The sequence below is a fragment of the Lachnoclostridium sp. An196 genome (genome assembly GCF_002160135.1).
Taxonomy (GTDB): Bacteria; Bacillota; Clostridia; order Lachnospirales; family Lachnospiraceae; genus Hominiventricola; species Hominiventricola avistercoris.
This window is the reverse complement of the sequence record NZ_NFJZ01000006.1, coordinates 115,344-210,285: the sequence shown is the minus strand read 5'-3', so window position 1 is coordinate 210,285 and position 94,942 is coordinate 115,344. Positions and strand designations below refer to the sequence as shown.

Here is a 94,942-nt window from a genome sequence, read left to right as displayed (position 1 = left end):
CCGGTGGAGATCTCGGTGGATGCGTCCTGGGAGGCCGTGGACGGAGATTTTAAATTAGTGCATGTGTCTCCGGACGGGGCAGTTGCGACGCTGAAAGAAGAAGGCCGGGAGACTGTCATCCCCATTGAGATGGAGGCTGGCCGCAATGTAGTCAAAATGGTCGGCAGAGAAGCGAGACTGGAGAAACTGGATATTCAGTTTAAAGGATTGAACGCAGACGGAATCTCTGCGGTCTACAGTTCTGAGGAAGAAGAGGACTCTGTACATCTGACGGCGCGGATTGCCAGCGGAGACGCTACAAAGCAGGAATATTTTGAAGCGCTCCCAACGTTGGACGAGGAGGAAGCACTGGAAGGATTCCGGAGATTCCTGGAGCAAAAAACAGAGTTTTCAGACAGTGAATTACAGGAAATCTTTGTCTATATTGACGGGAAAAAGGCAGGAGACGCCCTGCTTCAGGCGATCCGTGAAGACGGCTATCCACATCCTCTGCAGGAGACGATCGACAATCTGATGGTATGGACGGATGACGATACGACGGCGGCGCTGGTAGAAGAACTGACAAAGGAAGAGTATTCTTTTAATCTGCTGGAAGATCTGCTGCTCTATCTGGACAGCGAGGCGGGGGAACAGTGCCTGGAACACTACTATGCGGTTGGAAACCGTCTGACATACAGTCAGTACAGCGATATTGAATATATGCTGGATGAAAATGTGAAGAATAAACTGAATGCGTGGATGCAGGAAGAATAATGACTGCAGGAACGCAGATCCGGTTTTCCCTGCCGGGGCCGGATCTGCGGCGGCGCTCAGCCTCCTGTTTTTCCTTTCCGGTACTGCAGGGGAGTCATTCCTGTTTTTTCACGGAACAGCTTCCCAAAGTAACTGGCGGAAGAAAATCCGCAGTCGTTGCTGATTTCCATGATTGTTCTGTCCGTTTCAAGAAGCAGCGCGGCGGCCTTTTGTATCCGATAGTTGTTCAGATATTTGAAAGGCGTGGTATTGATACAGCGCATAAAACAGCGCGTGCATTCCCGTTTGCCGATATTTGCCGCCCGCGCGATCACTTCCAGGCTGAGTTCCTCGGAATAATGCTCCTGCATATAATTAATGCAGAGTTTCACCCTCTCCATATCGGTATTTTTTCTCTTTTTGCTCCCGGCGCGCACAGACTCTGTTGCATGAAGAAGAAAACACCAAAATCTGGAGATTTCCCATCGGATTTCAAGTTCATACCCGAAAGGCTCTTTCTCAGCCAGTTCTGTTGCGCGCAGTAAAGAGACCAGCATCCCGACATTAGCCGTATCGACAGGTTTTACCTGATATGCATCGAGCGCTCCGCAGCTGATGATCGGCTGGATATATTTTGCAACGATCTGGTTATGATTCATGCCCGCCAGAAAGTTAATATCAAACAGGCAGGCGTGGAGGACGCAGGTCTCTTCTCCGACCTGACGGTAAGAGTGGAGAATCCCGGAATTAAAGAAAATGCAGTCGCCTTTTGACAGGCGTATTTCCCGGTCCGGCAGCCCCACGATTACGGAACCGTTCAGAATGAAATCGATTTCAAACGCACTGTGCCAGTGCCATGGGAAAAGTTCGCCGGGACCGATCCTGGTTTTCATACATAAAAAGGGAAAACCATTTTCGTCAAGGGAGAGCAGTTCCATATTGTTTGCGTCTGCCATGAAAAAATGGGTATTTATTATCATGAGATTTCCTCGTATATTCCTTTTCTTTCATAAATTTTAGTCTTTATATTTATATATGTCAATATGATATATGAAAATATAGCGATTTAAAGAAAATTATTCTGGTCTCTATTATGATATTACAAGTCTTTATAAGACTTTGCACGGATGCTGTTTTTGAATAAAATATAGTTACAGAAAGAGATAAAAAACAAGGATCTGATTATGAAGGAGGCGGCAATATGAAAATCAGGACAACGGAAGCTCTGAAGGCGTTTGAAAAGTCGGTTGAACAGTGCGCCGGCTCGGTCTACCTGAAATCTGTGAACGGGGAATGTTATGATCTGAAAAAAGAAGAGCTCCGCAGCCAGGGGATCCGTCGGCTCATGGAGGATGAAAAAGAAGAACTGGAATTGTTTGTATCTAACCGCTATGACAATATGATTATGCTGAGATTCTTTGTTGCGGCGGGAGAGGGCGTGTTTTAAACGGGATATAAGGATACCTTTCGTCATTTGATAAAAATGAAAAGAGCCTGGTGCAGATCACCAGGCTCTTTTCGTGTGCGGGCGATCCGGTTTGCAGCGGATCAGGCCGTTTATAACGCAGGTCAGGCCCTGAAAACTGCAGGTCAGGGCGGAAGGGATTGCACAGGATGAAAAAGCGGTTTATACTATGCGAAAGACGGCAGAAGAGGAGGAAGAGGGTTGAAGATCAGAATGGAAGAGGATCCGTCCGCGGAGGATCTGGAGATTACGATCCGGTGCAGGCAGACCAACGAACAGGTGATCCGGATCCTGGAAATGCTGCGGATGGCGGACCGCAAGCTGACCGGACATAAGGACCAGCAGACCTATCTTCTGGATGTGAGCCAGGTCCTTTATATTGATACGGTAGAAAAGAAGACGTTCCTGTATACGGAGACTGAGGTGTACGAGACTCCGCTGCGGCTCTATGAACTGGAGGAACGTCTGGAGAGCAGCGACTTTTTCCGGGCTTCCAAATCGCTGATCATCAATTTCAACCAGATTCAGTCTCTGAAACCGGAGTTTGGTGGAACCATGCAGGTGACGATGAGCAATGGGGAACGCCTTACGGTATCCCGCCAGTATGCAAAGTCAGTGAAAGAAAAACTGGGATGTCTGTAGGAGAGGAGGAGAAGATTTGAAACGTATATGGAGATTATACCGGGTACTGAAGCCGGTATGCATCGGCACATCGTATCTGTTTACTTCTATGACCATTCTGCTTCTGCTGCTGTATACGCTGTGCGGAAAAGAAGCGTATCTGCCGGTGGAAGCGGTCTGGATGCTGCTTTTGTTTTCCTTCGGAAGTTCTGCGCTGCAGAAACTGCTCCTGAACTCCCGTATGTCGGAGCGGTTCTGGTATCCGGCAAGGTTCGCCGTTTATCTCTGCCTTGCGGCAGCGCTTGCCTATGGATGTCTGTTTGTGCTGATGGCAGACCGCCTGCCCGTGTCGGGAAGGTACGCGGTCATTCCGATCCTGGCTGCCGGCATTCTCTGCTGCGGCGGTCTGGAACTCTTTAACCGGTACCGGATGCATATGTACAACACACTTCTGGAACAATATAAAAAGAGGAAGAAAATATGATCCAAAAAATCCGTATGATTTTTAACCGAACACAGAAGATCAAATTTGTGGTTCTGTTCTGTATGTTATTTGCAGGATCCGTGCTGGAACTGATGGGCGTCTCTCTGATCCTGCCCTTTGTACAGCTGGTCATGGACACAGACGGGACAGATAACGCGCTGTTTCAGTGGTTTGGAAGACTGGTGGGGGCAGAATCCCAGAGAGAACTTCTGATCTGGCTGGGACTGCTGCTGATCGCGGTTTATTTAATAAAGAACACCTATCTGCTGTTTGCGAAATATGTACAGCTCCGGTTCGTATTTAACAACCGGCTGGAGCTGTCGGGACGGCTGATGAGAAATTATATGAAGAAACCGTATCCGTTTCATCTGGAAAAGAATTCTTCAGAGATCCTGCGCAGTGTGACTTCCGATGTAAACAACCTGTATGAACTGGTGATGGATGTGATCGATCTGGTTTCCAACCTTCTGATCATCGCCATGCTGGCAGTGTATCTGCTGTATACGGACGTGGTAATCACTTTGGTGGTGGCGGCGCTGCTGGGACTGTGTTCTTATTTCTATTTTGCGATCATGCGGAAGCGTACTGTCGATTATGGAAAACAGAATCAGATTTACAATGGAAAGATGATTCAGGCGGTCAACCAGGCGTTGGGCGGAATCAAAGAGATCAAGGTTCTGGCGCGGGAGAATTATTTTGTCCGCGCTTATGAGGAAAATGGAAGATATTATGCGTCCAGCCTGAAAAAGAGCCAGTTTTACCGCAACGCGCCCAAATATTTGATCGAAACGGTCTGCGTCTGCGGCGTGCTGGCGACGATCCTGGTAAAACTACAGATGGGAGCCGACGTGCAGGAACTGGTTCCCCAGCTCTCGGTGTTCGCCATGGCCGCGTTCCGGCTGCTGCCGTCTGTGAACCAGGTGAATAATCTGCTGAACGGGATCCTGTTTCTGAAACCTTCTATTGACCGCATCTATGAAGATCTGCAGGAGGCGGGCGCGAAGAAAAACGAACGTCCGCCGGAGAGAGACTATAGACGGCTCCCGGCTGCGGATGCGGTCCGGTTTGAGCATGTGACATTCCGGTATCCCGGGACGGAGAAAGAAATATTGTCGGATCTGTCGGTGGAGCTGCCGCTGAAAAAATCCATAGGGTTCGTGGGAAGTTCCGGGGCGGGCAAGACCACGTTTATGGACCTGCTTCTGGGGTTGCTGAGCCCGGATCAGGGCAGGATCTGTTACGGAGACAGCGACATTCGCGACTATCCGGACGCCTGGGGGCATAAACTGGGATACATTCCCCAGAGCATTTATCTGGCAGACGATACGATCCGGCGGAATGTGGCGTTTGGCATCCCGGATTCGGAGATCTCGGAAGCGAAAGTGCGGCGCGCGCTGGAGGAAGCACAGCTTTTGGAGTTTGTGGACGGTCTGGACGACGGACTGGATACAATGGTGGGCGAGTCCGGAGTGCGTCTCTCCGGAGGACAGCGCCAGAGGATCGGGATCGCCAGAGCGCTGTACCAGCAGCCGGAGATCCTGGTGCTGGATGAGGCGACTTCCGCCCTGGATACAGAAACGGAGCAGGCGGTCATGGAGGCGGTGGAACGCTTCCGGGGGCGGTGCACGCTGCTGATGATCGCGCACCGGACGAGTACGCTGGAGAACTGTGATCAGATTTACCGTCTGGAAGACGGGAAGTTATACAGAACCGCTTGACTTTCTTCTATGGGAAGTCTATAATGAAATCGTGCAGAAGATGCTGTGTCAAGTGCGCGCCGTCAGGCGTGAAGAGGGAATCAGGTGAGAATCCTGAACGATCCGGTCACTGTATTCGGAGAGCCCGCTCTCGATATCCCATTGCATAACCCTGATACATGTGAGAAGGGGAGAGCGAGCGTCAGATCCGTAAGCCAGGAAACCTGCTTGGCATATGAGATGAGCTCCCGAGGAGAGCTTTCCATCCAACAGAGGGGATGAATGGCGCATCCTTTCTTGAATTGTCGGCTGGTGGGTGAAGGCGGCTTTTTCTATTGGAAATCTCAGGAGATATGCACAAGATAAACCCTGGTGTCCATACGGCAGATCCTCCATAAAAAAGACATCCGTATGGGAATGGCACTCCAGGGCAATAAAAAACTCCTCCGGGCGCAGGTTCCTGAACCTCCTGCCTCCCGGGGGAGTTTTTTATGTGGCGCGTCTGGCGGCGCATGTATTCAAAGATAAGAGGTGGAAGTATGTTAAAAGCAATTTTTATGGATTATTATGGAACGGCAGTGTATGAAAATGGGCCTATTTCGGTAGAAGTGGTAAAAAGGGTTTATAAAAGCGGCAATGCGCAGTCGCCGGAGGAGGTATTCCGCTGCTGGTGGAAAATCTTCAAAGAGAGGCTGGGAGAGGTGAATGGGGAAAATTTTCATACACAGCACGAAGGTATGAAGATGCGGCTGAATTTTTAGAGCAGATTACACTACCGGTCTATTTTGTGACCAACAGTGATGACCGGTATATTTATGAATCTATGGAAAAAACGGCATCCACCCGGCCGGAGTGTTCACCAGTGAACAGGCAAAATATTCAAAACCGAGAAAAGAGATCTTCCAGTACGCGCTTGATAAAATCGGTTTGAAGCCGGAAGAGGTGATTCATATAGGCGATTCCCTGGAAAGCGATGTAAAATGTCCCGGACAGGCGGGAATAAAAAGCATTTGGCTGAACAGAGAGGGAAAAGCAGTTCCGGATGGAGTGGAAGAAGCGGAAAATCTGATGGAGGCGCTGAGAAAGATCAGGGAGACGGTAAATATATAATTAACGAATCGTCGGTTGTTGTGTTGCCCGCCGGAATGTTGAAACTGTTCCGGCGGGATTTCCGCACATTTTCATAGTGATTATTTTGCATTGAGTTTTACAATCAGTGCTTCTTGAAGAACCTGAGAGAAATTCAGCCCGGCATTACAGGCGGCTTCATTCAGCCATTCTGGAATGCTCAGAGTTTTCTTTACCGCTCTGGATTTTGTCCGTTTCAAATAAGCCAGCATGTCAAATTCAACAATTACAATTTTTTCTTTTTCAGAGACTGACAATTGATGGAAGTCAGTAGGAACAGGAATCTTTTCTTTTTCCTGTTCACGGGAAGTTATGGCCAGGCCAAGAGCTTCAACTGCCATACGGTAAGCGTGAGACATATCGTCACCTTCAGAAAAACACTCTGGAAAATCTGGAAAAGAAATCCAGAATCCGCCTTCTTCCGCTTCATGGAAAATTGCCGGATAAAAGATTTTATCCATAAAATAACACCTCCTATTTTAGCCCTGCTTGTTTTAGTTGATTATTTCGAAACCGTGTTTTTTCAGAAGACGAATCATCTCCTGCGGCGTCATTGGCATATACAGGCTCCTTTCCTGCTGTAACTATATAATAATACGTAATAATACGTATGTCAATTGACTGCAAATATTATATAGAAAGCAAATAGAATATAATTTAGGGGAACTTCTGGTGAGATACCGAAAACTGCACTGAACGGTGCATATTGATCATATCGTTGAACAAGAAGATTTTCAAGAGAGATTTAGAAAAATAGAAAAGCGGAACAGCGGATGAAGGTTAATCTTCATCCGCCATCCGGTATCCCACGCCCACTTCTGTGAAGATATAGACGGGCTCTGCCGGGTTCGGCTCCAGCTTCCGCCGGATATTTGCCATATTGACGCGAAGGATCGTATTGTCATTTTCTGAGTACGGTCCCCAGATGTGTTCGATCAGGCGGTCGTAGGTGAGAACCCTGCCGCAGTTTCTGGCGAGAAGCGCCACAATTTTGTATTCATTCTGAGTCAGATGAATCTCTTTTCCATCTCTGGAAACGATCCTTTTTTCAAAATCGATCATAAGTCCTTTGGAACGGTAAGGGCGGTCGGCCAGCTCGCCGTCCGTCTGCATCCGGCTGCTGTGGCGCAGTGCCGTACGGATTCTGGCGAGAAGTTCGGAATTACCGAACGGCTTGGTGATATAATCGTCCGCTCCGGCATCCAATGCCAGTACCTTGTCGTCTTCCAGCGCGCGTGCGGAAATTACCAGGATCGGAACGCTGGACCATTCTCTGATTTTTGAGATGACCTCCATACCGTCGATGTCCGGAAGCCCCAGATCCAAAAGGATCAGATCCGGGCACTGGGAGGAAGCCAGGGACAGGCCTTCCGTGCCTGTGGCGGCAGGGATCACCTGATAGTGCTGGGAAGAGAGGACTGAAGTGATAAAGCTGAGAATATTTTTTTCATCTTCAATGACGAGGATTTTGACCGTCTGATTCATGATGGAGTTCCTCCTTTGGCAGTGTAAAATAAAATTCGGCTCCGTCCGGATGGCTGACCGCATGGATGCTTCCGCCGTGGGCGTTTATGATTGCTTTGCAGATGGACAGTCCGATTCCCATTCCTTTGCGTGTGTCGGAAGCAGAGGAAGGAGAAGACGGGGCGGCGTCAAAGATATCGTCTGTATGTTCTTTTGGAATGCCGATTCCGTAGTCCCGGATGTGTACACTGGCAGATTCAGCCGAGGAACGCAGAAAACATTCCACCGGTTTCTGGCTGTGGGCATGGAAATAAGCGTTTTCCAGCAGATTCATGATCACCTGTTTGATCAGCAGCGGATCCATGGGAACGATCAGCAGCTCATCCGGAAGAGACATGTGTATCTGCATGGAAGGATAACGTTTTCGTATCGTAGAGATGGCGTCTAAAAGAACTTCTTCCATGACCTCCGGATTCTTTTTCAAGGTATTGGCGCCGCTGTCGGTGATACGCGTAACAGACAGCAGATTTTCCACCATATGAAGCAGCCAGTCCGCGTCTTCGGAGATCTGAGAGACAAGTCTGCGTTTTTCTTCTGCGGAAAGAGTCTCTTCGTTATCCAGATAAGAGGAGCTGGCGCCAATGATGCTGGTCAGCGGCGTGCGCAGATCGTGGGATACCGCCCGGAGCAGGTTGGCCCGCAGTTTTTCTTTCTCGGCTTCCATGATCAGGTCTTCATCATCTTTGATCCGTCTTGCCTGTTCTTTCAGACGGAAGGTGGTGGCGCTGGTCAGAATGGAAATAAAGTACATAAAGAGAAAAGTAAGCGGATATCCGGATACGGCAAAATTAAATACAAAAAAAGGATAAGTAAACAGGTTGATAAAAAAAACGCTGCAGATGGCCGCCAGGATCCCGTAACGGTATTTGTCCGTATGATAGGAGATCAGAATCACTGTCAAGATATATATCAGCGCAATATTGGCTGTCCCGGCGGGATTGATCCGATGATAGATAAGAGACAGGACAGTGGCGGCTGCCATGGCGCTGACGGTGATCAGTCTGCTTACATGAGTGTTGTATGTGTGGGTCTGAGAAATAATGTCTACGAAACGGGTAAACCGGTTCCAGATAAAGTGTATCAAGTTACTCCTCCTCCTATACTAAACGATCAGCATTTTGCGCCGATGCTCGTTCTGATACGGTATACCGTGAACAAGAGAGCGGACAGACTCGTAAAGCCGGTCGGGGTAGAAAGTATGCTCCGGAAGACCGCTTCCTGAAAGGCCGGTAAGCAGCGGAAGCCGGCCATGGGTGCTCAACAGATTCAGAAGAACTTTCGCTTCTTTCTGCAGACCAAGTACCCGCAGATGATCCGCACGTCGGTACTGCCGAATATCCAGAAGGATATGCAGGAGCGCCCGGTTGACTGCGGTACGGGTCAGGTTCCGGGATTTCAGAAGCTCCGCAAAATCACTGAAGGAAGTAAATTCATCCAGGCGGTTCCAGATCCGGTTGGACAGTTCTTCCGGCACATCGAAAAAAGAATTCAGAGATGTTCCCTGGATGCTTCGCAGTCTTTGCAGAAGCAGAAGCGAGAAGGCGTCCTCCGTGAGGGGCGTTTTCCCTTCGTAAGAGTGATAAATGCCAGGGGAAGGAAGCTGCGCCTGTATCATCTCAGTGAAAGTTCCTTTGCTGTGAATCAATTCCCTGCGGATAGCTCCGGCGGAGGCATAATATCCTTTTTCCATGGTCAGTTCATGGTATCCGCCTCCTTCTCTGGCTATCGTGTGAGGGCGGATGCTGCTTTTTCTTCTCTTCAGAGCTTTCAGGTATTCGATGCCCAGCAGATTATTTGGAGAGGACAGCATATCGGAAGACACAGAAGGAAGAGCTTCCTGCAGCGACGTGGCTCTTGCCAGGGGAAAGGAGATGCCCGTTCGCAGGTGCTGCCGCAGAAGAGAACGGTATTCTTCCGGTTCATCGGCCAGCAGAGCTGCCGCCTCGGCAAGCGGCTCCAGGTCTCCGCACTCGCTGCCGAAACAGAGATCAGTGACGATGCCGGTCTGCATGAACAGGTCTACGGCTCCGTCGGAGAAATATTCCGCGCTTCCGCAGGCGGCGCAGAGAGGAAGCTCCAGTACCAGATCGGCGCCGCCTCGCAGAGCCGCCTCCGCCCGCGTATATTTGTCGAACATGGCGGGGACGCCCCTCTGAACATAGTTTCCGCTCATGGCGACGATAACAAAGTCTGCTCCGGTGATTTCCCGTGCGCGGGACAGATGATATGCATGGCCGCGGTGGAACGGATTGTATTCTGCGATGATGCCGGTGATGGTCATGGAAGTTTCCTTTCCTAAAAATAGACTGGGGAGGAGATGAGGCGGGAAGATCGATTCCGCTGCGCTTCATCTCGCTCAGGGGCATTCGCCGTATGGAAACGGGAGCTTTTAAGTATTTTGGCTGCGCACGCGCTTTTCCCGGAACGCAGAATGCGTTCCGGGATGGATGGCTGATGCCATCCGTCAGGGGTAATGGCAATAACCTTATACAAGCAAGCTTGTAACGGTTTTTGCCATTACCCCTGAGCGCGGGCGCGGGGAGTGTCCGAAAAGCGGACGGGGGAACTACATCCGCTCCCGTTTCCGCATGGCGAATTGGAACGTGGACATTATACCACAAATGTGCTAGAATTGTCAGGGTGAACGGAGAAGAAAGAGAGCAACATGGGTAAATCTTTATATATTGCGGAAAAACCCAGCGTGGCGCAGGAATTTGCGAAGGCGCTGAAGCTGGGGGTGAGAAGGCAGGACGGTTATCTGGAATCGGAGGAAGCGATTGTAACCTGGTGCGTGGGACATCTGGTAACCATGAGTTATCCGGAAGCGTACGACGAAAAATATAAGAAATGGTCGCTGGATACGCTGCCGTTTCTGCCCAAAGAATGGAAATATGAAGTGATTGACGGCGTGAAAAAGCAGTATCAGATCGTCAGCGGGCTTCTGAACCGTCAGGACGTGGACTGTATCTTTGTGTGCACCGACTCCGGGCGGGAGGGAGAGTACATTTACCGTCTGGTGGAGCAGATGGCGGGTGTAAAAGGAAAACAGCGCCGCCGGGTATGGATCGATTCCCAGACGGAAGAAGAGATTCTGAGGGGCATCCGGGAAGCGAAGGATCTGTCGGAATATGACAACCTGTCGGCTTCCGCGTATCTGCGCGCCAAAGAAGATTATCTGATGGGGATCAACTTTTCCAGGCTTTTGACGCTGCAGTACGGGCGTGCGATATCCAGCTTTCAAAATACCAAATACACGGTGATTTCCGTGGGCCGGGTTATGACCTGCGTCCTGGGTATGGTGGTGCGCAGGGAGCGGGAGATCCGAAACTTTGTGAAGACGCCGTTTTACCGGGTGCTTCTGTCCCAGGAACTGGCGGGAAAAACTTTTGATGGTGAATGGCGCGCGGTGGAGGGAAGCGCGTATTATCAGTCTCCGCTCCTGTACAAAGAAAACGGATTTAAAAAGAAGGAAGATGCGGAGGAGCTGATCCGCAGGCTGAAAGAGATCCGCCCCAGGGAGGCGAGTGTGGTTTCTGCGGAGAAAAAGAAGGAGACGAGATATGCGCCTCTGCTTTTCAATCTTGCAGAACTTCAGAACGAGTGCTCACGGAGATTCAAGATCAGTCCGGATGAGACCCTGAGGATTGTGCAGGAACTGTATGAGAAGAAACTGGTGACTTATCCCAGGACGGACGCCAGGGTGCTTTCCAGTGCAGTGGCCAAGGAGATCCGGAAAAACATAAGCGGCCTTGCCCAGTACGGTCCGGCGGCGGAATATGTCCGGGAGATTCTGGAGAAAGAAAGTTACAAGTCCATCGGAAAAAGCCGTTACACCAACGATAAGCAGATCACCGACCATTATGCGATTATTCCCACGGGACAGGGGCTCGGGGCGCTGAAAAGTCTCAGCGGTACGGCAGGACAGGTGTACGAAACGATTGTCCGGCGCTTTCTCGCCGTTTTTTATCCTCCGGCAGTCTACCAGAAGGTGGCGTTGACTACGCAGATGGGAACAGAGAAATTTTTCTCCAGTTTCCGGGCGCTGCAGGAGGAAGGATATCTGAAGGTTACGCCGAATATGAATGAAAAGAAGAAAAAAGACGGCGATGATAAGGAAGAAGAGACCGGCTGTGATGCCACGATGCTGGAAGCGCTTATGAAGCTTAGGAAAGGTACGGCGCTCCCGGTGAAAGGAGCGAAGATCAAGGAAGGAGAGACTTCTCCGCCGAAGCGCTACAACTCCGGTTCCATGATTCTGGCCATGGAGAACGCAGGACAGCTGATCGAGGACGAGGATCTTCGGGCCCAGATCAAGGGAAGCGGGATCGGCACCAGCGCCACGCGGGCGGAGATCCTGAAAAAACTGGTCAATAATAAATACATAGCTTTGAACAAAAAGACACAGATCATTACGCCTACCCTTCTGGGGGAAAATATCTTTGACGTGGTAAACGTATCCATCCGGTCGCTTCTGAATCCGGAACTCACAGCCAGCTGGGAAAAAGGGTTGACTTATGTGGCGAACGGGGAGATCACTTCGGATGAGTACATGGGAAAACTGGAACATTTTGTGAGAAGCAAAACGGAGCAGGTGCTGCACAGCAGGCAGCATTTTGCCATGAGGCCGTATTTTGAGGCGGCCGCCGTTTATTATAAGAAAACAACCAAAAAGGAGACTGACACATGAGCAAGATAACGATTCATGACCTGTATGACCTGAATGAGACGATTGCGGCGGATCTTTTTGAAGGGCTGACCTATCCCTGGGAAGCGCTGCCGAAGATCGGAGCGTTTATCCTGAAGCTTGGGGAAACTCTTGATCCGGAGGAATATGAAAAAAGAGGCGAAGATGTGTGGGTGGCCCGATCCGCGAAAGTAGCGCCGACGGCCTATATCCATGGACCGGCCATCATCGGAAAGGATGCGGAAGTACGCCACTGCGCCTTCATCCGCGGCAACGCCCTGGTGGGGGAAGGCGCTGTGGTGGGCAATTCCACGGAGCTGAAAAATGTGGTCCTGTTCAATAAGGTGCAGGTGCCTCATTACAATTATGTGGGAGATTCTATCCTGGGTTATAAAGCGCATATGGGAGCCGGTTCCATCACCTCTAATGTAAAATCTGATAAAAAACTGGTGAAGGTACACACGCCGGAAGGAGATATTGAGACCGGAATCAAAAAGTTCGGCGCTATGGTGGGCGACAATGTGGAAGTGGGCTGCGGCTCTATTCTGAACCCGGGCACGGTGGTAGGCCGGGAGAGCAATATTTATCCGCTGTCTTCTGTGCGCGGCGTAGTGCCGGAAAGATCCATCTACAAGAGACAGGGAGAAATTGCGGAAAAATATGAAAACTAGGACTGGAATCACAGAAAGCGCGCTGAAATGGGCGGCGATCATCCTGATGGCCATTGATCATATCGGGGCGGGTATTCTGGAGAATTTTGTGCTGAATATCTGGGGAAGATCTCCGATGGGATACCATTTTGCGGAACAGTGGGAAACGATTTTCGCAGTGGACGGCGTACTCCGGATGATCGGCCGGCCGGCGTTTCCGATCTTCTGTTTTCTGCTTGTGGAAGGATTCTGCCACACCCATGATGTGAAGAAATATGCGGTGCGTCTGGGGATTTTTGCCCTGGTCAGCGAAATCCCGTTTGATCTGGCGCTGTGGAATCAGGTGCCTGACTGGCAGTACCAGAATGTATTTTTCACGCTGCTGATCGGACTTCTGGCGATGCTGGCGGTCCGCAGGTACGGGACGAGCACAGCCTTGAAGGTGCTGATCCTGGCGGCAGGAGCCGTGCTGGCGGAATTTCTTCACACAGATTACGGAGCGTTCGGCGTGCTGTTTATCGGAATTCTGTACCTGCTGCGGGACAATCGGAAATGGCAGTGCATCGTGGGAGCCGCGTGCTGCTTGTGGGAGCTTACGGCTCCGCTGGCATTTCTGCTGATCTGGAGATATAATGGAGAAAGAGGCCGTCAGCCCAGATGGCTGTTTTACTGGTTTTACCCGGCGCATCTGCTGCTGTATTATGTGATCGGCGCCTGGATACTTCCGGCGGTACTGGGGATCGGCTGACAGAAGAAAGAAGGAGAATGCATATGGAGACGAAAGTGACGAGGGAGCAGGCGCTTGCTCTGCTGAAAAAATATAATCAGGAGCCGTTTCACATCCAGCATGCGCTGACGGTGGAAGCGGTGATGCGCTGGTATGCGAAAGAACTGGGATACGGAGATGAAGATTTCTGGGGACTCTGCGGGCTTCTCCATGATGTGGACTATGAAAAATATCCGGAAGAGCACTGCCGGAAAGCGCCGGAACTGCTGGCGGAGATTGATGCGGAGGACGCTCTGGTGCATGCAGTCTGCAGCCATGGATATGGGATCTGCAGCGACATGAAGCCGGAGCATGAGATGGAAAAAGTATTGTTCGCTGCGGATGAGCTGACGGGTCTGATCGGCGCGGCGGCCAGGATGCGTCCCTCCAGGAGCTGCACCGATATGGAATTGTCCAGCCTGAAAAAGAAATTCAAAGACAAGAGGTTTGCTGCGGGATGCTCCAGGGATATCATACGTACCGGAGCGGAACAGCTCGGCTGGGAGCTGGACCGTCTCCTCGATATGACGCTGAGCGCCATGAAGGCCACCGAGACAGAGATTGAAGAGCAGATGAGATAAGACGGTCCCTGCGGGCATACGGGAGTCCCGCAGGGATCGGAAACTAATCTTCGGGCGGTTCCGGAAGGAAAGAATAAAGTTCCTGATAGGCTTCCAGTTCCGCCTCATTGTCCAGACCGGTGGGGATCAGTCCGGTACAGTCCTGCGCAGAGCAGGAGTTCAGTCCGGAGATGTTGTCCGCTGCCTTTCGGACGGACTTTTTTTGTCTGGGCGCGGTATGGTGTTCAGACATGGAAACGCCTCCTTTCCCTGCCAGTATGCGCCGGAAGAACCGGGATTATGCGCGGCGGAAGAGGCTGCTTTACGGAGGAGATGTCTATGGACGTACAGATTTTACATATGATCGAAGGAGCGAAAAAAGCAGAAGGGCTGACGGTCGTCATCGATGTGTTCCGTGCTTTTTCCCTGGAATGCTACCTGATGGCGAGGGGAGCGGGACGAATCCTTCCGGTGGGATCCAAGGAACGCGCATATGCTCTGAGAGAGGAACATCCGGAGTATCTTCTGGCAGGGGAGCGCCATGGGGTGATTCTGCCGGGATTTGACTACGGCAATTCTCCGTCCCAGACAGAGCATGCGGATCTGCGTGGAAAGACAATCGTGCATACCACCAGCGCGGGGACCCAGGGGGTGGCGAACGCGCTTCATGCGGATGAGATTCTGACCGGAAGCCTGGTAAACGCGAGGGCAGTGGCGCGCTACATCCGGAAAAAGGGATATGAGAAAGTATCGCTGGTCTGCATGGGCCTGGAAGGCCTGGAAGACGCTCCGGAGGATGTGCTCTGCGGACGGTATATCAAAGGAATCCTGGAAGGACAGGAGCCTGATATGAGAAAAGAGCTGGAGACGCTTCGGAAGGATCCCACGGTGCAGCGTTTTTTCGACCCGGAAAATCAGGTGTTTCCGGAAGCGGATTACTGGATGTGCACGGAAGTGGATAGATTTGATTTTGTCCTGCGGGTGGACAGGCTGGAAGAAGATGTATTTGAAGTCCACCGGACAGACGTATAGAATGATATGCAGGTTTTCTTTAGTTTTTCTTTAGAAATACCTGCATTTGTTTTTAAGATTCAGGCGCTACAATGACTTCGTCAGATGAAAGACGGAAGGGAGGAGCGGCGCCTTATGAAAGGCAGGATGAGAGAGGATTATGGAGAAATATCATGTGCTGGTTGTGGAAGATGACAAAGAGATCCGGGACGGGATCGAGATTTATCTGAAGAGCCAGGGTTACGAAGTATACAAAGCCGCGGACGGGATCGAAGGACTGGAGATTATCTACCGGGAAGAAATCCATCTGGCGATTGTGGACGTGATGATGCCCCGCAAGGACGGGATCCAGATGGTAATGGAGATGAGGAAGGACTATGATTTTCCGGTTATCATGCTCTCTGCCAAGTCAGAAGAGGTGGATAAGATCCTGGGGCTGAATATGGGGGCGGACGACTATGTGACGAAACCCTTTACCCCGCTGGAACTGCTGGCGAGGGTAAACTCCCAGCTCCGGCGCTACAGCCGATATCTGGAGAAACTGAAAAACGGAAACAACGATGAAGGACACATATACAGGATTGGCGGTCTGGAACTGGATGAAGAGAAGGTGGAGCTTCGCGTGGACGGCGTCCCGGTGAAGGTGACGCCCATGGAGTACCGGATTCTTCTTCTGCTCATGAAACATCCGGGCAGGGTATTTTCCGCGGATGAGATCTATGAACGGGTCTGGAATGAAAAAGCGGTAAATTCCGACACGATCATGGTCCATGTGAGGAATATCCGTGAGAAGATCGAGATCAATCCCAAGAATCCAAAATATTTAAAGGTGGTGTGGGGTGTTGGCTATAAAATGGAAAAACAGTAGTGGAAAAGGTATTCTGGCCGTGATTTTGTGCGCCGCGCTGGCGGCTGCGGCCATGTGCGCCGTGTATCCGTATTTTAGAGAAAAGGCGCAGAAAAATATAACGGAGGCACAGGAGTCTCTGCAGGAATCGGATGAGCATGCTCCGGTGTTTTCGGCGGACGATGAGTTTATGCGTTATGTTCGTTCCGCGGTCTACTATATGAATTATGAGACGACGCCGGATATGGACGCATACCAGTATTTTACCCAGAGAAGCAATACAAACGAATTGACGGAAGATGAGATTGTCAGTCTCCAGGATGCGGCCAGCAGGCTGATGCGGAACATGCGCAATCAGTACACGATGGTTCAGAGTATGAACGATTATTACAGCTATGGCGTGTCTGTGGACCGTGAGTATGGAACGGACGGGAATCTGTCGGACGCGATCTATGATGAAGGGGAGTTTGTAAAACAGTATTACGAAGCCGGCCTGGTCATCTCCTACGACAGCAGGGGCGTGCCCAGCGTGCGGGATTCCTGGAATCTGGAAATGGATGAGGCAGAGCTCCTTTATTATCTGCAGGAAGGGACCATGGCGGATCTGATGGAAGACAACGGTCTCTACGACGGGGATTACTATACGGAGGACGAATATACGGAGACCGTCTATACAGAGGAATATACGGAGGAGACCGTCGCTACCTCGTCAGAGGAAGCAACAGTGGCTGTGGACGTGGATCCTTATCAGGGGGACGAACTGCTGATGCAGATTCCCCGGCCTCAGATCCAGAACGCTACTTTTGCATTCGGCGTCCATACGATTTCAAACTATGGCACCGGTTATAATGATTACTGGATCGAACATCAGGCGTATGAGCACAGCGGCTACATAGTAGGCGTATTGGCGCTGACGGTGGTCATGATTGCGGCGGCGCTGGTGCTGCAGAATATACCGGTGCTGGGACTTCGGAGAAACCGCCTGTTCTGCCTGCCGACCGAAGTGGTGGCGTGTATAGGCGTATCGGGATTTGCAGTGTCCATGTCGGTGATGCTCACAGAATTTGGATATTATACATTATCCAGCAGTCTGACAGATAATTTGCTCAGCGCCGGGATCGGAGAATCGGCGGTGGCGAACACGGCGACCGGGCTGATCTGGCTGTCCTGGTTCTGCTACGCCTTCTGCTGGTACTGGCTGGCGGCGTCCCTCCTGCCTTATTTGACGCACCCAATCCGCACGCTGAAAGAACGGATGCTCTGCGTGGCGCTCTGGCGCTGGCTGAAAAAGCAGTGGATGCGCCTGTATCACTGGGCGACGGATATTAAACTGGATGAGAATCTGACCAAAAATATCTGGAAGCTGGTGGGGTTAAACGGAGTGATCGTGATCGCCCTCTGCTGTATATGGATCGGAGGAGTCGCCGGAGCGATCATTTATTCCGCTGTGCTTTATGTACTGATCAAGAAAAAATGCGGGGAGATCCAGGACGATTACCGGAAGCTGCTGCACGCGACCAGCGCCATTGCCGACGGCGACCTGAATACTCCGACGGACGAGGATATGGGTCTTTTGAATCCCATCCGGGATCAGCTTTCGGCTATTCAGGCAGGATTCCGCAAGGCAGTGGATGAAGAGGTCAGAAGCCGCAATATGAAGACAGAGCTGATCACCAATGTATCCCATGACCTGAAGACGCCGCTTACCGCGATTATCACATACGTGGATCTGCTGAAAAAGGAAGATCTGACAGAGGAAGAGCGCAGAGAATATGTGGATACGCTGGATCGGAAATCCCAGAGACTTAAAGTCCTGATAGAAGATCTTTTCGAAGTGAGCAAGGCGACTACCAATAATATCACGATGAATTTCACGGATGTGGATCTGGTGAATCTGATCAAACAGGTGCATCTGGAGAATGAAGACAAGATCGCGGAGAGCACGCTGGATATCCGGTGGAACCTGCCGGATGAGAAGTGCATCCTTTCCCTGGATCCCCAGAGAACTTACCGGATCATCGACAACCTGCTTCAGAACTGCCTGAAATACTCTATGCCCCATTCCAGAGTCTACATTGACCTGAAAGACCAGGATGGAGAAGTGACTGTAACATTTAAAAACATGTCCGCGGTAGAGATGAATTTCTCTCCGGACGAGATCACGGAACGGTTCGTGCGCGGAGATCTGTCCCGGAATACCGAAGGCAGCGGCCTGGGCCTTGCCATCGTGCAGAGTTTCACGGAACTGCAGAATGGAGAATGCAAGGTGGAGACGGACGGAGATCTTTTCAAAGTGACGCTCAGGTGGAAGCGGGCGTAGGAAATATTGATTATAATGGGCCTGGGACGCCGTACTATATGTACAGCGTATCGAGGCCCATATTTAAAGAGATCCAAAATCCCTTTTCAGTTCTTCCAGAAGCAGCGAGGCCACAGGAGTAAACATTTGATATTTTTTCCAGATGATATACATGGGTGATTCAAGCGCCGGTTCCAAAGGTTGGAAGCAGATATCGCTGTCCGGGCCTGTATTGACAAGGCCGTCGAATCCGAGAACATATCCAAAGCCTTCCCGCACCATGACAGAAGTATTAAAAAGCAGGTCATAGGTCGCAACGATATTCAGTTTATCCTGTGTTTCACCGAACCAGCGCGGCATTTCTTCCCGCATTGCCTGCCGGGAAAGAATCAGCGGAATATTCATCAAGTCATTCAGGTGTATACAGGAATGTTCTGCGAGCGGAGAGTCCTTCCTCATGATAAGCCCCCAGCGGTCTGAAGAAGGCACCTTCAAGTAATTATACTTGCTTAAATCTACTTCCTGAATGATGACGGCAACGTCCAACAGGCCCCGATCCAGCCGTTCACTTACAGCATCTGTACCGCTGCTGTAAAAGTGGTAACGGATACGGGGATACTTTTTCTGCAAAGATTTGATTACACGGATTACATGAGCAATTCCGTTGGACTCCGCACATCCGATATGTATATCTCCGCCGTTGATTTCGTCAAGCGACTTAAATTCCTCAAGCGTTTTATCCGCCATTTCCAGAATATCTTCTGCCCTTTTTCGCAGAAGCATCCCTTCTTCCGTCAGCTTAATGCTGTAGTTGCTTCGGGCAAAAAGCTTTTTCCCCAACTCATCCTCTAATTCCTTAATCTGCCGTGAAAGTGTAGGTTGAGAAACATGCAGCCGCTGTGCAGCATGAGTCACGTTTTCCTCCCTTGCAACTTCTAAAAAATATCGTAAAACCCGTAATTCCATAGACAGACCTCCTCGTGTTCAGTTTATCATGAACAGTTATTTGCGTGAAGAATATCTGGAAATAATTTTGGATATTTTACATTTCTCACGGCTGGATATATAATCAGCATGGAGGCGATCAGAAAACTGATAAGCGGGAGGAAAACTGCAATGAATAATTTGACATTGAATAACGGCGTACAAATGCCGATGGTTGGCTTTGGCACATGGGATGTGCGGGGTGAGAAAGGCAAGAGGTGTATTCAGGATGCTTGGAGCTGGGATATCGGCTGATTGATACAGCACAGATGTATGATAATGAGGAGATGGTAGGCAAAGCTGTTCGGGAGAGCGGTCTGCCACGGCAGGATATTTTTCTCACCACGAAACTGTACCGGTCCAGCGCCAGCTACCAGAAGGCAAAAGCCGGTATTGAGAAATCTTTGAATGAATTACAGACGGATTATATTGATCTGCTTTTGATCCACGAGCCTTATGATAACGCGATGGAAATGTATGAGGCGTTTAAAGAGGCATATCAGGCAGGAAAAATTCGCGCTATTGGTGTTTCTAACTTTGATGCGCGAAAATATCAGGCATTTATCCGTTCCTGCGGAGTTATCCCGGCGGTAGATCAGGTAGAGTCTCACGTCTACTATCCCCAGCTTTCTTTGAAGAAACTGTTGAACACACACGAACACAATGAAAGTTTTAGCAGTCAACAGCAGCGCCCGGAGGGACGGAAATACTGCCATCCTGATTAACCGGGTATTTGAAGAACTGAATAAAGAAGGTATTGAAACGGAGATGATCCAGCTCGCCGGGCAGGTCGTGGAGCCCTGCAAGGCCTGCTGGGCCTGCGGAGGTCAGGAAAACTGCGTCCACCGCAAAGATAATTTCAGGGAGATTTTCGATAAGATGAAGGAAGCAGATGGAATCATTCTCGGTTCCCCGGTATATACGGCGAATCTGTCTGCCAATATGCAGGTTTTTCTGGAACGGGCCTCGGTAGTAACAGACATGAACCGGGACGCCGGCCTGTTCCGCCATAAGGTGGGAGCAGCCGTTACAGCGGCCCGCCGGGGCGGCGCAGTGAGCGCACTGGATGCCATGAACCATTTCTTCTTGCTGCAGGAGATGTTTGTGGTGGGCTCGTGTTATTGGCCTCTGGCCTATGGGCAGATGCCGGGCGATGCCCTGAAGGATGCGGAAGGGTTGGAGACCATGCGCGTGCTCGGGCAGAATATGGCATATCTTTTGAAGGCGTTGAAGGAGAGGCGTTGAAGATATTTCTGAAAGAATTATAAAAGAGGTTTGGATCACTATGAAAGCGATAGGAATCGATATTGGAACGACTACCATCAGCGGTATAGTCCTGGATACAGAGAAAAGGCAGGTGCTTGAAGCCAGGACGGTGCAGAATGGAAGCTTTATAAAAACGGAGCATGAATGGGAACGGATCCAGGACGTGGATGTGATTCTTGACAAAGCAGAGGACCTTGTAAAGGAGCTTCTGGCATGCTGTCCGGAAGCAGACGTGATCGGCCTGACCGGGCAGATGCATGGAATCGTATATCTGAACCGGAACGGGAGACATGTAAGTCCTCTCTATACCTGGCAGGACGGGAGAGGAAATCTCTCGTCAGATGGGCACAAACCTTTGACGGAACAAGTGATGGACAAGACAGGAGTGTTTATTGCTTCCGGCTATGGACTGATCAGCCATCTCTATAATCTGAGAAACGGTCTGGTTCCGCAGGAAGCAGTGTCTTTGTGTACGATAGGGGATTATCTGGGAATGGTTCTGACAGGAAGAAAGTATCCCCTGGTACATATAAGCAACGCGGCAAGTCTTGGGTTCTTTGACGTCCAAAGAGGCGGTTTTCGCAAAGACGCCATGAAAGAGATGGGGATAGATCCGTCCATTCTCCCGGAGATAACGGAAGATTTCACAGAGCTGGGCAGATATCAGGGGATCCCTGTTACGGCGGCACTGGGAGATAATCAGGCCAGCTTCCTGGGCTCCGTAGGAATACATAAGAATATACTTTTGCTGAACATGGGGACAGGCGGTCAGATCTCGGCGCTTTCGGATCGGTATTTCGAAGCGCAGGGGATAGAAGCGCGCCCCTTTGTGAAAGGGAAGTATCTGCTTGTAGGAGCTTCTCTGTGCGGCGGACGGGCCTATGCGGTGCTGGAGCATTTCTTCAGAAGCTATGCAAAAACGGCAGGCATGGAAGAAGCCTCCCAATATGCTGTGATGGCGGAATTGGCGGAAAGAGGAATGAAAGGCGCGGATCGTCTGAAAGTCTGCACTGCTTTTAACGGAACACGGGCAGAACCCGGACTTCGCGGAAGCATTACAAATATCGGCGAGGATAATTTTACTCCGGAAAGCCTGACCTTCGGCGTACTGGAAGGAATGACGCGGGAATTGTACGACATGTATTGCCTGATGCGGGAAGGGACAGATCTGAAGGCGGAGCGTCTTGTGGCGTCCGGCAACGGGCTGCGGATGAATCCGGTACTTCAGGAGATCTGCAGCGGCATGTTCGGGGCGGAGCTTATTCTGGCGGATTTTAAAGAAGAAGCGGCCTGCGGCGCGGCTGTCAGCGGAACTATGGTTAAAGGAATTATGGAAGTAGACACTCATGAGATGACGATACAGATGCTGCCAGAGGAGCAGGGGAATTGAGTTGAGCAGATTCAGTATCTGAGGGTTTTCCTCATGTACTCTTGATTAATAAGTTGGCATTGGGATTTGTCAAAGAAAGAGAACCGTCCTGCGTCTGCAGGACGGTCCTGAGCATTTTCTTTCGGCTGATGCCTACTCCCACCATTAAAAACCGCGGATATCATCATTTTCATCATCCGCAGTGTCTTTGATTTCCCGGATCACCACATCATAACTGTAATCATCACTGACAGGTATGGTGACGCGGTCGCCTGTTCTGTGGTGCAGCAGGGCTTTCCCAAGAGGGGACTCGATGCTGATCAGGTTCTTCATGGAGTTGCCCCGGATGCTGGTAACAATCTTGTAAGTTTCGCATTCGTCGTCTTCTTCAATATAGACGGTGACGGTCTTATTGAGGCCCACTTCGTCAGAGGCGGTGTGGTCCTCTACGATCACTGCGGTTTTCAGCATCCGCTCCAGGTAACGGATACGGCTTTCGTTCTGGTTTTTGTCTCTTTTTGCTGCGTAGTATTCAAAATTTTCGCTCAGGTCACCCTGGGCGCGGGCTTCTTTTACTGCTTCGATGGCTTCCGGGCGGACGACCAGTTTTCGGTGGTCGATTTCCTGCTGGATCTTTTCTACGTCCTTTTTGGTCAGCCTTTCTCTCATGATTACACCTTCTTTACAGCAGTACGATTTGATTCTGAAGAGCCGTCTCGCGGATCTGATCCGGCCAGATGGACGACTGTACTTCTCCGATATGAGCTTTCCGCAGGAAAAACATGCAGATACGGGACTGCCCGATACCGCCGCCTATGGTATATGGCAGCTGTTTTTCCAGGATCGCTTTCTGGAACGGCAGTTCGGAGCGTTCTTCACAGCCTGCCAGGGTAAGCTGGCGCTGCAGAGCTTCTTCATCTACGCGGATTCCCATAGAAGACAGCTCCAGGGAACGGTTTAATACAGGGTACCATACGATGATGTCACCGTTCAGGTGCCAGTCGTCGTAATCCGGAGCGCGTCCGTCGTGGGGTTCGCCGTTTGTGAGCTTGTCGCCGATCTCCATCAGGAAGACGGCGCCTTTTTCCCGTGCGATCCGGTCTTCTCTTTCCTTGGGAGAGAGATTAGGATAGAGATCCAGAAGCTCCTGAGTTGTGATGAAGAAAATCTCTTTAGGAAGGATCTCTTCAATGTAATCGTACCGGATAGCCATATATTTCTCTGTTTTTTTCAGGACCTTATAGATTTCCCGGACAGTATCTTTCAGAAATGTAATATTCCGGTCTTTTTTCAGAATGATTTTTTCCCAGTCCCACTGATCCACATATATAGAATGAATATTGTCTGTGATTTCATCTCTGCGGATCGCGTTCATATCTGTATAGAGTCCCTCGCCGATATGGAACCCGTACTGTTTCAGCGCGTAGCGTTTCCATTTGGCAAGAGAGTGCACGATTTCGACCGGACGGTCATTCTGCTCTTTTACTCCGAAAGTGACCGGACGCTCCACTCCGTTCAGATTGTCGTTCAGGCCGGATTCCGGCGTCACGAAAAGGGGAGCGGATACGCGGAGCAGATAGAGACGTTCCGACAGCGTCTGCTGAAAGAAATCTTTGACAGTCTTGATCGCGATCTGCGTGTCATAAAGGGACAGATCGGAATGGTAATTTTCAGGTATGTATAAATTTTCCATTCATATTCCTCCAGTTTAACGATTCTGATCTGGCGTTGCTGCGCCAATATTGCAAGTATATCATAAAATTTGCAAAAGGGAAAGAATCTTCATCGACAAACCGTGCATTATCATGTAAAATAGAAAGAAGCTGTGTATAAGGTGGGGATCGGCGGATGAAGATAGGGCTGGGGCAGATACAGATATGCTGGGAAGACAGAGAGGGAAGCCTCCGGAAAGTGGAACAGTGTATGAACCTTTTGCAGAATGAAAGGACAGATCTTTTTCTGCTTCCGGAGATGAGCCTGACCGGTTTTTCCATGCGTACAGAGTATACGAAAGAACAGGGAGAGACGATAGGGCTTGCCCGGGAGCTGGCGGATAAATATGGGATGGCAGTGGGAATCGGCTGGGTAAAAGACGCCGGAGAACGGTGCGAAAATCATTATTCTCTTGTATCGCAGGAAGGAACACTGTTGGATTATGCCAAACTGCATCCTTTTCGGTATGGCGGAGAAACACAGATGTTTCAGGGGGGAACAGAGATTCCTGTCTGCAGGTTTGGGGATTTTCGGATCGGAGTACAGATCTGTTATGATCTGCGTTTTCCGGAACCGTTTCAGATACTGTCCCGGCAGGCGGATCTGATCCTGGTGCCGGCAAACTGGCCCGCGTCCCGGAGGGAGCATTGGGACTGTCTGCTGCGTGCCAGGGCGATAGAAAATCAGGTGTATGTGGCAGGGGTTAACTGTGCGGGACGGATGGAAAAGCAGTATTATTCAGGGGATTCCGGAATCTACAGACCGGATGGCTCATTTCTGCCGGCAGGAAAGAAGATCAGTATTCCTGACGGATGTCCGGAAGAAGTTTTGTTATGTTATGAAATGGATTGCGATGTGGAACGGTATCGGAGCAGTTTTCCGACAAAGGAAGACCGTAGAGAAAATCTGTACCGGAAATACTATGCAGGAGGAAATTGAAACACAAAAGACATGAACGAGAAAGATATATGGATCAGAGGAAGCAGAATGGATGCAGAAGCCCTGAAGAACTATTTGGAGGACAGGCAGCAGGCCACGATACTTGGGGAACTCCAGACATTTATGTATCTGATGATGGAATACCGCTGCGCGATCCGGGAGATAGAGACCAAGCTGAATGTGCTGAATGACGAATTCTCCCTCCGGCATGAGAGAAATCCGTTTGAGTCTATTGAAAGCCGTGTAAAAGAACCTTTGAGCATCATTGAGAAGATGCGCCGGAAAGGCTTTGAACTGACGGTGGAAAATATCGAAGAGAAGTTATCGGATGTGGCTGGGATCCGGGTGATCTGTTCTTTTGTAGAAGATATTTATTATCTGGCAGATATGTTGTCTGCCCAGGATGACCTGAAGGTGCTGGAAGTCAAGGACTACATTAAAAATCCCAAACCCAACGGATACCGGAGTCTGCATCTGATTATCCAGATCCCGATTTTTTTATCGGATCAGAAAAAAAATATGCGGGTGGAAGTACAATTCCGCACTATCGCCATGGACTTCTGGGCGAGCGTGGACCATAAGCTGAAATATAAGAAAAATGTGGCGAATCCGGAGATGATCGCGGAAGAACTGAGAAAATGTGCGGACGTGATCAGCGGAGTAGACCAGCGGATGCAGGAAATCCGCAATATGATAGAGGCAGAGGAGATAGCAGATGATAAAATTGATAGCCAGTGATCTGGACGGGACTTTGATTCCGGAAGGGACGCAGACGATCGACCCGGATTTCTGGGGCGAACTGGAGAAACTCCTGGAGCAGGGATATCTGTTTTATGCGGCCAGCGGACGGCAGTATGCCAATATGCGCAGGCTTTTTGACGGTTATGCGGATCGTATGGGATTTATCAGTGAAAATGGAGCGATTGTCACCGAAAAGGAGCAGGTAATTTTTGTTGATGAACTTCCGCGGAAACTGATGGTGAGCGTGGCGGAGGACATGATTCGTTTTCCGGAGACGGAGATCTGTCTGTCAGGAGTGAGAGCCTGTTATATCCGGCCAAGAACAGACTGGTTTGCGGATCAGATCGAAAATGTGCTGAAAAATGCCACCGAACGTTTTGAAGATCCGGCTTCGATTGACGATCAGATCGTCAAGGCCTCTGTGTATATTCATGATTTTGATAAAAACGTATCTTTTATTCAGTCGTTTTTGCGGGAAAAATATGGGGCACAGGCGGATTTTGTCACGGCAGGCAACGGATGGCTCGATATGATCATGGAAGGGTCCGGAAAGGGAAAAGCGCTAGAGTTCGTTATGGAGAGACAGGGAATCTCTCCGGAAGAGGTTATGGTATTTGGAGACAACCAGAATGATATATCCATGCTGAAACTGGTGTCGAACAGTTATGCGGTGGAATCCGCAAAACCGGAGGTCAGGGCGTGCGCATCCCATACTTGCGAAAGTGTTTCAAAGATTTTGAGAGAATTTTTAAAAATGTAACAAATGTTACGGTATAATCTGCCAAAAAGGGATATGCTATAACAAGAATAAAATGAATAACTGGAGGTAATGAGACAATGAAGAAATATGTATGCGAACCGTGCGGTTATGTATATGATCCGGAAGTTGGCGATCCGGAGGGAGGAATTGCTCCGGGAACTGCTTTCGAGGATCTTCCGGATGACTGGGTATGTCCGGTCTGCGGAGTAGGCAAAGAGGAGTTCGCACCGGAAGAATAACAAGACGGGAGGCTGTCGCAGAATGGTCAGTGACGATGCGGCAGCCATTTTTCCGTATTTAAGTTAGAGGATGAACCATGGAGAAATATCTGGAAAGTCCGCTGTTTGCCCGGATCACCGGGGAAGAGGCGGAACGGATGCTGAACTGCGCAAAGGCAAGGTACCGGGATTATAACGCGGGAAGCATTATTTTCGGAGAGGACGATAAACCAAAGAATTTATATCTGCTGCTGGAGGGAAAAGTGCAGGTGGTCAAGAATCTGCCTTCCGGCAAGAGAAATCTGCTTTTTCAGGTGAATGAGCTGGAAGTGTTCGGGGCCAGCTGTCCGTCCGAATCCAGCGGCTGCTATTGGTACGAGGCGGTGGCGGTAAAGCCGTCCAGAGTATTGATACTTCCTTTTCAGTTTATCTATGGATTCTGCTCGAATGTCTGCGAACACCACAAGATGATTATCCGGAATCTGCTGGATATTCAGGCCAAGAACAATCTGCAGATGACAAAAAAACTGCACATCGTCACCAACACGACCCTGAAGCAGAAAATTGCTCTCTGGATTCTGGAGGTGAGCGAGGACGGGAAAAAAGCGGTGATGGACATGAACCGCGAGGAACTGGCAGATTATCTGGGCGTGACCCGTCCGTCCCTGTCCCGTACCATGATGGAGATGCAGAAACAGGGACTGATCCGGATCGAAGGGAAAACGGTCTGGATCCTGAACGCGGAAGAGCTTGGAAAGATTATGGAGGATGAAAGATGAAAGAAGTGACAGTAACAGATTCTGTTTTGTATGTGGGATGCGATGACCGGGACATCGACCTGTTCGAGAGTCAGTACCGCGTACCGAACGGTGTGACTTACAATTCATATGTGATCATGGATGAAAAGATCGCGGTCATGGATACAGTGGACCCGCGCGCGATGGAAGAGTGGATGCAGAATGTGGAACGTGTGCTGGATGGGAAGGGACCGGATTATCTGGTGATCAGCCATCTGGAGCCGGACCATGCGGGGAGTATACAGAGGATCGCGGAGAGATATCCCGCTATGAAGCTGGTCAGCAATGCGAAAGTGTTCGCCATGCTGCCGCAGTTTTTCAACTTTGACCTGACCGGCCGTACCGTGACTGTGGGCGAAGGAGACAGTCTGGAATTGGGCAGCCATACCCTGCATTTTGTGATGGCTCCTATGGTACACTGGCCGGAAGTGATGGTGGAATATGAATCTTCTGAGAAGATCCTGTTTGCCGCAGACGGCTTTGGAAAGTTCGGAGCCATGGACGCTGAGGAAGAGTGGACGGATGAAGCCCGGAGATATTTTATCAATATCGTAGGAAAATACGGGCCACAGGTACAGGCTCTTCTGAAAAAGGCAGCCACGCTGGATATCGCCATGATCTGCCCGCTGCACGGACCGGTCCTGAAAGAGAATCTTGGATTCTACATTGACAAATATCTGAAGTGGTCTTCTTACGAGCCGGAAGAAGAAGGAGTTGTAGTGGCGTGCGCGTCCATCCATGGAAATACCCGGAAGGCCATGCAGCGTTTCGTGGAGATTCTGAGAGAAAAGGGAGCGAAAAATGTAGTTTTCTTTGATCTGGCCAGAGACGACATGGCGGAAGCAGTGGCAAGCGCTTACCGTTATGATACGCTGGTAACGGCATGCTGTACATACGACGCAAATCTGTTCCCGTGCATGGAGGATTTTCTGTATCATCTGAAAATCAAGAATTTTCAGAACCGTAAAGTGGGCATTGTGGAAAACGGTTCCTGGGCGCCTATGGCAGGAAAGCAGATGCGCTCCTATTTTGAAGGTATGAAAAATATCCGGATTGCGGATCCGATGGTTACGATCCGCTCTACGATGACGGAAGAGAACGAGGAAGAGATGAAAGCGCTGGCGGACGCATTGCTGGCGAAATAGTGAAGAAAATCAAAAAGGCGGCTCTGATCCCGGCAGGGGACAGGGCCGTTTTTTGCCGTCCTGAACGGGCAAACTGTATTCTTAAGAAAGAGAAAGAGCCATTGTAAATACCCGGCCGTCTGTGCTACAATGAATGCAGTATGAAAAGAAATGAAATATATATTATCCATGGAAAACAATATATAGACATGACAGAACGCTTGCTGCAGGAGGCGGATCTGGCAGGCATGATCGGGGACAGAGAGAAAAGAATCGGTATCAAGCCCAATCTAGTATCTGCTTCACCGGCTTCTGAAGGAGGAACGACTCATCCGGAAGTGGTGGAGGGACTGATCCGGTATCTGCAGCGGCACGGGTTTTACAATCTGGCCATCATGGAAGGCTCCTGGGTGGGCGGACGGACAGAGGAAGCTTTTGAGGTCTGCGGTTACCGGAAACTGGCAGAGCGTTTTCATGTGGAGCTGATCGACGCGCAGAAAGAAAAAAGCGTGACGAAAGACTGCGGAGGCATGGAACTTCATATCTGCCGCTGTGCAGAGCACGTGGATTTTATGATTAATGTACCGGTACTGAAAGGGCACTGCCAGACACGGATTACCTGCGCTCTCAAAAATATGAAAGGACTCCTGCCCAACGGGGAGAAGCGCAGATTTCATGCCATGGGGCTGCACCGTCCGATCGCCCATCTGGCGCTGGGGATCCGGCAGGATTTTATCCTGGTGGACAATATCTGCGGCGATCTGAGTTTTGAAGACGGAGGAAATCCCACGGAGATGAACCGACTTCTGGCTGCCGCGGATCCGGTTCTCTGCGACGCGTATGTTTGCCGTTTCCTGCATTATCAGACAAGGGACGTGCCGTATATCGGCATGGCGGAGACGCTGGGCGCCGGCAGCAGTGATCTGGATCGCGCGGTGATCCGGGAATTGAATAAGCCGGAGCATGCGGCGGAGCTTCCGGAACTTGGGAGAGTCTTGAAGCTGGCAGAGATGGCGGAGGAAGTGGAATCATGCAGCGCCTGTTACGGATATTTGATCCCGGCGCTGGATATGCTGGAAAAAGAAGGCTTTTTAAAGAATTTTAAAGAAAAGGTCTGCATTGGCCAGGGATTCCGGGGAAAGAACGGCGTACTCGGAGTGGGCAGATGTACGGCAGGGTTCACGCATCATCTGGACGGCTGTCCTCCTACGGAACAGGAGATGTATGAGTTTTTGAAAGACTATATTATGGAGACGGAGACACGTCGGTTAATCTGTGATCTTGCCTGTATCCCGGCAGCCGCAGGACAGGAACAGAAACGTGCGGATTACATCAAAGCGTGGCTTCAGAGGCAGGGAGCCGAAAATGTGTATGAAGACCAGGCCGGAAACATCTGCTGGCTCTGGAGCCGGAAAAAGGAACATCTGACTGTATTTACGGCGCACATGGATACGGTCTTTTCGGAAGATACCCGGCTGCAGATCCGGGAAGAGGACGGGCGTCTGTATTGTCCCGGTATCGGGGATGACACCGCCAATCTGGCATGTATGCTGATGGCGGCGGCAGAAGCGGCCAGATCAGGCTGGATCCCGGAGCATGGGATTCTGTTTGCCGCTACAGTAGGAGAAGAAGGGTTGGGGAATCTGAAAGGAAGCCGCCAGATCTTTAAGGATTATGGATATGCGGCAGACCAGGCAGTCTGCTTTGATCTGTACCGGGAAGCGGTGTATTGCCGGGCCGTCGGTTCAGCCCGCTATGAGGTCCGCGTCCGCACACCGGGCGGCCACTCTTATGAGGATTTCGGACGTAAGAATGCGATTGCGGAAGCTGCACGGCTGATAACCAGACTATATGAAAATGAGGGACGGGGATCGGGAAAAGCTACGTGGAATGTAGGAACGATCCGCGGAGGCACTGTGATCAACGCCATCGCTTCGGAAGCTGTTTTTACATATGAATACCGGTCGGAAGATTCCGGGTGCATGGACGAGATGGAACAGAGATTCCGGAAGGCATTGGACGAAACACAGGACGGAGACGTGTCGGCAGAGGCGACATGTATCGGTATCAGACCTTGTGCCAGAGGTGTGGACGGACAGAGGCAGAAAGAGCTTGCAGATTCCTGCCGCAGGGTTCTCAGGAAATATACGGAAAGAGAAATCCCGGATAAGGCAGCTTCTACAGATGCGAACATTCCGCTTTCCATGGGGATTCCCGCGGTCTGCATAGGTACTGTTGCAGGAGCAGGCCTTCATACCCTGGAAGAATATATAGAATCGGACAGTATCCGCCAGGGATTTAAAATCACCGGAGATGTGCTCCGGATGTGCGTGGGAGAACAGAGAAAGGAGTCACCACAGGATTGACAGATAATAAGGAACGTGCTTTTTTGCTCGGGGTGAATCTGAACGATGGAGAAAATTTTGAACGTTCCATGCAGGAACTGAAAAGTCTGGCCGAGGCGTGTCAGATGGAAGTGATGGGGCAGATGACTCAGAATCTTGCCAAACCGCACAATGCCTTATATATGGGGAGGGGAAAAATTGGTGAACTGCAGGATCTGCTGGAACAGGAACCGGCGGATGTTCTGATCTTTGACCGTTCCCTGACGCCGTCTCAGCTGCGGAATCTGCAGAATATTCTGGACCTGCCGATTCTGGACCGTACGACGCTGATCCTGGAGATTTTTTCCAGGAGGGCACAGACCAGAGAAGCGCGTCTGCAGGTGGAATCGGCAAAACTTCAATATATTTTGCCCAGACTTACCGGGATGCACAAGGCACTCAGCCGTCAGGGCGGAGGCAGCGGACTTGCCAATCGGGGAGCCGGGGAGAAGAAGCTGGAGCTGGACCGCCGCCGGATAGAAAAAAGGATGGCGGAACTGCGCCGGGAGCTGGATAGGATATCCACAGAGAGGGAAACGCAGCGCCGGAAACGGGGGCAGAGCGGGATTCCCAGAGTTGCGCTGGTAGGTTATACCAACGCGGGGAAATCCACATTGATGAACCGGATGCTGGAGACTTATATGAGGAATGACGCCGGAAAAGTTCTGGAAAAAGATATGTTGTTCGCCACGTTGGATACGACGGTACGCAGGATCCAGGCGGGGCCGGAGCGGGTATTTCTGCTGTCGGATACGGTAGGATTCATTCATCAGCTTCCGGCAGGACTGGTAAAAGCTTTCCGGTCTACGCTGGATGAGGCCAGAGAAGCAGATCTGCTGCTGCTGGTGCTGGACGATTCCGATGAAGATCATATCCGTCAGAAACAGGTGACGGAGGAGACGCTGAAAGAGTTGGGGGCGGGCGACATCCCCGTGATTTATGTCTATAATAAAGCAGATCTCCGACTGGGGGAAGAAGAACTGCCCAGAGTCCGGGGCGACCGGATTTACATGTCAGCCAGGAGCGGGGCAGGCATCCCAGAACTGACAGACATGATGTTTGCCCGGCTGAAGAAGACAGGAGGCGCCGGATGAAAAGAAGGATATTTGCATGCATGCTGGCCTGCGTATTTCTGACCGGCGGATGCGGACAGCCGGCCGGCATGCCGGAAGAAAGCCCGGCGGAGACGGCGCCGGAGGAAGCATTGTCCCCGGAAAGCGGTACAGAAGATCCGGATGCCGGAAACGGCGATCTGGCAGTGCAGGAGGAAGAACCGGATCTTCACGAATATGATTTTACACTGGCTTTTGCCGGGGATATCAACCTGGGAGATGACTGGGGTACGATGGACTACTACCGGGAACAGGAGAACGGGATCCGCGGATGTATCGATCCGCAGTTGATTGAACGGATGCAGACCGCAGACCTGATGTGCCTGAATCTGGAATGCTGCCTGTCGGATGCGGGGGCACCCATGGAAGGCAAGGCATATACGTTCCGGGGATCGCCGGATCATGTGGGGATACTGAAAGAACTGGGTGTGGATCTGGTTAATCTGGCCAACAACCATGTGTTTGACTATGGAGAAGAAGCGTTTCTGGATATGCTCTCCGTTTTGGAAGAGGCGGGCCTGCCCAAAGTGGGAGCGGGCGCGGACGCACAGGAGGCGCAGGCCCCTTGGTATGGAACGTTTGACGGTAAAACTGTAGCTGTGGTATCTGCCACATGCGCGGAAAAATATATTCTGACTCCGGAGGCAGGAGAAAATACGCCCGGCGTGTTCCGGTGCTATGAGATGGAAAATCTTCTGAGTACGGTGGAAGAAGCGGACAGGAATGCGGATTTTGTCATCGCCTATATCCATTGGGGTACCGAGTACAGTGAAAAACTGGAAGAAGCGCAGACGGAAGGAGCCAGAGCGCTGGCGGAAGCCGGCGCGGACGTGGTGCTGGGTGCTCACCCGCATTGTCTGCAGGGCGCGGAATATTTCAATGGAACGCCGGTGTTTTACAGTCTGGGAAACTACTGGTTTAATGAAAAAACACTGGATACTACCCTGCTGGAACTGCATTTTTATGGAAATGATGAGGAACAGTATCTGGAAGTGACTCCGGTACCTGCCCGGCAGGAGGGATATTATACAAGACTTTTGACAGATCCGCAGGAAGCGGACGCCTGGCAGACACATATGGAGGAGATGGAGCCTTCCGGTATCTGGTTTGATAAAAATGGAATAGCAAGAGAGGTTGAATAGAGATGGAAATCAGACAGGCAAATCGAAGAGAGAGAAAATTGATGAAAAAATTGTATCTGAGAGCGTTTCCCAAAGCAGAACGTAAACCCTTCAGCGCCATGTGTAGGATGGCGGCGAAAGGGATGATGGAGATGCTTGTCATCGCAGATCAGGGTTATCTGGTGGGACTTGCCATTACCGCAAGGTATAAAGATCTGGTACTGCTGGATTATTTCGCGGTGTCAGAAGTGTTCCGGGGACAGAATTATGGATCCAGGGCGCTGGAGATGCTGAAAAAACGGTATGAAGACAAACGTTTCCTTCTGGAAATAGAGACACCGGATGAAAAAGCTTCCAATCAGATCCAGAGAGTCCACAGGAAGAATTTCTATCTGCGCGGAGGCATGCAGGAAACCGGGATTCGGATCAGCCTGTGCGGCGTACCCATGGAGCTTATGTCTGACGGAAAAGATGTAAGTTTTGAGGAATATCATGACATCTATAAATATGCGGTGAATCCGGTATTTGCCCGAAAGGTCGTTCTCATCGGAAAAGATGTGAAGTGAGGTGCATCGGATGACCAGAAGAAAGAGAATATTGAAAACGGGAAATGTCCTGGTAAAAAGTACGGCTCAACTGGAAGGAATCCGAGAGAGCGGCAGAATCAACACGGCAGTTCTGGATTATGTGCAGGAACACATATGTGCCGGCATCTCTACGGAAGAGATTGACCGATGGGTTTATGAACAGACTACCCGCGCCGGAGGAGTTCCTGCTCCGCTGAACTATGAAGGGTTTCCCAAAAGCGTGTGTACATCCCGGAACCAGGTGGTATGCCATGGAATACCGAATGAGAAAGAGATCCTGAAAGAAGGGGATATTATTAATGTGGATGTTTCCACAATCTATAACGGATATTTTTCTGACGCTTCCAGAATGTTCTGTATCGGGGATGTAAGTGAAGACAAGAAACGTCTGGTACAGGCGGCAAAAGAAGCGGTACAGGCAGGACTTCTGGAAGTAAAACCCTGGAAACCTCTGGGAGATATGGGACATGCGGTACACATGTATGCCATGAGCAGGGGATATTCTGTAGTGGAAGAAATCGGCGGGCATGGCGTGGGTCTTCAGTTTCATGAAGAACCATGGGTCAGTTATGTAGCCGCAAAGGGTACTGGAGAGATCATGGTACCCGGGTTGGTGTTTACCATAGAACCCATGATCAATATGGGAGGCCCGGAGGTATATGTGGATGACAGCAACGGATGGACAGTCTATACAGAGGACGGAATGCCGTCTGCCCAGTGGGAAGTGACGGTGGCGGTGACGCAGGACGGCTATGAGATCCTGACCAGATAGCGGTCAGGCAGAAAGGAGTGTGCCGGATGGAATATTTGTATCCAAAATATTTTTATGATTTTCAATGTAAAGCGGGAGAGTGCGAAGATACCTGCTGCGCGGGCTGGAAGATTGCGATCGACCCGGTGTCTTTGAAAAAATACCGGAAGTATCCGGGATTTTTCGGCAACCGCCTGCGCAATTCTGTGGATTGGGAGACAAAGTCGTTTGATCAGTACCACCGGCGCTGCGCGCTCCTGAATGATGAGAACCTGTGCGATATTTATATTGAGGCAGGCCCCGGTATGCTCTGCAAAACCTGTACCCGTTATCCCAGGCATTATGAGGAATTTGAGAACCTGAGAGAGATTTCTCTGTCATTGTCCTGTCCGGCGGCGGCCAGGATGATACTGGGCGACAAAGAAAAGCTCACATTTGAGACTTCCTTCAGAAAAACTCCGGAGGAAGAATATGAAAGGTTTGATTTCTTCCTGTTTACAAAACTCCAGGAAATCCGGGATTTTCTCTATGAAAGGATCCAGGACAGGGATCAGGGAATTGAGCTTCGTATGGCCGGGATCCTTGCCGCGGGCCATGACCTGCAGTCCAGGATCGGCCGGAAGCAGCTCTACGAGGTAGATGATTTCCTGAAGTGGTGCCGCACGAAAGCATTTCAGCGTCAGGCGGATAAAAAGTTTTCCGCTTATCAGAATCATCCGCTGGAAGCGCGTATTCAGATGCGCCGGATGTGGAGGAGACTGTACCGGCTGGAAGTGTTAAAGCCGGAATGGATAACCTTCTTAAAATATCAGGAGCTTCGGCTGTATCATGATATGGGGCTTGAAGATTACCGGAAAGCATGCCGGGAATTTGCCGGGTATATGAAAGACCGGGAGACAGAGTATGAACAGCTTCTGATGTATTTTATTTTTGTGTATTTCTGCGGCGCGGTCTATGATGAAAACGCGTACGGCAAGATCAAGCTGGCGGTGGTCAGCACCATGCTGATCCGGGAGATGGGTATGGCCGTCTGGCTGGAGAACGGGAAGACCTTTACACTGGACGATCAGGTGAGGATCGCTTACCGTTATGCCAGAGAGATCGAACATTCCGATCCGAATATCGAGGCATTGGAAGCAATGGTGACAGATGAGGAGCTGTTCCGGCTGGACCGTGTCCTGAAAGGGTTGTTGGGAAGATGATACATTTTTTAAGGGCCAGATATGCGGCGGAGCTGTCCTATACAGGAAGCAGGGAGACGGCCCGCAAAGCGATCGGGGAAGACACAGGAGAAGAGGGATATTTTGAGAACTATTATGAGAACGGAGATACGTTCCGGATTTTTCTGAAACGTAAGTTTCCCTTCTCTTTTCTGATCGCTGTACCGGAGGGGCAGGGGATCTGGAAGGACGGAACCGTGCAGATAGAGTTTCATGTGTCCAAGATGTCCCATGCTGTGGAATGGATCCTGTATGGCCCGGCTGCGGTGATGTGTGTGATCCTGGCCGCGGCGGGGATCGCCGCGGGACTTCCCATCCTATGGAAGCTGGCGGCGTTTGCGGCTTTGCTGCTGGTGCTGCGCCAGGGACTGCGTACTGTCGGCTTCTGGGCGGAGGTATTTCCCGCATTGCAGAGGCTGGAAAATATACTGGAAAGCCCTGATTTCAGGGTTGACAAGTCTGTGCAATAGAAGTACACTGGACGTAGTGACAAGTTGATAGATCCGGTAGGTAAGGCTACCGCAGGGATATGGGTTGCTGCCGCAAAATGATGGAGACATCATGCGTTGGTTTGAACAGGCGATATCGAAACGAAGGTATCATCTAATGCAATTTCACCGCCCTGCGATGCTAAAGCTTGGACGGTTGCACCAGAGAGATTTCCCCCGTGTGAAGTTCAAGCTTCGCACGGGATTTTTTATTTACTGGGCACTATAAGCGCCCAGTAAATAAAAACGCTCCGCGAGGATCGCGCTGCGGCGGATATGAAAAATGCCGCTGGGGCGGCCCGCCGCAGGCGGAGAATCCTGCAAAGCAGGATTCTATTTTAAAAATCCGTCCAGCGGCGGGAGCCCGGATTGCGAATGTCGCATGGCGATTGCGGGAGTGCGTCAGCACGGAGCAATCGTTTTGCACAAAAACGCTCCGCGAGGATCGTACCGCAGCGACTTTGCCGGAAATAGCGAAAGAAATGGAGGAAGGACGAATGCAAGACAAGTCAGTTATGAACAGCGCGCTGACCACGCTGGTAGAAAACAGAAAATACAGTTCCATCAAAGACATTCTGCTGACCATGAACCCGGTTGACATCGCAGAATTATTTGGTTCTGTCCCTGAACAGACGCTGCCGATCCTGTTTCGTCTTCTCCCCCAGGATCAGGCGGCGGATACGTTCGCGGAGATGGAGCCGGAGCTGCAGCAGATGCTGATCGAAGCATTTTCCGACCGGGAATTAAAAGAAGTGGTGAACGAACTGTGCGCCGACGACGCGGCGGACCTGGTGGATGACATGCCTGCCAATGTGGTGAAAAGGATCCTCAGACAGGCAGATCCGGATATGCGCCGGATGATCAATGAGCTTTTAAAATATCCGGAGGATACGGCCGGAAGCATCATGACTCCGGAGTTCGTGAAGCTGCGTCCCACCATGACGGCGGATCAGGCGATCAAGAGCATCCGCAGGACAGGACTGGAGAAAGAGACGATCAACGACTGTTATGTGACAGACCAGGAAAGCCGCCTGATCGGAACCGTGTCGATCAGAACCCTGATCATATCCAGGGAAGACGCTCTGATCCAGAATATCATGGAAGAAAATGTGATCTCTGTTACCGCCAAAGAGGACCAGGAAGAAGTGGCAAGAGTATTTGACAAATACGATCTGATCGCGCTGCCGGTGGTGGACGGTGAGAATCATCTGGTGGGTATTATTACGGTGGACGACGTTCTGGATGTCATGAAAAAAGAAACCACCGAGGATATGGAGATCATGGCGGCTATGATGCCGTCGGAGAAACCGTATATCAAAACTCCGGTTGCGGAGCTTTACAAAAACCGGATTCCCTGGCTTTTGATCCTGATGATTTCTGCTACGGTAACCGGTTTTATCATCACAAAATTTGAGGACGCTCTGGCGGCTTATGTGGTTCTGACCGCCTATATCCCCATGCTCATGGATACGGGCGGCAATTCAGGGAGCCAGGCGTCGGTAACGGTGATCCGCGCTTTGTCTCTGAATGAACTGGAGTTCAAAGATATCTTCAAAGTGATCTGGAAAGAAGTACGGGTGGCGGTTCTGTGCGGATTTACGCTGGCGGTTGTGAACTTTGCGAAGCTGATGCTTTTTGACCGTCTGGCGGTTATGGTGGCGCTGACTGTCTGCTGTACACTGGTGGTCACAGTGTTTGTGGCAAAGATTACCGGTTGCATCCTGCCTATGGTGGCAAAGAAGATCGGCTTTGACCCGGCGGTGATGGCCAGCCCGTTTATCACGACGATTGTGGACGCTCTGTCCCTTCTTATCTATTTCCAATTCGCAACCATGCTGCTGGGCCTGTAGGCCCGGCGGCAGTTCCGGCGACTGCCGAAATATCCCAAATTTTATAGGAAAAGGCTGGCGTTTTCGGCGAATGAATTGACATGCCGGAAATCAGCACGATATACTTAATATGTTATGCATAATTTTTCAGGATTGCCGGCAGAAATCCTGCTCCTTTTCACGGTCCTGATCTGGGCGCTATATTTTCTGATCTATCTTTCCAGCCCGGAGAACAAAGTGAATCAGTGGGCGTGTATCTGCGGATTTTTGCTGAGTATAGGAGTTTTCAAAGAGTATATATATTACAGAGGAATCTTTGAGGGGATTCAGGTCACTTTTTTTCAGGTGGATTATGCGCTGGACGAACTGCTCAACTCGATCCTGACGGCGGTGCTGTATTATCTGGCTATGCCCTGCGTGGTGGTTTTCAGTCTGTATTTCTGCCGTATGGACCGCAGGCACCCCTCTTTGTTCCGTATGCTCTGCGTACTGCTTTTCGTACCGGTGGTCTGTTTCGGCATGCTTTATCCGTGGAGCCAGACGCGGGAAATCCCTTTGAGCGATCCTATGGCCTATACGGTAGTGGCGGTTTATAACCTGTTATACGGAATTCTGGCGACGGTTCCGATTCTGTTTACTTTGATAAAGGAACGTAAGGATATTCGTTTCCGCCAGCGGAGACTTGTGTCGCTGATCGCGCTTCTGCCGTTATGGTATTGGCTGCTTACGCTTTTCCTGGTACATCTTCTGGAGCTGGAGAGCCTTTACAAGCTGTGGCAGGGCAACGCGCTGATTATTCTGGGTCTCTTCCTGTACTATGTAAGGCATCTTTTCCGCGACGGGATCTGGGGAATGCGGCTGAACCGGGTCCACTTTGACTGGACCGGCGAGACTGAACAGGTGCCGGAAAATATCCGTTACGTGATCCATATGCTGAAGAATGAATTGATAAAACTGGAGATGTGCACCAATTCCCTGCGGAGGATGAAGATCCCCGGGGCGGACAGAGAACTGGAGATCATGGAGCACAGCGTCGGACATATTCAGGAATTTGTCAGAAGGAGTAATTCTTATACACAGAAGATTATGCTGTCCCTGACGGATGTAAAAGCGGAAGAACTGCTTCAGGCGGCAGCGGAAGAGACGGCCCATGGCTGGAAAGGGAATGTGGAAATCTGCGTGGATCCCCCGGGGGCAGTCTTAAGATGCGACTATTCCCACATGAAAGAGGTGCTGAACAATCTGGTCGGAAACGCGCTGGATGCTATGGGAGAGGATGGGACCCTTGAGCTGGGATACCGGAAACCGCGGAAAAACATAGCGCTGATCAGCGTGCGGGATACCGGGCGGGGGATCCCGGAGAGCCAGATAAACCATATCTTCGAGCTGTATCACAGCGGTTATTCCGACGGCAGACATATGGGCATGGGGTTGTATTACTGCCAGAATGTAGTGCGTGCCCACGGGGGTTATATTCAGGTAAAGAGCAGTATGTCCCCGGAGAACCACGGGACGGCTTTTATCTTGTGCATCCCTGTGGGGAGAAATATTTCCGCAGAGACGGAGACAGATGAAAATGGAACAGATCATTAAAATACTGATTGTGGAAAACGATAAAGATTTTGCCTGGCTGCTTCAAAATGAGCTGGAACTGCATGAACGGCTGAAGGTCGTCGGCGTCTGCGGCGGCAGGGAAGAAGCGGTGAAAACGGCGTGCCGTCTGCAGCCGGACATTGTGCTGATGGACCTTCATCTGGGGAATACCTATGAAGAAGGCATCCAGGCATCCAAGCAGATCCGGATTAAGACGGACGCGAAAGTACTGATCCTTACGGCGCTGTATTCCCAGGAGATTATCGAAAATGTGGTGGCGCAGTCGTTCGCTTCCGGATACATCATGAAAGAACAGATCTCCCTGCTGGTGGAGAATATCTACGCGCTGGCAGAAGGGACGACAGGGCAGGAAAGGATCCTGCTGCAGTCGGCGCTGTCCTGCCTGACGCCGGCGGAACGCGCCGTGTTTGACATCCTGATGGGAGAAGAAGACCGCTCCCATTCCTCCTCCAAGACGATTGCCAATCAAAAAACCCAGGTGCTGAAAAAGCTGAAGCTGGACAACAAAAAAGAGCTGCAGCATGTGTTTCGCGCGCTGAAGGAAAATAAGTGAGAAATAAACTCCCATAAGTTATGGAATTCCCATAATTTATGGGAGTTTTTTAGTGGGAGGGTTTTGTGGAAATTGATATAATTAATCTATGCTGTAATAAAATAATTATGCAGTTTTGATGGCTGAAAAAGAACAATTGATAAAATACGAAGAGAAATAGATAAGATAAAGGCAAATAAACGGGAGAGGAGCACGGCTATGCAGGAAATTTTAAACAATCTGGAGGGTATGGAGATTGACGAAGCGGCTGCCGAGGTCAATGATGCAGAATGGCCCATGTTTATGCGGACGGATGAGACGCAGGAATTCGCCCCATCTTCTGAAGTACAGGCGGCGGAGATACGGGAAGCGTTTCTGGACATTCCGGAACTGCGGTATGAAAATTGGGTAGAACTGAACGGGGAACAGCGTGTGGCGGCGCTGAATGAACTGGAACAGCAGGTGGCCGAGATCGCCATGAGGGATCCTATGGATGTGCAGATGGCTGCATTTGAGAAAGATACTCTGATGGGAACCTTTGACGGAACAACACTGCGCATTGCGGACCATTCATTGATGGATAATTCTTATGACGGATATACAGAGACTCTGAATACGTTGCTTCATGAAGGCAGACATGCATATCAGGACTATAATCTGTATGTGGAGAGGGTAGAGCAGAGCCAGGAACTGGTAGATTCCTGGAAAGTAAATAATGTAGATCTCGGCTATGACAACGGGGACCGTCTGATATTTAAGGACAGAGGGTATCTGGAATATTATACGCAGCCGGTGGAAGTGGACGCAAGGGTATTTGCTGAGACTGTGATCAATGAACTTGGCCTGTAGGAGGTAAAACGATGGGAAGAATCAAAGATATTGTCATGGAACGCCAGGGAAGCCCGGAAAAGCGGGCGGAGGTGATAGAAAAACAGCTGCAGGGGATCAGCGAGGAATTAAAGCCGCTGCTTCAGGAATGGCTGGATACGGGGAAAGAATCAGACGATACGGAATACAGCGGTTATTCGCTGAACAGTCTTATGAGAGACTATGACATGATGTTCACCGGCGCGGTCTTAACCCTGGACTGGCTGATCCGTGAACCGGAAGCTGCGAAAAAGGCGCTGAAGGAAGGCATCCGGTGACGGAAAAGGACAGTCGGGATGATAGAGAGGTTTGACATACAGGACCTGTTCGATGGCCTGGAAGGTGTAGAGCGTCTGGAAGAAGGGATCTATCTGGAACGCGTCGGAGCGGCGGAGACTTCGGAAGAATACGGCGAGGAAGACCGGATGATCTGCGGAGACGAGGATTCGGACGGAGCGTGGCTGGCCGGGAGCATGCGGGAAATCCGGGAAAGCGGAGCCATGGATCCGGAAGGAAATATTTCCTGGCACAGACTGAGAATGTTTTTTCGTGACAGGGAGCTCGTTATGGAAGAGGGGACAGAGGCGTCTCTGGAGGATCTGACAGAGGCTTTGGACGCGGATGAGAAGGTCCTGTGTACGCTGAGCGACTGTGTGCTGCAGCGTCCGGACGCGGACCGGCTGCCCGGGATATCGGCAAATATGATAGCCAGCGTGGAAAAGATAGATCTGTCCGAGCCGGGCAGAGAAACAGTGACGGTCGCCCGGATGCGGGAGAGCCGGGAGGGCACGGATCTTGAGACATATCCTCTGACACGTTTCCTGCGAGCGTGGGACTCGGGCGAAAGACGCGTACTGATTCTTCAAAAGGGAGATGATCCATGACTCTGGAAATGATTGAAAAAGAACTGCGCAGGCATCCTCTCTGGGAGAGAGAAATCCCCATACAGATGCAGACGGGGATACCTTATCTTTATTTGGAAAACGGCGCGCTGTATCTGAGGTATCTGCTGCACCGCCGGATTTTCCGCCCGGGCCGGGTCCTGATATTCCCGGACCGGTATGAACTGGAACTGCTGCTTCCGGACAGGAAGATTGTCTGTTTCCGTGATCTGCGTAAAGGGCCGGCAGAGGAGCCGGACCGGCCTGTGTGCGTCATGGATCCGGATTATGTGCTGGAAGCGGGGAAGACGGCTCTTGTAAACCTGTATGCCCGCGCGGACCGGATACTGGGATTTACAGGACCGGAAAAAGAACTGGAAATACTGGTGGGTCAATACCAGGATCAATGCAGAGAGACAGAAAAGATACTGAGACCGGATATTCTGTATGGAGGTTAAATGTTGTTTTGCATAGGCGTGTATGACACCAGAAAAGAGATAATCAGGGAGATGAGGGAAAGGCTGGTGAGCTGTTCCGTGCGGACGGACCGTGACTTCGAGATCCTCTGGATGACAGACGCGTCGGCAGCGGAAAAGATGGAGACTTATGCCCTGAAGATGCAGCTGGCGCTGATATCTCTGGACAGTCCGGAAAGCCGGCATATGGGCGAACAGATCTATTCTTTTAATCCGGACTGCAGGATCTGCTACTATAAGTCAAAAAAATGCGATCTGGAGCCTTTGCTTCCGTCCAGGCCTATCTCTTTTTATCTGTGGGAACAGGAACCGGACGTCTTCGGGCGGAAACTGGAAGGACTGCTGAGAGAGATTACGGGATCCGGAAAAGTATTCTTCTATGAGACCAGGAAGACCAGCTATGTGTTCGGCGTGCGGGATATTCTGTATTTTCAGAGCAGTCTGAAATACGTGGAGATCCACACCAGGAGCCGGGAAGAATGCAGTGTTTTCGCGAAGCTTTCCGAGATAGAAAGAAGACTTAAAGACAGCGGGCTTGAGGAATGTTTTCTCCGCATCCATAAAAGCTATATCGTAAATATCATATATATTGAAGCGCTGGACAAGGCGGGCCGCATGGTAAAACTTTCCGGTGGAGAGCAGCTTCCTGTCTCTGACGCCTGGTACGCACATGTGGCAAAAAGACTGTCCGGACTCCAATAAATAATTCAGGGAGGTAATAAAATGGTCAATTTTGAAGAACTGCAGGCGATTGCCGACAAGGCGGGCCGGAAAGACCTGACCGGGACTGCTTCGGAAAGGATACGGCAGATTAATGAGCGGACAAAGACGGGAGTGTTTGTGACCGGAGGCATGAACTGCGGGAAAACGACGGTCCTGAACGGCATCACGGGAACGGTGCTTCGGGAGCCGGGGCTTCTCAGCGAAAAGGAAAAGCCGCTGAGAGTCGTCTTTGAAAAAGCAGAGGAGGAAAACGGTTTTGAGAACCGGACAGTCGCGAACCGGGAGTGGAACAATGAAGACGCGGTGCTGTATGAGATGAAGCTGGACGACATTCTGGAAGAAGACGGAAAGCCGAAGCGCATACTGGACCTGGCGGACGTGGTGTTTTATGTGATTTCCGCTGTGGCTCCTTTTACAGCGGCAGATATGGAAGCGGTGCGCGCCCTGTCTTTTTTGAAGGTACAGGTGGTTTTGAACAAGATGGATCTGCTGGACGAGGATTCGTCGGACCAGGTAGAGGACTACGCGGAGAAAATATGTGCCGGGCTGGGCGTGCCTGCCCCGCTGGTGCTGAAAGACGTCCGATGGGATCAGGCGGCAAAAACTTTCCGCCGCGCCCTTCCGTCCTGGAAGGAGCGGGAGCTGCTGCGCAGGGAACATATGGAGGCCGTCCGGAGAGAGGCGGCCGGGGAACTGGAAGCGGCCATCCGGGAACAGATCCGCGGCGCGGCCGTGAAAAGCAGACAGGACATGGAAGAACATGCCCGAAAGACTCTGGAAACACAGGAACAGCAGGCTTTATGGAGAAGGCTGCGGGCGCAGATGCTGGAACGGTGCGACGAACTCCTGACAAAGGTGAGAGAAAATACGGAAAGGGCGCAGGCCGCTGTCAGCGAAGAACTGTATGCATCAGCGAGAGAAGCGCAGTTTGACGAGGACTGGATCAGAAAGCAGATTCCGAGGCTGATGGAGGAAAAGATACAGTCTCTGGCGGAGAGCCAGAAAGAGCAGATCGAAACCAGGATGCGGGAGGACTGCAGAGATATGATGAAACGCGCGGTCAATCTGGGCCTGACCACCGGATTCGACCTGACGGACGCGGATTTTGTGCTGATGACCAGTGTGACAAAACCGGGGTACAGACTCCAGATCGAAAAAGCGAAGTACTCCGGGGATTCCCGGATCCTGCTTGGAACAGGGATCGCGGCGGGACTGTTCCTGCTGCTGCCGATCCCCACGACGCTGGGAGTGGCCGGGACCGTAGCGGCGGCGGGGATCGGAGGCTCGGCGTATCTGAAAGACAAAAAAGAAAAGTCGGAAAAACTCTGGGAACAGCAGATCCGGGAATACAGCCGGATGAATCTGAGAAATCTGGGAGACGCCCTGTCCGCTTCCGTGAGAGATTACTATGGAAAACTGGCAGACACGATCCGGAAAAGGGCAGAAGCGCTGCAGCCGCCTCAGGCGGACGAAAGCGCGGCGCAGCGCAGGACAGAGGAACTGAATTCGCTGCTTGCCCGGTGCCGGGAGCTGCTGGACGATACAAAATATGAATGAAAGAAGAGAGGAACCTGTTATGGCAAGAATGGAAGAACACAAAAAAGTCCTGGAAGAACTGGCGGCGCTGATCTCGAGGGAGGAGCAGTGCGCGGCGGTTATCGCGCCGGAAAATACAGTCTGGAAAGAGGATCTGGCCAAGACGAAGGAAAAGACCGGAGAGAAGTTCGTGGTGCTGGTCATGGGGATCTTTTCTTCCGGCAAAAGCAGTATGATCAACGCGTTGATCGGAGAGGAACTGCTGCCCACCGGTTTCCTGCCGGAAACGGCAGTGCTGGGGGAGATGCACTACAGCACGGAAAAAAAGGTGACGCTGTATCCGAAAAAAGGAGAGTGGGAAGGAGGGGATACTCCCTTCACCCTTGTCAATCCGTCCAGCGAGGAGATCGCGAAGTACGCCTCCATCGACAACGAAGCGGGCATGAACTGCAAAGCGGATGATTCCGACAAGATCCGCTCCAAATTTGAAAAGATGGTGATCCACTGGCCGCTGGAGATCCTGAAGGACGGCGTCGTACTGGTGGATTCTCCCGGTATCAATGACCCGTACAGCAACGATTACATCACCAGAGGGTATCTGCCGACGGCGGACGCGATCATTTATCTGATGAATTCCCAGCAGGCATACCAGAAAGAGGATATGAAACAGCTGAACGAGATCAACGGACTGGGGCTCAGGAATATTATTTTCGGGTATTCCTTCTATGATATCATCAGCAGCCAGCCTCCGGCAAAGGTGGAACAGATCAGGAAGGTGCTGATCGGGCATGCTTTGAAGCACGGCGATCTGGGAGAGGAATCCGTACATTTCCTGTCGTCTCTGGACGGCCTGAGGGCGAAGATGCAGCATGACCAGAAGCTGCTGGTACAGTCCGGCTACGACGGGCTGGAAAAATTCCTGACCAAATACCTTGTGGAAAATAAAGGCCGTGACCAGATCCGCGTGATGTCAGGCGCCATCGCCGGCTATGCCGCCGTAATGCAGAAAGAGGCCGGGACGCGCAATAAAGCCGCTGAAGTGGATTCCGGAGAACTGGAAAGACGCATCGCGAACGCCAGAAAGCAGCTGGAGATCGCGAAGATGAACGCCGAATCCACGGAAAAATCGTTCCGTCTTGCCATGAACGGGTGTTACCCGCAGGTGAAGTCAAAAGTAGAAGAATACATCTCCGGACTGGCTGACCAGGTAGATCTGGAAGACTACGAACCGGATGGGGAGCTGGCAAAAAGCTTTGGAAAACTGAACCCGGTGGGAGCCAGAAAGAAGGCCAAAGCGCTCCAGCAGGAATGTATGGAAGAATATTCCAGAAGGATGAGAAAAGAGATGAACCGCTGGCTCAGCCGCGAGCTGTCTCCTTATCTGATCAGACTGGAACAGCAGTGTATGGAGGGGATTCAGAAAGACCTGGTAACGGTCGCGGAACAGCTGAACGATGTGGATGTGATACTGACGGACGGAACTGTGAAGGGAGGAAACTCAGGGGCGGTGTCCAGCGCGGCTCTGGGCGTATGTTTCGGAGTGCTCACGGGAGACTGGTACACAGGGGCCATGAGCGTTGCCTATGGAAAGGGCGTTCTCGCGAAGAGCGTCGCGATTCAGGCAGGGATCGGAGTAGTTACGGGAACATTGCTTGCCATGGGCGTGGCCGTCAGCCTCCCTGCTTTCATAGGGGCGATCATTCTGGGAGATCTGATCAGCATACTCAGCTCCAATACGGAAAAACAGAAAGCAAAGATTATGAAATCCGTGACGGAAAACAGCCGGAAAGAATTTGCCAAGGCCACAGAAGACCAGCGGAAAAATGTGGACAGCATCATGAAAAATGTAAACGCGCATCTGGGCAAGGTCTGCAGCGATATGTCCGCGGCGCTGAAAGCGGACGTCGAGCAGAAAGAAGCGCTGATCAACGCGACGATCGGAGGGATATCCAAGGAAAAGGACGAAAAGGATCTGGAAATCCGGAGGCGGAACGAGGCGGCGGAAGAACTGCAGAAGATCGCGGCCGAAGCGGAACAGATCAGCCGGAAATATGATGTAGCAATATAATCTGTCTGGAAAAGGCCGCTGCGCCGTGTGGAGCGCAGCGGCCTTAAAAACGGAGCGTGACGACATGAAAAAAATAGACATGATCTATAATCCTTATACAGAAAAGGCCGGTCTGACCATAGACGGCAGCTGGCACTACGGCGGGGACGGAAGGCTGAAAGATTTTTTTGTGGGGAAATCCATAGAGAAATGGCTGCCCCGCAGGACCGTGTCCTATCAGCGGTGGGACGGGATCCTGCCGGAACTGATGGAGTATCTGAACGACGACGAACTGCTGATCCGTTTCTGCGGAACAGAGCCGGATTACCGGCGCGTGGAAAAAGAACTGAAGAAACAGGAACGTACGGTAAAGGAAAACGGGTTTGACGCCGGACTGTACCGGCTGTCTTTCCGCGAACAGTGGCAGCCGGAAAAGATCTCCCGGCTCGTCCTGCAGTTTATCGACAACCGGATACCGTTTGTCCCGGTGCAGAAAGAGATGATGGAACTGCAGTATCTGAGCAATCAGCTGAAAGACGCCGGGAAAGACGGCATGACGGCGGAGCGGCTGCGAGGGGTCAGAAAACAGCTTCTGGATATTACGGAAGAAATAGTCCTTGCATGTGAAAAGAAGGAATACAGTCATTACAGACAGACATGGGAGAATGCCCGCAGGGAAGCGGAACAGATATTTTCATGAAACAGGGGGCGGCAATGAAAGCGGAATTAGCAACATATCAGGAAAAAAACGAAGTATCCGCAGTTATCAATGAGGCAGTGGCGAAAGCGGAGATTTATGTAAGGAAGGGTTATCTGTCCGGGCTGGACGATGCCGGGATCCTGCCGATGGAGAAGGAACTTGCCGGAATCGTTCCGGGAAATAATCTGCGCCTGATCCGTCTGGACAGTTTTGTCTATGAAAAAGAACAGTCAGTGGCGGAGAAACTGAAGACCGTCTACGGCGCGCTGCGGGGCCGGGGGATCAGCGCCGTCCTCTTTCTGGAGGGGAAGACCGACCGGGTCAATCTGTATCTGGGGGTCAGCGCGGACCGGTACGACAGGTTATCCTCCGGATACCGTACATTTCTGAATTCATTTCAGGGGATCTTTCCGGGCTGCCGGTATGAGAATATGAAGTTTGAAGAATCCAGAGGGATGCTTAAGAGAATACTTCCGGAGGATGAAAAAATCACCGTAGCCGCCATATCCGGATTCCCGGAAGAAAAAACGGATCAGAGAAACGTGCCGGGAGAGCGGCTGGATGTATTGATCGACGGTATGCGGGGCAGGCCGTTTTCCATGATCCTGCTGGCAGACTGCATGGACGCCGGTGAGATAGTCCGGGCACGGAAAAGCCTGGAGTCTCTGTACACCCAGATATCTCCGTTCCAAAAACAGGAAGTGTCCATGTCGGAAGGAGAGACAGAGAGTTACGGGGTAAGCGTATCGGAAACGATTTCCAGGTCCATCACCCTGAGTACCGGGATAAGCACGGGCCAGACAAAGACTCTGGGTACGAGCAGAAGCGAGCAGGCTGTTGAAGAAGATGAACAGGCGGAAAAACATGAAGCGGCACTGCAGACTGCGGGCACATTGATCGCGGCCGGGATGGGGGGCTGGATGCAGGCCGGGATGGGAGGCCTTTTTTACGCGCCCGCTGTTACCAACGCGCTGAAAAAAGCAGACGCATGGATGGGAGCAGACGCTGCCCGGCGTCCGAAGTCTGTCACGGAGACAGAACAGGAATCCACGGCAGACAGCAAGACCGAGACACGGACAGAATCCGCGGCGGACAGCAAGGCAAAGGCAGAGGGGTATAATCTGGGAAGAGGCACGACCTTAAGCCGCAGCACACAGAGAAGCTGTGTCAACCGGTCCGTCTCCGGGCTTCTGGATCAGATCGAACGTGAAATCCGCCGTCTGGACAGGCTGGAGCACGAAGGGGCTTTCCGGGTGGCGGGATATTTTATCGCGGGAGATACGGAGACTGCCGTGTCCGCGGCAAATCTGTACCGGTCCATTGTATCTTCTTCCGGCGGGATGAAGGAATCCTCGGGGATCTACCAGTGGTCGGAGAGAGAACAGGTGGAACAGATCCGCCGTTATCTGCTCAGAGGCGCGCACCCGGTCTTTTCGTTTGGAGAAGAGTCCGGATTTCCCAGGATACAGGCGGGACAGCCGGTGGGCCTGTCCGATATGCCTGCTTATTTCTGTCTGCCGGAAAAATCGCTTCCCGGCTTTCATGTGTCTTCTCACGCGGCCTTTGCCAGAGATATCCTGTGCGGCGGCCCGGGAGCGGAAGATACAGAAGACAGACGCGCCAGGATCGGCTGTGTCACCCATATGGGGAAAGAAGATCCGTATACGGAGGTGTCATTCGGCCTGAACGGCCTGACCAGCCATCTTTTCGTATCCGGAGCCACCGGCGTGGGAAAATCTAATTTCTGCTACCAGCTTCTGGATCAGGCGGTGGGCCAGGGAGTGAAAGCGCTGGTCATTGAACCTGCGAAAGGCGAATATGCCAGGGTGTTCGGAGGCCGGGACGGATTCCGCGTATACGGGACCAACGTCCGCTATGCGCCGCCGCTGCGCGTCAATCCGTTCGCCTATCCGGACGGTATCCATGTGCTGGAGCATATCGACCGCCTCATGGCGATCTTCCAGGCGGCATGGCCGCTGTATTCTGCCATGCCCGCCATACTGAAAGACGCGGTGGAGGAAATCTACAGAGACAAAGGATTTGACATGATGGTGGGCGACTGCCCGGAAGGAGGAGAGTTTCCCGGCTTTGCGGACCTGCTGGAAAAGCTTCCGGAGGTGATCGGCCGCTCCGCCTATTCCGGCGAGGTGAAGGGAAACTATACCGGAGCCCTGGTAACGCGTGTGAAGTCGCTGACAAACGGCATCTACGGCACGGTGTTCGGACGGGAAGAGATCGGAGACAGAGGCCTGTTTGATGAAAATGTCATCGTGGATATCAGCCGGGTAGGTTCAGAGGAAACGAGAGCTCTGATCATGGGCGTGCTTGTCATGCGCCTGACCGAACACCGCATGTGTTCCGGAGAGATGAACAGCCCCTTGAGACATCTTACGCTGCTGGAGGAGGCTCATCATCTGCTTCGCAGACAGACAGGGCCGGTATCGGCCGATACGGGCAATATGAAAGCCGCGTCGGCGGAAATGATCACGAACGCGATCGCGGAGATGCGTACTTACGGGGAAGGTTTCGTGATCGCGGACCAGTCGCCGTCTGTGATGGATCAGTCCGCGATCCGCAATACACGGACAAAGGTGTTCTTCATGCTTCCGGACCGGGATGACCGGCGGATTGCCGGAGATTCCGTCGCGCTGACAGAATGGCAGCAGCAGGAACTGGCGAAGCTCCCGGCCGGGACGGCAGTGGTTTATCAGAGCCAGTGGACGGAACCGGTTCTTTGCAGGGTGGATTATTATGGAAAAGAAAAAGCCTGTCCGTTTATATATCAGAGGACAGATCTTCGCGGTGACAACCGAAAGTACATAGGACAGTGCCTGGCGGTCCTTCTGAAGAACCGTCTGGTGGACCAGTCGGCAAGTACGCTGGACGAGGAGCTGATCCGCAGCCTGGACGGGAAGATGCCTCTGCTGGATGAAAAAAGAGCCAGAACGGCCAGAAAAGTCTGCTCTGAGTATCTGAAAGGGACGCCGGTTCCGGTGGAAGTGAAGAAGATAGCGGGAGATATAGAGATACTGCTGGGATTTGGCGGAATTTTTGAACGGTGCAGCGGCAGCGCGGCGATCGGCGAATGGGCCGGAAAAATGGAAAAAGAAATACAGAATCAGGCAGAGGTGTCGGAACCGGAGGCGCAGACACTGGTCCTGATCGGGATCCAGTCAAGAATCCATAAAAACCGGGAATACCGGAAGCTGTATGTGAGGTATCTGGCATACTGTCTGGAGGGGAGGAATCGACCGTGAATGAAATCATCGAAGAAATCTTACGGGATCTGGAACAACTGATCTTAGAGCTGGATGAGGAAAAAAGAAATCAGTATCTGGAGCGCATTGCGTCCGTCAGGCAGAGAATCCGGTATCCGGATATGAAACTGGCAATCATCGGAGATTTCAGCTGCGGAAAGAGCACATTTCTGAATGCGGTGCTGAAACGCCCGCTTCTGACGATGGATGTATTGCCCACGACCGCGGTCCCTACTTTCATTGACTGGAACGGCAGCGGCGCGGGGGCGCAGATTACCCTGACCGGAACGGACGGGAAGGCGCATGCGCTGAACCGGGAAGGCAGAGAATGGTTTCGGAATATTGCAAAAAGAGAACTTCCGGAGAAAGAAGGGGAGCTGATCGATTACCTGACGACTACCAGCGAACTGGAAGCTGTGATTCAGAAGGTGCGGATATCGTTTCCCGGCCAGGGCGGATATCCCGGATTCTGCATCGTGGATACGCCCGGCGTGAATCCCGGCGAGGAGTCGGCGAAAGGACATATCCTGCAGACTCAGAATGTCCTTCGGGAAGAGGCGGACGCCGCGATTATCCTGTTTCCGTGCTACTGCGTCTACACGCATGATTTTACTGTTTTTCTGGAACAAAATGCGAAGCATCTGCTGGCGGATTCTATATTTGTGGTTACGAAAATGGACCTTGCCCCGGAAAAAGAGAGGGAAAAGCTGATCCGTTTCGTAGAAGGCCGTCTGGAGAACGATTTCGGCCTGGAACACCCGAAGGTATACGGCTGCGCGGCTGCCGAAGCCCTGAGGGATTATTTTGAAAATTCTGCCGCAGAGAGCCGGTGGACCGCAGAATTTGAGCAGATGCTTCTGGAGATATTCGCCTCTCTGAGCGGAAGGAGGGAGCAGCTGGTGGCGGCCAAGACCGCGGAGATGATGGAAAATCTGTTGTCGGAACTGAAAGCCGGGATCTCCTCCGAGCAGGAAAACATACTGCGGGCGAAAAAAGCCGTGGAGACATATTCTTACGACAATCTGACGGCGGAATATGAAAAGATCATGAAAAAATATCATGATACCCTGGCAGGTCCCGTAAGAAGATCGAAAGACAGTCTGGAGAAAATCATAAGGGATAAGGTGAACGCGGCCAGATCAGAAGCGGGACAGAGTATTCGAAGCATGGGGAATTCGGATGGAATCAATTCCTATCTGAAGGACAGATTCAACAGCCGGATGCAAGAAATGACCCGCGAGATTGAAAAGCTGTGCCAGCAGGCCGGAAACAGCCTGGATCAGCTTTATGAGAAAGAATATACAAAACTTGTAACAGAAACCGGCGAGATGCTGGACCGTTACCGGTATAATACGGGAGACTTCCATTCTCTTACGGGAAAAGTGATAGATACCAGCAAAAGTGTTTTTCTGGCAAAGAAAAAAGAGGTTCCGGCTGTCAGTTCGACGGGTATTTATAACGATGTTATAACCGGATCGGACAGTTATGCTATGTGGGCGTTTCTTGTAGCTTCTTTTAATGTGGTCGGACTTTTGATCGGGGCGGCAGGAAGGATCTGGTTCTGGAAAAAGAGAGAAGAAACTGCGGTGGAAGTGGAAAAGAGAGTGGCAGACTGCGCCGATCCCATCATAAAACAATGCCGTCAGAATCTGAATCAGGTCTGGCGCGGCTACAGACAGGCAGGGGAAACGCTGCTGAAAGAATATCAGGAAGAATATAAAACCTTTTTCGAGGAAAAGAAGAAGGATCTGGAAGCATACAGGATCCAGGCGGACCGGCAGATAGAAAACAATAAAAGGCTGATCAGGGAGCTTGACAGATTGAATTCCCTGCTTATGTCTCAAAAACGGAATGAAATCCCGGGTTAATTCTGCTGTTCTGATTGGGAAAAATGCAGAAATGACGTAAAAATTATATATTATGGTAAACTTGCAGCAAGTAAAGGAGGCGGGACAGATGTTGATGGAAGGGCTGAAAATGGATGATTTGATGGAAGCCGAAGGGCTCAGGGAAACCGATGTGTGGGGCATTGGCGAGATCGAGGAGATCGAGCCGATTCTTCCGATGGAACTGTCTGCGGAAGTGCCGGGGATGGACCGGGCGATGGTCTGCGGAGATCCGTTCCGTCTCGGAGAGATCCTGGATTATCAGCAGGGCTTTGACAATCCCTATGGAGCGACCGGGACATGCGGACTAACCTCGGTATCCAATATCTGTAAGATGGCGGGGATGGATGTCACGGAACCGGAAGTCGTGGAGTATGCCATGGAAAACGATCAATGCATCAAGGATGATCCTAAATATCACGGAGGAGGGACAACGATCGGCAACGATCTGGCAGTGCTTTCCCACTATGGAATCGAAGCACACTGCGAGTTTTCGGACACGGCGGACGGCGAACGCCTGGCGGAAGCCATTGAAGGCGGGCACGGAGTGATCCTGGGTGTAAATTCGGGGATTCTCCAGGACAGGGAGTGGAAGGTGGAAAATGCGGAAGGAGAAGTCGTATCCAACCACGCGGTCTGCCTGACCGGTACGGTGAGGGATCCGGATACCGGAGAACTGGCAGGATTTTATCTCTGTGACAGCTCTTCCCAGAGACCGGACGGAGGAAAGATTTTTATTACACTGGATCAGCTGGATGAATGTTATACGAATGTAAAAGAGTCTTTCGCGATTATTACAGACGACCCGATCAGAGGATAAAGTTATTTTATATCAGAAAGCAGGAAGACAAGATGATCGAAATTAAAATGACGGTTGATGATGTGGATTACGAAGAAATACTGGAGACCTTATATCCTCTGCTGGAGGAACGGCTGTACAATAAGATTGAAAACCCGCTGCTTGCAGGTCTCCTGTCTAAGATGAAGGGGCTTCCAATGGTGACAATAAAGGCGATGCTGAAAACATTGCCTCAAAAGACGAAAGACGAGCTGGTGGTACTGTGCCTGAATTATTATAAAGAGAATATTGTCCGTATGCTTACGGATACATTGGAGAGGCATGGAATTCCCCTGAACATTCAGGATATGGAAGCGGTCTGTGTGGAGGAGTGATCTGCTGTGAAACTTACAGTTTCATATAGATGTCCGGGAAAAGCGGACGGGATTTACCGCCTGAAAGTGAAGGACTGCATAGCCGCCGTTCTGTACTGGGCGGATGATGACGGAGCGCTGGAGGGATGGAGCTCGTTTGCCTGTCTGCCGGTGGACGCTTATGGAAACGGGAGCTTCCATTATAAAGGTGGGAGAAGCATCCCGCCCGGCGCCAGCCATATTCTGGCACGGGCGGTGACGGCGGATTTCGGGAAAGTGCAGGAACAGCTTTTTCCGCTTCCGGCGGCCATGAGAGAAGAAAAAAACGGGATTTTATCCGCCGCCGGGCCCGAAAAAAGGCGCCGGTTCTGCGTCATGAGCGACCTGCATCTGACCGGTGAAGCGAAGGCAAGGATGCTGGACAAAGTTCTCCGAAGGGCGGATGATTTCGACGCGCTGTTTCTGACCGGCGATCTGGTGAATGACGGTACGCCGGAACAGTTCCGGCGGCTGAAATGCTGTATCGACGGGCTGCCGGAGAGATTGCCGGTTCTTGCGGCTGCGGGCAACCACGACTACCCGCAGAATCCGCTGCCGCGGGTGGCAGACGGGCCGGAAGATTACCCGGGATTCCAGGAGTATCTCCGGAACCGCCCGGCAGCAGAAGGAATATGGGATCAGGACGAGAGCGGGGCATATGCGGTCCGGATCGGCGATGCTGAGATTATCGGACTGAACGGAGCGACCCATGGCCGGAGGCTCAGAATGAAAGGAGAGGGGCAGCTTCGCTTCCTGGATCACAGGCTGAGGGTGTCGGACGCAAAGTGGAGGATTGTGCTCTGTCATGCGCCGCTCCTGGCTCATAACCCGCAGGGAGGAAGGCAGGAGGTACCGTATCTGAATGTGGACCATCAGCTTCAGAAGATTCTGGATGGCCGGAAACATACGATCTATCTGAGCGGGCATACGCATCTTTCTCCCAATTCGGCACAGGGATGCGCCGAATACCAGCAGGATGGAAAGAGAATTTACCTGAGCGCGGGGAGTGTCTGCCCGACCGCGCTGCATGCGGAGACATCCATGAGTCCGCCGGAGTGGGCGAGCGGAATTTACTGGGAGCTGGCACTGAGAGAAGGATCCGCGGAACTGTGCGCCCGTTCGGTACACAGCGAACTTAAATTTCCCCGAGGATATTATTGGTTTAAAGGCGATGAAACAGGATGAAAGATATGAACAAAGATTACTATGAGCGTCTGGCCCAGGCCTATTTCAGGGGCCGCGCGGTCCGGACCGGACAGGCGGATGCCGGAGTGCAGGATCCGAAGCTTTATTATTTTAAACGCGGCCATGAGGAATTGCCCCGTGTGAGGAAGACGCTTGGCTTTCTGCGTTCGGTTCAGCCGGAGAACCTTCTGGATGTGGGGAGCGGCAGAGGAGTATTTCTTTTTCCTTTTCTGGAAGCGTTTCCATGGGTGGAGGTCACATCGGTTGACCTGCTGGCGCACCGGGTGGAGTTTCTGCAGGATCTGAGCCGGGGAGGAATCACAAATCTCCGGGCGGAGCAGGGAGACATCTGCCTTCAGCCGTTCCCGGAGAAATCCTTTGACGTAGTAACGGTCCTGGAGGTACTGGAACACATTCCCGATGTGGAAAAAGCAGTATTCGCGGCTGTGCGGATGGCCCGGCGATTCCGGCCTTCAGAATTTCCGTGAAACGGTCTGCGCCCTGATCAGGCATCACATGGATCCGGTACATCTGGGAGAGAACGAGGACAAGAGAAAACTGATCCGGATCGCGGCGAACGGAGAGCTGGCCGGGGATTTTCGGATGTCTCTGCTCTGTCTGCTTTCCAGGGCAGACGCGCTGGGCCGCCTGGCGGATGACACAGAGGATCTGGCCGGGCGCGTCGTCCTCACAGAGCTTCTGGCAGAGGAACTGGGATGTCTGGAAAGCCCGAAATGTTTTCCCTCCGCGTATACGCAGAGAGCCTATCTGAACGGGAGACTGGACTGGCCGGACGGGGAACTCTATGACGACACCTGGGGCGAGGTGATCCTCATGTGCGGCCTGCCCGGGACGGGAAAGGATACCTGGATCCGGGAGTATTGTCCGGATCTGCCGGTGGTATCGCTGGATGAGATACGCCGGGAAATGAAGATCCCGCCGACAAAGGCCCAGGGTCCCGTAGCCGCTGCCGCCCGGGAGCAGGCCAGAAAATATCTGCGCGCACGCCGGCCCTTTGTGTGGAACGCGGTGAATCTCACCCCGGATCTGAGGGAGAAAAATGTGCGGCTGTTTGAAGAATACGGGGCGGCGGTGCGGATCGTATATCTGGAAACAGGCTGGGAGGAAGAACTTCGGCGCAACCGGGAACGGGGAGAGATATATCCGGATAAGAAGATACCGGAGCAGGAAATAGCCCGTATGCTGGAGCGGCTGACGCCGCCCGAGCGTGCTTCGGCGCAGAGAGTAGAGTGGATCATCATGTGAAAGGTGGAAACAGAAATGTGGCAGATAGAAGACGGCAATTTGATAAGCTATTCGGGGGATGAGACAGATCTGGTGATTCCGGAAGGGACCGTTCAGATTGCAAACCGGGCGTTTTTTGGCAACAAACGGCTGCGAAGCGTCCGGATTCCGGACACTGTGATGAAGATCAGCAGTTTTGCATTTGCAGAGTGCGAAGCGCTTGAGTCGGTTGAAATGGGAGAAAATATAAAACGTATTGGTGAGCATGCGTTTGAAAAGTGCAGTAATCTGAAAGAAATGATTCTCCCGGACAGCGTTAGGTCTGTGCAGGATGCTGCGTTCCAGGATTGTTCGGGGCTGTCACGGGTCAGGCTGCCAGGGCAGCTTATGTCCCTCAGCAACCGGGTGTTCGCCGGCTGCTGCCGTCTGAAAGAGGCTGTAATTCCTGCAGGTGTGCGGACGGTGGAAAAGGAAGTATTTTCCGGCTGTACGGCGCTGCGTTCGGTTATCTTTGAGAGCGCGGACACGGCAGTCTGGGACAATTCTTTTGAGGAATGCACGGGCCTGGAAGAAGAGAGCATGCGACGGATTCCGGAACATTTCCGCAGACCGCTGGAACTTTGGATCAACAGCAGCGGCAGCGGATTTGCCCTGCGGCTGCACAACCGGCAGGAAAGACACTTTGTATTCGACGATGTAGTGTGCGGATCACTGGAGGGAGTGCTTCAAAGCCTGAAATTTCCTGATTCGGCCGTGCAGGAAGAAATCTGCGGTCTTAGCGGCCGGGAGGCTTATGAGGCGGGAATGGATCCAGGATGGAAAGAGACACAGACACTGTACTGGCGGGGAGAGGCGTATGCGAGGGAAAGCGCGGAGTACGACTGTCTGATGGACCGCCTGTATCAGGCAGTGTACGATCAGGATCCGCAGTTCCGTCTGGATGTGAATCTGCTGAAAGGAGCAAAGCTGTATCTGAAGAAAGGAAGCAGCTGCAGGGCGAATCATGTGCAGACCCGTGCAGAACTGTTCTGGGAGCTTCTGCGGTTCGCAAATCCGGAAATGAGCCGGGAAGATGCGGAAAGAATGGCGGAAGCGGGAAGGAAGAGCAGACAGACAGAAGAATTCGGAGAAAACGGTGGGCCGGATTCAGAAATGGCGCTGTCCCGGGATTTTACCAGAGTTAAAACAGAGGAGGACCGCCCGCGCATCGTGGTACTGGGAGGCTCGTTCAATCCGCCCACGGCAGCGCATCTGGCGCTTTTGAAAGCTGCCGTGGACGCGGCGGATGCACAGTTGGGACTGTTTGTGCCGACCCCGTTTTGGTATGTGGAGAGAAAGCTGAAAAAGACCGGACATCAGGAGGAGGCTCTGCCGGATGAACTGCGTCTTAAGATGCTGCAAAGCATGTGTGCCGGCGACAGGCGTTTGGCAGTGGATGAGTCTGAGCTGCGCCGTCCCAAAGGAGAGAAAAGCTTTACTTTTGAAACGCTGGAAAAGATCCAGGAACACTATCCGGAGAGCCGGATACTCTTTGTGGCGGGCAGCGATAAACTGCATATTATTCCGCGCTGGCACCGGATCAGAGAATTTGTAGAGAAGTTTGGTATCCTGGTGGCAAAGCGCAGAGGGGAGTCGCCGGAAACGGTGATCATGAATCATCCGTTCCTGGCGGAGTATAGGGAGTCTTTCGCGGTATTTAAGGTCCCGGACTGGCTGGATACCGTCAGCTCCTCGGGATTCCGCGAGAAGGTTCGCCGTCATGATACGTCGGCAAGAGAGATGGTCACAAAGGAGGTATGGGAGCTGTTGAAAAAGAACGGAAAAATCCCGGAGGTCATTGACCGTTTCCGGGAAGAGTATGATTTTCTGAGTAATTTCTATCCGGCGGAAATCGAGTATGGAGGACTTCGTTATCTGAATTCCGAGGCTGCGTTTCAGGCGCAGAAATGCCTGACAGAGGAAGAAAAGCAGCAGTTTACCTGTCTTCCGTCCAACAAGGCCAAGCGCCTGGGTCGTCAGGTACAGCTGAGGCCGGACTGGGAGGAAGTGAAGACAGCGCTGATGGAAGAAATCGTCCGCGCAAAATTCTCCCAGAACCCGGAGCTGAAAGAAAAGCTTCTCGCCACCGGAGAGATCCCCCTTATTGAGGGCAATACCTGGGGCGATACTTACTGGGGCGTCGATTTAAGGACGGGCAAGGGTGACAATCATCTGGGAAGGATTCTGATGCAGGTACGCAGAGAACTTAGGGAACAGACTGACAGAAAAGATGAGGGGTGATAGGCTATGACGGACAGAGGGTATCAGCTCCGCAGCGGGATCTATGGAGTATGCGTGGGAGACGCACTGGGCGTGCCGGCAGAATTCCGAAGCCGAAAAGAGCTGAGGGAATGTCCGGTGACCGGGATGACGGGTTGGGGAACACATAGACAGCCGGAAGGGACCTGGTCGGACGACGGCAGCATGACTCTGTGTCTGGCACAGAGCATAGGGGAAACCGGAGGCATCCATACGCACGATATTATGGATCGGTTTCTGGAATGGTTTGAAGATGGAAAATATTCCCCATGGGGAGAGCGGTTCGACTGCGGGCATACAGTGGCGCAGGCGCTGTTCCGCTATAAGGAAGGAGCGGTTCCCGTTTTGTGCGGAGGCAATCAGAGAACCTCCAACGGCAATGGCTCTCTTATGAGAATACTTCCCATGGCGTATTATCTTTCTGCCAGATACGGTACGGATCTGACAGGATCTGCAAAGGCGATGGACATGACCCATAAGGTATCCGGCCTGACGCACCGCCATCCCATCGCTCAGTCCGCCTGCGGGATCTATGTAAATATTGCGGCGAGACTGCTGGCAGGAACGGACAAGACAGCAGCCGTTCAGGAGGGCGTCTCGGCATCGGTCGGCTGGTACAGACGCCACGAAAAATTTGAGGAAGCGTTGCCGGTCTGGGAGCCGCTCCTGGATACCGTTTCCCTGGCAGAGAAGCCGGAGAGAGAGATCGGGAGCAGCGGGTATGTAGTAGATACGCTGATCGCGTCGCTCTGGTGTCTCCTGACTACGGACAGTTATCGTGAGTGCCTCTTGAAAGCGGTGAATCTGGGGGAAGATACGGATACCACGGGCGCTGTAGCCGGAGGACTGGCAGGGCTGGTTTATGGGTACGGCGGGATCCCCCGGGACTGGCTGGATGCGTTGAAGGGGAAGCCGGTGATCGAAAAGGCATGCAAAGCGATGGAACGCGGAGAGGACGAGGAGGAGAATGATGGGATATTTGGATAAATGGCTGAGAAAAATATTATTTGGAGAGGAGTCTCCGTCTCCGGCCGGAAACGTGAAGACTGCGGAAGCGAAGGATGTGGAGCTGCGCCTGAAAAATGATTTTGGCGCGAGAATCTGTTTCGCGGGATACACACGCGCGGAAGAAGGGACGGACCCCCGCCTTTCCTTTGGAGAACGGATAGCGGAATTCCCCAAAGCCTTCGGAAATGCGGATGCCGTCCTGTATCAGATGAGAAACGGGAAAAAGGCCGTAGGGCTTTTCCTGGATATTCCCACTTTCGACAGCGGGGACAGGCAGTATGACAGCTGGCACGCGCTCTATCTGACTCAGGGAGATGTTCCCGGAAGCGTGGACGGAGCATACTGTACAGGAGGGTACGCCCTGGCGTACGCGGTCTGGTGCCGGAATCTTCAGGCCGCGCCGGCGGGGCTTACGGATCTTCTGAAAGAGCACGGGGTAATTCCGGGAAGAGAGAATAAGAAAAAGAGGCATAAGCCCGGAGAAAGATTCTGCGTTATTCTGCCCGGGAACGGACAGAAGCTCTGGTTTGAGACAGATGCTTCCAGAAGAGGCGTGGTGCTGGTGGATTCCCGGGAATTCGCAGGAGACCTGGTTGTCCCGGAGACAGTGGACGGACTTCCGGTAACCGGTATTGGTGAAAGGGCCTTTCTTGGCTGTAAGGGGCTTAGACGGGCAGTCATACCAAAATCGGTCCGGTCCATCGGAGACAGCGCATTCTGTGGATGCAGCGGACTGAGAGAAGCAGTGCTGGAAAACGGCCTGCAGTCCATCGGTTCAAGTGCTTTTACAGAATGTTATATACTGGAAAAAGTGACTGTTCCCGAAAGCGTCCGGAAGATCGGCTCACGTGCATTCAACGAGTGCCGGAATCTGAAGAAGCTCCGGCTGCCCGGGAATTTGAAAGAATATGGGAATGGAGTTTTTACGGGATGTACTTCTCTTGAAGCGGTCGAAGCCGCGCCGGGCTGCAGCGTATGCCGTATCGTAAACGGAGTGCAGTTCTCGCCGGACGGCAAAGAACTGCAGCAGTATCCCGCAGGGAAAAAGGACGAAGAGTACACGGTTCCCGGAGGGACGGTATGGATCGATGAAGATGCATTCTGCGGCAATGCCTTTCTGAAACGGGTGATAATCCCGGAAGGAGTTACCGGAATCTGCAAATTCGCCTTTTGGAAATGCAGCAGCCTGGAAGAGGTCCGTTTTCCGGACAGCCTGACAAGATTGGGCGAGCGGTCTTTCGAAGGCTGTGTGTCCCTGAAATCTGTCACTTTCCCTGTTAACATGGAAAATTTATGTCTGGAGGCGTTTACAGGATGCGGGCTGCAAAATATAAAAAACAGATATTATACGGAACAGGATGGCGTTCTGTTTGACAAAGAAGGAGCGGAACTGGTATTCTTTCCAAGAAAGGGAAGGGCGTCCTACAGGGTGCCGGCAGGCGTGAAGCGTATCGGGGATTATGCGTTTGCCGGATGCGAAGATCTGCGGGAGATTATTCTGCCTGAGCAGCTGGAAGAGATCGGAAAGAGAGCTTTTAAAGAGTGCAGATCCCTGCAGGAAATTCATTTTCCGGAAAGCGTGAAGGATATCGAAGAAGAAGCGTTTCAGGGCTGCAGTTCGCTGCGGGAACTGCAGCTGCCGGAAGGAATCAGGGAGTTTGGGAAAGCGGCTTTTCTGGGCTGTGAGAGCCTGAAAAAAGTAGTGCTTCCTAAGAGTCTGAAGAGGATCAGCAAATATGGTTTCGCAGACTGTAAAAGCCTGACCGGGATCGATCTGCCGGAAGGACTGGCGTGTATCTACAGCAGCGCGTTTTCCGGCTGCAGCCTGACATCAATAGTATTGCCGAAGAGCATCCGCTATATTGAGGAACTGGCATTTAGAGGATGTTCCATACCGTGCATGGTATACCGGGGAAACCAGGATGATTGGATAGAAAAAGTGGATCTCCACGACGATGCTTTCTGCCAGAGCGGCGGATGGGGAGTGGAGTTCCTGGAAGGAAAGGGAAAGGAAGGATGATCGCATGAGCCTGGAACGATTTTACGCGGCGCAGGAAGATTCTTACGGGCAGGCTTTGAAGGAGATAAAAACCGGCCGGAAACGCAGCCATTGGATGTGGTATATATTTCCGCAGATCGCGGGACTGGGAATGAGCAGTACGGCGCAGTATTACGCCATCGCCGATTTGCAGGAGGCGAAGGACTATATGACGGACCAGGTGCTGGGCGGCCGTCTGCTGGAAATATCCGGAGCGCTACTGGATCTGGAGACGGACGACGCCCACGAAGTGTTCGGATATCCGGATGACATGAAGCTGCGGTCTTCCATGACGCTGTTTGAAGCCGCCGCGCCGGAGCAGGAGGTGTTCCGGAAGGTGCTTGACAAATATTTTGGCGGGAAGCGGGACGAACGGACCTTGCAGCTGCTGAGAAAAATATAAAGATTTCCGGAAAGAAAGGAACAGTCAAAGATGGGAGCACATCCTGACCGGCGGCTTCTGGCCGCTTTGCAGAAAGAACTGGAACAACTGGAGAAGCGGGAAAGGCGTCTGGAAAGATCCGCAGAGAAACAGGAACCGCCGGAGTGGAAAAAGGCACTGGAGACCAAAGTGCCTGAAAAAGTGCGCGTAAGTCTGGAAAAGGCGTTCTGCAAAGCTTTTTCTGTGGTATTTCAGCATGGGAATACGCTGATCGAAAAGACCTATGATAAAGAAGAACTTCAGAAAGACCATGAGATACAGGCATATGCGGTAGAGTTGAAAGGAAACCGCAGGGAACTGAGAAGAATGAGGAAAGCCGCAGGAGCGGCGGATCTGCGCAATATGGCGCTTACTACGGTGGAAGGAGCCGGTCTGGGACTTCTGGGGATCGGGCTTCCTGATATCGTGATTTTTATCGGGATGCTGATGAAAGGAGCCTATGAAGCGGCGCTGCACTATGGATTTGATTATGACAGTCCGCAGGAGCGTCTTTTTATCCTGAAGATGATGGAAGCGTCTCTTAGCCGGGGAGAAGAGAGGATTCGTGCCGACAGGGAGGTGGATGCCATGTGTGCCGCACTCCCTTCGGCAGAAGAGGCAAAAAACTTGCTGCAAGAGCAGACAGACCGGACTGCGAAGGCTTTTGCAGCAGATATGCTTCTGCTTAAATTTATTCAGGGACTGCCGGTAGTAGGACTCCTGGGCGGCGCGGGAAATCCGGTATATTATCGAAGAATCATGAAGTATGTACAGATCAGATATCATAAAAGGTATCTGCTGGGTATGATCGCAAAGCAGAATACAAATCGCATAGAAAAATAAAACTTGTTCATTTACGGGCTGGGTGCAAGGAAAAATATTTTATTTATGTTTATTTATGTTTTTATTTATGTTCTTAATATTTAATCAGTTTTCCGATATCTGACTCGGACAATAAGGACATATATTCGTATCCATCAGGAACCATCAGCGTATCAATATGGGCGTATTTAAATTGTCGGCCTCCAAAGCAAAGATACTGCTCCAGCAGCTCGTTTTCTGTTATCTCGACAGCCCCCTGTCCCGGGATATCTTTAAAATACGGATGCGCCTGGTCGCTGTAATAATACCCGTATATCGGTTTTATATCGGAAGAAAGGATCAGTTTACAGATTCTGGCATGGAAAAAAGAAGTTGCGCCTACAACGCTCAGTGCTGATGAAAACTTTACTTCCGGCAGCATGGCGCTCCAGAATACAGACACACCGATTATTTTCAGGCTATCCGGGAATATGATTTCATCCCGCACCACATAATCCTTGAACGACACATCTCCCTCTTCGTGATAAGCGGAAGAACAGCTGCCGATCTGCTTTACGCCGGATGGTATCACCAGCTTCCGGATCGATTTGTCTTTTCTGTTCTCATGCTGCCAATCCTGTCCGAAAATACTGAATTTTTCAGTGCAGTCGCTCAGCTCCAACCGGTTTTCCGGACTGCACTCGTATCTTAAAAGCAGCCCCTCTTCGTCGCATGTAAAAATACCGCTTTCATTTTCATAAATCACCTGATTTTCCATTTTACACCCTTTCAAAACTCTTTTTTTAATTGTATCAAAATGCCGGCGCTGCAGCTAGCCCTATTTATATATTTCATCAGCTGTCAGTGGGTATATTGACATTTTTGTACAAAAAACCATGGGAAAAACCATATAAAATATACGAATTGACAGAGAACAACTTCCGTCGTAAAGTATTATTGAGAATATGAAAAAACCGTTTAGTTTGCAGGGAGGGAGAGGGGCCCATGAAACTGAATAGTGAGATCATAAACGACTTTCTGAGTGAGCACATGTTGATCCGGAGTTTTGGAAAAGGGACGGAGGCGCTTCGGCTGTGCAGACCGAAGATTTATACAGGGGAGAGCAATGAGTTTCTCCCGGATCATAGGAAATTTATCCGTTTCAGTCCGGAAGAATCGAAAGCTGCGGAGGAATAATACTGATCTTTGAAAGTAAGTAGAGTGGCGAAATCAAGAGTGTTCAGATTTCCCGCTCTACTTGAACGTGGTCGTTGGTTGTGCTGATTGAAATAATCAGGCCGTCAGCGGCTTTTCTCTTGTTGTCAAATTCAATGCTGTCTCAAGGGTATAATTATAGGGTAGAGAAAACAAACGCGAGTTTTGCTCGTTATGAACCGTGAAAACAGAATATGATTTTAAAGACCTTATGGCTTTTGGAATGTTCATCCTGGCATTGCTGACATTCGTATTTACGTTTATCAAGTAGTGTTTTAAGCATAGAAAACCACCCCAAAACTTTGACCAGTAGCAGGGTGGTAATTCTATAACCATTTTGTAAAAGGTCAACCCCTTGTGGGCGGTTGTTTTCCCCTTTTCTATTATCAATATAGCACATCTGGCGGCGGGGCGCAAGCGGAATCCTTGATTTTTAGGCGTCGACGGAACAATTTATAGAACGAACACATGTTTGTAAAGAAAAAATACTTGACACCGTTCTCCCTTTCGTGTAATATAACCAGGGTGATAGCGATGGAGAAGATACTGGAGCAGACGCTTTTGTATGATTTCTATGGCGAACTGCTGACCGAGCATCAGAAGAGAGTCTATGAAGATGTGGTGCTGAACGACTATTCGCTGAGCGAGATCGCGGACGAACTGGGTATCAGCCGTCAGGGCGTGCACGACATGGTCAAACGGTGCAGCCGGCTGCTGAACGGATACGAAGAAAAGCTGCATCTGGTGGAGAAATTCGTGAGTCTCAAAGAAAAAGTCGGAGAGATCAGGAAGATCGCGAAGACGCGGGAATCAGATCCTGATATGGAGGAGATCGAGAAGATATCTGCCAGAATACTGGAGGAGCTTTAGATGGCATTTGACAGTTTATCGGAAAAATTACAGAACGTATTTAAGAACCTGAGGGGCAAAGGCAGGTTGACGGAGGCGGATGTGAAAGCCGCCCTGAAAGAGGTCAAGCTGGCTCTTCTTGAGGCTGACGTCAGCTTCAAGGTGGTGAAACAGTTCATCAAGGCCGTGGAGGAGCGCGCGGTGGGCACGGATGTGCTGGAAAGCCTGACTCCGGGACAGACGGTGATCAAGATCGTTCATGAAGAGATGATCCGGCTGATGGGGACTGCGGAGGAGATCCGCCTGAAACCCTCCAATGAGATTACCGTTATCATGATGACCGGTCTTCAGGGCGCAGGTAAGACGACGACTGCGGCGAAGCTGGCCGGGAAGTTTAAGATCAAAGGACGCAAGGTCCTGCTGGCAGCCTGCGATGTGTATCGTCCGGCAGCGATCAAGCAGCTTCAGGTCAACGGCGAGAAGCAGGGCGTGGAAGTCTTTTCCATGGGAGATCAGCACAAGCCGGTCAATATCGCGAAAGCAGCCGTGGAACATGCGAAGTCCAACGGCATGAGCGTGGTGATTCTGGATACAGCAGGACGGCTTCATATCGATGAAGATATGATGAACGAGCTGATCGAAATCAAGGAAAACGTAGACGTGACGGAGACGGTCCTGGTAGTAGATTCCATGACCGGTCAGGATGCGGTCAATGTGGCTTCTGCCTTCTCTGAAAAAGTCGGTATAGACGGAGTGATCCTGACCAAGCTGGACGGCGATACCAGAGGCGGCGCGGCGCTTTCCATCCGTGCGGTGACGGGCAAGCCGATCCTGTACGTGGGTATGGGCGAGAAGCTGTCGGATCTGGAGCAGTTTCATCCGGATCGTATGGCGTCCCGTATCCTGGGCATGGGCGATATTCTCACTATGATCGAGAAAGCACAGGAAAATATCGACGAAGAAAAATCCAAACAGATGGTTCAGAAGCTGAAAAAGAACCAGTTTGATTTTGAAGATTATCTGGAAAGCATGAACCAGATGAAGAAGATGGGCGGTATCAGCAGCCTGCTTTCCATGATGCCGGGTATGGGCGGAGCCCAGATGAAACAGATTGAAGACGCCATGGATGAGAAGAAGATGGCGCGGATCGAGGCGATCATCCTTTCTATGACGAAAAAGGAACGTCAGAATCCTGACATTTTGAATCCGTCCAGAAAACGACGGATCGCAAAAGGCGCGGGCGTAGATATCAGCGAGGTCAACCGTCTGGTGAAGCAGTTCGAACAGAGCCGCAAGATGATGAAGCAGCTGCCCGGCATGATGGGCGGAAGAAGAGGTAAAAGAGGAATGTTCGGCAAATTGCCGTTTTAAGCGTTTCTTTTACAATATAAATAAAATCAAATTATTATTTCATTTACGGAGGTAAAGAACAATGGCAGTAAAAATCAGATTGAGAAGAATGGGTCAGAAGAAGGCTCCTTTTTACAGAGTAATCGTGGCAGATTCCAGATCTCCGCGTGACGGAAGATTTATCGAGGAGATCGGAACCTACGATCCGAATCAGGATCCGAGCGTATTTAATATCGATGAAGAGGCAGCAAAGAAATGGCTTGCAAACGGAGCGCAGCCGACGGAGACTGTAGGAAAACTGTTCAAACTTGCAGGTATCACCAAATAAGCAGCTTCCGGAAAAGCCTTTGGAGGTGAAAGGATGAGAGAACTGGTAGAAGTGCTTGCGAAAGCGCTGGTAGATCATCCGGAGGAAGTCGTCGTAACCGAAAAAGAGACAGAGAAAGCCACTGTGATCGAACTCAGAGTGGCTTCCAGCGATATGGGCAAAGTGATCGGCAAACAGGGGCGGATCGCAAAGGCCATCCGTTCTCTGGTGAAAGCGGCAGCGTCCGGAGACGAGAAAAAAGTAGTAGTAGAGATTCTGCAGTAAGATACGGCAGACTGGGAGAATACACATGGAACAGTATTTGAGAGTAGGCGTAATCTCTTCGACCCATGGAATCCGCGGGGAGGTAAAGGTGTATCCCACAACGGATGATCCGGAGCGTTTCAGGGAATTGAAAAAGGTGATTCTGGATGCGAAAGGCGGACAGCGGACGCTTGAAATCCAGGGGGTCAAGTTTTTCAAGAACCAGGTAATCCTGAAATTCAGAGGCCTGGATAATATCAACGATGTAGAGAAATATAAAGGTACGGATCTTCTGATTCCCAGGGAAGACGCCGTTCCGCTGGAAGAAAATGAAAATTTCATCGCTGATCTGATCGATATGGAGGTAGTGACGGATGCCGGAGAAAGGCTGGGAATTCTGACCGACGTGATTCAGACCGGCGCCAATGACGTCTATGTGGTGAAAACTTCTCAGGAGAAGGAAATACTGCTTCCTGCGATCCGGGACTGCATCCTGGAGGTGGATGTGGAAGAAAAGCGTATGCGCGTGCACGTGCTGGAGGGACTGCTGGATCTATGAGGTTTCATGTGTTGACGCTGTTTCCGGATATGATCCGGGACGGATTTCAGACAAGCATCACCGGCAGAGCTGTAGAGAAAGGACTCCTGTCCGTAAATGCGGTAAATATCCGGGATTTTTCTGTGAATAAGCATAACCGGGTGGACGACTATCCCTATGGGGGAGGAGCCGGCATGGTTATGCAGGCGGAACCGGTCTGCCGTGCATACGAGTCTGTAGTATCCGGTCTCTCTTCAGAGAAAAAACCGAGGGTGCTCTATATGACGCCCCAGGGAAAGGTCTTCAATCAGCGTATGGCGGAAGAGTTTTCCAGAGAAGAAGAGCTGGTTTTTCTTTGCGGACATTATGAGGGCATCGATGAGCGGGTGCTGGAAGAGATCGTGACGGATGAAGTTTCCATCGGAGACTATGTGCTGACCGGCGGCGAACTTCCCGCACTGGTGATTATGGACGCCATATCCCGTCTTCTGGACGGAGTGCTGCATAATGGGGAGTCGGCGGAGTTTGACTCTTTTCATGACAATCTGCTGGAGTATCCCCAGTACAGCCGTCCTGAGGAATGGAGAGGGAAGAAAGTTCCGGCAATCCTGCTGTCCGGCCATCATGCGAACGTGGAAAAATGGAGAAGGGAGCAGTCCCTGATCCGTACGAAAGAGCGAAGGCCGGATCTTCTGGAACATGCCAGTCTGACAAAGGAAGATAAAAAATTCCTTGCAAAGCTGGAAGAGGTATGATAAAATATAACGCGTTGTGAGAAAAAGAGATGGTCCTCTGTTACGCTGGCCGTATTAAGAACATCCAATATTGAAGGAGGAGCACAATGAACGATATTATCAAGAATATTGAGGCAGCTCAGCTGAAAGCGGAAGTGCCGAGCTTTAACGTAGGAGATACGGTTAAAGTCTACGCAAAGATCAAAGAGGGAAACCGTGAGAGAATCCAGGTATTTGAAGGAACTGTTCTGAAGAAACAGGGCGGAAGCAGCAGAGAGACCTTCACGGTAAGAAAGAATTCCAACGGAATCGGTGTGGAGAAGACCTGGCCGCTGCATTCTCCGAATGTGGAGAAAGTAGAAGTGGTTCGCCGCGGTAAAGTAAGACGCGCGAAACTGAACTACTTAAGAGACCGCGTAGGTAAAGCAGCAAAGGTAAAAGAGCTGGTAAAATAGTTACTGAGAGGGACATATACGAAAGTATCATGTCCCTTGTTTTGATTTAGGGCGGATTTTGCATGTCTAGGAGAAAAGGTTTAAATTTTCACAGAAAGAGACGAGTCATTCAGACCTCTACCATACGGAGTGTCCTTTTCTGGGTGGGAGAGTGCATTCTGGCGTTTGTGATCGGTTGTGTACTGGTGTTCTACTTTATGACTACGTTAAGTTGTGTAGGACAGGCCATGGAGCCTACCATCGGCAGCGGCGATCAGGTGTTTGTCAATCGTTTCAGTTATATCCTTACCGGTCCCAGACAGGGGGACGTGGTGGTTTTCCGTCCCAATGGCAATGTGAATTCTCATTATTATATGCGAAGGGTGGTCGCGGTTCCCGGAGATACGGTTCAGATCATCGAAGGATTTGTATATGTAAACGGAGAACTGTATGAAACCGGCATCGGAAGCGAGCAGATGGATTATGCCGGCCTGGCTGAGGAAGAGATTACATTGGGATCGGATGAATATTTTGTGCTGGGAGACAACCGGAATGCCAGCGAAGACAGCCGGAATGCGGATATCGGCAATGTAAAAAGACAGGATATCTACGGAAAGGCATGGTTTATCTGGTCCCCGTGGGAAAGGTTCGGGTTGATTCCCTGAGATAAGGAGAGTAATATGGAGATACAGTGGTATCCGGGGCATATGACAAAAGCCAGAAGGATGATGCAGGAGAATATCAAGCTGATTGATCTGATCATCGAACTGGTGGATGCACGTGCGCCTCTGTCCAGCCGGAATCCCGACATCGACGAGCTTGGCAAGGGAAAGTCACGCCTGATTCTGTTGAACAAGTCGGATCTGGCGGACGAAAAAAGCAATGAGGCATGGATGGGATGGTTTCGTGAACAGGGATATTTCGTGGTGAAACTGGATTCCAGGAGTAAATCCGGGATGAAAAGCGTACAGGCAGCTGTTCAGGAAGCCTGCCGGGAGAAGATAGAGAGAGACCGGAAGAGAGGCATCCTGAACCGGCCGGTCCGGGCCATGGTGGTAGGGATTCCAAATGTGGGGAAATCCACATTCATCAATAGTTTCGCAGGAAGAGCCTGCGCCAAAACGGGAAACAAACCGGGAGTGACGAAAGGCGCTCAGTGGATTCGTTTGAATAAGCAGGTAGAGCTTCTGGATACACCGGGTATCCTCTGGCCCAAATTTGACGACCCTCAGGTGGGAGTACGCCTTGCCATGCTTGGATCTGTCAACGACGAGATCCTGAATCTGGAAGAACTGGCGTCGGAGCTGGCTGTTTTTGTGCAGCAGCATTTCCCGGGTGCGTTAAAAGAGCGTTATAAATCAGATTTTCCGGCCGACGTACCTTCCTGGATGATTCTGGGAAAGATTGCGGAGGCCAGAGGTTGTCTGTCAAAGGGCGGAGAACCGGATCTTAATAAAGCAGCTTCTTTCCTGTTGGACGATTTCCGGGCCGGACGTCTTGGCCGCATTACGCTGGAATTCCCGCCTGACGGAAAAGGAACAGAGGAGAGATGATGACATGAGCAAAAGAAAAAGCTACGTGGAGGATTTTGAAGAAAAGGAGAGGGGAGTACTTCATGAAATACTCAGTTTCCTGATCTATGTGGCGGTGGTGGTCGGCGCCACCTTCCTGATTATCCATTTTGTAGGGCAGAGAACCTACGTGAGCGGCAGTTCTATGGAAAATACGCTGAGCGACGGGGATAATCTGATCGTGGATAAAATCACCTATCGTTTCTCGGATCCGCAGCGCTTTGACATCATTGTCTTCCCTTTCCGGTATGAGGATCATGTTTACTATATAAAAAGGATTATCGGGCTCCCCGGCGAGACAGTGCAGATTACAGACGGAGATATTTATATAGACGGAGAAATACTTCAGGAGTCGTATGGAAGAGAAGTGATCAAGGATTCCGGGCTGGCGGCGGAGCCGATCGTATTGGGGGAAGACGAATATTTTGTCCTGGGCGATAATCGGAATGACAGTACAGACAGCCGGGATCCCAGTGTGGGCGTTATCCACCGGGATGAGATCATCGGACGCGCATGGCTTCGGATCTGGCCGCTGGATAAATTTGGAGTGTTGAAACATCAGTGATGACAAAGAAAGAAGAACAAGCCCTGAAAAGACAGGAGAAGCTGCGTCTGGAGTTTCTGCGTCTGGAGGGAATGCTGGAATATGAACGAGAATATGGAAACTGCGGCGTTATCTGTGGGATCGATGAGGCTGGCAGAGGCCCGCTGGCAGGTCCGGTAGTGGCAGGCGCGGTGATCCTGCCTTCAGATTGCAAGATCCTGTATCTGAACGATTCCAAGAAGCTGACAGCCAGGCGCAGAGAACTGCTCTATGATGAGATCATGGAAAAAGCAGTGTCGGTAGGTGTCGGGGTGGCAAGTCATGAGCGGATTGACGAGATCAATATTCTGCAGGCCACCTATGAGGCCATGCGACAGGCAGTGGGACAGCTGACTGTGAAACCAGACGTGCTCCTGAATGACGCAGTCACGATCCCGGGGCTTTCCCAGAGACAGGTACCGATTATCAAGGGAGACGCCAAAAGCCTGTCCATAGCGGCAGCAAGCGTGATCGCGAAGGTGACCAGGGACCGGATGATGGAAGCGATGGACGCAAAGTATCCGGGTTATGGATTTGCTTCCAACAAAGGCTATGGTTCGGCAGCGCATATTGCCGCCATAAAAAAACTGGGGCCCTGCGAGATTCACCGCAGGACCTTCATCCGCAATTTTGTGAAGGAGGCTCCGGAGGATGCAGAATAAGCGGAAGACCGGAGCGGAATATGAGGAGAAAGCAGCCTCCTGGCTGGAAAAGCAGGGAATGCGGATCCTTGAGAAAAATTACCGGTGCAGAGAGGGAGAGATCGACCTGGTCGCTATGGACGGCAGTTATCTGGTCTTTGTGGAAGTTAAGTACCGGAGAGACCAGCATGCAGGGCATCCGGCGGAAGCCGTGGATGCGAGAAAACAGAGGAAGATTGTCCGGACGGCGATGTACTATTGTATGGAACGAAAGATTTCCCAGGATCAGCCGTGCCGCTTCGATGTGGTCAGTGTGTTGGGAAATAGCACAGAACATATAAAGGACGCGTTTGGAATATGAAGAAAAAGGAAAGGGACAGCCGCATGGAACTGAGAGAGGACGGCGGCGTCCCGTATTTTATATTTAAAAATCTGGAGGAAACCGGTCTGGTACGCCATGGCTTTTCTACTCGTCTGGGAGGAGTCAGCGAAGGATATCTGGCGTCTATGAACCTGAGTTTTACCAGAGGGGACCGAGAAGAGAATGTACGTGAAAATTTTCGCAGGATGGGACGCGCGATCGGCTTTATTCCGGAAAATCTGGTGCTTTCTGATCAGACGCATACAGATCATGTGCGTCTGATGACAGAGGCAGACAGGGGGAAAGGGTATACGAAACCGCTGGACTATCAGGATGTGGACGGCATGGTCACAGATGTGCCGGGACTGGTGTTGACTACCTTTTACGCGGATTGCGTACCGCTCTATTTTGTGGATCCGGTGCATCGCGCCATCGGCTTGTCTCATTCGGGATGGAAAGGAACGGTAAAGCGGATTGGGGCGGTTACTCTGGAAAAGATGAGCGCTGCCTTCGGAACCAGGCCTGAGGATGTGCGAGCGGCCATCGGACCTTCTATCTGCCAGGACTGTTATGAGGTCAGTGAAGATGTGGCGCAGGCGTTCATGGAGGAATTTGGCGGTGCGGCGGATGAAAGGATGCTCTACCGGAAAGAAAACGGAAAATACCAGCTGGATTTATGGAGAGCCAATGAACAGGTGCTGCTGGAAGCCGGTATTCTTCCGGAACATCTGGAAGTGACGAATGTGTGTACCTGCTGCAATCCGGATCTTTTGTTTTCCCATCGTGCCACCCATGGGAAAAGGGGAAATCTGGCTGCTTTCTTGATGCTTACCGGAAAGGGGCCGGCTTCGCGGGAAGAGCTTTGCCGTCAGTTCGAATTCCGGGAGATTTTACCGGGGGAAGCAAAGCAGGCAGCAGAGATCGAAAGAATCTGTTTTCCGCCAAATGAGGCGTGTTCGGAGAAAATGATGATGCAGCGCGCGGCGAAAGCTCCGGAATTATTCTTGGTGGCAGTGGACCGCAGAACCGGAAAACTGGCAGGATTCCTGAATGGTCTTTCTACGGATGAGGCTGTTTTCAGGGACGAGTTTTTTACAGATGCAGATCTGTACGATCCGGAAGGAAAGAGGGTTATGCTTCTGGGGCTGGATGTGCTTCCGGAATACCGGGGACAGGGACTGGCGGGAGAACTGGTGCGCCGTTATGTTGCCAGGGAGCGGGAAAAGGGCAGAGAAAGACTGCTGCTTACCTGTCTGGAATCAAAGGTGAAAATGTATGAAAAAATGGGATTTCGCGACTTGGGAGTGTCCGCTTCTTCCTGGGGAGGAGTGGAATGGCATGAGATGGACTGTGTTTTGGAAATGACTGGACAAAAGTCATTGTACAATTTATAATATAGACAGAAAAATTTTTAGAAACCAAGAGGATAGGGAAATGAAGATTATCAAAGCGAAAGACTATCAGGACATGAGCCGCAAAGCGGCCAACATCATCTCGGCGCAGATTATTATGAAGCCAGATTGTGTATTGGGACTGGCGACAGGTTCTACGCCCATCGGTACTTACAAACAGCTGATCGAATGGTATGATAAAGGGGATCTGGACTTCGGCGACGTAACTACCGTGAATCTGGATGAGTACAAGGGGCTTCCCAGAGAAAACGATCAAAGCTACTATTATTTTATGCACAATAATCTGTTTGATTACGTTAATATTAATCCGGAACGGACACATCTGCCCAATGGTATGGAGCCGGATTCGGAGAAAGAATGTTCCAGATATGAGGCGTTGATCCAGTCTCTGGGCGGCGTGGACCTGCAGCTTCTCGGACTGGGCCATAATGGCCATATCGGATTTAATGAGCCGGAGGAGGCATTCGAGACGGTAACGCACTGTGTGGATCTGCAGCAGCGCACGATCGAAGCCAACAAACGTTTCTTTGATTCCATTGATGACGTGCCGAAACAGGCATATACCATGGGGATCAAGACTATTATGATGGCGAAGAAAATCCTGATTGTAGTCAGCGGAGAGGATAAAGCGGAGATTGTAAAGGCAGCGTTTTTCGGTCCTGTAACACCGCAGGTTCCGGCATCGATTCTTCAGATGCATCCGGATGTGACGCTGGTGGCTGATGAGGCTGCGCTTTCAAAGTGTGATATCTGATTTGGCAGAGAATTTTTGACAGAGAGTCGTGAAGACAGGGCGGAAGTTTTCCGCCCTGTGTATTTTGCCTGGTTTTTAGAATTTCCAGATCATAGAATATTCTGCCTGGCCCGTATCCGGGTCGATGCCTTCCTTTTCAATCTGAAATCCTTCCCGTTGATAAAATTTTACAGCTCCTGTGTTGTTGCAGTATACGGATAATCTGAGTTTATGCTTCTGGCTTTTCGCGCAGTTGATCAGAGTTTTTCCTATTCCCCGGGACCGGGCTTCCTGCCGGATGAAAATCCCTTCAATATAATCTCCGTTCATTCCCAGAAATCCCTGTATTCCCTCCAGGGTTTCATAGACAAAGACCTCTGCCTGAGGGAGCAGTTCCTCGACCATGGGGAGATGATCCTGCCAATAAGAGGAGGGAATGAAAGAATGAGCCTGGATGTTGGCTTCCAGCCAGATCCGGGCAATGACGGAAAGATCTTCTTTTTGAGCAGGACGTATCGTCCCTCCGGTATGCTCTGCGGTTTGAATTTTCATAAGATTTGAATCTCCTTTGTGAAAAGACCGTTCTATATGAGGCATGGATAAAAAATAATCGTGGAACTGTCTGAAATCGTCAGCGAAAAAGTAGCGCGGCGTCAACATGGTATCACCTCACGGGCAGATATATGGTAATGAAATTGTACCGCCATATTTAATAATTTTCAAGACAGGAACGGAGGAACGCGAATATGCAGCACAAAGTAAAAGTAACCGTAATTGACAAAAAACTGTATCCGGAACTGCAGAAAAAGTACTGTATGGATCCGGACTCGGGGGCATGTCCCTGCTATCAGGTATATCCTGTGACGGATGCCGTGAAAAAATCAGAAGCGCGCTTGAAAAGTTTTGCTTTTCGGCTCTTTTTCTATTGACAAAATCAGTAAGAATTATTATAATATTCTTAGAATAATTCTAAAAATGAGAGATGTTTATGACGAAATATGAAAAAGAAATATACCGGCTGATTACAGAGTCCGCGGAACACATGACAGCAGAACAAGTATTCAGCGAAGTGAAAAAGATATATCCGTCCGTATCTCTTGCAACTATATATAATAATCTGAACAAGCTGAACGAGGCAGGGATGATCCGTAAGATTACGGTGGAAGGAAGTCCGGACCGGTATGACCGTGCGGTGAAACATGACCATATCGTATGCAGAAGGTGTGGGAAACTGCTGGATGTGCAGTTCCGCGATCTGACGGACATGTTGGAAAGCCAGATGGGCGGGAACTTTCTCTTTTATGATTTGAAAGTGTATTACATATGTCCGGAGTGCAGAGAAAAAGAAAAACATAGGATCTATATGCCGTCAACAGCAGCACGGCGACAGGATAGATAAAATACAGAAGAAAGGAGAAACATATAATGAAGTATATCTGTTCGGTATGCGGATATATTTATGATGAGGAACGGGAAAAAACGTTTTTTGCCGACTTGCCGGAATCATGGAAATGTCCCATATGCAAAGCAGCGAAGTCCGCTTTTGAACCTCGGAAACCGAAAGAAGAAGCGAAGCTTTCCCGTGCCCCGGCGGCGCCGTCGGCTTTGGAAGAGGACTTTATGAAAATGTCTGCGGGGGAACTTGCCGCCCTGTGCTCCAATCTGGCGAGAGGATGCGAGAAGCAGTACAGAGCGGAAGAAGCGGAGCTGTTTCGTCAGATCGCGGATTATTTTACTTCGGTCAATCCGGCAGTACCAGATGCGGACGTAGAACAACTTGCCGCGTTGTTCCGGGATGATCTGCGGAACGGATATCCGTCTGTGAGAACAGCGGCGGATGCCGCGGGAGACCGCGGTACCGGCAGGATCTGCGTCTGGGGTGAAAAAGTGACGAACATGCTTGATTCCCTGATCGCTCAATACCGGCAGGAAGGGGAAGCGTTTCTTGCGGGCACACAGGTATGGGTTTGTTCAGTGTGCGGATTTGTCTACACAGGTGACGAACCGCCGGAAATCTGTCCTGTCTGCAAAGTCCCTGACTGGAAGTTTGAAAAGATCGAAGGGAGGGATTCTGCATGAAAAAGATTGCGGTGAGAAATCTTCGTTTGTGTACGAAAGACTGTCTCTGTCTCTATGTTTGTCCGGTGGGCGCGACGGATACCGAGGACAGCGTGATCGATGTGAACAAATGTATCGGATGCGGCACGTGTGCCGATGCCTGTCCCAGCGCGGCCATATCTATGGTTCCCGTGGAGTATCCGCCTCAGCAGAGAAAAGACGGTATGGTGCTGGAGGTTTCTGGCGCGCTGGCAAAAAATAAGGCGAAACAGGAAAAGATTGCCCGGCAGCTGGCGGAAAAGACAGAAAAAGACGGAATGTACCGTCTGATGACTGCGGTGGCCAAATCCGTGCGGCTGGTAAACGAGGATTTGCTGCGTGAATCCGGCTATATGCTGCCCCAGAGTGCGAATACGCACGAATTTTTGGAAAAACTGGCGGCGAATCCTCCTTCTGAGGATTTTCCGGCAGATGCGGCAAAGAAATTGTTGAGAATGATACCATGCAATGAAAAACAAAAAGAAAGAGAGGAAAAAATTATGAGTAAATATGCAGGAACCCAGACAGAAAAGAACCTGGAGGCAGCTTTCGCGGGAGAGTCTCAGGCGCGCAACAAATATACCTATTTCGCGTCTGTGGCAAAGAAAGAAGGATATGAGCAGATCGCGGCTCTGTTCCTGAAAACTGCTGACAATGAGAAAGAGCATGCAAAAATGTGGTTCAAGGAGATGAACGGCATCGGCGATACCGCAGAGAACCTGCTTCATGCAGCCGAGGGAGAGAACTATGAATGGACCGACATGTACGACGGTTTTGCAAAGACCGCTGAAGAAGAAGGTTTCCCGGAGTTGGCAGCGAAGTTCCGCCTGGTAGCGGCGATTGAGAAGCATCATGAAGAGCGTTACCGTGCTCTGCTTCACAATGTGGAGATGGCAGAAGTATTTGCCAAGAGCGAAGTCAAAGTATGGGAATGCCGCAACTGCGGACATATCGTAGTAGGCACGTCCGCGCCGGAGATCTGCCCTACCTGCGCTCATCCGCAGAGTTATTTTGAGATTCACTGCGAGAACTACTGATATATCGAAAAACAGGCAAGAACAGGAAAAACCGCTTCTGCAGTCCGGCAGAGGCGGTTTTTCCTGTTCTGCGATCTAGTCAATATTCTGCAGCCGGATGGCTGTTTCTCTTTTTTCCAGAAGAGCATGAATCCGTTCGGTAGGATCGTTTACATGTTCTGTGGAAGTGTCGTGGTTGATACAGTCTATGATAGCGGCCAGGAATTTGGTCATATTGGCTTCCACATAATATGGACGGGAAAGCAGTTCGGGCGGACGGTAGGTCAGATTTGTCGTTACCACACGGTCAATATATCCCTTCTTATAATAATCGTCGAATTTTTCCAGACCATCGGTAAAGAGACCGAAAGTGGTGCAGACAAATACACGTTTCGCACCGCGGTTTTTGATTTGACGGGCAACATCAAGCATGCTCTCTCCGGAAGAGATCATGTCGTCTATAATGATGGCGTCCTTACCGTGCAGATCGTCTCCCAGAAATTCGTGGGCGACGATGGGATTCTTGCCGTTTACAACTCTGGAGTAATCTCTCCGTTTGTAGAACATACCCATCTCCACACCCAGCACACCTGCGAAATAGACGGCCCGTCCCATGGCGCCTTCGTCGGGACTTATAACCATCAGGTGGTCCTTGTCGATTTTCAGATCTGGCACCGCGCGGATCAGCCCGCGGATGAACTGATACGGAGGATTGAAACTGTCAAATCCATAAAGCGGAATGGCGTTGCAGACCCGGGGATCATGGGCATCGAAGGTGATGATATTGGAAACTCCCATATCTACCAGTTCCTGAAGCGCGAATGCGCAGTCCAGAGATTCCCGCTGGCTTCTTTTGTGCTGGCGGCTTTCATACAGGAAAGGCATGATTACATTGATTCTGCGAGCTTTTCCATTAGTAGCGGAAATGACCCTTTTCAGATCCTGATAATGATCGTCCGGGGACATGTGGTTCTCATGGCCGCAGACGGTGTAAGTCAGGCTGTAATTGGTGATATCTGCCATAATAAACAGATCGACGCCGCGTACGGAATCGTACAGAATACCTTTGGCTTCCCCTGTGCCGAAACGGGGGCAGGCACTGCGAACGAGATAAGAGTCTTCGTGGTATCCCTGGAAGGTAGGGGTGTCCGGAAAATCCGGATTGGATTTTTCGCGAAATTCTACCAGAAACCGGTCTACGTTTTCAGCCAGATCGCGGCACCCTTCCAGAGCAGCCACTTTCAGCGGCGCGATGGGCAGAATATTTTCATAAGAAAACTGATTGGACATATAATCCTCCTGTCATTGGTGAACGTATATTATATTTATAACATCAGAAGGGAAAGGCAGTCAACCCATATACGGAAGATTGCATTTTCAGCATAAATTTAGTATAGTAAGTACAGAACAAAGGTAAAAGGGAGAAGAGAATGGAGCAGAGAATTGTGTCTGTAGTGCCCGGGAGCATTGCAGAGGAAATGGAGATTGAGGCCGGAGACGTTTTGGTCTCTGTAAACGGGCAGATGCCGGAAGACGTATTTGATTACCGTTATCTGATCAATGAAGAACAGCTGCTGGTGCTGATCCGCAAACCGGACGGAGAAGAATGGGAACTGGAGATCGAGAAAGAATACGAGGACGATCTGGGGATTGAATTTGAGAATGGATTGATGGATGAATACCGTTCCTGCAGAAACAAGTGTATTTTCTGTTTCATTGACCAGCTGCCAAAGGGGATGCGGGAGACACTCTATTTTAAAGACGACGATTCACGGCTGTCTTTTCTTCAAGGAAATTATCTGACGCTGACCAATATGAGCGATCATGACATTGACCGGATTATCAGATATAAGTTGTCCCCTATCAATATTTCTTTCCATACTACGAATCCGGAGCTGCGGTGCCGGATGCTCCACAATCGCTTTGCGGGCGAAGTGTTCGGCAAGGTACGCAGGCTGAAAGAAGCCGGAATCGAGATGAACGGGCAGATCGTACTCTGTAGGGGCGTCAACGACGGGGAGGAGCTGGAGCGGTCGATCCGGGATCTGTCCGGATACATGCCGGAACTTCAGAGCGTGTCCGTGGTGCCGGTAGGACTCACCAGATACAGGGAAGGATTATATCCGCTGGAACCGTTTGAACGGGAAGATGCCCGCAGAGTACTGGACTGTATCCAACGGTGGCAGGAAAAATTTTTCAGGGAATTTGGAACTCACTTTATCCATGGGGGAGACGAGTGGTACCTTCTTGCAGAAAGACCGATGCCGGCAGAAGAGACTTATGACGGTTATCTGCAGCTGGAAAACGGCGTGGGTATGGTGCGTCTGCTGGATGAAGAAATTCGCGAAACTCTTTCACATATTGCGGGGGACGACAGAGAGCGTCATGTGACCATTGCAACAGGAAAACTGGCGGCTCCGATCCTGGAAGAACACATGAAAAAGATCCGGGAGAAATTCCCGCAAGTGAACGTTCAGGTGGCGGCTGTCGAGAACCGCTTCTTTGGAGAAAGAATCACTGTAGCGGGGCTTCTGACCGGGAAAGATCTGATCGGACAGCTGCAGGGAAGAGATCTGGGCAGCCGGCTCCTGATAACAGAACACATGTTAAAAAGCGGAGAGCCTGTTTTCCTTGACGACGTGACCGTGGAAGAACTGGAAAAAACTTTACAAATCAAAGTATCCATAGTAAAATCAGGCGGAAATGACCTGATTAGCAGTATTATAGAGTAACAGACAGAAAGAGGTAGTATATGAGCAGACCAATTGTTGCCATTGTGGGCCGTCCGAACGTGGGAAAATCCACGCTGTTCAACGCGCTGGCGGGGGAGAATATTTCCATTGTCAAAGACACGCCCGGCGTGACCAGGGACAGGATCTATGCGGACGTCTCATGGCTGAACCATAATTTTACCATGATCGATACCGGAGGAATCGAACCGGACAGCAGCGATATCATCCTCTCCCAGATGAGGGAGCAGGCGCAGATCGCCATCGATACGGCAGATGTGATCATTTTTCTGGTAGATGTGCGCCAGGGGCTGCAGGACGCGGATTCCAAAGTGGCGGATATGCTTCGCCGTTCCCGCAAGCCGGTGGTGCTGGTAGTCAACAAAGTGGACAGTTTCCAGAAATATATGGCGGATGTCTACGAATTTTACAATCTGGGGATTGGCGATCCGGTGCCGGTATCCGCGGCTTCACGCTTGGGGATCGGCGATATGCTGGACGAGGTGGTGAAACATTTCCCCGAAGATTCCGGAGAGGACGAGGAAGACGAACGTCCCAGAGTGGCCATCGTGGGCAAGCCCAACGTGGGAAAATCTTCCATCATTAACCGTCTGGTGGGCGAGAACCGGGTGATCGTGTCCGATATCGCGGGAACCACCAGGGATGCCATTGACACGGAGATCTCCCATGGGGGCAAAGAATATGTGTTCATTGACACGGCGGGACTTCGCAGGAAGAATAAGATCAAAGAGGAGCTGGAACGTTACAGCATTATCCGTACTGTGACCGCAGTGGAACGCGCGGACGTGGTGGTAGTGGTGATCGACGCGTCGGAAGGAGTGACCGAACAGGACGCGAAGATCGCGGGTATCGCCCATGAAAGGGGCAAGGGTATCATCGTGGCGGTCAATAAATGGGACGCCATCGAGAAGACAGACAAAACGATCTATGAGTTTTCCCGGAAAGTCCGTGAGACTCTGTCTTTTATGCCCTATGCAGAGCTTCTGTTTATCTCTGCGGTGACAGGACAGCGCCTGGCAAAGTTGTTTGAACTGATTGATGTGATCATTGAGAACCGCGCCATGAGGATCCAGACCGGCGTGCTCAATGAGATTATCACGGAAGCAGTCGCCATGCAGCAGCCGCCTTCAGACCGGGGACGCAGGCTTAAAATCTACTATGTCACCCAGGTGTCCGTGAAGCCGCCTACGTTTGTGGTGTTCGTCAATGACAAAGAGCTGATGCACTTTTCCTATACCAGATATCTGGAAAACAAGATCAGGGAAGCATTCGGCTTTAAGGGCACATCCTTAAAATTCATCATACGGGAAAGAAAGGAAAAAGAATAACATGGTACGCTTGGCTTGTCTGGCGATCGGATATCTGTTCGGGATTTTCCAGACCGCATATATTTATGGACGAATAAACGGGATCGATATCCGTGAATATGGGAGCGGCAACGCGGGAACTACCAATGCGCTGCGGGTTCTGGGGAAAAAGGCAGGGCTGATTGTGTTTCTGGGAGATGTGGCGAAGACGGTGCTGGCTGTGGTAGTTGTCAGAGTTTTGTTTGGGGCGACTCACACGGACATGCTTCCGCTTCTGGGTATCTATGCCGCAGCTGGCGCGATTCTGGGGCATAATTTTCCGGTACAGCTTGGCTTCAAAGGCGGAAAAGGGATTGCATGCACAGCGGGACTGATCGCTACACTGGGGCCGATCGTGATCGTGTTGGAAGCGTTGACGTTTCTGGTGACGGTAGCTGTTAGCAGATATGTTTCCCTTGGATCGATCCTGGTGGTTATTGAACTGGTAGTGTGTCTGATCGTGCTGGGACAAAACGGCTATTATGGTATGAACCAGGGGCATCTGATCGAATTTTATGTAGTGGCGGCTTTACTGGCTGCCATGGCGATCTACCGCCACCGGGCGAATATCAGCCGTCTGCTGAATGGGACGGAAAGCAAAGTTTTCCAGAGGAAATAAAATAAATAAAAGGAGAAGGTAACTATGGCAAAGATCAGTATTATTGGAGCGGGAAGCTGGGGAACGGCCCTGGCAAGGCTGCTTGCCGTTAACGGACATGATGTGGTTATGTGGTCGATTGTGGAGGATGAGATCCGTATGCTCCAGGAAAATCATGAACATTTGACGAAGCTTCCGGGAGTAAAGCTTCCGGATGACATCATTTTTACGACAGATATGGAGTGCGCGGTGAAAGGAAAGGATATACTGGTTCTCGCGGTGCCGTCTCCGTACACCAGAAGCACTTCCCGGACAATGGCACCCTATGTGAGTGAAGGGCAGATCATTGTCAGCGTGGCGAAGGGAATTGAGGAAAGCACATTAAAAGTGCTGGCGGACGTGATCAAGGAAGAGATCCCGCAGGCAGATGTGGCCGTGCTCTGCGGTCCAAGCCATGCGGAGGAAGTCGGAAGAGGAATTCCCACAACTGTGGTTGCCGGTGCAAAGACCAGAAAGACTGCGGAGTACATCCAGAATGTATTTATGAACAAGGTGTTCCGCGTCTATACCAGTCCGGATATGATGGGCATGGAATTGGGTGGAGCACTGAAGAATGTCATCGCGCTGGCCGCAGGCATCGCGGACGGCCTGGGCTGCGGAGATAATACCAAGGCGGCGCTGATCACCAGGGGCATTGCGGAGATGAGCCGTCTGGGCGTGGCAATGGGCGGTCATATTGAGACATTTAACGGCCTGACCGGGATCGGAGACCTGATTGTGACCTGCGCTTCCTGCCATAGCCGGAACCGGAAGGCAGGATATCTGATCGGACAGGGAAAAACGATGCAGGAAGCCATGGATGAGGTAAAAATGGTGGTGGAAGGAGTCTATTCCGCGAAAGCGGCAAAGATTCTTGCGGAGAAATATCACATTGACATGCCGATCGTGGAGGAAGTCAATCAGGTGCTGTTTGAAGGCAAGAGTGCGAAGGAAGCTATGACGGATCTGATGCTGCGCGACAAGAAGATCGAGCATCCGGAACTTCCCTGGGAAGCGTAACGGATTTTTCGTGACATAAGATGAGGAATGTATTATAATGAGTAGCAAATGAGCCGGTCGGCAGAAAAGGAGGGCACATAGTGGCAGGAATTATCAAACGGTTTGGGGATATCATGTCGGCAAACATCAATGCGCTTCTGGATAAGGCGGAAGACCCGGAAAAGATGATTGACCAGTACCTTCGCAACCTGGAAAGCGATCTGGGGAAGGTTAAGGCGGAGACTGCGTCTGTGATGGCTGAAGAGAGCCGCTGCAAGAGACAGCTGGACGAGTGTGCGGCTGATATTGATAAAATGCAGCGCTATGCGGAAAAAGCGGTGGTGGCAGGAAATGACGGGGACGCCCGCCAGTTTCTGGAGAAGAAACAGCTGCTCGCGGGAAAGCAGGCAGGACTTCAGCAGGCATACGATCAGGCGCATCAGAACGCGGTGAAGATGAAAGAGATGCATGACAAACTGATCAAAGATATCGGTGAGCTGAATGCCAGAAGAGATTCTATCAAGGCAAAAATGGCGGTAGCGAAGACTCAGGAACGACTGAATAAGATCGGTTCTTCCGTGGAGGGGGCCGCAGGCAATCTGTCAGCTTTCGACCGTATGGAAGAGAAAGCAAACCGTATGCTGGATGAAGCCAATGCCATGGCGGAACTGAATGCGTCCTCTGCATCGGACGATATCGACGATCTCGCTGCAAAATATGACGATCCGTCTTCCAGCCCTGCAGTGGATGATGAACTGGCTGCTCTCAAGGCAAAATTGGGCAAATAGGAAACAGCAGATCAAAAGCTGGCGCAAAATGGAAGAACCCGCCGGGTTTGACAGTTTTGTACCAGCTTTTCTTGTTTCAAGAATGACCTTGAATAATAACGAAAGAGGAGTCAGTTTCAGTGAGTGAAATATATTATTGTGAAAACTGCGGCGGGGTCATGGAGTTTGATGTGGCGAGTCAGGCGCTTAAATGCCCGCATTGCGGTACCATCAGGGAGATTCGGACTGATGGACAGAAAGTAGAGGAACACCGTCTGACCGGTTACGCGAAGAGAGAGATCCGCGCAGAGGAAAAACAGTCCACAACCATGCAGTGCCCGTCCTGCGGGGCTACGGTGGAAGTGGAGGCTACCAGTACGGCAAAGGAGTGCCCTTACTGCGGGACAGCATTTGTGCTGGCGGAAAAACAACTTTCAAACATTGTGCCGGATGGTGTGCTCCCGTTCAAGATTGACAAAAACCGGGTGGGAGAGATCTTTCGGAGATGGATGAAAGGCCGTTGGCTGGCGCCGGGAGAATTAAAGCATCTGTACCAGAAAGATAAGCTGCAGGGGATCTATATTCCGTACTGGACCTTTGACGCGGATGCAACGGCCGATTATGCGGCGGAAGGAGGGAAGAATCATCCCATAAGAGTCCGGAATGCCAAAGGAGTAGAAGAAACGCTGATGGAGATCCGCTGGCAGTCTACCAGAGGAAGAGTCGGCCGGTTTTTTGACGATGTTCAGGTGCACGCTTCTGATCGTCTGGATGACCGTCTGATCAGGGAGATTGAACCGTTTCATACCAAGGAAATCCCTCCCTATTCTCCGGATTACCTGTCCGGCTACAGTTCCGAAGTCTATACTGTAGATCTGGAGGACGCCCACCGTACGGCACGAACACAGATGGAGAGGGAACTGTATGCGCTGGCGGAGCAGGATGTGCTCCGCAGATACGATCATGTGAGGAACGTGAGACTGAACGCATCCTATCGGAGCGAAACTTACAAACACGTGCTTCTTCCGGTGTATGCTACGTCTTATCATTATAAAAAGCGGCAGTATACGGTGCTGATTAACGGGGAAACAGGAAGGATTCAGGGAGAATATCCAAAGAGTCCGGCAAAGATCGCATTGCTTGTTTTTGCTGCGGCAGTGCTGATCGGCGCGTTTTTCTTCCTTACCTCCGACCGGAGAGGGGACAGGTACGGGTATGAGACGCCGATATATGCAGAGGCAGAATACGAACAGATCAAAGAGGGGTGACAGAATATGGCTTTATTTGGAAATCAGTTTGCCAATGTGGTAGAATGGGAAGAATACAGGGATGACGTCCTTTTCTGGAAATGGAGCAATCGAGAGATTAAGAAAGGCAGCCGCCTGATTATCCGGCCGGGCCAGGACGCGATCTTTCTCTACAATGGAAAAGTAGAAGGAATATTTACTGACGAAGGGAGTTTTGACATCGAGTCTGAAATTGTGCCGTTTCTCTCTACGCTGAAAGGATTCCGGTTTGGCTTTAACAGCGGAATCAGGGCAGAAGTGCTGTTCATCAATACGAAAGAAGTGACAGTCAAATGGGGTACGAAAAATCCTGTCAATATGCCTGCGCCGGGACTTCCGGGCGGCATGCCGATCCGTGCTTTCGGCACGTTCTGCTGCAAGGTGTCCGACCATGCCGTGCTGATTGAAAAGATCGCGGGAGTAAAGCAGCAGTTCACGATTGACGATGTGAAGGAGCGAGTTGTGGCTATGCTGGATCAGCTCCTGATGAAATGGATATCAAAAGAAGGCAGGGATATGTTCAACCTGCAGGCCAATTCCTTTGACATCGCGAAAGGCATACAGGAGGATATGGATATGGAGATGATGAAGATCGGCATCGGCATCACGGCTTTCAATATCTCCAGCTTCAGTTACCCGGAAGAGATCCAGAAAATGGCGACGAAAGCAGCTTCTCAGAGTATGGTTGGAGACATGGGCCGTTATCAGCAGATGGCGATGATGGACGCCATGTCCAAAGGGGGCGGAGGAGGCACTGCGTCGGATATGGCGGGAATGGCCATGGGAATGGCCATGGGGCAGCAGATGGCTTCTCAGATGGGCCGGATGTACGGACAGAATACGGCGCAGCAGCAAGCTGCCCCGTCACAGGGGGCTGTCCCCGAGGGAGGATGCAAGTTCTGCCCGGACTGCGGGACGAAGACGGAAGGAATGAAATTCTGTCCCAACTGCGGCAGAAAACTGATGTAGACGGCACCTGGCCCAAGGCAGAGCCGGAAATCGAACAGGAAAGGGGATAGCGGATGACAAAAGAAAGATTTCATAAAATGACAGAACGAAGACCGTTGCTTCTGGACGGGGCGACCGGCTCTTATTTGAAGACAAAAGGAATGCCTGCGGCAGGCGTATGTACGGAGCAGTGGGCATATGAACATCCGGAAGCGGTGGCCGCTATGCAGAAGGCGTACGCGGATGCCGGATCTGACATTATATATGCGCCTACATTCGGCGCAAACCGTATCTCATTGGGCAACCTGCAGCTTCAGGACCGCACGGAAGAATGGAATCGTGTGCTGGTAGAGCGGACCAGACAGAATGTGGGAGACCGCGTGCTGGTGGCGGGGGACCTGTCGACCACCGGCCAGGCCATGGAGCCTTACGGTACGATGAATTACGATACTTTGCTGGACGTCTACCGGGAACAGATACAGGCTCTTTCCGGAGCAGGAGCGGATCTGCTGGTGGCGGAGACTCTGATTTCGGCAGACGAGGCCGTGGTAATCTGCGACGCGGCCAGGGAAATCTGCGATCTGCCGCTTTTAGTGTCTTTCACCTGCGAGGGGGACGGCAGCCTGTATCTGGGCGGCAGCGTCTATGAAGCGGCGGCGGCTATGGAAGCCATGGGGGCAGATGCAGTGGGAGTCAACTGTTCCGTAGGGCCGGACCAGCTGGGGGCAGTGATTGCCGGACTTCATGAGACTGTATCGATTCCTGTCATGGCAAAACCCAACGCGGGGATGCCTGTGATCACGGAGAAGGGCGAAGCGGTTTACAGCATGAAAGCAGAGGAATTTGCGCGTCATCTGGAACACCTTTATCAGTGCGGGGCGACGATCCTGGGCGGCTGCTGCGGAACGACGCCGGAGTATATCCGTGAAATAAAAACACGCTTACAGAAAGTGTCTGCAGTATGAGAAAAGGAATCGTTCTGGGGATAAGCATTCTCTTTCTGGGCTGTATATGCGCTTGGTTCGCGGCGCGGCAGCGGGGACAGGTGATGGAAGTTCCGGTAATATCGGAGGAGAAAGCTCAGGATCTGTGTGATACGCGGGCACCGTACGCACAGGATGAATCCGTGTCTCTTCAGATCAATGGAGTGCGCGCTGCTTATGTGACGGCTGAGGAACGCTATTATATTCCCAAAAACATGGAAGAAAGCTACTGGAAAGGGACGCTGAGCGCGTCCGCGGACGGGGAGAGCGTGTCTGTGGCATGGCTGGAAGACGTCATGTTCCGCGATATGGAAGAGGCTATCTCCGAAGAACATGAGTTCCGATGCCTGATTTACAGTGATACAGAATACGCATTTGTATCGGTATTGTTTACCGGGATGCCGGTGATGAGCATTGAGGGAGAGATGGGAGAGCAGGGGACCCGGATCGCGGTCTTTGACCCTGTGCTGAGCCTGAGCGGCGGATATCAGGTGGAGGAGAGCGCGGCCTATTATAATATTCGCGGAAACGCCAGCAAACGATTTGAAAAGCTGGGATACCGGGTGGAGTTCTTTTATGACGACGGAAGTGAGGGCAGGGATATATCGCTTCTGGGCATGCGCTCGGATAATGACTGGCAGTTAAAAGCTATGTACTCGGACCGGAGCAAACTTCGGGATAAGTTGTCCATCGAGTTGTGGAATGAGATCGCATCGCTTACAGAGACGCAGGCGGATGACGGGTGCAGGATGGAGTACCTGGAACTGATCATCAACGGAGAATATGCAGGCCTGTACGGTCTGGTAGAGCCGACTGATTACAAGTCGCTGGGGCTGGACAAGACCAGCGATCTGATCTATAAAATGGGCGCGGATGAATGGCCGGATGCCGAATTGTTCGAAGAAAGTGAAGCTGCCCAGTCTTTCACCTGCGGCGGCGTCAATATACGGCAGGCGGACAAAACGTATTATGACGGGATCTGGACCCCGTTCCGGACATTCTGGGACAGCGGTTACGAGATGGACTCGGAGGAAGATCTGGAGACGCTTTATGGCTGTATTGACCGGCAGAATTTCATTGCGTATCATCTGTACTACAACGCGATCGCCGGGATGGACAACCGGTTCAAAAATATTATCTACAGTACGGTCATAGGCGCGGACGGGAGCTATGTGATCCGCAGGATTCCGTGGGACCAGAATTATTCCTGGGGAGATGATTTTGAGACCGGAGACGATAAGAGCGTAAAAAATATCCGATACAATCCGGAACTGGCTACGCGCTGGCTCAATGAAGAAGTTTTCCGCAATATGATGGAATATGATGAGACATTGCCGGAAGACATGCAGGAAGTATGGAAGACATGGCGCAGTTCATTCCTTCAGGAGGATGTCTGGATCAATTACGCGAGAGAACAGATGGATTACCTCACATCCTCCGGAGCATTTGCCAGAGACAGCCGCAGATGGCCGGACAGTGAAAATGTGGAAGGGACAGAAGAGATCGAGGAATTCATCAATACCCGTTTCTCATGGCTGGACGGGTATCTGGAAGAACTGGCGCAATATTAATAATTGATGTAACAGTTCAGAACAGTTACTAATTGACAAAAATAACGTTCATTGCTAAAATATTTTGGTATAAAGCGCAAATACGAATATACAAACAGAAAGCAGGGGTAACTATGCAGAAAGTGGTTTTTTCGATTCTGGTAGATAACACATCGGGAGTTTTGAGCAGGATTGCAGGACTGTTCAGCCGCCGCGGCTACAATATTGACAGCCTGACGGTAGGAGTGACAGCGGATCCCCGTTATTCCAGAGCGACGATTGTTACCAGAGGTGACAATATTATTCTGGAGCAGATCGAAAAACAGCTGAATAAGCTGGAGGATGTGGTGGACATCAAGAGACTGGAGCCGGGACTTTCCGTGACCAGAGAACTCATGCTGATTAAGGTGCTCTGCAACGAGAACAACCGTCAGAATATTATCTCCATCGCGAATATTTTCAGGGCTAAAATCGTAGACGTTTCTATAGAATCTTTGATTATTGAACTGGTCGGAAGCCAGACCAAGCTGGAGGCTTTTCTTCGTATGCTGAAAGGCGTGGAGATTCTGGAGCTTGCGCGTACCGGTCTTACCGGCCTGTCCAGAGGAACCTTTGACGTGAAGATGTACGGCGAGGACGGAGAGCTGATCGACTACGATTTTACGCAAGAATAAGCAGACACATTACAATAATGGAGGACAAGACAATGGCAAAAATTTATTATCAGGAAGACTGTAATCTTTCGCTTCTGGAAGGAAAGACGATTGCGGTGATCGGATATGGAAGCCAGGGCCACGCGCATGCTCTGAATGCAAAAGAATCCGGATGCAACGTGATTATCGGTCTTTATGAGGGAAGCAAGTCCTGGAAGAGAGCAGAAGAACAGGGATTCCAGGTTTACACTGCAGCAGAGGCCGCAAAGAGAGCTGACATCATCATGATTCTGATCAATGACGAGCTGCAGGCTGCCATGTATAAAAAAGATATCGAGCCCAATCTGGAAGAGGGCAATATGCTGATGTTCGCGCATGGTTTCAATATCCACTTCGGTCAGATTGTTCCGCCGAAATATGTAGATGTGACCATGATCGCTCCAAAAGGGCCGGGTCATACTGTAAGAAGCGAGTATCAGGCAGGAAAGGGTGTTCCGTGTCTGGTAGCGGTTGAGCAGGATGCAACCGGAAAAGCTCTGGAGACTGCTCTGGCTTATGCCCTGGCGATCGGCGGCGCCCGTGCGGGTGTCCTGGAAACCACGTTCCGTACCGAGACCGAGACCGACCTGTTCGGCGAGCAGGCAGTGCTGTGCGGCGGCGTGTGCGCTTTGATGCAGGCAGGCTATGAAGTGCTGACCGAGGCAGGCTATGATCCGAGAAACGCTTATTTCGAGTGTATCCATGAGATGAAGCTGATCGTGGATCTGATCTACCAGTCCGGTTTCGAGGGTATGAGATACTCCATTTCCAACACGGCAGAATACGGCGATTATATCTCCGGTCCTAAGTTGATCACGGAAGAAACGAAGAACACCATGAGAAAAATGCTGAAGGATATCCAGGACGGTTCCTTCGCGAAAGAATTCCTTCTGGATATGTCTCCGGCAGGCGGACAGGCTCATTTCAAGGCTATGAGAAAACTGGCTTCCGAGCATCCGTCAGAGAAGGTAGGAAGAGAGATCCGCAAGCTGTACAGCTGGAACGGCGAAGACAAGCTGCTGGATAACTAAGAGAAAAAGAACGGAGGGGGCTGCTGCAAAGTGTTTGCGGCAACCCCCTTTTTCAGGAGGGTCAAGGACTTGGGTTTGAAAGGTTACAGACTTACCGGGAAACAGTTAAAGTGTTTTCTCATACTTTTTCATCTGCTGGCTGTGGCGTACGCGGTTGTATTTTTGCATCCGTATTATGGGTCTAACGATGAATTTACGCTGGCCTCTATAGCATCCGGCGCTTATGGAAGCATGAGCTGGTATTTTATCTATCTGCACAGCGGTCTGGGCTGGCTGATAAAATTATTTTATCTGCTGATTCCTTCGTTGAACTGGTATACCATCATCATGTATGCGATGATCTTTCTTTCTCTGACGGCGATAGGCTTTGTCTGGATAGAAAGATCGGAGCGGACAGGAGTGATCCTTGCAGTACTGCTGATCATGGCGTCTCTTCAGCCTCTGTATGTGGAGATGCAGTATACGAAGACAGCGGCTGCCGTAACCGCAGCCGGTTACGTGCTTCTTCTGGGACAGAGAAATGAAAAAGGAAAAGTCCTGCGGTATGTGCCGGGGATCCTGCTGCTGCTTCTGGGGAGCTGGATCCGTTTTGAATCGTTTGGAATGGTCAGCTTGCTGGCCTTTGGCCTTTGGCTGGTCAAAGTAAAGGACGCCTGGAAGGAAAAAGACTGGAAAAGGTTTCTGATGAGAGACTGCCTGCCCTGTGTATTTGCTTTTGCGCTGGTATTCGGGAGTATTGCCGCGGAAAACCTGCTGGTCTATACGCCGGGAAGTCCGCAGGAGCATTACCGGCGATATGACGAAGCCCGTCAGGCGCTTCTGGACTACGGAGTCCCGGAATGGGATGAATATCAGGAAGAGTATGAAGCGCTGGGGCTTACCAGAACGGATTATCTCAATCTGGAGAACTGGCTGATCGCGGATTCTGACCGGTATACGGCGGATGTGTATGAAAGCATCATCGCATTTCGGCAGGACCGTCCTTTCCAGTGGGAGTATCTGGCCGACTATCTGGTTAACCTGGCGACGAAGCCGCTTTTCGTACTGAGCGCGCTGATGGCGGTATTCTGGTTCCTGTTTTCCATGGGGAGAGGGCGGCAGAGAAACTGGATCGGCATGTGCTGGCCCTTTGTGGCGCTGCTGGGCATCTACCTGTATTTCATCAAAATTTACCGGGTGCTTCCAATCGTGGTGACGGCGTGTCTTCTGGCCGTGCTGGCCTTTGTCTGGACCTCGGCTTTGCCGGAACTGTCCCTGCGCTGGGAGGAAAGACTGTCCGGCCGCAGATTCCTTGCCGGAGGACTTGCCGGGGCGGTTCTGACGGGCGGTATCTGTGTGCATATGCTGGTGTCTCCGGTTTTCTTGCCGGCCGTGCAGGATTCGGAGGCCAGTATGGCTTTCCGGGAACTGTATGACACAATCACGGCGGATAAAAAAGTATATTATGTGTTCGATCCGCTGACCAGCAACGGGATGGAGCTGGGTTATTCCATTTTTGAAAAAGTTCCGGATAACTACCTGACGAACGTATTTACCCTGGGAGGATGGGAGACGGAGTCTCCGCAGGTGGTGGAGAACCTCTGGGCCTATGATGAGAGCAATCTGATGACCTCGCTGTACACCAGCGACCGGTCGGTGCTGATCTCCAATACGCTGCTGGAGCACCTGATGCTTCATCTGGATTCTACCTATGAGGGATTGTTTCTGACTTATTCCAAAGTAAACCAGATCGGCAATTTTGACCTGTACACGCTCAACTACCGTATGTCCAATCTGAAAGAAGACTATACGTATACGGCTTCTCTGGACCGCACTTATACTGCGGAAAACGAGCGCTATGATGTGATCGAGGCGACTGTGGACATGACACCGGAAGAACTGGAAGGCAAGAGCGTATTTCTCTGGATGGAGAGCGTGGAGAGCGGGAAACAGAGGATGTACCAGGGCACCTGGCAGCAGCAGGACGAGAACGGACTCTATTCCCTGCTTTATGATACGGATCTGGAGGATACCGATCAGGTGAGATTCATGATCCCCAAAATGAGTTTCCGGCTGGATGACCGTTATATCGTGCATGTGGTGATCCGGGATACGGACAGAGGAACGAAGATCGCGACGGAAAATAATCTATATCAGTAAGGACGGAGAAAGCCATGAAAAAAAGACAGATGAATTTTGAACTGCTGAGAATTCTCTGCATGTATATGATTGTGGTGGGACACTGCCTATTTCATGGAAGGGTGACGGCAAAACTGGGGTACGGAACCATGAATTATCTGGCTTCTTACCTGATCCAGTCTTTCTCTGTAGTGCATGTGAATTGCTTTGTCATGATCGCCGGGTATTTTTCCATTGACCGGGGGTTTCGGGCTGAAAAGATGATCCGGCTCTGGAAACAGGTGGCGTTTTATTCGGTCCTGATCTTTCTCCTGTACGCTTTATTTGCACCTGTGACCGGAATCGACCTGGTGCATGCTGTGTTCCCCATATCCTCCAGGACGTACTGGTTCGCGTCGGTTTACGTGGGTATGTCGCTTTTGATGCCGTTTGCCGGCATGCTGGCTCTTCGGCTGTCCAGACGGCAGTATCAGTATCTGCTGGTACTGCTGGCGGTTTTCTTCAGCGTGAATCATATGATCTTCCGGGAAAATACGTATGGAACTTACGAGGGAAGGGAACTTGGATGGTTCCTTTTCCTGGGGCTTCTGGCAGGATATATAAAGCTCCATACAAAACCGGACAGACGGTATTTCCGGTACGGTCTGGCGGGTTATGTGCTGGGTTCGCTGGCGGTGCTGGCCAGCGTCTATCTGTCGGTGGAAACCGGACAGGAGAATATCGGGTATTTCCTGAATTATAATTCTCCTCTGGCGCTCTTTGCCACTGCCAGCCTGTTCCTCTGCGTGAAGAATATGCCGTGGAAAGAGACCAGGCTGGACGGCTGGATCGGCAGGATAGCGGGAGCTGCCTTTGGCGTTTATCTGATTCATGACAATTATCTGCTCCGTTACCATGTCTGGGATCTGTTCAGAGCCAGCAAAGTGGCCCTTACCCACGCGGCAGTGCCCTACGCGGTGCTGGTGGCTGTTATTGTGTATATTGTATGTACCTGTCTGGAACTGCTGCGTCAGAAGTTGTTTGCGCTGGCGGGGCCGGTTTATTCCAGAACTGGTCTGTTTCGTCTGGAACAGCGAATATGCGGCGCCTGGGACGGGATCTTAAAAAAAGAATAAAAGTACTGAGGAAGACAGAAACAGGGCTGCGGCGGCGCCGCAGCCCTTACTTTATAAATCTTAGATATTTTTTCGGCTATGATCTGCCTTTATTGCCCATTCGGACAATTTGATGACTCCGTCACGGCTTCCGGAAACGATCAGAATGTCTCCGTCGCGGAATACATAGTCAGGTTTTACGTTTTCTAAAACATCATTATTATTTTCAATCGCGATGATGTTCAGTCCGAAACGCGGTCTCAGATTGATCTCCAGTACGGTATGTCCGATAAAGGAGTCGGGAACCAACAGTTTGGAGATATTAATTTTCTGACTCAACTGTATGAAATCCAGTACGCCGGCTGTTTCCAGGCGCTGTGCCAGACGGATACCCATATCGCGTTCAGGATAAACAACTTCCGCGCCCAACCGGGAGAGAATCTCGCCATGCTCCGGACTGGTGGCTTTTGCCACAACCAGCGGTATTCCCAGGCTGACCAGATTCAGGGTGGTGAGGATAGAAGATTCCATATGCTCTCCGATACATACAATCGCCACATCGCAGTTCTGAATACCGGTTTCCATCAGTGTCTTTTTATCCAGGGAATGAACGACGATAGCATGCTCGGTCACCTCGCGCATTTCCCTTACTTTTTCTTCATCACGGTCCAGGGCCAGGATCTCTGCATCTGTTTTTGCAAGTTCACATGCCAGAGCGGTGCCGAACCGACCAAGTCCTACGATTCCATAAGATGTTTTTTCTGGTTTCTGTTTTCCAAACATGGTTTTCCTCCTAAATATTTACGAGATTTAGCCGATAGCAATATTTCCGGTGGGATAGCTGACCCGTTCTCCGGAAGTAAAATGCCAGAGACTGGCGATCGTCAGCGGCCCCAGACGTCCGATATACATGATACAGATGGACAGCAGCTTGCTTCCGTCGGTGAGCGTAGGGGTGATTCCAGTAGAAAGGCCCACAGTACCGAACGCGCTGGTGATTTCAAAAAGCGCGTCGCGCAGATCCAGATAGGGATCCATTACCAGCATCAGGTAGGTGCCGGTGATTACGACGGTCAGCGCCAGAAGCGTAATCACAGCCGCTTTCCGAAAAGTTCCTTCCGGCACCGCGTAATGAAATGCTTTTTCGGAATGGTTGGTGGCACCGCGCTTGATTCCCTGGATCAGGGCGAAAAATGTACTGGTTTTGATACCGCCGCCGGTGGATCCGGGGGAGGCTCCGATAAACATTAAAACAATCAAAACCATCAGTCCCGGAGTGGTAAATTCTTTCAGCGGATACGTGGAGAATCCGGCTGTTCTGGCAGAAACGCTGTTAAAAAAAGCGCCCATCCAGGAAATATTTTCTGTAAGCTTTAAAAGAAGCGTTCCGGACAGCAGAAGCCCGGCGGTCACTGTCAGAACAATTTTTGTGTGCATGGAAAACTTTTTCCAGCGGAACTTGGTGGACCAGATTTCGCGGATAACCAGGAAACCGATACCGCCGCAAATAATCAATCCGCATGTGACCATGTTTAACAGGACGTCTTTTTGATAAGGAATTAAGTTTTTCCCGCCGCCTAAAATATCAAAGCCGGAATTGTTAAACGCTGCCACGGAGTGGAACAAGCTGACCCCGATCGCTTTCACCAGCGGGAAATCCTGCCGGAAAACGATAAAACTCAGTGCCGCGCCGGTGAACTCAAAAATAATCGTGGTAATAAAGATACTTTTAATGAAGCGAACCAGTCCCTTACCGGAATCCAGATTCATGGCTTCCCGGATCAGATCCCTTCCTTTCAGGTTTACTCTGCGCCCGATGGCGATTATGATGCCGGCGCCGATGGCTGTGACGCCAAGACCTCCAACCTGGATCAGAGAGCCAAGAAAAAATTGTCCCAGGGGCGTGAAAGTATCTCCTGCGTCGATGGCGATCAGCCCTGTCACACAGACGGCGCTGGTAGATGTGTAGAGCGCGTCGATGTAACGGACAGTGACACCGTCCTGAATGCTGCATGGCAGCATGAGCAGAAGAGAGCCGACCAGGATAGTCAGTGCAAAG

Annotated in this window: 100 protein-coding genes, 1 pseudogene and 2 riboswitches (1 of these 103 running past the window's edge); of the genes and pseudogenes, 87 read left to right on the top strand and 14 right to left on the bottom strand. The window is 51.1% G+C overall.

The genetic code is table 11. The features are described 5' to 3' along the window. A partial coding sequence (locus B5F29_RS16430; protein WP_162608397.1) for a hypothetical protein occupies nt 1–753 on the top strand: 753 nt, incomplete at its 5' end. 56 nt (nt 754–809) lie between these two features. Here B5F29_RS16430 and B5F29_RS09195 read toward each other — a convergent pair. Continuing rightward, nucleotides 810–1,712 carry an AraC family transcriptional regulator gene (locus B5F29_RS09195; RefSeq protein WP_087154323.1) on the bottom strand — a complete coding sequence of 301 codons (903 nt, stop codon included), beginning with the start codon at nt 1,710–1,712 and terminating at the stop codon, nt 810–812. A 221-nt stretch (nt 1,713–1,933) separates the two neighbouring features. Between B5F29_RS09195 and B5F29_RS09190 the strand changes: the two genes are divergently transcribed. The 6 genes from B5F29_RS09190 (at nt 1,934) to B5F29_RS09165 (ending at nt 6,109) form a co-directional block, all read left to right on the top strand. After that, entirely contained in the window at nt 1,934–2,179 is a 246-nt protein-coding gene (locus B5F29_RS09190) for a hypothetical protein (RefSeq protein WP_087154322.1), read from the top strand. Nucleotides 2,180–2,398: 219 nt separating this feature from the next. Then, nucleotides 2,399–2,839 (top strand): LytTR family transcriptional regulator DNA-binding domain-containing protein, encoded by a 441-nt coding sequence (locus B5F29_RS09185; protein ID WP_087154321.1) that lies wholly within the window; start codon nt 2,399–2,401, stop codon nt 2,837–2,839. Between the two features lie 16 nt (nt 2,840–2,855). Beyond that, nucleotides 2,856–3,302 (top strand): hypothetical protein, encoded by a 447-nt coding sequence (locus B5F29_RS09180; protein ID WP_087154320.1) that lies wholly within the window; start codon nt 2,856–2,858, stop codon nt 3,300–3,302. Continuing rightward, the gene (locus tag B5F29_RS09175; RefSeq protein ID WP_087154319.1) at nt 3,299–5,020 is read left to right on the top strand and encodes an ABC transporter ATP-binding protein; all 1,722 of its coding nucleotides are present in this window, start codon (nt 3,299–3,301) and stop codon (nt 5,018–5,020) included. Before B5F29_RS09180 ends, B5F29_RS09175 begins: the two co-directional genes overlap by 4 nt. Before the next feature lie 33 nt (nt 5,021–5,053). Next, a riboswitch (cobalamin riboswitch) is annotated at nt 5,054–5,245 on the top strand. A gap of 293 nt (nt 5,246–5,538) precedes the next feature. Continuing rightward, the gene (locus tag B5F29_RS09170; RefSeq protein ID WP_087154318.1) at nt 5,539–5,760 is read left to right on the top strand and encodes a hypothetical protein; all 222 of its coding nucleotides are present in this window, start codon (nt 5,539–5,541) and stop codon (nt 5,758–5,760) included. A 91-nt stretch (nt 5,761–5,851) separates the two neighbouring features. Next, nucleotides 5,852–6,109: an HAD family hydrolase gene (locus B5F29_RS09165; protein WP_162608396.1), complete on the top strand. Its 258-nt coding sequence runs from the start codon at nt 5,852–5,854 to the stop codon at nt 6,107–6,109. Nucleotides 6,110–6,189: 80 nt separating this feature from the next. Here B5F29_RS09165 and B5F29_RS09160 read toward each other — a convergent pair whose 3' ends face one another. From B5F29_RS09160 to B5F29_RS09145, 4 genes are all read right to left on the bottom strand, one after another. Then, on the bottom strand, nt 6,190–6,588 hold the full coding sequence (locus tag B5F29_RS09160; RefSeq protein ID WP_087154316.1) for a type II toxin-antitoxin system HicB family antitoxin: 399 nt from the start codon (nt 6,586–6,588) through the stop codon (nt 6,190–6,192). Between the two features lie 319 nt (nt 6,589–6,907). Further along, a complete protein-coding gene (locus B5F29_RS09155; protein WP_087154315.1) occupies nt 6,908–7,612 on the bottom strand; it encodes a response regulator in 705 nt (234 codons plus the stop codon). After that, nucleotides 7,581–8,735: a sensor histidine kinase gene (locus B5F29_RS09150; protein WP_242955621.1), complete on the bottom strand. Its 1,155-nt coding sequence runs from the start codon at nt 8,733–8,735 to the stop codon at nt 7,581–7,583. The genes B5F29_RS09155 and B5F29_RS09150 overlap by 32 nt, the downstream gene beginning before the upstream one ends. Nucleotides 8,736–8,753: 18 nt before the next feature. After that, nucleotides 8,754–9,932: a tRNA(Met) cytidine acetate ligase gene (locus B5F29_RS09145; protein ID WP_087154314.1), complete on the bottom strand. Its 1,179-nt coding sequence runs from the start codon at nt 9,930–9,932 to the stop codon at nt 8,754–8,756. A 384-nt stretch (nt 9,933–10,316) separates the two neighbouring features. On the opposite strand from B5F29_RS09145, the gene B5F29_RS09140 reads away from it, so the two are divergent. Genes B5F29_RS09140 through B5F29_RS09125 form a run of 4 tightly spaced genes read left to right on the top strand, consistent with a single transcriptional unit; the run spans nt 10,317 to nt 14,332 of the window. Next, nucleotides 10,317–12,338 carry a DNA topoisomerase gene (locus B5F29_RS09140; protein ID WP_087154313.1) on the top strand — a complete coding sequence of 674 codons (2,022 nt, stop codon included), beginning with the start codon at nt 10,317–10,319 and terminating at the stop codon, nt 12,336–12,338. After that, the gene (locus B5F29_RS09135; RefSeq protein WP_087154312.1) at nt 12,335–13,006 is read left to right on the top strand and encodes an acyltransferase; all 672 of its coding nucleotides are present in this window, start codon (nt 12,335–12,337) and stop codon (nt 13,004–13,006) included. Before B5F29_RS09140 ends, B5F29_RS09135 begins: the two co-directional genes overlap by 4 nt. After that, entirely contained in the window at nt 12,996–13,733 is a 738-nt protein-coding gene (locus B5F29_RS09130; RefSeq protein WP_087154311.1) for a TraX family protein, read from the top strand. Before B5F29_RS09135 ends, B5F29_RS09130 begins: the two co-directional genes overlap by 11 nt. Before the next feature lie 23 nt (nt 13,734–13,756). Then, nucleotides 13,757–14,332, top strand: coding sequence for an HDIG domain-containing metalloprotein (locus B5F29_RS09125; RefSeq protein ID WP_087154310.1), 576 nt, complete (start codon nt 13,757–13,759; stop codon nt 14,330–14,332). A 43-nt stretch (nt 14,333–14,375) separates the two neighbouring features. On the opposite strand, the gene B5F29_RS09120 is transcribed toward B5F29_RS09125, so the two are convergent. Then, nucleotides 14,376–14,564 (bottom strand): hypothetical protein, encoded by a 189-nt coding sequence (locus B5F29_RS09120; RefSeq protein WP_087154309.1) that lies wholly within the window; start codon nt 14,562–14,564, stop codon nt 14,376–14,378. 86 nt (nt 14,565–14,650) lie between these two features. On the opposite strand from B5F29_RS09120, the gene B5F29_RS09115 reads away from it, so the two are divergent. The 3 genes from B5F29_RS09115 (at nt 14,651) to B5F29_RS09105 (ending at nt 18,489) form a co-directional block, all read left to right on the top strand. Further along, nucleotides 14,651–15,343, top strand: a complete 693-nt coding sequence (locus B5F29_RS09115; protein WP_087154342.1) for a 2-phosphosulfolactate phosphatase — start codon at nt 14,651–14,653, stop codon at nt 15,341–15,343. A 139-nt stretch (nt 15,344–15,482) separates the two neighbouring features. Further along, entirely contained in the window at nt 15,483–16,190 is a 708-nt protein-coding gene (locus tag B5F29_RS09110; protein ID WP_087154308.1) for a response regulator transcription factor, read from the top strand. After that, nucleotides 16,165–18,489, top strand: a complete 2,325-nt coding sequence (locus B5F29_RS09105) for a sensor histidine kinase (RefSeq protein ID WP_242955620.1) — start codon at nt 16,165–16,167, stop codon at nt 18,487–18,489. Before B5F29_RS09110 ends, B5F29_RS09105 begins: the two co-directional genes overlap by 26 nt. A gap of 63 nt (nt 18,490–18,552) precedes the next feature. On the opposite strand, the gene B5F29_RS09100 is transcribed toward B5F29_RS09105, so the two are convergent. Beyond that, nucleotides 18,553–19,434, bottom strand: coding sequence for a LysR family transcriptional regulator (locus tag B5F29_RS09100; RefSeq protein ID WP_087154307.1), 882 nt, complete (start codon nt 19,432–19,434; stop codon nt 18,553–18,555). Between the two features lie 150 nt (nt 19,435–19,584). On the opposite strand from B5F29_RS09100, the gene B5F29_RS16965 reads away from it, so the two are divergent. From B5F29_RS16965 to B5F29_RS09085, 4 genes are read left to right on the top strand one after another with little or no spacing between them, the layout of a single operon-like run. After that, complete coding sequence (locus tag B5F29_RS16965) at nt 19,585–19,707, top strand: hypothetical protein (RefSeq protein WP_275532927.1); 123 nt, start codon at nt 19,585–19,587, stop codon at nt 19,705–19,707. Continuing rightward, complete coding sequence (locus B5F29_RS09095; RefSeq protein ID WP_087154306.1) at nt 19,686–20,177, top strand: aldo/keto reductase; 492 nt, start codon at nt 19,686–19,688, stop codon at nt 20,175–20,177. The genes B5F29_RS16965 and B5F29_RS09095 overlap by 22 nt, the downstream gene beginning before the upstream one ends. Further along, nucleotides 20,116–20,697: a flavodoxin family protein gene (locus B5F29_RS09090; protein ID WP_087154305.1), complete on the top strand. Its 582-nt coding sequence runs from the start codon at nt 20,116–20,118 to the stop codon at nt 20,695–20,697. The genes B5F29_RS09095 and B5F29_RS09090 overlap by 62 nt, the downstream gene beginning before the upstream one ends. Nucleotides 20,698–20,737: 40 nt before the next feature. Next, complete coding sequence (locus B5F29_RS09085; RefSeq protein WP_087154304.1) at nt 20,738–22,108, top strand: sedoheptulokinase; 1,371 nt, start codon at nt 20,738–20,740, stop codon at nt 22,106–22,108. A gap of 144 nt (nt 22,109–22,252) precedes the next feature. Here the strand turns inward: B5F29_RS09085 and greA are convergent, their stop codons facing one another. After that, nucleotides 22,253–22,756 (bottom strand): transcription elongation factor GreA, encoded by a 504-nt coding sequence (greA, locus tag B5F29_RS09080; protein WP_087154303.1) that lies wholly within the window; start codon nt 22,754–22,756, stop codon nt 22,253–22,255. A 13-nt stretch (nt 22,757–22,769) separates the two neighbouring features. After that, a complete protein-coding gene (gene asnA, locus B5F29_RS09075; protein WP_087154302.1) occupies nt 22,770–23,780 on the bottom strand; it encodes an aspartate--ammonia ligase in 1,011 nt (336 codons plus the stop codon). Between the two features lie 155 nt (nt 23,781–23,935). Between asnA and B5F29_RS09070 the strand changes: the two genes are divergently transcribed. The 36 genes from B5F29_RS09070 to B5F29_RS08895 all read left to right on the top strand — a co-directional run bounded on the left by B5F29_RS09070 (nt 23,936) and on the right by B5F29_RS08895 (nt 62,619). Then, nucleotides 23,936–24,739: a nitrilase-related carbon-nitrogen hydrolase gene (locus B5F29_RS09070; RefSeq protein WP_087154301.1), complete on the top strand. Its 804-nt coding sequence runs from the start codon at nt 23,936–23,938 to the stop codon at nt 24,737–24,739. A 48-nt stretch (nt 24,740–24,787) separates the two neighbouring features. Then, complete coding sequence (locus tag B5F29_RS09065; protein ID WP_087154340.1) at nt 24,788–25,477, top strand: GTP pyrophosphokinase; 690 nt, start codon at nt 24,788–24,790, stop codon at nt 25,475–25,477. Continuing rightward, entirely contained in the window at nt 25,455–26,240 is a 786-nt protein-coding gene (locus B5F29_RS09060) for an HAD-IIB family hydrolase (RefSeq protein ID WP_087154300.1), read from the top strand. Before B5F29_RS09065 ends, B5F29_RS09060 begins: the two co-directional genes overlap by 23 nt. Before the next feature lie 77 nt (nt 26,241–26,317). After that, nucleotides 26,318–26,479, top strand: coding sequence for a rubredoxin (gene rd / locus B5F29_RS09055; RefSeq protein ID WP_087154299.1), 162 nt, complete (start codon nt 26,318–26,320; stop codon nt 26,477–26,479). A gap of 77 nt (nt 26,480–26,556) precedes the next feature. Next, entirely contained in the window at nt 26,557–27,237 is a 681-nt protein-coding gene (locus B5F29_RS09050; RefSeq protein ID WP_087154298.1) for a Crp/Fnr family transcriptional regulator, read from the top strand. Continuing rightward, nucleotides 27,234–28,400: an FprA family A-type flavoprotein gene (locus B5F29_RS09045; protein ID WP_087154297.1), complete on the top strand. Its 1,167-nt coding sequence runs from the start codon at nt 27,234–27,236 to the stop codon at nt 28,398–28,400. The genes B5F29_RS09050 and B5F29_RS09045 overlap by 4 nt, the downstream gene beginning before the upstream one ends. Nucleotides 28,401–28,540: 140 nt before the next feature. Next, nucleotides 28,541–30,745, top strand: a complete 2,205-nt coding sequence (locus B5F29_RS17055) for a M20/M25/M40 family metallo-hydrolase (RefSeq protein WP_087154296.1) — start codon at nt 28,541–28,543, stop codon at nt 30,743–30,745. Continuing rightward, a complete protein-coding gene (gene hflX / locus B5F29_RS09035) occupies nt 30,742–31,857 on the top strand; it encodes a GTPase HflX (RefSeq protein WP_087154295.1) in 1,116 nt (371 codons plus the stop codon). The genes B5F29_RS17055 and hflX overlap by 4 nt, the downstream gene beginning before the upstream one ends. Then, nucleotides 31,854–33,017 carry a CapA family protein gene (locus B5F29_RS09030; protein ID WP_087154294.1) on the top strand — a complete coding sequence of 388 codons (1,164 nt, stop codon included), beginning with the start codon at nt 31,854–31,856 and terminating at the stop codon, nt 33,015–33,017. The genes hflX and B5F29_RS09030 overlap by 4 nt, the downstream gene beginning before the upstream one ends. Nucleotides 33,018–33,019: 2 nt before the next feature. Continuing rightward, nucleotides 33,020–33,562, top strand: a complete 543-nt coding sequence (locus tag B5F29_RS09025; protein ID WP_087154293.1) for a GNAT family N-acetyltransferase — start codon at nt 33,020–33,022, stop codon at nt 33,560–33,562. Nucleotides 33,563–33,572: 10 nt separating this feature from the next. Beyond that, nucleotides 33,573–34,355, top strand: coding sequence for a type I methionyl aminopeptidase (gene map, locus B5F29_RS09020; protein ID WP_087154292.1), 783 nt, complete (start codon nt 33,573–33,575; stop codon nt 34,353–34,355). Nucleotides 34,356–34,381: 26 nt separating this feature from the next. Further along, nucleotides 34,382–35,536 carry a flagellin lysine-N-methylase gene (gene fliB / locus B5F29_RS09015; protein WP_087154291.1) on the top strand — a complete coding sequence of 385 codons (1,155 nt, stop codon included), beginning with the start codon at nt 34,382–34,384 and terminating at the stop codon, nt 35,534–35,536. Beyond that, nucleotides 35,533–36,024 (top strand): hypothetical protein, encoded by a 492-nt coding sequence (locus B5F29_RS09010; RefSeq protein WP_087154290.1) that lies wholly within the window; start codon nt 35,533–35,535, stop codon nt 36,022–36,024. Before fliB ends, B5F29_RS09010 begins: the two co-directional genes overlap by 4 nt. 25 nt (nt 36,025–36,049) lie before the next feature. Further along, nucleotides 36,050–36,211: riboswitch (M-box (ykoK) riboswitch) on the top strand. A 328-nt stretch (nt 36,212–36,539) separates the two neighbouring features. Further along, nucleotides 36,540–37,892, top strand: a complete 1,353-nt coding sequence (gene mgtE / locus B5F29_RS09005; protein ID WP_206414196.1) for a magnesium transporter — start codon at nt 36,540–36,542, stop codon at nt 37,890–37,892. A 216-nt stretch (nt 37,893–38,108) separates the two neighbouring features. Next, nucleotides 38,109–39,464, top strand: coding sequence for a sensor histidine kinase (locus B5F29_RS09000; RefSeq protein ID WP_242955619.1), 1,356 nt, complete (start codon nt 38,109–38,111; stop codon nt 39,462–39,464). Then, on the top strand, nt 39,448–40,038 hold the full coding sequence (locus B5F29_RS08995) for a response regulator (RefSeq protein ID WP_242955618.1): 591 nt from the start codon (nt 39,448–39,450) through the stop codon (nt 40,036–40,038). Before B5F29_RS09000 ends, B5F29_RS08995 begins: the two co-directional genes overlap by 17 nt. Before the next feature lie 198 nt (nt 40,039–40,236). After that, nucleotides 40,237–40,866 carry a hypothetical protein gene (locus B5F29_RS08990; RefSeq protein ID WP_087154287.1) on the top strand — a complete coding sequence of 210 codons (630 nt, stop codon included), beginning with the start codon at nt 40,237–40,239 and terminating at the stop codon, nt 40,864–40,866. Between the two features lie 11 nt (nt 40,867–40,877). Next, nucleotides 40,878–41,162: a hypothetical protein gene (locus B5F29_RS08985; RefSeq protein WP_087154286.1), complete on the top strand. Its 285-nt coding sequence runs from the start codon at nt 40,878–40,880 to the stop codon at nt 41,160–41,162. Nucleotides 41,163–41,180: 18 nt separating this feature from the next. After that, a complete protein-coding gene (locus tag B5F29_RS08980) occupies nt 41,181–41,768 on the top strand; it encodes a hypothetical protein (protein WP_087154285.1) in 588 nt (195 codons plus the stop codon). Beyond that, on the top strand, nt 41,765–42,223 hold the full coding sequence (locus B5F29_RS08975) for a hypothetical protein (protein ID WP_087154284.1): 459 nt from the start codon (nt 41,765–41,767) through the stop codon (nt 42,221–42,223). The genes B5F29_RS08980 and B5F29_RS08975 overlap by 4 nt, the downstream gene beginning before the upstream one ends. Further along, nucleotides 42,224–42,943, top strand: coding sequence for a LytR/AlgR family response regulator transcription factor (locus B5F29_RS08970; protein ID WP_087154283.1), 720 nt, complete (start codon nt 42,224–42,226; stop codon nt 42,941–42,943). Nucleotides 42,944–42,964: 21 nt separating this feature from the next. Further along, a complete protein-coding gene (locus B5F29_RS08965) occupies nt 42,965–44,521 on the top strand; it encodes a hypothetical protein (protein WP_087154282.1) in 1,557 nt (518 codons plus the stop codon). Nucleotides 44,522–44,540: 19 nt separating this feature from the next. Continuing rightward, nucleotides 44,541–46,568, top strand: coding sequence for a dynamin family protein (locus B5F29_RS08960; RefSeq protein WP_206414195.1), 2,028 nt, complete (start codon nt 44,541–44,543; stop codon nt 46,566–46,568). A 64-nt stretch (nt 46,569–46,632) separates the two neighbouring features. Next, on the top strand, nt 46,633–47,247 hold the full coding sequence (locus B5F29_RS08955) for a hypothetical protein (protein WP_087154280.1): 615 nt from the start codon (nt 46,633–46,635) through the stop codon (nt 47,245–47,247). Nucleotides 47,248–47,261: 14 nt separating this feature from the next. Next, complete coding sequence (locus tag B5F29_RS08950) at nt 47,262–50,504, top strand: ATP-binding protein (RefSeq protein ID WP_162608394.1); 3,243 nt, start codon at nt 47,262–47,264, stop codon at nt 50,502–50,504. Continuing rightward, nucleotides 50,501–52,372: a dynamin family protein gene (locus B5F29_RS08945; RefSeq protein WP_087154278.1), complete on the top strand. Its 1,872-nt coding sequence runs from the start codon at nt 50,501–50,503 to the stop codon at nt 52,370–52,372. The genes B5F29_RS08950 and B5F29_RS08945 overlap by 4 nt, the downstream gene beginning before the upstream one ends. Before the next feature lie 88 nt (nt 52,373–52,460). Next, complete coding sequence (locus tag B5F29_RS08940) at nt 52,461–53,210, top strand: hypothetical protein (RefSeq protein ID WP_087154277.1); 750 nt, start codon at nt 52,461–52,463, stop codon at nt 53,208–53,210. A gap of 32 nt (nt 53,211–53,242) precedes the next feature. Next, nucleotides 53,243–53,563: a hypothetical protein gene (locus tag B5F29_RS08935; RefSeq protein ID WP_087154276.1), complete on the top strand. Its 321-nt coding sequence runs from the start codon at nt 53,243–53,245 to the stop codon at nt 53,561–53,563. Nucleotides 53,564–53,569: 6 nt separating this feature from the next. Continuing rightward, nucleotides 53,570–54,766, top strand: coding sequence for a metallophosphoesterase family protein (locus tag B5F29_RS08930; RefSeq protein WP_087154275.1), 1,197 nt, complete (start codon nt 53,570–53,572; stop codon nt 54,764–54,766). 5 nt (nt 54,767–54,771) lie between these two features. After that, nucleotides 54,772–55,254, top strand: a complete 483-nt coding sequence (locus tag B5F29_RS08925; protein WP_162608393.1) for a class I SAM-dependent methyltransferase — start codon at nt 54,772–54,774, stop codon at nt 55,252–55,254. Beyond that, nucleotides 55,187–56,032, top strand: coding sequence for an ATP-binding protein (locus B5F29_RS08920; RefSeq protein ID WP_087154273.1), 846 nt, complete (start codon nt 55,187–55,189; stop codon nt 56,030–56,032). The genes B5F29_RS08925 and B5F29_RS08920 overlap by 68 nt, the downstream gene beginning before the upstream one ends. 15 nt (nt 56,033–56,047) lie before the next feature. Further along, nucleotides 56,048–58,291 (top strand): leucine-rich repeat protein, encoded by a 2,244-nt coding sequence (locus B5F29_RS08915; RefSeq protein ID WP_087154272.1) that lies wholly within the window; start codon nt 56,048–56,050, stop codon nt 58,289–58,291. Between the two features lie 6 nt (nt 58,292–58,297). Next, nucleotides 58,298–59,296: an ADP-ribosylglycohydrolase family protein gene (locus B5F29_RS08910; RefSeq protein WP_087154271.1), complete on the top strand. Its 999-nt coding sequence runs from the start codon at nt 58,298–58,300 to the stop codon at nt 59,294–59,296. Beyond that, the gene (locus B5F29_RS08905; protein ID WP_162608392.1) at nt 59,280–61,337 is read left to right on the top strand and encodes a leucine-rich repeat domain-containing protein; all 2,058 of its coding nucleotides are present in this window, start codon (nt 59,280–59,282) and stop codon (nt 61,335–61,337) included. Before B5F29_RS08910 ends, B5F29_RS08905 begins: the two co-directional genes overlap by 17 nt. 4 nt (nt 61,338–61,341) lie before the next feature. After that, nucleotides 61,342–61,758, top strand: coding sequence for a DUF1810 domain-containing protein (locus tag B5F29_RS08900; protein ID WP_087154269.1), 417 nt, complete (start codon nt 61,342–61,344; stop codon nt 61,756–61,758). A gap of 30 nt (nt 61,759–61,788) precedes the next feature. Continuing rightward, nucleotides 61,789–62,619, top strand: coding sequence for an EcsC family protein (locus tag B5F29_RS08895; RefSeq protein ID WP_087154268.1), 831 nt, complete (start codon nt 61,789–61,791; stop codon nt 62,617–62,619). Between the two features lie 73 nt (nt 62,620–62,692). Here B5F29_RS08895 and B5F29_RS08890 read toward each other — a convergent pair whose 3' ends face one another. Continuing rightward, nucleotides 62,693–63,355, bottom strand: coding sequence for a leucine-rich repeat protein (locus B5F29_RS08890; RefSeq protein ID WP_087154267.1), 663 nt, complete (start codon nt 63,353–63,355; stop codon nt 62,693–62,695). Nucleotides 63,356–63,582: 227 nt separating this feature from the next. On the opposite strand from B5F29_RS08890, the gene B5F29_RS08885 reads away from it, so the two are divergent. The 15 genes from B5F29_RS08885 to nagB all read left to right on the top strand — a co-directional run bounded on the left by B5F29_RS08885 (nt 63,583) and on the right by nagB (nt 73,590). Then, nucleotides 63,583–63,774, top strand: a complete 192-nt coding sequence (locus B5F29_RS08885; protein ID WP_087154266.1) for a hypothetical protein — start codon at nt 63,583–63,585, stop codon at nt 63,772–63,774. 552 nt (nt 63,775–64,326) lie between these two features. Then, the gene (gene ylxM, locus B5F29_RS08880; RefSeq protein ID WP_087154265.1) at nt 64,327–64,662 is read left to right on the top strand and encodes a YlxM family DNA-binding protein; all 336 of its coding nucleotides are present in this window, start codon (nt 64,327–64,329) and stop codon (nt 64,660–64,662) included. Next, on the top strand, nt 64,663–66,012 hold the full coding sequence (gene ffh, locus B5F29_RS08875; protein ID WP_087154264.1) for a signal recognition particle protein: 1,350 nt from the start codon (nt 64,663–64,665) through the stop codon (nt 66,010–66,012). Nucleotides 66,013–66,073: 61 nt separating this feature from the next. After that, the gene (rpsP, locus tag B5F29_RS08870; protein WP_087154263.1) at nt 66,074–66,319 is read left to right on the top strand and encodes a 30S ribosomal protein S16; all 246 of its coding nucleotides are present in this window, start codon (nt 66,074–66,076) and stop codon (nt 66,317–66,319) included. 33 nt (nt 66,320–66,352) lie between these two features. Further along, complete coding sequence (locus B5F29_RS08865) at nt 66,353–66,583, top strand: KH domain-containing protein (protein WP_087154262.1); 231 nt, start codon at nt 66,353–66,355, stop codon at nt 66,581–66,583. A 25-nt stretch (nt 66,584–66,608) separates the two neighbouring features. After that, nucleotides 66,609–67,121 carry a ribosome maturation factor RimM gene (gene rimM, locus B5F29_RS08860; protein ID WP_087154261.1) on the top strand — a complete coding sequence of 171 codons (513 nt, stop codon included), beginning with the start codon at nt 66,609–66,611 and terminating at the stop codon, nt 67,119–67,121. Next, nucleotides 67,118–67,855 carry a tRNA (guanosine(37)-N1)-methyltransferase TrmD gene (gene trmD, locus B5F29_RS08855; RefSeq protein ID WP_087154260.1) on the top strand — a complete coding sequence of 246 codons (738 nt, stop codon included), beginning with the start codon at nt 67,118–67,120 and terminating at the stop codon, nt 67,853–67,855. The genes rimM and trmD overlap by 4 nt, the downstream gene beginning before the upstream one ends. Before the next feature lie 86 nt (nt 67,856–67,941). Next, a complete protein-coding gene (gene rplS / locus B5F29_RS08850; protein WP_087154259.1) occupies nt 67,942–68,289 on the top strand; it encodes a 50S ribosomal protein L19 in 348 nt (115 codons plus the stop codon). A 62-nt stretch (nt 68,290–68,351) separates the two neighbouring features. Further along, nucleotides 68,352–68,933: a signal peptidase I gene (lepB, locus tag B5F29_RS08845; RefSeq protein WP_087154258.1), complete on the top strand. Its 582-nt coding sequence runs from the start codon at nt 68,352–68,354 to the stop codon at nt 68,931–68,933. A gap of 15 nt (nt 68,934–68,948) precedes the next feature. Beyond that, a complete protein-coding gene (gene ylqF, locus B5F29_RS08840; RefSeq protein ID WP_087154257.1) occupies nt 68,949–69,821 on the top strand; it encodes a ribosome biogenesis GTPase YlqF in 873 nt (290 codons plus the stop codon). 4 nt (nt 69,822–69,825) lie between these two features. Beyond that, nucleotides 69,826–70,404 (top strand): signal peptidase I, encoded by a 579-nt coding sequence (gene lepB, locus B5F29_RS08835; protein ID WP_087154256.1) that lies wholly within the window; start codon nt 69,826–69,828, stop codon nt 70,402–70,404. Then, on the top strand, nt 70,404–71,084 hold the full coding sequence (locus B5F29_RS08830) for a ribonuclease HII (protein ID WP_087154255.1): 681 nt from the start codon (nt 70,404–70,406) through the stop codon (nt 71,082–71,084). Before lepB (B5F29_RS08835) ends, B5F29_RS08830 begins: the two co-directional genes overlap by 1 nt. After that, nucleotides 71,074–71,424: a YraN family protein gene (locus B5F29_RS08825; protein ID WP_087154254.1), complete on the top strand. Its 351-nt coding sequence runs from the start codon at nt 71,074–71,076 to the stop codon at nt 71,422–71,424. The genes B5F29_RS08830 and B5F29_RS08825 overlap by 11 nt, the downstream gene beginning before the upstream one ends. Then, a complete protein-coding gene (gene pgeF / locus B5F29_RS17050) occupies nt 71,421–72,818 on the top strand; it encodes a peptidoglycan editing factor PgeF (protein WP_087154253.1) in 1,398 nt (465 codons plus the stop codon). Before B5F29_RS08825 ends, pgeF begins: the two co-directional genes overlap by 4 nt. A gap of 40 nt (nt 72,819–72,858) precedes the next feature. Next, nucleotides 72,859–73,590: a glucosamine-6-phosphate deaminase gene (gene nagB / locus B5F29_RS08815; protein WP_087154252.1), complete on the top strand. Its 732-nt coding sequence runs from the start codon at nt 72,859–72,861 to the stop codon at nt 73,588–73,590. Between the two features lie 75 nt (nt 73,591–73,665). On the opposite strand, the gene B5F29_RS08810 is transcribed toward nagB, so the two are convergent. Then, nucleotides 73,666–74,121, bottom strand: coding sequence for a GNAT family N-acetyltransferase (locus tag B5F29_RS08810; protein WP_087154338.1), 456 nt, complete (start codon nt 74,119–74,121; stop codon nt 73,666–73,668). Between the two features lie 194 nt (nt 74,122–74,315). Here B5F29_RS08810 and B5F29_RS16775 point away from each other — a divergent pair, with 194 nt between their 5' ends. The 5 genes and pseudogenes from B5F29_RS16775 to rbr all read left to right on the top strand — a co-directional run bounded on the left by B5F29_RS16775 (nt 74,316) and on the right by rbr (nt 76,703). Then, nucleotides 74,316–74,498 carry a hypothetical protein gene (locus B5F29_RS16775; protein WP_242955617.1) on the top strand — a complete coding sequence of 61 codons (183 nt, stop codon included), beginning with the start codon at nt 74,316–74,318 and terminating at the stop codon, nt 74,496–74,498. Nucleotides 74,499–74,557: 59 nt separating this feature from the next. Continuing rightward, on the top strand, nt 74,558–74,968 hold the full coding sequence (locus tag B5F29_RS08800) for a Fur family transcriptional regulator (protein WP_087154251.1): 411 nt from the start codon (nt 74,558–74,560) through the stop codon (nt 74,966–74,968). Between the two features lie 26 nt (nt 74,969–74,994). Continuing rightward, complete coding sequence (locus B5F29_RS08795; protein WP_087154250.1) at nt 74,995–75,648, top strand: rubredoxin-like domain-containing protein; 654 nt, start codon at nt 74,995–74,997, stop codon at nt 75,646–75,648. Then, nucleotides 75,645–75,821: pseudogene (locus B5F29_RS17175) on the top strand (4Fe-4S binding protein); the annotation flags it as partial. The gene B5F29_RS08795 and the pseudogene B5F29_RS17175, both read left to right, overlap by 4 nt. Before the next feature lie 345 nt (nt 75,822–76,166). Then, a complete protein-coding gene (gene rbr, locus B5F29_RS17170) occupies nt 76,167–76,703 on the top strand; it encodes a rubrerythrin (protein WP_242955623.1) in 537 nt (178 codons plus the stop codon). A 75-nt stretch (nt 76,704–76,778) separates the two neighbouring features. Here rbr and B5F29_RS08785 read toward each other — a convergent pair whose 3' ends face one another. Beyond that, nucleotides 76,779–77,972 (bottom strand): ribose-phosphate pyrophosphokinase, encoded by a 1,194-nt coding sequence (locus tag B5F29_RS08785; RefSeq protein WP_087154248.1) that lies wholly within the window; start codon nt 77,970–77,972, stop codon nt 76,779–76,781. Nucleotides 77,973–78,112: 140 nt separating this feature from the next. On the opposite strand from B5F29_RS08785, the gene B5F29_RS08780 reads away from it, so the two are divergent. The 13 genes from B5F29_RS08780 to B5F29_RS08720 all read left to right on the top strand — a co-directional run bounded on the left by B5F29_RS08780 (nt 78,113) and on the right by B5F29_RS08720 (nt 92,904). Next, nucleotides 78,113–79,414, top strand: a complete 1,302-nt coding sequence (locus tag B5F29_RS08780; protein ID WP_087154247.1) for a DUF512 domain-containing protein — start codon at nt 78,113–78,115, stop codon at nt 79,412–79,414. A gap of 20 nt (nt 79,415–79,434) precedes the next feature. Further along, the gene (gene der, locus B5F29_RS08775; protein WP_087154246.1) at nt 79,435–80,760 is read left to right on the top strand and encodes a ribosome biogenesis GTPase Der; all 1,326 of its coding nucleotides are present in this window, start codon (nt 79,435–79,437) and stop codon (nt 80,758–80,760) included. Nucleotide 80,761: 1 nt separating this feature from the next. Then, nucleotides 80,762–81,397 carry a glycerol-3-phosphate 1-O-acyltransferase PlsY gene (gene plsY, locus B5F29_RS08770; RefSeq protein ID WP_087154245.1) on the top strand — a complete coding sequence of 212 codons (636 nt, stop codon included), beginning with the start codon at nt 80,762–80,764 and terminating at the stop codon, nt 81,395–81,397. A gap of 24 nt (nt 81,398–81,421) precedes the next feature. Continuing rightward, nucleotides 81,422–82,435, top strand: a complete 1,014-nt coding sequence (locus tag B5F29_RS08765) for an NAD(P)H-dependent glycerol-3-phosphate dehydrogenase (protein ID WP_087154244.1) — start codon at nt 81,422–81,424, stop codon at nt 82,433–82,435. 80 nt (nt 82,436–82,515) lie between these two features. Then, nucleotides 82,516–83,202 carry a PspA/IM30 family protein gene (locus B5F29_RS08760; RefSeq protein WP_087154243.1) on the top strand — a complete coding sequence of 229 codons (687 nt, stop codon included), beginning with the start codon at nt 82,516–82,518 and terminating at the stop codon, nt 83,200–83,202. A 119-nt stretch (nt 83,203–83,321) separates the two neighbouring features. After that, on the top strand, nt 83,322–84,449 hold the full coding sequence (locus B5F29_RS08755; protein ID WP_206414194.1) for a zinc ribbon domain-containing protein: 1,128 nt from the start codon (nt 83,322–83,324) through the stop codon (nt 84,447–84,449). Between the two features lie 6 nt (nt 84,450–84,455). Further along, entirely contained in the window at nt 84,456–85,436 is a 981-nt protein-coding gene (locus B5F29_RS08750) for an SPFH domain-containing protein (protein WP_087154242.1), read from the top strand. 53 nt (nt 85,437–85,489) lie between these two features. Next, nucleotides 85,490–86,380 carry a homocysteine S-methyltransferase family protein gene (locus B5F29_RS08745; protein WP_087154241.1) on the top strand — a complete coding sequence of 297 codons (891 nt, stop codon included), beginning with the start codon at nt 85,490–85,492 and terminating at the stop codon, nt 86,378–86,380. After that, the gene (locus tag B5F29_RS08740; protein ID WP_087154240.1) at nt 86,377–87,969 is read left to right on the top strand and encodes a CotH kinase family protein; all 1,593 of its coding nucleotides are present in this window, start codon (nt 86,377–86,379) and stop codon (nt 87,967–87,969) included. The genes B5F29_RS08745 and B5F29_RS08740 overlap by 4 nt, the downstream gene beginning before the upstream one ends. Before the next feature lie 113 nt (nt 87,970–88,082). Continuing rightward, the gene (gene ilvN / locus B5F29_RS08735) at nt 88,083–88,622 is read left to right on the top strand and encodes an acetolactate synthase small subunit (RefSeq protein WP_087154239.1); all 540 of its coding nucleotides are present in this window, start codon (nt 88,083–88,085) and stop codon (nt 88,620–88,622) included. A gap of 32 nt (nt 88,623–88,654) precedes the next feature. Beyond that, a complete protein-coding gene (gene ilvC, locus B5F29_RS08730) occupies nt 88,655–89,671 on the top strand; it encodes a ketol-acid reductoisomerase (protein WP_242955616.1) in 1,017 nt (338 codons plus the stop codon). Between the two features lie 69 nt (nt 89,672–89,740). Further along, nucleotides 89,741–91,810, top strand: coding sequence for a hypothetical protein (locus B5F29_RS08725; RefSeq protein WP_087154237.1), 2,070 nt, complete (start codon nt 89,741–89,743; stop codon nt 91,808–91,810). Nucleotides 91,811–91,824: 14 nt separating this feature from the next. Next, a complete protein-coding gene (locus B5F29_RS08720; RefSeq protein ID WP_087154236.1) occupies nt 91,825–92,904 on the top strand; it encodes an acyltransferase in 1,080 nt (359 codons plus the stop codon). 60 nt (nt 92,905–92,964) lie between these two features. Here B5F29_RS08720 and B5F29_RS08715 read toward each other — a convergent pair whose 3' ends face one another. Together B5F29_RS08715 and B5F29_RS08710 are read right to left on the bottom strand one after the other, a co-directional pair. Then, nucleotides 92,965–93,666, bottom strand: a complete 702-nt coding sequence (locus B5F29_RS08715; RefSeq protein ID WP_087154235.1) for a potassium channel family protein — start codon at nt 93,664–93,666, stop codon at nt 92,965–92,967. A gap of 27 nt (nt 93,667–93,693) precedes the next feature. Then, nucleotides 93,694–94,942, bottom strand: partial view of a TrkH family potassium uptake protein gene (locus B5F29_RS08710; protein WP_087154234.1) — the 3' portion only. It continues 56 nt past the right edge of the window; only the last 1,249 of its 1,305 coding nucleotides appear in the window; its start codon lies off the right edge, out of view — the gene reads right to left on this strand; it ends in the stop codon at nt 93,694–93,696.

Bases quoted from the DNA above. Each gene is read 5' to 3' on its own strand.
- B5F29_RS09195 (WP_087154323.1), bottom strand. From the start codon at position 1,712: ATGATAATAAATACCCATTTTTTCATGGCAGACGCAAACAATATGGAA.
- B5F29_RS09190 (WP_087154322.1), top strand. From the start codon at position 1,934: ATGAAAATCAGGACAACGGAAGCTCTGAAGGCGTTTGAAAAGTCGGTT.
- B5F29_RS09175 (WP_087154319.1), top strand. From the start codon at position 3,299: ATGATCCAAAAAATCCGTATGATTTTTAACCGAACACAGAAGATCAAA.
- B5F29_RS09170 (WP_087154318.1), top strand. From the start codon at position 5,539: ATGTTAAAAGCAATTTTTATGGATTATTATGGAACGGCAGTGTATGAA.
- B5F29_RS09160 (WP_087154316.1), bottom strand. From the start codon at position 6,588: ATGGATAAAATCTTTTATCCGGCAATTTTCCATGAAGCGGAAGAAGGC.
- B5F29_RS09155 (WP_087154315.1), bottom strand. From the start codon at position 7,612: ATGAATCAGACGGTCAAAATCCTCGTCATTGAAGATGAAAAAAATATT.
- B5F29_RS09145 (WP_087154314.1), bottom strand. From the start codon at position 9,932: ATGACCATCACCGGCATCATCGCAGAATACAATCCGTTCCACCGCGGC.
- B5F29_RS09140 (WP_087154313.1), top strand. From the start codon at position 10,317: ATGGGTAAATCTTTATATATTGCGGAAAAACCCAGCGTGGCGCAGGAA.
- B5F29_RS09135 (WP_087154312.1), top strand. From the start codon at position 12,335: ATGAGCAAGATAACGATTCATGACCTGTATGACCTGAATGAGACGATT.
- B5F29_RS09130 (WP_087154311.1), top strand. From the start codon at position 12,996: ATGAAAACTAGGACTGGAATCACAGAAAGCGCGCTGAAATGGGCGGCG.
- B5F29_RS09125 (WP_087154310.1), top strand. From the start codon at position 13,757: ATGGAGACGAAAGTGACGAGGGAGCAGGCGCTTGCTCTGCTGAAAAAA.
- B5F29_RS09120 (WP_087154309.1), bottom strand. From the start codon at position 14,564: ATGTCTGAACACCATACCGCGCCCAGACAAAAAAAGTCCGTCCGAAAG.
- B5F29_RS09115 (WP_087154342.1), top strand. From the start codon at position 14,651: ATGGACGTACAGATTTTACATATGATCGAAGGAGCGAAAAAAGCAGAA.
- B5F29_RS09110 (WP_087154308.1), top strand. From the start codon at position 15,483: ATGGAGAAATATCATGTGCTGGTTGTGGAAGATGACAAAGAGATCCGG.
- B5F29_RS09100 (WP_087154307.1), bottom strand. From the start codon at position 19,434: ATGGAATTACGGGTTTTACGATATTTTTTAGAAGTTGCAAGGGAGGAA.
- B5F29_RS16965 (WP_275532927.1), top strand. From the start codon at position 19,585: ATGAATAATTTGACATTGAATAACGGCGTACAAATGCCGATGGTTGGC.
- B5F29_RS09090 (WP_087154305.1), top strand. From the start codon at position 20,116: ATGAAAGTTTTAGCAGTCAACAGCAGCGCCCGGAGGGACGGAAATACT.
- B5F29_RS09085 (WP_087154304.1), top strand. From the start codon at position 20,738: ATGAAAGCGATAGGAATCGATATTGGAACGACTACCATCAGCGGTATA.
- greA (WP_087154303.1), bottom strand. From the start codon at position 22,756: ATGAGAGAAAGGCTGACCAAAAAGGACGTAGAAAAGATCCAGCAGGAA.
- asnA (WP_087154302.1), bottom strand. From the start codon at position 23,780: ATGGAAAATTTATACATACCTGAAAATTACCATTCCGATCTGTCCCTT.
- B5F29_RS09070 (WP_087154301.1), top strand. From the start codon at position 23,936: ATGAAGATAGGGCTGGGGCAGATACAGATATGCTGGGAAGACAGAGAG.
- B5F29_RS09065 (WP_087154340.1), top strand. From the start codon at position 24,788: ATGGATGCAGAAGCCCTGAAGAACTATTTGGAGGACAGGCAGCAGGCC.
- B5F29_RS09060 (WP_087154300.1), top strand. From the start codon at position 25,455: ATGATAAAATTGATAGCCAGTGATCTGGACGGGACTTTGATTCCGGAA.
- rd (WP_087154299.1), top strand. From the start codon at position 26,318: ATGAAGAAATATGTATGCGAACCGTGCGGTTATGTATATGATCCGGAA.
- B5F29_RS09050 (WP_087154298.1), top strand. From the start codon at position 26,557: ATGGAGAAATATCTGGAAAGTCCGCTGTTTGCCCGGATCACCGGGGAA.
- B5F29_RS09045 (WP_087154297.1), top strand. From the start codon at position 27,234: ATGAAAGAAGTGACAGTAACAGATTCTGTTTTGTATGTGGGATGCGAT.
- B5F29_RS17055 (WP_087154296.1), top strand. From the start codon at position 28,541: ATGAAAAGAAATGAAATATATATTATCCATGGAAAACAATATATAGAC.
- B5F29_RS09030 (WP_087154294.1), top strand. From the start codon at position 31,854: ATGAAAAGAAGGATATTTGCATGCATGCTGGCCTGCGTATTTCTGACC.
- B5F29_RS09025 (WP_087154293.1), top strand. From the start codon at position 33,020: ATGGAAATCAGACAGGCAAATCGAAGAGAGAGAAAATTGATGAAAAAA.
- map (WP_087154292.1), top strand. From the start codon at position 33,573: ATGACCAGAAGAAAGAGAATATTGAAAACGGGAAATGTCCTGGTAAAA.
- fliB (WP_087154291.1), top strand. From the start codon at position 34,382: ATGGAATATTTGTATCCAAAATATTTTTATGATTTTCAATGTAAAGCG.
- B5F29_RS09010 (WP_087154290.1), top strand. From the start codon at position 35,533: ATGATACATTTTTTAAGGGCCAGATATGCGGCGGAGCTGTCCTATACA.
- mgtE (WP_206414196.1), top strand. From the start codon at position 36,540: ATGCAAGACAAGTCAGTTATGAACAGCGCGCTGACCACGCTGGTAGAA.
- B5F29_RS08995 (WP_242955618.1), top strand. From the start codon at position 39,448: ATGGAACAGATCATTAAAATACTGATTGTGGAAAACGATAAAGATTTT.
- B5F29_RS08990 (WP_087154287.1), top strand. From the start codon at position 40,237: ATGCAGGAAATTTTAAACAATCTGGAGGGTATGGAGATTGACGAAGCG.
- B5F29_RS08985 (WP_087154286.1), top strand. From the start codon at position 40,878: ATGGGAAGAATCAAAGATATTGTCATGGAACGCCAGGGAAGCCCGGAA.
- B5F29_RS08980 (WP_087154285.1), top strand. From the start codon at position 41,181: ATGATAGAGAGGTTTGACATACAGGACCTGTTCGATGGCCTGGAAGGT.
- B5F29_RS08975 (WP_087154284.1), top strand. From the start codon at position 41,765: ATGACTCTGGAAATGATTGAAAAAGAACTGCGCAGGCATCCTCTCTGG.
- B5F29_RS08970 (WP_087154283.1), top strand. From the start codon at position 42,224: ATGTTGTTTTGCATAGGCGTGTATGACACCAGAAAAGAGATAATCAGG.
- B5F29_RS08965 (WP_087154282.1), top strand. From the start codon at position 42,965: ATGGTCAATTTTGAAGAACTGCAGGCGATTGCCGACAAGGCGGGCCGG.
- B5F29_RS08960 (WP_206414195.1), top strand. From the start codon at position 44,541: ATGGCAAGAATGGAAGAACACAAAAAAGTCCTGGAAGAACTGGCGGCG.
- B5F29_RS08955 (WP_087154280.1), top strand. From the start codon at position 46,633: ATGAAAAAAATAGACATGATCTATAATCCTTATACAGAAAAGGCCGGT.
- B5F29_RS08950 (WP_162608394.1), top strand. From the start codon at position 47,262: ATGAAAGCGGAATTAGCAACATATCAGGAAAAAAACGAAGTATCCGCA.
- B5F29_RS08940 (WP_087154277.1), top strand. From the start codon at position 52,461: ATGTTGATGGAAGGGCTGAAAATGGATGATTTGATGGAAGCCGAAGGG.
- B5F29_RS08935 (WP_087154276.1), top strand. From the start codon at position 53,243: ATGATCGAAATTAAAATGACGGTTGATGATGTGGATTACGAAGAAATA.
- B5F29_RS08925 (WP_162608393.1), top strand. From the start codon at position 54,772: ATGAACAAAGATTACTATGAGCGTCTGGCCCAGGCCTATTTCAGGGGC.
- B5F29_RS08920 (WP_087154273.1), top strand. From the start codon at position 55,187: ATGTGGAAAAAGCAGTATTCGCGGCTGTGCGGATGGCCCGGCGATTCC.
- B5F29_RS08915 (WP_087154272.1), top strand. From the start codon at position 56,048: ATGTGGCAGATAGAAGACGGCAATTTGATAAGCTATTCGGGGGATGAG.
- B5F29_RS08910 (WP_087154271.1), top strand. From the start codon at position 58,298: ATGACGGACAGAGGGTATCAGCTCCGCAGCGGGATCTATGGAGTATGC.
- B5F29_RS08905 (WP_162608392.1), top strand. From the start codon at position 59,280: ATGGGATATTTGGATAAATGGCTGAGAAAAATATTATTTGGAGAGGAG.
- B5F29_RS08900 (WP_087154269.1), top strand. From the start codon at position 61,342: ATGAGCCTGGAACGATTTTACGCGGCGCAGGAAGATTCTTACGGGCAG.
- B5F29_RS08895 (WP_087154268.1), top strand. From the start codon at position 61,789: ATGGGAGCACATCCTGACCGGCGGCTTCTGGCCGCTTTGCAGAAAGAA.
- B5F29_RS08890 (WP_087154267.1), bottom strand. From the start codon at position 63,355: ATGGAAAATCAGGTGATTTATGAAAATGAAAGCGGTATTTTTACATGC.
- B5F29_RS08885 (WP_087154266.1), top strand. From the start codon at position 63,583: ATGAAACTGAATAGTGAGATCATAAACGACTTTCTGAGTGAGCACATG.
- ylxM (WP_087154265.1), top strand. From the start codon at position 64,327: ATGGAGAAGATACTGGAGCAGACGCTTTTGTATGATTTCTATGGCGAA.
- ffh (WP_087154264.1), top strand. From the start codon at position 64,663: ATGGCATTTGACAGTTTATCGGAAAAATTACAGAACGTATTTAAGAAC.
- rpsP (WP_087154263.1), top strand. From the start codon at position 66,074: ATGGCAGTAAAAATCAGATTGAGAAGAATGGGTCAGAAGAAGGCTCCT.
- B5F29_RS08865 (WP_087154262.1), top strand. From the start codon at position 66,353: ATGAGAGAACTGGTAGAAGTGCTTGCGAAAGCGCTGGTAGATCATCCG.
- rimM (WP_087154261.1), top strand. From the start codon at position 66,609: ATGGAACAGTATTTGAGAGTAGGCGTAATCTCTTCGACCCATGGAATC.
- trmD (WP_087154260.1), top strand. From the start codon at position 67,118: ATGAGGTTTCATGTGTTGACGCTGTTTCCGGATATGATCCGGGACGGA.
- rplS (WP_087154259.1), top strand. From the start codon at position 67,942: ATGAACGATATTATCAAGAATATTGAGGCAGCTCAGCTGAAAGCGGAA.
- lepB (WP_087154258.1), top strand. From the start codon at position 68,352: ATGTCTAGGAGAAAAGGTTTAAATTTTCACAGAAAGAGACGAGTCATT.
- ylqF (WP_087154257.1), top strand. From the start codon at position 68,949: ATGGAGATACAGTGGTATCCGGGGCATATGACAAAAGCCAGAAGGATG.
- lepB (WP_087154256.1), top strand. From the start codon at position 69,826: ATGAGCAAAAGAAAAAGCTACGTGGAGGATTTTGAAGAAAAGGAGAGG.
- B5F29_RS08830 (WP_087154255.1), top strand. From the start codon at position 70,404: ATGACAAAGAAAGAAGAACAAGCCCTGAAAAGACAGGAGAAGCTGCGT.
- B5F29_RS08825 (WP_087154254.1), top strand. From the start codon at position 71,074: ATGCAGAATAAGCGGAAGACCGGAGCGGAATATGAGGAGAAAGCAGCC.
- pgeF (WP_087154253.1), top strand. From the start codon at position 71,421: ATGAAGAAAAAGGAAAGGGACAGCCGCATGGAACTGAGAGAGGACGGC.
- nagB (WP_087154252.1), top strand. From the start codon at position 72,859: ATGAAGATTATCAAAGCGAAAGACTATCAGGACATGAGCCGCAAAGCG.
- B5F29_RS08810 (WP_087154338.1), bottom strand. From the start codon at position 74,121: ATGAAAATTCAAACCGCAGAGCATACCGGAGGGACGATACGTCCTGCT.
- B5F29_RS16775 (WP_242955617.1), top strand. From the start codon at position 74,316: ATGCAGCACAAAGTAAAAGTAACCGTAATTGACAAAAAACTGTATCCG.
- B5F29_RS08800 (WP_087154251.1), top strand. From the start codon at position 74,558: ATGACGAAATATGAAAAAGAAATATACCGGCTGATTACAGAGTCCGCG.
- B5F29_RS08795 (WP_087154250.1), top strand. From the start codon at position 74,995: ATGAAGTATATCTGTTCGGTATGCGGATATATTTATGATGAGGAACGG.
- rbr (WP_242955623.1), top strand. From the start codon at position 76,167: ATGAGTAAATATGCAGGAACCCAGACAGAAAAGAACCTGGAGGCAGCT.
- B5F29_RS08785 (WP_087154248.1), bottom strand. From the start codon at position 77,972: ATGTCCAATCAGTTTTCTTATGAAAATATTCTGCCCATCGCGCCGCTG.
- B5F29_RS08780 (WP_087154247.1), top strand. From the start codon at position 78,113: ATGGAGCAGAGAATTGTGTCTGTAGTGCCCGGGAGCATTGCAGAGGAA.
- der (WP_087154246.1), top strand. From the start codon at position 79,435: ATGAGCAGACCAATTGTTGCCATTGTGGGCCGTCCGAACGTGGGAAAA.
- plsY (WP_087154245.1), top strand. From the start codon at position 80,762: ATGGTACGCTTGGCTTGTCTGGCGATCGGATATCTGTTCGGGATTTTC.
- B5F29_RS08765 (WP_087154244.1), top strand. From the start codon at position 81,422: ATGGCAAAGATCAGTATTATTGGAGCGGGAAGCTGGGGAACGGCCCTG.
- B5F29_RS08750 (WP_087154242.1), top strand. From the start codon at position 84,456: ATGGCTTTATTTGGAAATCAGTTTGCCAATGTGGTAGAATGGGAAGAA.
- B5F29_RS08745 (WP_087154241.1), top strand. From the start codon at position 85,490: ATGACAAAAGAAAGATTTCATAAAATGACAGAACGAAGACCGTTGCTT.
- B5F29_RS08740 (WP_087154240.1), top strand. From the start codon at position 86,377: ATGAGAAAAGGAATCGTTCTGGGGATAAGCATTCTCTTTCTGGGCTGT.
- ilvN (WP_087154239.1), top strand. From the start codon at position 88,083: ATGCAGAAAGTGGTTTTTTCGATTCTGGTAGATAACACATCGGGAGTT.
- ilvC (WP_242955616.1), top strand. From the start codon at position 88,655: ATGGCAAAAATTTATTATCAGGAAGACTGTAATCTTTCGCTTCTGGAA.
- B5F29_RS08720 (WP_087154236.1), top strand. From the start codon at position 91,825: ATGAAAAAAAGACAGATGAATTTTGAACTGCTGAGAATTCTCTGCATG.
- B5F29_RS08715 (WP_087154235.1), bottom strand. From the start codon at position 93,666: ATGTTTGGAAAACAGAAACCAGAAAAAACATCTTATGGAATCGTAGGA.